Consider the following 111,976-nt stretch of genomic DNA (forward strand, 5'->3'; position numbering starts at 1 on the left):
GCTGCGGAGACCGATTATCTGTGCGCGGCGGCCAGCGAGTATTTTGCCGCGCCGGTGCAGCGCGCCGATGTGGTGTGGAGCTATTCGGGGGTGCGTCCGCTCTATGATGACGGGGCCTCGAAGGCGCAGGAGGCGACGCGCGACTATGTGCTGAAAAGCGATGCGCCGGCGGGGCTGGCGCCGCTGATGAACATTTTCGGCGGCAAGATCACCACCTACCGGCGGCTGGCGGAGCACATGCTGGAGAAGATCGAGGAGAAGCTCGGGGCCAGGGGCAAGCCATGGACGGCGACCGGCACGCTGCCGGGCGGCGATTTCCCGGCCGAAGGCTTCGAAGCGCAGCTGCAGCGGCTGCAGGCCGATTACCCCTTCCTCGCGCCGCGCCATGCCTACCGGCTCGTACGGCTCTACGGCACGCGGGCCTGGGTGCTGTTGGGCACGGCGGCATCGCCCGCCGATCTCGGTGAGCATTTCGGCTGGGATCTCTACGCGGCGGAGGTGCGCTACCTCATCGCGCAGGAATGGGCGATGACCGCACAGGATGTGCTGTGGCGGCGCACCAAGGTCGGCCTGCATGTCACCGACGCCCAGGCCGACGCCCTCGAAACCTTCATGGCCAAAACCGTCCAGCGCCGATCGGATATCGCGCCGCAATAGGCTCCACACTGCCCTATCCAAGGGTGAAGGGCGGGCAGCCGTGCTGGTCCGGCCTCGTTTATCGGGATTTTCCGATTGAACCGATATCAAAGGGTGTCGTTTGATAAATCTCGTTTATCCAGTTGGACAGGAGCAAATGCGCATGCGACCGCCAGCGATTGGGCGGCGGCCTTGATGGGTCGTCATCGGGGAAATAGTTGAACGGCAGGTTGATCGGTACCCCGGCCTGAATATCGCGGAAATACTCATCGGCCAGCGAACCGGAATCATACTCGAGATGGTCGAGCACATAAAGGCGGCGATACCGCGGATCTTCGACAATGCAGGCTCCCTTCTCCTGCGAATGTGCCAGCAGCGTCAGTTCCGGCCGCGCAAGAATGTCCGCCGGCCGCACTTCGGCCCAGCGTGATATCGGAATGGCGAAATCGTCGGAAAAGCCGTTGAGATAGGGCGACGCTGTCTTCAGGATTCTCTGGCTGTAGACACCGAATGCTTTTTCGCCAAGCGCATGCTTCGGCACGCCGTGGAAATGATGAAGCGCCGCCATCGCCCCCCAGCAGACGTTCATGGTGGAATGGACGTTGGTTTGCGTCCACTCCAGGATATCGCGCATTTCCGGCCAGTAGCTGACATCCTCGAACGGGATTGTCTCGACGGGGGTTCCGGTAATGATGAAACCGTCGAACGTGCGGTGCTGCGCCTTTTCCCACGTCTCATAAAAGGCGCTGAGATGGTCTTCGGGCGTATTCTTCGGCTTGTAGCTGCCGACGGTCACCAGCGAAAGTTCGATCTGCAGCGGTGAAGCGCCAAGCAGGCGCGCGATCTGCAATTCTGTCTTGATCTTGTTGGGCATCAGGTTCAGCAGCCCGATCTGGAGCGGGCGGATATCCTGACGGATAGCCACGGCTTCCGTCATCACGCGTACGCCCTCGCTTACCAAAGTATCGAAGGCGGGCAGTTTATCAGGAATCTTGATAGGCATCACGGTCACCAAAAAAAGTCGATAGATCGCTTCCGGTCCGCACGCGGCCCTTTAGCGAGTTTTTTAACGTGGCTGCAAGCCGGCCGGCCAAATCACCACGGGCTCTTCAATACTGGATGCTTGTGCAAATAGCTATCGGATTCAAATGCGGCGGGCTGTCGCTCGCCGCATAGGCCTGGAGGAGACGGTGTTTCACCGCCGTCTCAATCGTGCGTTTCACCGGAAAAGGCGGTTGCCTGCATCGAGGGACGCTGGCAATAGCCGGCATACCATGCGGCAAGGCGCGGGCGGCCTTCGGCAAACGGATAGACGTTGCGAAACGCGATCCAGTCGAGCGTTGTCGCCATGGCGATCTCACCGATGCGAGGCAGGCCCTCAAGGGATGCTTCCTTCTCGGCAAAATCGCAGGCCGCGATGATTTTCTGCAACTGGGCATCGCGCATGGTCGGCCAGCGCAAAGGCTCCGGCCGTCGCTCGGTCTCCCAGCGCACCACGATGCCGGAATCGGCAATGCCCTGCGCCGCCGCCTGCAGACGCAGTGTTTCCCAGCGTGCATTCCCGCTTGGCGGGATGAGGGCGGAGCCGCCGGGGAGGGTGCTGAGATAGTCCGCTATGGCAACCGAATCGAACAGCGCAAAGCCGTCCTCGCCGATCAGCACCGGAACTTTTCCCAGCGGGTTGAGCGCATAGACCGCCTCATTGCGCCGGGTTGGGCTGGTTTCGTGGTGGATGACCTCGACCCTGTCCGCCAGACCGATTTCGTGGATGGCGACCAGTATCTTGCGGGCGTAGGGCGAGTGTGTCTGGTAAAGCAGCTTCATGGGGAATCCCGGATGATGGAGCGAGTCGGCACGGACAATCGCCCGGCAAGTCCGCAGGATCAAGAGGGTCTCCAGCAGAAGCCGGATGTCAGAGACCGTATAGCTGAAGCAGGCTCTTCATGCGGCTTGTGGCAAGTTCCGGCCTGTCGAGAACATTGGCCTGATCGGCCAGCCGGAAAATATCGGCATAGTGAACGATACCGCGTGCCGATTGCATGCCGGCGGGCATGGTGAAATGGCTCTGATGACCATTGAGCCAGGCCAGGAAAACCACGCCCGCCTTGTAATACTGCGTCGGGGCTTCGAAGATTTTGCGGGACAGCGGCACGGTGGGTTCGATCACGGCGCGGAAGGCCGTCGTCTCGCCCTTTGCCAGCAGCGCCAGTGCCTTCGAGGCCTGCGGCGCGACCGCGTCGAAAATGCCGAGCAGGGCGTGGCTGTACCTTTCGCCGTCGCCTTCGATCAGTTCGGCATAGTTGAAATCATCGCCGGTAAAGCACAGGACGCCCTCGGGCAGCCGGTTGCGCAGGGCAATTTCCCTGGTGTTGTCGAGCAGCGAAATCTTGATGCCTTCGACCTTGTCCCTGTTGTCGTTGATGATGGCAAGCACGGTTTCCAGGGCGTGCTCGAAGTCGTGGGAGCCCCAGTAGCCGGCGAGTTGCGGATCGAACATGTCACCGAGCCAGTGCAGGACAACCTTGTTGCGCGTCTGGCGCAGGATTTCGCCGTAGACGGCCCGGTAGTCATCCGGGGATTTTGCTATTTTGGCGAGCGCTCGGCTGGCCATCATCACCGCCCGGCCGCCCTCAGCCTCGACAAAGCCGATCTGCGTTTCATAGGCGGCGATCACGTCTGCGAGGCTGCGGGTGTTTTCCGGCGCCAGCTGGTCGGTCCCGGCACCGCAGGCAAGGTCGGCCCCCGGCACGCTGCGCGCCTCGGCGAGCGAGCGACGGATCAGGTCCTGCGCGCCTGCCCAATCCAGCCCCATGCCGCGCTGGGCCGTGTCCATGGCTTCGGCGATCTTGAACCCGAGTGACCAGAGGTGATGGCGAAAGGCCATGGTGGCGTCCCAGTCGATGGCGGGCGAACCCCAGGGCGCGCTGTCCCGAAGCGGATCGGACACCACGTGGGCTGCGGCGTAGGCGATACGGCTGAAGGATGGCGGAGCATCCGGCCGCGCTGTCGGCTCGCCGGAAAGGCGGTAGGCTGAAAGTGTGCCATCGGCGGCGGGCAGGTTCAGAACTAGGCTCATCATATCGCTCCCGGTCGTATGAAGGGCTTTGTAATTTGGAACGTTCCAAAAAACAAGAGGAAAAAATCCGTGCCTTTGCGTAGTCAAGAATGAAAGACCGCCGGCTCAACGAACTAAAATGAGCAAAATGCCGCCGTAAATGGCGGTTTTCCGTGCTGTCCTGTCGACGTATCCTGATAGTCCATATTTTCCTGCTTGACAGATTTGGAACGTTCCAATTATATTTGCCATCTGACAGGGAGGAAGACCGTGAGCCGAAGCCGGACAACCGTTGTGGATATTGCGCATGCCGCCGGCGTGTCGAAGTCCACCGTGTCCCTGGTTCTGCAGGGCAGTCCCCTGGTCAATGAAAAGACCCGTGAGAAGGTCAACAGCGTCATCGCCGATCTCGGCTATGTCTATAATCGCGGTGCGGCCAACCTGCGCCAGGCGCGTTCGAAAATCGTCGGCATCGTGGTCAATGATCTCACCAACAGCTTCTTCGCCGAACTCGCCGTCGGCATGGATATGGTCGTTCAGTCGGCAGGCTACGTGCAGTTCCTTGCCCATAGCGGCGAGAGCGTCGACCGCCAGCGCGAAGTCATCGCATCCATGCGGGAAAACGGCATTGCCGGGATGATCCTGTCGCCGGCGCGCGGCACCGAGGCGGCGGATATCAAGCCGTTGATCGACAGCGGTATTCCGGTGGTGGTCGTGGTGCGCAATCTGCCGGGTGCCAAGGTTTCCACTCTGCTTTCCGACAATTATACCGGCGCGAAGGCGGCCGTGCGTCATCTGGTTGCCCTTGGCCACACGCGCATCGGCTTCATGGGCGGCTTTCTCGATACCGCGGTTTTTGCCGAGCGGCTGCGCGGTTATCGCGATGCCCTGCAGGAAGCGGGCATTGCCGTCGATGAGGCGCTGATCATCCATTCGGCGCCGTCCCGCGCCGGCGGTGTTGCCGCAGTGGAGCGCATGATGCTCCATCCCGATCGGGCAACGGCGGCGCTGTGCCTCAACGATGCGGTGGCCTTCGGTGTCTGCGATGGTTTGCGGGCCGTCGGCATCGAGCCCGGCAAGGGTTTTGGCGTGATCGGTTTCGATGACGTGATCGAGGCAAAGACGGCCGTCCCGGCGCTGACGACCGTTTCGGTCGACCCGCAGGGCATGGGCCAGCGCGCGGCCCAGCTCCTGCTTAAGCAGATCAATGCTGGCGGCAATGAACAGGAATCGCTGGTGACGTCCGTGCGCCTTGTGGTGCGGCAAAGCTGCGGTGCGCCGGTCAGGAACAATCATCTGGAGGAAATGGCATGACGCGGTGGGGATTGATCGGAGCAAGCACGATTGCGCATGAATGGGTGATCGACGCGATCCGTGCCCAAGGCGGCGAGATCGTTTCCGTCATGAGCACCAGTGCCGAGCGTGGCCGGAAATATGCTGCCGATCACGGCATTGCCAAATCCGTTGCATCCCTCGATGCGCTGGTCGGCGATCAGGATGTCGATGCGGTCTACATCTCGACCACCAATGAACTGCACAGGGATCAGGTGCTCGCGGCTGCGGCTGCGGGAAAGCATGTGCTGTGCGAAAAGCCGCTGGCCATGAGCCTTGCGGATGCGCGGGCCATGGTTGTCGCCTGCCGTGCGGCCGGTGTGGTGCTTGGCACCAATCATCATCTGCGCAATGCCGCGAGCCACACGGCCATGCGCGATGCCATTGCTGCCGGCCGGATCGGCACGCCGCTTGCCGCCCGGGTCTTCCATGCCGTCTATCTGCCGCCGCACCTGCAGGGCTGGCGGCTTGACAAGCCGGAAGCCGGCGGCGGCGTTATTCTTGATATCACCGTGCATGACACGGATACCCTGCGCTATGTGCTGGGCGACGATCCTGTCGAGGCGGTTGCCGCCAGCCAGATCGGCGGCCTTGGCAAGGCAGGCCTTGCCGATGGCGCCATGGGCGTGCTGCGCTTCAAGTCGGGCCTGATTGCCCAGTTCCATGATGGCTTCACCACGAAATATGCCGAAACCGGCTTCGAGGTGCACGGCTCCGAAGGTTCGCTCGTTGGCCGCAATGTCATGACGCAGAAGCCGGTCGGCACCGTCACCCTGCGCAATGCCGAGGGTGAAACCGAGCTCAAGCTCGACCACCGGAACCTCTACGAAACCGGCATTGCCAAATTCCATGCCGCCATCCTCGGCAAGGGGCAGCCGCCGGCAACGGGTGAAGATGGTGTCTGGTCGCTTGCCGCCGGTCTTGCGGTCACCGAGGCCGCCCGCACCGGCACCGCGCAGACAATCAATCCAGGTCTTTGAAGAGAACGACGTCAAGCATGAGCAAGCACATAACCCCTGAAGAGGCGGCAAACCTCATCCCCGACGCAGCGATCGTTTCGGTCTCGTCGTCGAGCGGCCTTGGCTGCCCCGATCTGATGCTGAAAGCCATCGGCGCGCGTTTCGATGCGACGGGCCATCCGCGTGATCTGACCACGCTGCATCCCATTGCGGCGGGTGACATGAGCGGCATCAAAGGCATCGATTACATCGCCAAGAAGGGGCTGCTCAAGCGCATCCTCGGCGGCTCCTACCCTTCCGGGCCTTCGACCGCCGAACCGCCGCTGATCTGGCAGATGATCGGCAATGACGAGGTGGCAGCCTATAACATTCCCTCCGGCATCCTGTTCGATATGCACCGCGAGGCGGCGGCCAAGCGGCCGGGCGTTCTGACCAAGGTCGGGCTCGATACATTCGTCGACCCGGACCGTCAGGGCTGCGCCATGAATGCTTCGGCTGCCCGCGAGCCGGTGGTCCGCAAGATCGTGTTTGAGGGCGAAGAGTGGCTGTTCTTCAAACCCGTTATCCCGCAGGTCGCCATTATCCGCGCCACCACGGCGGATGAGCGCGGCAACCTGACCTATGAGCATGAGGGCGCATACCTCGGCGGCTTCGATCAGGCTCTGGCCGTGCGCAACAATGGCGGTATCGTCATTGCGCAGGTCAAGCGCATCACCAAGAGCGGTTCGCTCAAGCCGCATGATGTGCGCGTTCCCGGCATTCTCGTTGACTATGTCGTTGTCGACCCCGACCAGAAACAGACAACACAGACCGTGTATGACCCGGCTATCTCGGGTGAAATCTTCCATCCGCTCGACGATTTCGCCCTGCCGGATTTCAACATCCAGAAGGTGATTGCCCGCCGTGTCGCCACGGAGCTTGAGGCAGGCAGCGCCGTCAATCTCGGTTTTGGCATCTCCGCCAATGTCCCGCGCATCCTGCTCGAAGAGGGCCTGCATGGCGCGGTGACATGGGTGATCGAGCAGGGACCGGTTGGCGGCATCCCGCTGCTCGACTTTGCCTTCGGCTGCGCCTCCAACGCCGAAGCCTTCGTGCCGTCGCCGCACCAGTTCACCTATTTCCAGGGTGCGGGTTTTGATGCCTCGCTATTGTCCTTCCTTGAGATCGACAAATCCGGCTCGGTCAACGTGTCCAAGCTCAGCTTCCGCCCGCATGTGACGGCAGGTGCCGGCGGTTTTGTCGATATCACCGCGCGGGCCCGCAAGATCGTCTTCTCCGGCATGTTCAATGCCGGTGCGAAGGTGCATGTGGAGAATGGCAAGCTTGTCATCGAGAAGGAAGGCAAGCTGAAGAAACTGGTCAACGAAGTCGAGCACGTCACCTTTTCCGGTCGCCGTGCCGTGGAGCAGGGGCAGGACATCACCTATGTCACCGAGCGCTGCGTCATGGTCCTGCGCCCGGAAGGCATCGTGCTGACCGAGATTGCACCGGGTGTCGATCTCCAGAGCCAGATTCTCGATCAGTCGGAATTTCCGCTCATCGTTGCCGGCGATCTGAAACTGATGGCGGCAGAGCTTTTCGCCGAAGGTCCTTTCGGCTTGAAGCTGCCGCAGAAACCGGAAAGGGCGCTCCATGGCTGAGCCCCGCATCACGGTTGACTTCAACGGGCCTGTCGCGACCATCACCGTGTCGCGCCCGGAAAAACTCAACGCTTTCGATATTGCCATGCTGAAGGAACTTTCAGCCGCGTGCGACGAATTGGAGGCCAATGCCGATATTCGCGTCGCCATCCTGACCGGCGCCGGCAAGGCCTTTTCCGCAGGCGGCGACATCAAGGCCTGGGCGGCGATGACGCCGAACGAGTTCGGCCACGCCTGGGTCCGCTTTGGGCATCGCGTGTTCGAGCGTCTGGCGACGTTGCGTGTGCCATTGATTGCCGCGCTCAACGGCCATGCGCTGGGCGGCGGGCTGGAGCTTGCCGCGGCTGCCGATATTCGCATTGCCGAGATGCATATCCGCATCGGCCTGCCGGAGACGGGCCTCGGCATGGTGCCGGGCTGGTCGGGAACGCAGCGGCTTGTCCGCCGGTTCGGGGCACAGGCTGTCCGCCGCATGGCGCTGGGCGGAGAAATCTTCAGCGCGACCGAAGCCGCCGCGCTCGGGATCGTCGACCACGTGGTGGAAACCGGTGCTGCCGTCACCGCCGCGCAGGCCTATGCCGAGCGGATCGCCAGGCGCGGACCGGCTGCGGTGGAAGTGGCGAAACTGATGATTGCGTCGGCTAACGGCGAAGACAATGGCACGGCGGTCGAAGCCCTCGGCTCGATCCTCGTCGCCAAAACAGCGGACCTGAAAGAAGGTGTTTCGGCCTTTGCCGAAAAGCGTGAGCCCGTGTTCAAGGGAGAATGGTAATGACGGTTCTGATGCGGCCACAAGCGCTCGACAATTTCAAGGTGCGCGAATTCCAGATGCTGATCGACGGCAAATGGACCGATGGTGCAGAGGGCGGCGTGATCGAGCGCAAGAGCCCCGGCCATGGTGTCGTGGTCTCGCGCTATCAGGCGGGCACGAAAGCCGATGCGGAGCGCGCCATCCGTGCCGCCCGCAATGCTTTCGACAACGGCCCGTGGTCGCGCATGACCGGTGCCGAACGCTCGAATATACTGCTTAAAGCCGCTGATCTGATTGCCGCACGTTCCGACGAACTTGCCTATCTCGACTGCATCGAATCCGGCAAACCAATTTCGCAGGCCAAGGGCGAACTGGGCGGCGCGGTCGATATCTGGCGCTATGCCGCCGCGCTCGGCCGCGATCTGCACGGTGAAAGCTACAATACGCTGGGTGACGGCACGCTGGGTGTGGTCCTGCGTGAGGCGATCGGTGTCATCTCCATCATCACGCCGTGGAATTTCCCCTTCCTCATCGTCAGCCAGAAACTGCCCTTTGCCCTGGCTGCAGGCTGCACGGCCGTCGTCAAGCCGTCCGAACTGACCTCGGGGTCGACGCTGGTTCTCGGTGAAATCCTCATGGAAGCCGGTGTTCCCGCCGGTGTCGTCAACATTCTTGCCGGTACGGGCGCGGAAGTCGGTGCGCCGATGACCACCCATCCGGATGTCGATATGGTCTCGTTCACGGGCTCGACCCTTGTCGGCAAGCTGACGATGGCCAATGCCGCCCAGACGCTGAAAAAGGTCTCGCTGGAGCTTGGCGGCAAAAACCCGCAGATCGTTTTCCCCGATGCCAATCTCGATGATTTCATCGATGCGGCGGTGTTCGGCGCCTATTTCAATGCGGGCGAATGCTGCAATGCCGGTTCGCGCCTGATCGTTCATCGGGATATTGCCGATGAGGTCACGCAGCGTGTTGCCGCGCTGTCGGCCAAGGTCCGGGTTGGCGATCCGCTTGATCCGCAGACCAAGGTCGGCGCGATCATCACGCCGGAACATCTGGCCAAGATCGACACCTATGTGCGCAATGCCGCATCGGCGGGCGCTGCCGTTTCCCATGGCGGCACGCCGCTGGATCTCGGCCTGGGGCAATATATGAGCCCGACCATTCTTTCGGCGGTGCAGCCGGATATGGCCGTCGCGCGTGAAGAAGTGTTTGGTCCTGTGCTTTCCGTGCTAACATTCGAAACGATGGAAGACGCCATCCGGATTGCCAATTCCATCGACTACGGCCTGTCGGCAGGCGTATGGAGCCGCGATTTCGATACGTGCCTGACGGTAGGCCGCCGTGTACGTGCCGGGACCATCTGGATGAACACGTTCATGGATGGTGCGGCGGAGCTGCCGTTCGGCGGTTATCGCCAGTCTGGTCTTGGTCGTGAACTGGGCCGTCATGCGGTCGAGGACTACACCGAGACCAAGACCCTGAACATGCATATGGGGCGGAGGACATTACTTTGGGCGTCGAATTAAATCGATTGTATTCGCCATTCGGCTTATTGTATGAATGGGGCAGGCTGAGGGATAACTGAGGTCTAGGGTAGTGGGAATTTTATCTTTTTTTCCTTGGGAGGAATGAAATGAATAAGTTGATGAATACGGTTGCTGCGGCAGCCATGCTGCTCGGCACGGCCACGATGGCCCGCGCTGCCGAAAACGTCGAAGTCCTGCATTGGTGGACATCCGGCGGTGAGGCGACAGCGCTGGAAGTCCTGAAAAAGGATCTGGAAAAGAAGGGCATCACCTGGTCCGACATGCCTGTTGCCGGTGGTGGCGGTACGGAAGCCATGACCGTGCTGCGCGCCCGCGTCACCGGCGGCAACCCTCCGACAGCCGTACAGGCCTTGGGCTTCGATATCACCGACTGGGCCAAGCAGGGCGTTCTTGCCAACCTTGACGATGTCGCATCGAAGGAAAAGTGGGCCGACGTTATTCCCGGCGCACTGCAGAACTTCTCCAAATATGACGGTCACTGGATCGCCGCACCGGTCAACGTCCACTCCACCAACTGGATGTGGATCAACAAGGCTGCACTCGACAAGGCTGGCGGCAAGGAACCCAAGAACTGGGACGAACTGATTGCCCTTCTCGACAACTTCAAGAAGCAGGGCATCACACCGATCGCCCACGGCGGTCAGCCATGGCAGGACGCGACGATTTTCGACGCGGTCGTGCTATCGCTCGGCAATGACTTCTACAAGGCAGCTTTCATCGATCTCGATCCCAAGGCTTTGGGCGGCGCGAAGATGAAGGAAGCGTTTGACCGCATGACCAAGCTGCGTTCCTATGTGGATGACAACTTCTCCGGTCGCGACTGGAATCTTGCCTCCACCATGGTTATCGAAGGCAAGGCCGGCGTGCAGTTCATGGGCGATTGGGCCAAGGGCGAGTTCGTCAAGGCCAAGAAGGAGCCAGGCAAGGATTTCGTTTGCATGCGCTTCCCGGGTACCCAGGGTTCGGTCACGTTCAACTCCGACCAGTTCCTGTTCTTCAAGAAGAGCGATGCTGAGCACAAGTCGCAGCTCGTCATGGCATCGTCCATCGAAAGCCCGACCTTCCAGTCCGCTTTCAACGTCGTGAAGGGTTCGGCCCCGGCACGTACGGACGTTTCCGACGCAGCGTTCGATGCCTGCGGCAAGAAGGCCATCAAGGACCTTGCCGAAGCCAACAAGGCCGGCACGCTCTACGGTTCCATGGCCCATGGCTATGCGGTTCCGGCCGCCATCAAGAATGCGATCTATGACGTGGTCACCCGCGAATTCAACGGTGACCTGACATCAGACGCAGCGGTCAAGGAACTCGTTTCCGCCGTGGACGCTGCCAAGTAAGCGCGCTCCTTCTGTCCGGGGCGCAAAGCCCCGGACAGGTTTCCGTGAACATGCACGGCAATGACAAGAACTTAAGAGTTGAAGGGGTGAGGCTATGGATACCCGCAGCCGCATACAGGACTTGATACCCAAACTGGTGTTGGGGCCGAGTTTTCTGATTGTCCTGATCTTCGTCTATGGCTTTATCATCTATACGGGCGTCCTGTCGTTCACCGACAGCAAGATGCTGCCGTCCTTTGGTTTTGTCGGACTGGAGAATTACCGCAAATTGTGGGCGCTGCCGCATTGGTGGCGGGCCATCACCAATCTGGGTATTTTTGCCTCGCTCTATATCATCATCTGCACCGTCATCGGGCTTGGCCTTGCCATCCTGCTGGATCAGAAGATCCGCATCGAAGGTTTCCTGCGGCCGATCTACCTTTATCCCATGGCGTTGTCGTTCATCGTGACCGGTGTTGCCTGGAAATGGTTCCTCGATCCCGGCATCGGCCTTGAGAACACCATGCACCAGTGGGGCTGGACCAGTTTCGCCTTCAACTGGATCAAGGATTCCAAGATGGCGATCTATACGGTGGTGATCGCCGCCGTCTGGCAGTCCTCCGGCTTCGTCATGGCCATGTTCCTTGCCGGACTGCGCGGCGTCGACAACGAGATCATCAAGGCGGCACAGATCGACGGCGCCTCGACGGCCATGATCTATCGCCGCATCATCATTCCGCTGATGCGTCCGGTCTTCCTGTCGGCCTTTGTCGTGCTCGCCCATCTCGCCATCAAGGCGTATGACCTGGTGATTGCGCTGACCGGCGGCGGCCCCGGGCAGGCAACCGAACTGCCCGCGACCTTCATGTATTCCTATACGTTTACCCGCAATTCCATGGGCATCGGCGCGTCCTCGGCCATCATCATGCTGATCACCATTTTCGCGATCATCATCCCCTATCTCTATTCTGAAGTCAGGGGAGGCAGCAAATGAGCGCTCCGAGTCCGGACAATGCCATCTCCAGCGGCAAGCTGACCCGCGTCCTTATCTATATCGCCCTGCTGGTCTTCGCCTTTTACTACCTTTTGCCGCTCTACGTCATGGTGGTGAACTCGCTGAAGACCCTCGATGAAATCCGTCAGGGTGGCATGCTGTCGCCGCCGCATGAATGGACCATCGAGCCCTGGCTTGCGGCATGGTCGACGGCCCAGATCGGCGTGCAGCCGACGGGCTTGCGGCCTTACTTCATCAACTCGATCATCATGGTCATCCCGGCCGTGGCGATTTCAACGGTGCTGGGCGCGCTGAACGGCTATGTGCTGACGAAGTGGCGGTTCCGCGGCTCGAACGTCATGTTCGGCATGCTGCTGCTCGGCTGCTTCATTCCGTTCCAGATCGTCCTCATACCCATGGCGCGGGTTCTCGGCGCCCTCGGAATGGCCGGCACCATTCAAGGCCTGATTTTCGTGCACGTGATCTACGGTCTCGGTTTCACCACGCTGTATTTCCGCAACTACTACGAAGCATTCCCGACGGAGCTGGTTCGCGCTGCGCAGATCGACGGCGCCAGCTTCTTCCAGATTTTCTGGCGCATCCTGCTGCCGTCGTCGGGTCCGATCATCGTGGTGTCCGTCATCTGGCAGTTCACCAACATCTGGAACGACTTCCTGTTCGGCGCCTCGTTCTCGGGGTTCAGCAGCACGCCGATGACGGTCGCACTCAACAATCTCGTCAACTCGTCGACGGGCGTGAAGGAATACAACGTGCATTTCGCCGGCGCGATCCTCGCCGCACTGCCAACTCTTATCGTCTACATCGTTTCCGGGCGCTACTTCGTCCGTGGACTTATGTCCGGCGCCGTGAAGGGATAACCCAATGTCATTTCTCCAGATCAAGAACCTGCATAAATCCTATGGCAATGTCCCGATCCTGAAGGACATCAATATCGAGATCGACGAGGGTGGCTTTCTCGTCCTCGTCGGCCCTTCCGGCTGCGGCAAGTCCACACTGCTCAACACCATTGCCGGGCTCGAACCGATCAGCTCGGGCGATATTTCCATCAAGGGCAAATCGATCAGCGGCCTGCATCCGTCCAAGCGTGATATCGCCATGGTGTTCCAGTCCTATGCGCTTTATCCGAACATGACCGTTGGCGGAAACATCGCCTTCGGCATGGAAATCCGCGGCGTGCCGAAAGACGAGCGTGAGAAGGCCATCAAGCAGGTTGCCGATATGCTGCAGATCGGCCATCTGCTCGACCGCAAGCCGAGCCAGCTGTCCGGCGGCCAGCGCCAGCGCGTGGCCATGGGCCGGGCGCTCGTGCGCAACCCGCAGGTGTTCCTGTTCGATGAGCCGCTGTCCAATCTCGATGCCAAGCTGCGCGTCGACATGCGCACCGAGATCAAGCGCCTGCACCAGCGGATGAAAACCACGATCGTCTATGTGACGCACGACCAGATCGAGGCGATGACGCTGGCCACCAAGATCGCCGTGCTCAAGGACGGCATCCTGCAGCAATTCGGCACCCCGGCGGAAATCTACAACAATCCGACCAACCTCTTTGTCGCGGACTTCATGGGCTCGCCTGCCATGAACCTGCTCAAGGCGAAAATCGAGGGCGGTGCTTCGGATTTGAGTGTCGTGCTCGACCGGCCCGATTCCTCGCCGTTGCGGTTGCCGATCAGGAAAACCAACAGCGCACTGGTGGGCCATTCCGGCAAGGACGTGATTTTCGGCATCCGGCCGGAAGCCCTGACCGATCCCGATGGGGCAGACCGCAATGCGAGTTCGCTGGTGGAAGGCGAGTGCCTGATCGACGTGGTCGAACCAGCGGGGTCTGATACCTTCGCCGTGACCAGGCTTGGCAGCAAGGAAGTGGTGGCGCGCCTGCGTGCCGACGCCCAGATCCTGCCGGGGCAGAAGACGCAGCTGGCGTTCAATCTCGACAAGGCCGTGTTCTTCGATCCGCAATCGCAGCTGCGTATCGGCGCCTGACGATCACGATGTCATGAACGCCGCATCGCAACGAAGCCAATCCCCCGATATCGTCATCATCGGTTCGGGGATTGGCGGGTCGACTATTGCCGCCGGTCTGGCGGGATCGGGTGCAGACATCCTGATCCTGGAGGCGGGGGGTCATTTGCCCGACCGTCCGGAGAACCGCGATCCGCGCGCGATCTTCCAGAAGGGTTTTTTCCGCCCGGATGAAAGCTGGTACGATGCGGAAGGCAAGGCGTTCAATCCCGGCAATTACTACAATGTCGGCGGCAATTCGAAGTTCTATGGCGCGGTACTGACGCGTTACCGGGCTGAGGACTTTGCCGAGATGCAGCATCTCGAGGGGGTCTCACCCGCCTGGCCGTTTGCCTATGGCGAGCTGGAGCCGTGGTACGGCAAGGCGGAGGCGCTCTATCAGGTGCGCGGAAGCCAAGGCGAAGATCCGACGGAACCGCATCATTCGACGCCCTACGGCTTTCCGCCCGTGCCCGATGAGGAACCCATCGGCATCCTGCGCAGGCGGCTGCGTGTTGCCGGTGTCCATCCGTTTTCCCTGCCGCTCGGCGTCGATATCGATACATGGATGTCCCACGGCAGGACGCCCTGGGATGCGCATCCCAACAGCTTCAACGGCAAGATGGACGCGGAAACCACCGCTCTAGCCGCAGCATTGAAGCATGGCAACGTTCGCCTGCAGACCAATTCGCGCGTCACGCGGCTTGAGACAGCCGCAGACGGAAAATCGATTGCCGCCGTTCATTACGTGAAAGACGGAACAGTCTCTGTTGTCAGGCCAAAGCTGGTGATCCTCTCGGCAGGCGCCGTTCAATCCGCGGTGCTTCTGTTGCGTTCGGCTGACAGCCGCAATCCCGCCGGCCTTGCCAACCGTTCCGATCAGGTCGGCCGCAACTTCATGAATCACAACCTGTCGGCGGTCATCGGGTTCGATCCGCGCTTCCGCAATGATTCCATCTATCAGAAGACGTTCGGCTTCAATGATTTCTACCTGTCTGACGGCGAGGGTGGCGCGCCACTTGGCAATGTGCAATTGCTCGGGCGGATCAGCGGACCCGTGCTGAAGTCGGACCTGAAACTCGTGCCTGAATGGGTTCTTGACCGGTTCTGCAATCATACGGTGGATTTCCTCGCCATGAGCGAGGATGTGCCGAAACCGGAGAGCCGCGTTCGCGTCGATGGCGACAGGATCATTCTCGAATGGGTGCGCAGCAACTGGCCGGCACATCAGAAACTGGTCGCCCGGATCAAGTCGGTGTTGCGGGCCGCCGGATTTCCCCTCGTTCTGTCCAAAGCCTTTGACCGCAAGACGCCGTCGCATCAATGCGGCACCGTGCGGATGGGCACGGATTCGGCGCGGGCACCGCTGGATGTCTATTGCCGCGCCTTCGACCATCCCAACCTGTTTGTCGTCGATGCCGCCTTCCTGCCGACATCAGCCGCGGTCAACCCGGCGCTGACCATCGCCGCACAGGCGCTGCGCGTCGCCGATCACATCATTGCCGGGGAGCTTGCATGATGAGTATCCAGCCCAAACCCGTCGCCCTGATTACCGGCGCCCGGCGCGGCATCGGCCTCGGCATTGCCAGGGCGCTTGCCGCCAGGGGATTTGATCTGGCAATCACCGACCTCGTGCGGGATGAAGCGGCTGATGCCGCTGTTTCAGCACTGGAATCACTCGGCGCAAAAGTACGGTTTATCGAGGCGGATCTGGCTGATCTTTCCAATCACGCGCAAACCGTCGGCGCCGTCATGGCAGCATTCGGCCGGATTGATTGTCTCGTCAATAATGCCGGCATCGGCTCGAAAGTGCGTGGTGATTTCCTCGATCTTGAGCCGGCAAACTACAACGCTATCTTTGATATCAATGTGCGGGGAACCGTGTTCTTCACGCAGGCGGTGCTGCGGGCCATGCTTGGCCGCACCGATGGCCGGGCCGCCCGTACGATCGTCAACATCACATCGGTTTCCGCGGAGATGACTTCGCCGGAACGTCTCGATTACTGCATGACCAAGGCGGCACTGGCGTCGTTCACGCAAGGGCTGGCCGTGCGGCTTGCGGAAGAGGGGATCAGCGTTTTCGACGTGCGCCCCGGCATCATCCGCTCCGACATGACGGCCGTTGCCGCAGCCAGATACGACAAACGTATCGCCGAAGGTCTCGTGCCGATGAAGCGCTGGGGCGAGCCGGATGATCTTGGCCGTATCGTTGCAGCGCTGGCCGGCGGCGATTTCAACTTTGCCACAGGCTCGATCATCAACGCGGATGGCGCCCTTTCGATCAATCGACTTTAGCAGGTTGCAAAACATGAATTTCACCCCCCTCTGGGCTGCCGCCCGTCTCCCCCACAAGCGGGGAGATCAGCTGTCAGTTTCGTTCCATTTCGCCTTGCATCGCTGTTCAAGATGCAAAAACGTCAATGCCGATGTGATCTCCCCCCTTGTGGGGGAGATGGGCGGCAGCCCAGAGGGGGGTGCCTGAGTCATGGCAAACTCAACCCAAAAATCATCCTGTTACGATTACATCATCACCGGTGCCGGCCCTGCGGGGTGTGTGCTTGCCAATCGCCTGAGCGAGGACCCCGATGTAAAGGTCCTGCTGCTCGAGGCCGGCGGCGGCGACTGGAATCCGCTGTTCCATATGCCGGCCGGCTTTGCCAAGATGACCAAGGGTGTCGCCAGCTGGGGCTGGTCGACCGTGCCGCAGAAGCACATGAAGAACCGCGTGCTGCGCTACACGCAGGCCAAGGTCATCGGTGGCGGCTCCAGCATCAACGCGCAGCTTTATACGCGGGGCAATGCAACCGACTACGACCTGTGGTCCTCGGAAGATGGCTGTGCCGGTTGGAGCTACCGCGACGTGCTGCCCTACTTCAAGCGTGCCGAAGACAATCAGCGCTTTGCCGATGATTACCATTCCTATGGCGGCCCGCTGGGTGTTTCCATGCCGGTAGCGACACTGCCGATCTGCGATGCCTATATCCGGGCCGGGCAGGAACTCGGCATTCCCTACAATCATGATTTCAACGGCAGGCAGCAGGCCGGTGTCGGTTTCTACCAGCTGACCCAGCGCGATCGCCGCCGCTCGTCAGCGTCGATGGCCTATCTTGCCCCGGTCAAGGGCCGCAAGAACCTGACGGTCCGCATGAGCGCGCAGGTGACAAAAATCGTGGTGGAGAACGGCCGGGCCGTCGGTGTTGAAATCGCTGGAGGCAATGCCCGCGAGATCATCCGCGCCGAGCGGGAAGTGCTGGTCAGTTCCGGTGCCATCGGCTCGCCGAAACTGCTGCTGCAGTCGGGTATCGGCGCGGCGGATCACCTGCGGAAAACCGGCGTTCCCGTCGTGCACAATCTGCCCGGTGTCGGCGAAAACATGCAGGATCATCTGGATCTGTTCGTGATTTCCGAATGCACCGGCGATCACACCTATGACGGTGTCGCCAAGCTGCACCGCACCCTGTGGGCCGGGCTGCAATATGTGTTGTTCCGCTCCGGGCCCGTCGCGTCCAGCCTGTTTGAAACGGGCGGTTTCTGGTACGCCGATCCCGACGCCCGTTCGCCGGATATCCAGTTCCATCTCGGGCTGGGGTCAGGCATTGAGGCGGGTGTCGAACGGCTGAAGAATGCTGGTGTCACCCTGAATTCGGCCTATCTGCATCCGCGGTCGCGCGGCACGGTGCGGCTGCAATCGGCCGATCCAATGGCCGCGCCGCTGATCGATCCCAACTATTGGAGCGATCCGCACGACCGCAAGATGTCGATCGAAGGATTGAAACTTGCGCGCGAAATCATGAACCAGGCGGCACTGAAGCCCTTCGTCATGGCGGAACGCCTGCCCGGGCCGAAGTACAATTCGGACGAGGAACTGTTCGATTATGGTTGCGCCAATGCCAAGACCGATCACCATCCGGTCGGCACCTGCAAGATGGGCACCGATTCCATGGCCGTTGTCGGCCTCGACCTGAAGGTGCATGGGCTGGAGGGGCTGCGTGTCTGCGACAGTTCCGTCATGCCGCGGGTTCCCTCGTGCAACACCAATGCGCCGACCATCATGATGGGCGAAAAGGGCGCCGATATCATCCGCAAGCTTGCGCCGCTGCCGCCCGCTGTGTTCAGCCATGAGCTGAATGAAAGACGCCCGCGGGCGCGGGCGGATATTCGCTGATATCGGAGAATGGGCGCTGCCGGAGCATATCGGTTCCGGCGTCGCCCGCTCCGGCTACTGACGCAGTCTCGTGTCGAGAAACACCCCGGCATCGCGCGCGGCGCTGATGAAGGCATGGCGCGCCTTGTGGGCGGGTTTCCATCCGTCCAGGGCATCGAGACAGGCCTGCAATGCGCGGCGATAGCTCGCGCCGGTCTTCGACGGCCAGTAGCGCTGCAGGCACTCCATCGCCTCCCAGACACTGGTGATGGCCCTTTGGCCCGTAGCGCCCAGTTTGACCATGACCGGTATGGGAAAACGCTTGTCGTTCATCACTTCCTCCCTGAGTATTCTGATGAGCATGGCATGCTGTTTGGCAGTGCCAGACTAGACGAGGAAATGCGTCGGGAGTCCGTCCGGTTCCATGACAAGTTGATTAAATATTTTTGAATGGGATGGGCCCTGAAAACACGCAGGTTTGATCGGCCGGATCACCGCATGTCCGCGGGCATGGAGCTGACTTCCCGCAGCAGCCAGTCAAGGAATATGCGCATGGCCGGCCGTTGCGGACGGTCCTGCGGACAGGTCAGCCAATAGGCGTGGCGGCTGACGAAGCCGAAGCCCTGCGGATTGACGAGCTTGCCGCTGGCCAGCTCGTCGGCGATCAGGCCGCGCGGCACCAGTGCCAGCCCCTGTCCGGCAATTGCCGCCCGGATGACCAGCGCATAGAAGCCGAAATGTGTGATACGGTCCGGAGCGAAATCGGTAATGCGCTGCGCTTCGGCAAACTCTTCCCAGCGTAGGGGCGTATACTTGTGGTGGAGCAGCGGAAACGCGCCGATGTCGCCGGGGTGCCGGATGCCGCCAAGCCGGGCAATGAAGTGCGGCGCGCCGACAAGCGCCACCTCGCGGCCAAAGAGGTAGTGGTTGTCCTGATCGGGCCAATCGCCTTCGCCGAAACGAAATGCGGCATCCGCCTGGTTGATCAGATCGTTATTGGCAAAGGTCGACAGTTCGACATTGATGTCCGGATGCGCTTCGGCGAAGCTGGCAAAGCGCGGGATCAGCCAGCGGTCGCCCATGATCGGCAGGATGTGCAGCTTGATGGCATTGGGCGACGATCCCAACGCGGCGACCCGCAAGGCCGCATTCTCCATGGCGCCAAGCGCGATGCGGGCTTCGACCACATAAATCCTGCCCGCTTCCGTGGTCGAGAGGCCGTAGGGCGTGCGGACAAACAGCGGAACGCCGGCCAGGGCTTCCAGCGCCAGCAATTGCTTGCTGACGGCACTCTGCGTCATGTTCAACGCCTTGGCGCACGCCGTCGTGCTGCCATGTTCGGCAATCGCCGCAATGACCTGCAATGCCCGTGTGGACGGATATATCCGGCCGGATACCATCGCCTTCGCCTCGCTGGTTCTTCGGAACAGAGGGTATTCCTTTTTGGAATGGATATGCGAATTCATTTCGTTTGTCGTGTCAAAAACACAACCATAAGCTTCCAACAACGAGAAAAAGGGGAATAAATGCCATGACCGAGCAGTCCGTCCGTTTGTGGGGGGCGCGTTTCAGGACGAGTCCATCACCTGAGCTGACAGCGCTTTCCCGTTCGGAAAGCAGCTATTTCCGGCTTGTTCCGTATGACCTGACCTCGTCGCTGTCCCATGCGCGGGAACTGGTGCGCGCCGGGATTTTGACCGAGGCCGAAGCGGAAACGGTTTTCGCGGCGATCAAGGACATCGGCGCCGACTACGCGGCCGGCGCGATCGAGCCGTCCGCCGCCGATGAAGATATTCATACATTCCTGGAGCGGGTTCTGGGCGAACGCATCGGCGCGCTCGGCGGCAAGCTGCGGGCGGGCCGCTCCCGCAATGATCAGGCCGCCAACGACCTGAAGCTTTATCTGCGCGATGTGGCCCGCGGGCTCGGTGCGGATATTCTTCTCCTGCAGCAGGCGCTTGTTGGCCAGGCGGAAGCCCATGTGACAACGCTCACTGCGGGTTTCACCCATTTGCAGCCGGCCCAGCCCATCAGCTTTGCCCATCAGCTGCTGGCTCATGCCCAGACCTTTGCCCGCGATCTTGACCGGCTGCGCGATTGGGACAGGCGCGCGGCACGCTCGCCGCTCGGAGCGGCTGCCATGGCTGGTTCAAGCATCGCCGTGCAGCCCGAGCTGTCGGCGCGCGAGCTTGGCTATGACGCGCCGTGCGAAAACTCCATCGATGCGGTGGGCAGCCGCGACCACGTGGCGGAATTCCTCTTTGTGACGGCCATGTTCGGCGTGCACCTGTCGCGTCTTGCCGAGGAGCTTTTCCTGTGGTCCTCGCGCCAGTTCCGCTGGGTCGAGATGGACGATGGTTACGCCACCGGGTCGTCGATCATGCCGCAGAAGAAGAACTGCGATATCGCCGAACTGACGCGCGGTCGTGCTTCCCGGCTGATCGGCAGCCTGACGACGATGCTCGTCGCCCTCAAGGGGCTGCCCTTCGCCTATAACCGTGACCTTGCCGAGGACAAACATGCCGCCTTTGATACGATCGACGCCCTGACACTGGTTGTGCCCGCCATGGCCGGGCTGGTCAGGACGATGCGTGTCAACGTCGATATCATGCGCAAGCAGTCGGTCGATGGTTTTACACTGGCAACCGAGGTGGCTGACTGGCTGGCCAAAACGGGTATCCCGTTCTCCGAGGCGCACGAAATCACCGGTGCGCTGGTGCGTTACTGTGAAGACAGGAATATCGGCCTTGAGGATGTGAGCGACGATGACCTTGCCGCCGTCGATGTCAGGCTGCTGCCGTTGATCCGGTCAAGCCTGTCGCCGCAGGCTGCCGTTGACGCGCGCAAGGGCTATGGCGGAACGGCTCCGGACCGGGTTCGCGAGCAGATCGTCAGGCTCAAAACCGTGTTGGAATCGCAGCGGGAGTGGCTATCCTCCTATGCGAGCCCGACAGCGGCTTTGAAAGGATGAGTACGATGGCCACTATCGAACACACGGTTTCCGTCCCGCCTGCCAAATATTCCATTGCGCACCTGAAGCACCAGCCCCGGCGCCACTATGGCCGCTGGCTGGCCGCCGCCCTGATCATTCTGGCGCTGGCCATGATCGTCAAGGCCTTTGCCCAGGGCCAGATTGCCTGGCCGGTGGTCGGCCAGTTCTTCACCGCACCGGCCATTCTCGCCGGTCTGTGGAACACCATCCTGATGACGATCTGTGCCATGGCCCTGGGCCTGGTGCTCGGCGTCATCTTTGCCATCATGATCATGTCGCCCAATCCGGTGCTGAAATATGTGGCGGTTTTCTACATCTGGTTTTTCCGGGGAACGCCGCTGCTGCTGCAGCTGCTGCTCTGGTTCAATCTCGCGCTGATCTTTCCGACACTCGGCATTCCCGGCCTGTTCGAAATGCGCACCGTCGATTTCATGACGCCGTTCATGGCGACGCTGCTCGGCCTTGGCATCAATCAGGGCGCCTACACCGCCGAGGTCGTGCGCGGTGGTATCCTGTCCGTCGACAACGGCCAGATCGAAGCCGCCAAGGTCATCGGCATGACCCGGCTGACCATGCTGCGCCGTATCGTGCTGCCGCAGGCCATGCGCGTGATCATTCCGCCTGTCGGCAATGAAGTGATCAGCATGGTCAAGCTGACCTCGGTTGCCAGTGTCATCCAATACGCGGAAATACTGCGCAACGCACAGGCCGTGTACTACGCCAACAACCGCGTCATGGAACTGCTGATCGTTTCGGCCATCTGGTATCTGGCGGTTGTGACCATTCTTTCCATCGGCCAGCATCTCCTTGAGAAGCACTATTCGAAAAGTCTGGGGCGCCGGACCGGCAAGCGCACCGAACCTGCCGCAGCGGAAGGAGTCTGAATATGTCAGCCATGGTCGTAGCGGTAGATGTCAACAAATATTTCGGGCCGTTTCACGCGTTGCAGAACGTGTCGCTTGAAATCAGTCACGGCGAAGTCCTGTGTATCATCGGGCCTTCGGGCTCCGGCAAAAGCACGCTCCTGCGCTGTGTCAACCAACTGGAGCGCATCGACTCCGGCGCCATCTGGGTCGACGATGAACTGGTCGGCTTTCGCCAGGAGGGCAACAAGCTCTATGAACTGACCGATGCGGAGATTTCGCGCCAGCGCCTGGCAAGCGGCATGGTGTTCCAGCGGTTCAACCTTTTCGCGCATATGACGGTGCTGGAAAACATCGTCGAAGGGCCGGTTATCGTCCAGAAGCGTGCGAAAAGCAGTGTCATCCCGGAAGCCATGGCTTTGCTCGAACGGGTCGGTCTGGCGGACAAGAAGGATGCCTATCCCAGCGAACTTTCCGGCGGGCAGCAGCAGCGCATCGCCATTGCCCGCGCCCTCGCCATGCAGCCCAAACTGATGCTGTTCGACGAGCCGACATCGGCGCTCGATCCGGAACTGGTTGGCGACGTGCTGAGTGTCATGCGCGATCTTGCGACCAGTGGCATGACGATGATCGTGGTCACGCACGAACTCGGTTTCGCCCGCGAGGTTGCACACCGGGTGGTGTTCATGGATCGCGGCCGGATTGTCGAGACCGGAACCCCGCACGACATCCTCAGCAGCCCGAAAGAAAAACGCACACAGGACTTCATCGCAGCGGTGTTGTCCTGAGCCGAACTGAAATCAACAGGCCGGAAGAACCGGCCAGAGAGGAACCAGACATGAAAACCATGACACGGCTTGCAATTCTCGGTGGAGCGCTGGCATTCAGCTTTTCTGCCATGGCACAGGACCTTCCGGCCCGCATCAAGGATGCCGGTAAACTTGTTATCGCGACCATGCCGAACTATCCGCCGATCACCTACAAGGACCCGGCCACCAATGTGCTGCAGGGGTTTGACATCGAGCTTGGCGAAGCCATCGGCAAGGAACTTGGTCTGAAAGTCGAATGGCAGGAAATCGCTTTTGCCCAGATGCTGCCGTCCCTGCAGACCGGCCGCGTCGATCTGGCGATGGCCGGCATGAGCGACAAGAAGGCCCGCCAGGAAACCGCGGACTTCGTCGATTATATGAAGTCGGGTGCGCAGTTCTACACATCCAAGGCCTTGGCCGGTGAGATCAAGTCGGTGGACGATCTTTGCGGCAAGTCGGTGGGCGCCAGCCGCTCGACGGATTGGCCCGCGCAGATCACCGCCTGGAGCGAAGCCAACTGCGTTGCCAAGGGCAAGCCTGCGATCAATGTCATGGGCACGGAAGGGTCCGCCGATGCCCGCACGCAGATCAAGAGCCAGCGTCTTCAGGCAGCGGCCCAGGGCAATGAAACCCTTCCCTACAACCAGAAGCTGGAACCTGATACTTACGTTACGCTCGGCGAGGCATTCAGCCAGTCTCTGGCCGGCATTCCGGTCCTGAAAAGCGAGACCCAATTGCGCGATGCGGTGAAAGTGGCGCTTGAAAAACTGCAGGCGAATGGTACCTATGATGCACTTTTGGATAAATATGGTTTGAAGGCCAACAAGCTGACGCCCGTTACCATCAATGCCGGCGAATAAAGCATAGGGCCGAAGAGACGAAAGAGGCGGTTCCGGTATTGGCTGGAGCCGCCTTTGCATGGAAAGGAATGCGGGATTGATGAAAGTCAGTTTGTCCAATCCGTCGGATCACCCGCAGCTTGCGGCCCTGTTTGAGGAAATGCAGGCCCATTACAACGTGCCCTGTCCGCCGCGCGCGGAAATATTGCGCGGATTGCGCGATATGCCAGATGGGACGGAAATCCTGGTCGCCGGCACCGATGAGCTCGTTGGCTTTGCCGCGTTCTCGTCGATCTATCCGGGACCGGGTCTGCAATCCGGCCTGTTTCTCAAGGAGCTCTTCGTTTCAAAGGCGCATCGCAGCAGCGGAGCCGGGACCTCGCTGATGCACGCACTGGCCAAACTGGCGCTGGAGCGGGGTTACAAGCGCGTCGACTGGACCGCCGACCGCAACAATCCGAAGGTCCTGGCCTTCTACAATGGGTTCAGCGCGTCCCCGCTGCCGGACAAGCTCTTTTACCGGATGGATGGCGAAGCGCTTGCCGCCGCCGCCGCGAAAGCCGGCAACGCGTAAGCGTTGGCTTGCTAAGCCTGCCGCGGCCGTACCAGCCAGCAATAGGCCGAACCGAGGGCCAGCAGCACGCAGGTTGCCAGAAACACGGCGCGCATGCCGAAATGCCCTCCGATGAAGCCGCCGGCCAAGGGGCCGACGACCTGTCCGGCATATTGCGATGATGTCGAATAGCCCAGTATGCCGCCTGCGACCCGATCCGGAACGTTGTGCCGGATGACGCTGGTGATGCAGGGCAGAAGCCCGCCAAGCGCCAGCCCCATCAGAAACCGCAGCCCGATCAACTGCCAGCCCTCGGTCACGAAAGCCTGGGGTATCAGCAGCAAAGCCGATACGGCGAGGGCGGCAATAATCACATTCCAATGGCCGACATGGTCGGCCAGCTTGCCCAGTCGTGACGCAGACAGGATGCTGCCGAGCGCCGCCGCCGACATGACAACGCCGGAAACAATCGTCACTTTGCTGGGATCGCTGACCAGCTGCGCCACATAGACCGTGATGATCGGTTCGATAGACATGTTGGCCAGCATCAGCAGCAGGCCGGTCGCCAGCATGGCGATGATCGGGCGCTTGTCGGGAATTGCCGACCAGCCGCCCGTCACCTTGGCGCCCTTGCTCTTCGGCGGGCGCCGCTCCTCCTTGATGAAAAGACTGGTGGCGATGAAGGTCAGGAAAATCACGCTGCCCGCCAGCCAGAATGTCTGGCGGATGCCGATCAGGGGCGGCAGGCCACCGCCGATCAGCGGGCCCACCAGATTGCCCGCCATGATGCCCGACGACAGGGTGCCGAGCGCCCAGCCGGTGCGCGCCTTCGGCGTCTGGGTCGCCACCAGAACGGTGGAGCCGGAGGCATAGCCGCCGAGCAGTCCGGCCGCGAGGCGCAGCGCCACGAGCTGCCACACATCCGTCGCCATGCCGATCAACGACATGGCGACGGCCATGCCGAGGCTCGCGCGAATGAGCATCAGCTTGCGGCCATAGAGATCGGCGAGCCGCCCCCAGAGGGGTGCAACGAGGGCTGCGGTGAAAAAGGTGGCGCCATAGGCCACGCCCGACCATTGCACGATTGCCGCGTGTTCCTTGACGCCCAGCTGTTCGACATAGAGCGGCAGGAAGGGCAGAAGCAGCGTCATGGCCACGATCGTCGTGAACGATCCGATGAGGCAGACGACAAGGTTCTGGCGCCAATAGCGCGATTCAGTCTCGGATTCACCGGCAATGGCCGGAGCGGGCGCAGCGGTCACGGTTGTACCGCCCGTGCCATGCTGTTGATCAGGTGTATTCATGGAAACATGTTTTCGCGGCAGGGGGGCTGCCGTGCCTCTCACTCTTTCGAGCACCGAACTCGCTCGCACTGTTTCACCGCAGCCAGCCAATAGCAATCGTCCGACCGGCTTGAAGTGGCAACAAGTCGCAATCGTCGGGATTCGCAGCAAAGTGATCCATCACCATGACGGCCACGTATTGCAGCGAAAGAACCGGGCAGTGGACTTCATCCGCAAGAGGTTTATCCTGTCGGCTGGTTGTCCCGGCAGATGCAAGGAGACGGCATGATGAAGACATTTCCCGCTTATATCATTTTCGGCCTGTTCCTGTTGATCGCCATGCCGGGCGCGGCGATGGCCGATGAACCGCTGGATACGGGACAGTCGATCATCAGGAAGCAGATCGCCGCCTTTCTCAACGACGATGCGGCAACCGCCTATTCCTTCGCCTCGCCGGCCATTCAGGGCAAATTCGTCAATCAGGACATGTTTTTCGAGATGGTCAAGCGGGCCTACCAGCCCGTATACCGGCCGGGCAATTTTGCCTTCGGCCGCAGCAAGGTGTCGGATAGCGAGATCGTGCAGGAAGTCGTCATCCGCGGTCCCGACGGCAAGGACTGGACGGCGCTGTACCAGTTGACGAAACAGCCCGACGGCAGCTGGAAGATCAATGCCGTCCGCATGATGCAGGCCGCGCCCGGACCCGAAATCTGAGCGCCCGGCCGCTCATTCGCCAGCCAGTTGCTCGATGGTGAATATGCCGTCCGTCTGCGGCTGCGCAATGTAGGTCTCGTCCGGTGTCTCGAAGGTGATGCGCGTCTTGCGCGTCGCGTCGACGAGTTCGATGGTCCAGTTTTCCTTCAAGCGCCACGCGGTGATGTCGCCCATGACAGGAAATGCCTTGACGCAGGCCGGGTCAATATCGATCTGCGAGCCGCCGATGGTCTCGTCCCGTTTGAGCGTCACCTTGCACAGCCTGTTGCCGCCTTCGTCGCGAATTTGCCATGGGCCAAAAAAGCTTTCGAGCAGATCGGGATCGACGGCATCCATATCCATCGGTTTGAGATCGTCAGCCAGTGCTGCCGTTACCGGCAGGATGGCCATGAGAAAGAGCGAGGCAACCGTGTTCCGCATGATGATCAAACCTGTCACTGTTTCCCGTCTATCGGCAAATCTACCCGCAATTCTCCCGCCGGAAAACCGCCAATGCGGTGATCGGGAGAAACGGCGGAGTTTCACTGACTGGATGATGCGACCGACCGCGCAATGAACCATTGCGCCGCATAATAGGTTCCCAGAACCCAGAGGGGGCCAAGCGGCATGGCGAAGCGGAATTTCCCATAGGCCAGCAGCGTGTCACTGGCCAGAAACAGCATGCCGCCCACGCCCGCCAGCCGGGCAGGGGACGTTGCAAGGTGTTGCGCCCGGCTGATAGCCTGGGCGCCCATCGCGGCCAGAACCGCCGCATAGACCGTGACAGGAAGCTTCAGTTCCGCAGGCAGGCTTGACCACAGGCCCCAGACGATTGCCAGCGCCAGAAGGGCGCAGGCGGCGAAGGTGAGGGGCACGGCGCCGAGGCGGACATCACCGGTCAGCGCGACGATATAGGCGCAGTGCGTGATGAGAAAACAGATCAGCCCGGCGACGAACAGATCCTGCGGCAGCATCAGGAAAATATCGCCGCACAGCGAAAAGACCAGACCCGCGGCAATCGCCCATTGATAGCGCTTTGAAACCGGGTTGGCCGTCTGCACGACCAGGAGCAGCAGCAGCGCCGTCGCCAGCGGCTTGCTGACATAGTGCAGCCAGCGCCCGTCCGTGCCGAGCAGCGCGCTGGCAATGGCCGCCACCGCCGCAATCGCGAACAGCCTGTGCAGCGCCGGTCGGATGGCCGGTTGTGTCTTGGGTGTCATTGCCGTCCCCCGCAAGGTTTCAGTACCGTGTCACAATTTTGGCAGTCCGGCCTTGCCCGCTTCCCCGGGATGCCGCCTGACATAATCGGCTTTCAGGTCTTCCGAGGTTCGGCGGCTGCCATCATGGCTCCAGCCCGGCGGGGCGGCCATGTAGAGCAGCCGCTCGCGCAAGGTCAGGCCCGGCGAGAAAACGTCCTTGAGCATGCCGGCCCATTCGTGGAAAGCCACGCGCACCGGGTTGAATGTGCCGATATTCCGGACGATCCCATAGCGCGGAACATCCTCATCCAGCTCTTCGACGAATGTCCCGAACATGCGGTCCCAGATGATCAGCGTGCCGGCAAAATTGGCATCGAGATAACGCGGGTTGGTGGCGTGATGCACGCGGTGATGCGACGGGGTGTTGAAGATGAATTCGAACGGACGCCACATCTTGCCGATGGCTTCGGTATGAATCCAGAACTGGTAGACGAGATTGAACCCGTAGACAAAGGCGATCACGGCGGGGTGGAACCCGAGCAGCACCATCGGCACCTGCAAAATGAACATGCCGGTTATCTGACCGGTCCAGGATTGGCGCAGGGCCGTGGAAAGGTTGTAATGCTGGCTGGAGTGATGGTTGACATGCTCCGCCCAGACCCAGCGCACGCGGTGGGCAATACGGTGATAGCAGTAATAGCGCAGATCGTCGAAAACGAACGCCACGATGAACACCCACCAGTGCAGGCCGAGATCGAACAAGCGGAACTGCCAGACCCACATCAGGGCTGTCACAGAAACGAAACCCAGAAGCAGCCCGGCAGCGACATTGCCCGTGCCCATCAGCAGGCTGGTCAGTGTATCGCGCGTCTCAAAGTCGCCCTTGCGGTGCCAGTAGCGGATGGCCACGAGTTCAATGAGGATGGCGAGGATATAGAACGGGACGGCCAGTTTCGTGACGTCAAAGAACATGGGCGCGTTCATGGGTGATCCCTTCGGCAGACATCGCTGGAGCCTGAAGCCAGGCCCGGACGATACGTCGCTCTGTGTCGCTGGCAAATGAAAATGTCTGGCGCGGCCATGTGATGTCGTGCCAGCGCACATTGAGCGCGTGTTCGCCGACCGGTTCTGCGCCGGCAACATCGGACGCGGAAATACAGCGCGTCAGGAACTTGTTGCCGATGCCATGCACAATGCCGGTCTGGTGCGTGGGGAGTTCGAAAAACGCCGTCCGCCGGTCGTGCGTATAGACAATCGGCCCGATGCGGCTTTCGGGGAAATCGGCAAGGAAGATCGATCGGGTCTCGTCGTCATCGGCAAGCTGCGGCCGCGCGCTGCCGCCAGCCAGGTGCACGGCAAGAACGCCGACTGAAATACCGACAACAATCATGCCGATCAGTGCTGGCAAGCCGAGCAATGCACACCTCCCCATAATGCCGGCCCATCGCCCCGGCCCCTGTGCCGAATCGGGGGACCGTCCCATTCTCCCGCAAATAGTTTTCCACAGTGCGGATCAATGCACAATCACAGAGGTTTCGCGTGCGGCTCGAGGTTTTGGCCGGCGGGCACTCCCGGGGGATATACTGTTCAAATCTAAGTGATACCCGGCGATGCAGTGTATTTCCAGCTGTATATTTCGCTGATACCCTTGACATGAATTAAAACAATAAAAGAATATAATGATATTGGGGCGGTGATGCAGGGGTATATGGGGGACGATTCAAAACTTAGTCCAGTGATAATCTGTGGATGCAAGAGAAGTGGTACAACAGCGCTCGTTCGAATATTGAATGAGAACGGTATTACTATTTCCAATGAATGGGCTCTGTTTGCTTGGGGCGCATGGAAGCATGAATTTTCACTTTCCGACTGGCTGCACAACAAACATCTGGAAGTTGAAAACACAGAATGGCTGCAACACTGGAATTATCGAATGAAGCTTTCGGGCGAGGAGGCAGAGCTTGGCTTCCCCGCCGCGCTTCACGCGGTTTATGGCAGCAAGCCGCGCTGGAAATGGGGCGACAAATGGCCTGACTACGTGTTTCACATGCGGGAAATCAAGGCGCATTTCCCCAATGCCAAGGTGATCAACATCTACAGGGATGGCCGGGATGTGGTGGCGAGCATGCTGCGCAAGCAAATAGCCGACGACGTCAATCATGGTTTCGAACAGTGGGTCAGCGCCATCGGGGCGTGGCGATCCTGGGAAAACGAGGTCGATCACATCGCCATCAGGCAGGAGGATCTGCTGCGATATCCAGCGGAAGTCGGCGCCTATATCGCCCGGTATTGCGGCATCCGGCTGTCGAGTGCGGATCATGCGCGGCACGTCGTTCTTGGCGCGGATGAGCAGTCGGATGACGATTATGTCGCGGAAAACCCGTTTGCCCACACGGGGGCCTACACCGCGCTGTTTTCCGATGACGATGTCCCGCCGGCGGCAAAGCGCCTGCTGGCATCTCTCGGCTATATCTGATGGATCGGTGTGAAAGGAAGGAAACTGGCGGAGAGAGCGGGATTCGAACCCGCGTTACGCTTTTGACGTAAACACACTTTCCAGGCGTGCGCCTTCAACCACTCGGCCACCTCTCCGCAATTCGTCCGGCATGGGGCCGGTCGGGTTGGTCGTTCTCAGCCGGAAAACCCGGCTCAGGAGCACCGTCAACCATCGGTCACTCAGTCTTTGGAGTTTGCGCGAGTCACTTGAAGATGGTTAGCCAACAACGACCCCGTGCGGCGCGCACTATAGTCAGAACAGGCTCTTGTTCAACACCTATTTCAACATAAATGCGCTTTGGCATAATTTCATTCCTTTGTCACTGAAATTGCTGGGAATTTTCAGGGAAACTTCATCGTTCGGTCCCAAAATGCCGGTAAGTTTGCATTCAACCGGTAGGCGTTCCGCGCTAGAATACCGTTTTCCCGGCGCCTGATGGCACCGGCCGATGACTTTGGAGAAAGACGTGATCCGACCTGTATTGAGGCTTTTTGCCTATATTGCGCTTGCCATGGCAATCATCGCTGCGGTTCTTGACGCGGCGCGGTCCGTGGGGGCGTCGCATCTGGTGACCACCCCTCTGCAGGAAAGCTGGCAATCGCTCTCCGCCTCATCCCTCGGCGTCGTCGAGGCCTATTTCAAGGCCCGCCTCTATCCCGTGCTCTGGGACCCGCTGATGCTGTGGATTCTTGCAACGCCCACCTTCGTCGTTTTCGCCATCCTGGCGCTGCTTCTCTATAGCCTGGGCTACCGGCGCGAAAACCGTGCCGGCCGCTTTGCCGCCCGTTGAGGTGCGATCCCGCCCGGAATCCGGTGGTCTGTCGCGGCCTGCGCGGCAGCGGGCATAGCTTGCCCTGTTCCACAGGCGAAATCTGCATAAGATACTGATAGGGCTTGGTTATTTCGCAATATTTGACCGGGAGGCAAAATTCCGCGTGAATTTTGCCGTGAGCCGTGCAAGATTGCTTTCGGGGCGGCTGTGACGGGATGGGCCGCAACACAGTCCGGAACCGGCGGAATGCCGGTCCTGCTTAACAAAATCCAGAGGGTTGGTATCAAATGAAGCGTATTGTTCTTGGTCTGCTGGCTGCCACAGCCATGTCCTTCTCGGCCTATGCCGCGGACAACAAACCTGCCTTGATCTTCGATCTCGGCGGCAAATTCGACAAATCCTTCAACGAGGCTGCGTTTCATGGCGCAGAAAAATACACCAAGGAATCCGGCGTAAAATTCCGCGAGTTCGAAATCCAGAACGAAGCCCAGCGCGAACAGGCTCTGCGCAAATTCGCTTCCGATGGCAACTCGCCGATCGTGATCGCCGGTTTCTCCGCTGCTGCGGCCATTGAAAAGGTCTCGACGGAATTTCCGGATACGAAATTCGTCATCATCGATGCGGTTGTCGACAAGCCAAACGTGCGGTCGGTTGTCTTCAACGACAATGAAGGCTCCTATCTCGTTGGCGTCATCGCCGCCAAGACCTCGAAGAGCGGCACGGTCAGCTTTGTCGGCGGCATGGACGTGCCGTTGATCCGCAACTTTGCCTGCGGCTATGTCGGTGGCGTGAAAGCGACAAATCCGGCTGCCAAGGTCATCCAGAACATGACGGGCGACACGCCTGCCGCCTGGAACGACCCTGCCAAGGGTGGTGAAATTGCCAAGTCGCAGATGGATCAGGGCTCTGACGTGATCTTCGCGGCGGCCGGCGGCACCGGTATCGGTGTGCTGCAGGCGGCTGCCGATGCAAACAAGCTCGGTATCGGCGTCGATTCCAACCAGAACGGCCTGCATCCGGGCAAGGTTCTGACCTCGATGATGAAGCGCGTCGACGTGGCCACCTACAACGCGTTCAAGGACGGCGCGGACGGTAAGTTCACCGCCGGCGTCAATGTTCTGGGCGTCAAGGAAGGCGGCGTCGACTATGCCGCCGACGAAAACAACGCCAAGCTGCTGACCGACGATGTCAAGAAGGCCGTCGAGGCGGCAAAGGCCGATATCATTTCGGGCAAGGTCAAGGTTCACAACTACAACACGGACAATGCCTGCCCCTATAAGGGCTGATATTTCACCGATCTGACGGGCCGCCGGTTGCAAGACCGGCGGCTTTGTTTTGGGCGCCGGGGCTGCTTGTTTTATCCATGAAACATGAGAATATGCCGCTCCGCGTCACTGACGCACGCTGGAGGTCATCCCATGTCTGCGATCACCGTTTTCTTCACCATTCTTGGGGTTCTGCTGCTGGGCGCGATGAGCCCCGGCCCAAGCTTCGTCCTGGTTTCCCGCATTGCCATCACCTCGCCGCGTTTGCACGGCGTGGCGGCCGCGCTGGGCATGGGCATAGGCGGCGCGATTTTTTGCTGTTTGGCCGTTCTGGGGCTGACAGCCCTGCTGATGCAGGTCGAATGGCTTTATCTGATCTTGAAAGTCGCCGGCGGGGCCTATCTGATCTACATTGCCATTCGCATCTGGAGCAATGCATCTGAACCCCTGGCTTTGACGGGAACTGGCGGGCATATGTCGTTGGCCCGGTCATTCTCCTTTGCCCTGATGACCCAATTGAGCAATCCCAAGACAGCAATTTTCTATGCCAGCCTCTTTGCCGCGCTGTTGCCCGCTGACGCACCGCTCTGGCTGCTGCTGGCGCTGCCGCCCATGGTGTTTCTGATTGAGACGGGCTGGTACACGCTCGTTGCCACCATGTTTTCGACCACAAGAGCCCGTGCGGCCTATGCCGGGTTCAAGGCATGGATCGACCGCGGTGCCGGGGCCGTCATGGGCGCGCTGGGCATGAAACTGATCGTCGAAGCGTTCAAGACGCACAGGATCTGATCAGAGGGCGCGGTTGAGGATCGCCATTCCATCGTTCTCGCCGGCCAGCGCTTCGTGGTGTTTCCAGCCTGCGGCGCGGTAGTAGTCGGGCTTGTCCGTGTAGAGATAAAGCTCTGAATGGCCTTGGTCGCGGGCAGCATTTTCCGCCGCCGCGATCAGCTGCTTTCCGACACCCTTGTTGCGGAAGGCAGGGTCGACATACAGGCTGGCCAGCCAGGGCGTGAGATGGGCATGGCTGTCGAGATCATTGTCGATCAGAAGCACCAGTCCGGAGGGAAAGCCGGACACGAGCGCGACAAAGGCTTTCTGCCGGCTGCCGGGCGCCAGCAGATCCATGAAGGCGTCGATGGTCTGCTCCATGCTCCGGCCATCGGCATGGCCCCATTCATGAAAGTTCCAGCGCGCGCATACGGGAACAAGCTCGGGGCGATTTTCCAAGGGTTCTACGGTGATCATGGAATATCCGGCCTACCAGTGGGGTGGTTTGGTCACCGGAATGTCCGGCGTGGTTTGTTCTTCGAGAACAAGGAAGCGGTCCGTCAAGGCATCGAGCTTCCGGCGCATGGCTTCGATCACTGTCCATTGTTCGGCAATCTGGGCAGAAAGCTCTTCAATGGTTTTTTCCTGTTCCGTCACCAGGATTTCCAGGCTGGTGACACGGTCCGTATCAGCGGTCATTTCTCTCTCCGTTACCAGGCCGTTCTGTAGATTGACAGGGCATCGGCCTCGGTCACATCCCGCGGGTTGTTGACGAGAAGCCGCCCCTGTTTCATGGCATCGGCTGCCATCACAGGCAGATCGCCCTCGCCAATGCCGACATCGCGCAGCCGCGTCTGCAGCCCCAACTGGGCCGAGAGGCCAGCCAGGCGGTCGATAAACCTGTTGCAGATGCGCTCTGCCCCTCCCGACACATCGATACCGGCGAAAGCATGCGGCGCCAATGCAGCGTAGTGTGTGGCCGCTCCATTCATCGAATCGGCCGCGTTGTACCGCAGCACATGGGGCAAAACCAAGGCGTTGGACAGGCCGTGCGGTACATGGAAGGTCCCGCCGATGGGATAGGCAAGCGCGTGGACAGCGGCAACGGGGGAGTTGGCGAAGGCCTGTCCGGCCAGCATCGAGCCGAGCAGCATGGCCGAACGCGCCGCCTTGTCCCGGCCTTGGAAAACCGCGGTCTCGATGTTCGCGCCGAGAAGCCGCAAGGCCTCGACGGCTAGCGCCCGGGAGAGTGGATTGTTGTTGGCGTTCTTCGAGGCATAGGCCTCGATGGCATGCACCATGGCGTCGATGCCCGTCGCCGCCGTCACATGCGGCGGAAGGCCGAGGGTGAGGTCCGGGTCAAGCAGCGCCACGTCGGGCAGGATGAGCGGTGACGAGACGCCGCGTTTTTCACTGCTGCCGACGGTGATGATGGAAACTGGCGTTACCTCGGAGCCGGTTCCGGCGGTGGTGGGAACAAGCGTCAATTTCAGGCGCGGTCCCCTGGCATTGCCCACGCCCCAGGCATCGTCGAGATTTTCATTTGAACCTGCGAGCAGCGCGACGAGTTTGGCCACATCCAGCGAGGAACCGCCGCCAAAGCCGAGCACATGGTTCACGCTGTTCTCCCGGGCCACGTCCACGGCATTCAGCAGTGTATCGAGCGATGGATCCGCTTCCACCTCGCCGAACACCGTGATATCGGCTCCGGCGGCTTGCAGGCTGGCAATGGCCGGTTGCGCCAGTCCAAGGGTCAGGATGGTGGCATCCGTGACGACAAGCAGCCGGTCCCTGGGCTTTATGCGCAGGTGCGCGGCAATATCACCGCTGGCGCCTGCCGCAAAGACGATGCGCGGCGTGGTGTGGAAAGCGAAGGGAGCGATGATGTCGGCCATGCCGGGAGATTGCCAGAGCCGGGCCCGGTTTGTCGAGGCCCGCTACGGAACGGGAAATGTGCAATTCTTGACTAAAAAGTAAAAAATCCGGTGAACGAGCAATCGGGGACCCAACGGAACCGGTTCCATTTGATTTTTCTTTGCTCTAGGGTCAAAAGTTCGGAACGATAAAAAGCTGATCAACAGCGGATGGGGACATGGCAGAACCGGCGATTGAACTTGTTGGAATTGATAAGCGGTTTGGTGCAGTTCACGCCAATCGCGACATTCATTTGCGCGTCGAAAAAGGCACTATTCACGGTATTATCGGGGAAAATGGCGCTGGCAAGTCCACGCTCATGTCCATTCTCTACGGGTTTTATCAGGCCGATAATGGCGAAATCCGCATCAATGGTGCGCCGGTCAGGATCAGCGATCCCAATGCCGCCATCGGGCTGGGCATCGGCATGGTGCATCAGCATTTCATGCTGGTTGAAAATTTCACCGTGCTTGAAAATGTCATGCTCGGCGTCGAGGGCGCGCCGCTCCTGAAGCGCGGCATTGCCAAGGCCCGCGCCGAGTTGAAGCGGCTGGAACAGGAATACCAGCTGGATGTCGATCCCGATGCCCTGATCGAGGAACTGCCGGTCGGTCTGCAGCAGCGCGTTGAAATCCTCAAAGCCCTGTATCGCGGCGCTGATATTCTGGTGCTCGACGAGCCGACCGGTGTGTTGACACCGGCTGAAGCCGACCACCTGTTCCGTATTCTGGAGCAGCTCAAGGCGCAGGGCAAAACCATCGTCCTCATCACCCACAAGCTGCGTGAGATCATGGCCGTCACCGACAATGTTTCGGTCATGCGCCAGGGCTCGGTCGTGGCAACGCGCAAGACGGCGGAGACGACGGTCGAGGAACTGGCCGAACTGATGGTCGGACGCCGGGTTCTCCTGCGGGTGCAGAAAGGCGAAGCCAAGCCGGGCGAGGTCAAGCTCTCGGTGGAAAATCTCACGGTGCGCGACAGCCGCGGCGTGGTCATGGTCGACAATGCGTCCTTCACGGTTCGCGCCGGCGAAATCGTCGGCATTGCCGGTGTGGCGGGCAATGGCCAGTCGCAGCTGATCGAGACGGTCGCTGGCATTCGCACGGCCGTGTCCGGCCGCGTGCTCCTGGACGGGCAGGTCATCGATATTACGGGCGCGGCCGATCCGGGCGAATTGCGTGATCGCGGCCTTGCCCATGTGCCGGAAGACCGGCATCACATGGGGCTGGTTCTGGCCTTCGAGGAATATGAGAATTCCATCCTCGGCTACCACGATGATCCGCTCTATCTGAATGGGCCATTCCTCGATATCGACGCCATCAAGGCCGATGCACGCAAGAAGATCGAGAAATATGACATCCGCCCGAGCGATCCGCGCCTGAAGACAGCGAATTTTTCCGGCGGCAACCAGCAGAAGATCGTGCTGGCCCGCGAGATCGAGCGTGATCCGGGTGTGCTGATCATCGGCCAGCCAACGCGCGGTGTTGACGTTGGTGCGATTGAATTCATCCACAAGCGGATCATCGAGATGCGCGATGCGGGCAAGGCCGTGCTGCTCGTTTCGGTTGAGCTGGATGAAATCCGCTCCCTGTCCGACCGCATTCTGGTGATGTTTGCCGGACGCATCGTCGGAGAGCGCGACGCGGATGCGAGCGAAGGTGAGCTGGGTCTTCTGATGGCCGGTGTTGAAAATCAGGAGGCGGCGGAATGACCACCACCCAGGCACTTCTCGTCATCGATGTGCAGAATGCCATCGATGATCCGAAATGGGGCCGCCGCGGCCAGCCGGACGCCGAGGCGCAGATTGCCCGGCTGCTCGGCGCATGGCGGGAGCGCCGCCTGCCGGTCGTCCATATCAAGCATGATTCCACCGATCCGGCATCGCCCTATCGCCCCGGCACGCCGGGCAATGATTTCAAGCCCGAGGTGGCGCCGCAGGTGGGCGAGCCCGTGGTCGACAAGCGCACCAACAATGCCTTCATTGGCACCGATCTGATGGATGTTCTCGATGAACTGCAGGTGCACAGCCTCGTGGTAACGGGTGTCCTTCTCGAAAACTCCGTTGATGCGACTGTGCGCATGGCGGCCAATCTCGGCTTTGAGGTCATCGTCCCCGAGGACGCCGTGGCCAGCATCGATCGCACCGATCATCGCGGCAAGAGCTGGAGCGCGGAAGATGTTCACGCGTTGGCGCTGTCCGTTCTTGATGGCGAATATGCCAAAATCTCCACCTCCGACGCCATCATTGAGGCCCTGCCATGAGCCAGCCCTTTGCCAAACTGCCCGCCTGGGCTGACTATGGCCTGCTGCCGCTGATCAATCTGATCGTGGCCTTTTTTGTTGCGGGCCTCGTCGTTCTGCTGGTCGGCGAAAGCCCGATCGACGCCGCCGTCCTGATGGTCAAGGGCGCCTTCGGCTCCGGCGATGGTGTCGGCTACACGCTGTATTATGCGACGAACTTCATTTTCACCGGTCTTTGCGTCGCCGTGGCGTTCCATTGCGGCCTGTTCAACATCGGCGGCGAGGGGCAGGCCTATATTGGCGGCCTCGGCGTTGCGGTGGTCGGCCTTGGCCTCGGCAATGTCCTGCCCTGGTGGATCACCTTTCCGCTGGCCATCATTGCCTCGGGGCTGGTCGGCGCGCTCTGGGCCCTCATTCCGGCCTGGCTGCAGGCCAAGCGCGGCTCGCACGTGGTCATCACCACGATCATGTTCAACTTCATCGCCGCCAGCATCATGGTCTATCTGCTGGTTGGCTATCTCAAGGCGTCGGGCACACAGGCACCGGAAACCCGTGTCTTCGGTGATGGCGGGCAATTGCCGGGCCTCGGCTGGCTGCTCAGCCTGATCGGGCTGAACATGCGCTCCGCACCGCTCAACATCAGCTTCCTCCTGGCGCTGGTTGCCGCCTTCCTTGTCTGGGTGCTCATCTGGCGCACCAAGCTCGGCTATGAAATCCGCACCATGGGCTACAGCCCCAAGGCCGCGCGCTATGCCGGTATCGGCGAGGTCAGGATCATCGTCATCACCATGATGATATCGGGCGCGCTGGCCGGCATGATGGCGCTGAACCCGATCATGGGGGCGCAGCACCGCGTGCAGCTTGATTTCGTCGCCGGCGCCGGTTTCGTCGGCATTGCCGTGGCGCTGATGGGACGGTCGCATCCGGCGGGCATCGTTCTCGCCGCCATCCTGTTCGGCATGCTCTACCAGGGCGGTGCGGAAATCGCCTTCGACATGCCCAATATTTCCCGCGACATGATCGTCATCATTCAGGGCCTGGTGATCCTGTTTGCCGGCGCGCTGGAGCACATGTTCCGCCCGACCCTGTTGCGCCTCCTGCAGCGGTTCGCCCGCACGAAGCGCCAGTCCACACCGGCCGTCGCCGCCGAGGGAGGTCAATAATGGATAGCTTCACCGTCGTCCTGCAGGTTCTCGATTCGACCATCCGCCTCTCCGTGCCGCTGCTGCTGGCCTGTCTTGCCGGGCTCTATTCCGAGCGTGCGGGCATCTTCGATATCGGTCTGGAGGGCAAGATGCTGGCCGGGGCCTTTGCGGCGGGCGCCGCGGCCACCTATTCAGGCTCGGCCTATGCCGGGCTGCTCGCGGCCGTTGTGGTTTCCGTTGCGCTGGGGCTGGTGCATGGCTTTGCCTCCATCACCCATCGCGGCAACCAGATCGTTTCGGGCGTTGCCATCAACTTCATTGCCGCCGGCACCACCGTTATTCTCGGCCAGGCCTGGTTCCAGCAGGGCGGGCGCACGCCGTCGCTGCCCAATGCCGCACGCTTCAACCCGATCGACCTGCCGGGCGTGGAAACGCTGAACGGCATTCCGGTCATCGGCGCGATCTATTCCGAGCTGATTTCCGGCCACTCCGTGCTGGTCTATCTCGCCTTCCTGCTGGTGCCGTTCACCTGGTGGGTGCTGTACCGCACGCGTTTCGGCCTGCGCCTGCGCGCGGTCGGCGAGAACCCGGCGGCGGTGGATACGGCGGGTATTTCCGTGCCGTGGCTGCGTTACCGTGCGGTGATCTGCTGCGGCTTGCTCTGCGGCATCGCCGGTGCCTATCTGGCAACAGCGCAAGGGGCGGGTTTCGTCAAGGATATGACCGCAGGCAAGGGCTATATCGCGCTCGCCGCCCTGATCTTCGCCAAGTGGCGGCCGGTCCATGCCATGTTTGCCTGCCTGCTCTTCGGCTTTCTCGATGCCATTGCCATCCGCATGCAGGGGCATCCCCTGCCACTCATCGGTGAGGTTCCCGTGCAGCTGATGCAGGCCTTGCCCTATATTCTCACCATCGTGCTGCTGGCCGGTTTCATCGGCAAGGCAATTCCGCCCAAGGCGGGTGGTGTGGCCTATGTGAAAGAGCGATAGAATGAATACAGACCTGTTCGATGCCGCCTTTGCGGCCATGCAGAAAGCCCATGCGCCCTATTCGCAGTTCCCGGTGGGCGCTGCCGTGCGCACCAGCGATGGCCGGATTTATTCCGGCTGCAACATCGAAGTCATTTCCTATCCGGAGGGATGGTGCGCCGAAACCACCACCCTGTCGCATTTCGTCATGGGCGGCGGCGGTACAATCACTGATATTCTTGTGGTTGCAGAAAAGAAGGCGAAATGCACGCCCTGCGGCGGCTGCCGCCAGCGGCTGGCGGAGTTCGCCGGTCCCGAGACGCGCCTGCACCTGTGTGACAACAACGGCGTCGTCGAAACGCTGACGATGAAGGAGATTTTCCCCTACGGCTTTGAAGCGGAAGTTCTGGGAAAAGGAAGTGCCGCATGATTGCGCCTGCCACCGGAGCGCTCATCCACAAGTTGCAGGGTCTGGCGCCGCGTGTCGCGCTCGTCCTCGGGTCCGGTCTGGGTTCCCTCGTGGATGCGGTCGAGAATGCCATCCGCATTCCCTATGCCGATCTGCCGGGTTTTCCGCACAGCGGTGTCTCCGGCCATGCCGGGGAAGTGGTTGCCGGCTATCTCTCCGGCAAGCCGGTGCTGATGCTGGCGGGCCGCGCCCACTACTACGAAAAGGGCGATGCCGCGGTCATGCGCCCGGTCATGGCGGCGCTGGCCGACCTTGGCATCGAAATGCTGATCCTGACCAATGCGGCGGGCTCGGTGCGCCACGACCTCGCGCCGGGCAGCGTCATGCTGATTGACGATCACATCAACTATTCCGGGCTCAATCCCCTGATCGGCGAAGCCTCCGATCAGCGCTTTGTCGGCATGACGGCTGCCTATGACAGGAAGCTCAAAGATGCCTTTGTCATCGCCGCCGGTGAGGTGGGCGAGAAGCTGCCGATGGGTGTCTATATGTGGTTCTCCGGCCCTTCATTCGAAACACCGGCGGAAATCCGCATGGCACGCACGCTCGGCGCCGATGCGGTTGGCATGTCGACGGTGCCTGAAGTCATTCTCGCCCGCTTCTTCGGCCTGCGGGTTGCCGCCTGTTCGGTCATTACCAATTACGGTGCGGGGATGACCGGAGCGGAACTCTCGCACGAGGAAACCAAGGATGTCGCGCCGAAGGGCGGTGCGCGCCTGCAGACAATTATCCGGGCGCTGGTCCGGGAGATCGGCTGATCATGTTGCTGCCGCAGGAAATCATCCGCCGCAAACGCGATGGGCATGCGCTCGATGCGGCGGATATCACCGCCTTCGTCAACGCCATGAGCTCGGGCGCCATCACCGAAGGGCAGGTTGCCGCCTTTGCCATGGCGGTGTTCTTCAACGGCATGAAGCGCGACGAAGCCGTCGCCCTGACGCTCGCCATGCGCGATTCCGGCGATATTCTCGATTGGTCCGATCTGCCGGGCCCGGCTGTCGACAAGCATTCGACCGGCGGTGTCGGTGACAATGTCTCATTGATGCTGGCGCCCATTGCCGCCGCGTGCGGGGCCTATGTCCCGATGATTTCCGGGCGCGGCCTTGGCCATACAGGCGGCACGCTCGACAAGATGGATTCGATCCCCGGCTATCGCAGCCAGCCGGACAATGCGCTGTTCCGCAAGGTCGTGCACGAGGTCGGCTGCGCCATCATCGGCCAGACCGCCAATCTCGCGCCTGCCGACAAGCGCTTCTATTCCATCCGCGATGTTACAGCCACGGTCGAATCGATCCCGCTGATCACCGCGTCCATCCTGTCGAAAAAACTGTCGGCCGGGCTCAACGCGCTGGTGCTTGATGTGAAATCGGGCAATGGCGCATTCATGGCGCGCAGCCGCGATGCGGTGGCCCTGGCCGAAAGCATTGTCGCGGTGGCAAGCGGCGCGGGATTGACCACCACCGCTTTGCTGACCGACATGAACGAGCCTCTGGCGCTGGCGGCGGGCAATGCCGTGGAAGTGCTCAATGCCGTGGATTTCCTGACCGGCGATCTCCGGGATCCACGCCTTGAAGCGGTGACGCTGGCGCTGGTTGCGGAAATGCTGGTTTCGGCCAAGCTTGCCGCCAGTCCCAAGGTCGCCATGGACAGGGCGCGGGAAGCCCTGAATTCAGGCAAGGCGGCTGATGTTTTTGGCCGCATGGTTGCCGGGCTTGGCGGACCCACCGACTTCGTCTCCCGCGTCCGCCATTATCTGCCGGTTGCCCCGGTGACACTGGAAGTGAAGGCACCGCAGGCAGGATATGTCGCGTCGGTGGAAACCCGGGCGATTGGTGTCGCCGTTGTCGCACTGGGCGGCGGGCGCATCCGCCCGCAGGACCCGGTTGACCACGCGGTGGGCATCACGGCGCTGCAGCCGGTCGGTGCGCTGATGGAAACGGGCGATCCGATTGCCCTTGTCCAAGCGCGCAGCCAGAGCGATGCCGAGGCGGGTGCCCGCGCCATTCTTGCCGCCTATGGTTTCTCCGGCCGCAAGCCGCGCACGGTCAATCCCGTCCTGCGGCGCATTGGCGGGTAACGTTCTCCCGGCACGATCGTTGTGCGTGGTTCGACAAGCTCACCATGAGGGAAGTGGTTTGGCTGCAATCCTCGCTCTCCCTCATGGTGAGCTTGTCGAACCACGCACGGTGTTCTTGCAGCAGACCTATTTCGTCCCGTACATGCGGTCACCGGCATCGCCAAGACCGGGCATGATGTAGCCCTTTTCATTCAGGTGGCTGTCGATGGCCGCGGTGAATACCGGCACATCCGGATGGGCCTTGGTGAAGCGCTCGATGCCTTCCGGTGCCGCAAGCAGGCAGAGGAAGCGGATATTGGTTGCGCCGCGATCCTTCAGCTTCTGGATTGCCGCGATGGCCGAATTGGCGGTCGCCAGCATCGGGTCAACGACGATGATCAGCCGGTTGACGATATCTTCGGGTGCCTTGAAGTAATATTCCACCGGCTGCAGCGTGTCGTGGTCGCGATAAAGGCCGATATGCGCCACGCGCGCGGCGGGCACCAGGTCGAGCATGCCTTCGAGCAGGCCGTTGCCGGCGCGCAGGATCGAGGCGAACACCAGCTTCTTGCCTTCCAGCACCGGCGCATCCATCTCCATCATCGGGGTCTGGATGCGGATGGTGGTCAGTTCGAGATCGCGTGTCACCTCGTAGCAGAGCAGCAGCGAGATTTCCTTGAGCAGCCGCCGGAATCCCGCCGTGGATGTATCCTTGTCGCGCATGATGGTGAGCTTGTGCTGGACAAGCGGATGGGAAACGATCGTAACGCCCATGGAGAACTCCTACTCGAATTTTCCCCGACCTTAGCTGCTTGCAACCGATCCCGCAAAGTCCGCATCCCCGGCACGCACAGTTTTGTCGGCGTCGAGGCGCTCAATCAGGGCGTTTCGCGTGGTTTCATCGATATAGGCGGCCTTGAGCGCTGTCCGCGTGATCTTCGTCAAGGCGTCGTCGTCGCAACCGAAGAACGTGGCGGCGATATCGTACTCCCGCGCAAGGTCCGTATGGAAATAGGGCGGGTCGTCGGAATTCAGCGTGACCGGCACGCCGGCCTTGGCCAGCATGGGGAAGGGGTGGGACGGGAAATCGGCATAGACCTGCAGCGAAATGTTTGAGCCGGGGCAGCATTCCAGAAGGATTTGTTCTTCCGCCAGCCGCCGCACCAGATCCGGATTTTCGATGGCGCGCACGCCATGGCCGATGCGTGACGGCCTGATCGCATCGAGCGCGTCGGCAACGCTTTCCCAGCCGGAAAGCTCGCCCGCATGCACGGTGATGCCGAGGCCGGCATCGCGGGCGACATCGAAAGCCCGGGCGAAATCCCTGGGGTGGTGCATGCGTTCGTCGCCAGCCATGCCGAACCCGGTCACCAGCGGATGCGGGTTTTCGGCGATGTATCTTGCTGCTTCCATCACCGCATCGGGACCCTTATGGCGCAGGCCCGTGGCGATCATGCGCGATTCGATGCCGGTGGCCGCCTTGGCGCGCCGCATGCCTTCCGCCAGCCCCTCGATATAGGCGCGCGGCGAAAGCCCGGCGCTGATCGCATGGTCGGTGGAGATGAATACTTCCGAATAGATCGCGTCCTGCGCGCTGAGGGACAACAGGTAATCCTCGGTCAGATCCGCATAATCCTCCTGCGTGCGGAACAGTGCCGAGGCCTGATCATAGGCGCGCAGGAAGGAGGTGAAGTCGTGCCAGACGAACCGGCCGTCGACGATGAAGGCCGAAACATCGGCGCCATATTTGCCGGCTTTTCGCTCGACGAGGGCGGGAGAGGCGGCGCCTTCGACGTGACAATGCAGTTCGGCCTTCAACACCATGGGCGGTCTCCATTCGACAAAATGTGCAGCGCGTCGCTTCATCGCGCAACAGACAATAGCCTTCTGCGTTTCAATCTTCTATGCTCCGCCCGCAAAAGAGATCAGCAGGTAGCACAATGAGCCAGCAACGCACCGGTGCCCATGGCGGCATGGAAACGTCCTTCGGTTTTCAGGATGTCGGCGACGGAGAAAAGCAGACACGCGTCAATGACGTGTTTCACCGCGTCGCCAAGCGCTACGATGTGATGAACGATCTGATGTCCGGCGGACTGCACCGCGTCTGGAAGGATTCGATGATCGCCTGGCTTGCCCCGTCCAAGACATCGAACTGGAAGACACTCGATGTCGCCGGCGGCACGGGCGATATCGCCTTCCGCATCATCGAGGCTTCGAATCGCAATGCCCACGCCACCGTGCTCGACATCAACGGCTCGATGCTGGGCGTCGGCCGTGATCGCGCGGCGAAAAAAGGCCTTGCCGATAATACCGAGTTTGTTGAAGCCAATGCCGAGGAACTGCCGTTCGAGGATGCCAGCTTCGACGCCTATACCATCGCCTTCGGCATCCGCAACGTGCCGCATATCGACCGCGCTCTGGCGGAAGCCTATCGTGTGCTGAAGCCGGGCGGCCGCTTCCTCTGCCTTGAATTTTCCGAAGTGGAACTGCCGGTTCTCGACAAGATTTACGACGCCTGGTCGTTCAATGCGATTCCGAAAATCGGCAAGGCGGTCACGGGGGATGCGGATTCCTACCAGTATCTGGTGGAATCTATCCGCAAATTCCCCCGCCAGGCGGATTTCGCCGAGATGATCCGCACGGCAGGTTTCGAGCGGGTGAGCTGGCGCAACTTTACCGGCGGTATCGCTGCCCTGCATTCCGGCTGGAAATTGTGACGTTCTGAATGAGTAAGTTTACCGCAACATTTCGCCTGATCCGGGCCGGATGGATCATGACGCGCGAAGGCGTTATTTCCGCACTGCCCGCCGAAGGCCTGAGCGGCCTTCCCGCATTCGGCCACCGCATCGCCGGGCTGCTGGCAAGGCGGCGCGCCCGCACGGCCCGTCGTTCCGAGCGCATGTCGCGCGCCATCAACAAGCTCGGGCCGTCCTATGTCAAGCTGGGCCAGTTCCTGGCAACGCGGCCGGATGTGGTCGGCACCGAAGTGGCTGACGATCTGGCGCTGCTGCAGGATCAGCTTGATTTCTTCCCGATGGAAGCGTCGGTCAAGGCCATCGAGGGTTCGCTCGGCCGTCCCGTCGATGATCTCTATGTCAACCTGGGCGAACCCATTGCCGCAGCATCGATTGCGCAGGTTCACCCCGCCTATGTCAGAACAGGCGGCGAGGACCGCAAGGTCGCCGTCAAGGTTGTCCGGCCGGGCGTGCGCCAGCGCTTCAACAACGATCTGGAAAGCTTCTTCCTCGTGGCAAAGTGGCAGGAGCGCTACGTGCCCGCAACACGCCGCCTGCGTCCGATCGAAGTGACGCGCACCCTGGCGCAGACGACGCGGATCGAGATGGATCTGCGGCTGGAAGCGGCTGCGCTTTCGGAAATCGGCGAAAACACCAAGGACGATCCGGGCTTCCGCGTGCCGACCGTTGATTGGGAGCGCACGGGGCGCGATGTGCTGACGCTCGAGTGGATCGACGGCATCAAGATGTCGGATATCGATGGCCTGCGCGCCGCCGGTCATAATCTTGTCGGTCTTGCCGAAACACTGATCCAGTCCTTCCTGCGCCATACATTGCGCGATGGCTTCTTTCATGCCGACATGCATCCCGGCAACATGTTCGTCGATGATCGCGGGCACATCGTTGCCGTGGATTTCGGCATCACCGGGCGGCTCGGCAAGAAGGAGCGGCGGTTTCTCGCGGAAATCCTCTACGGCTTCATCACGCGTGACTATGTCCGTGTCGCCGAGGTGCATTTCGAGGCGGGCTATGTGCCGCATCACCATGATGTGGCGAGCTTTGCCCAGGCCATCCGCGCCATTGGCGAACCCATCCATGGCCAGCCCGCCGAAACCATTTCCATGGCCAAGCTCCTGACCCTGCTGTTCGAGGTCACCGAGCTTTTCGATATGGAGACCCGGCCGGAACTGGTCATGCTGCAGAAGACCATGGTGGTGGTGGAAGGCGTCTCCCGCACGCTCGATCCGCATTTCAACATGTGGAAAGCATCCGAACCTGTCGTGGGCGACTGGATCCGCCGCAATCTCGGCCCGCAGGGAATTCTTGCCGATGCGCGTGAGGGCGTCGGCGCCCTGCTGCATCTCGCCCGTCAGGCGCCCGAGCTCGTTGCACGGGCCGACCGCCTGTCGAAAGAGATGGACCGGATGGCGGAGCAGGGTTTCCGCTTCGATGACGAGACGGCAAAGGCCATCGGCAAGGCGGAGGCGCGGCATACCCGCTCCGGCCGCGTTGCCCTATGGGTGATTGCAATCTGTCTGGTTATCATCACTTACGCCCTTCTTTTCTGAGCTCAATTGCGTTAATGTGATTGCAATGATTGCATTTTATGCAGTCTTTGTTCTCGGAGTGCAATCATGGCGAGCATAACCATCCGCAATCTCGATGATGCGACCAAGGAAAAGCTGCGGCTGCGCGCCGCCGCCCACGGCCGGTCGATGGAAGAGGAGGTGCGCCTCCTGCTTGCGGCGCTGGATGTGCATGCCGGCCCTTCCATCACCCAGGTCTCGGCACCTTCATCAGCGTTGGCTACCGGACCGCTTGCGGGGCGGCATATTCTTCTCATCATCGGCGGCGGCATTGCCGCCTATAAATGTCTCGACCTCATCCGCCGCCTGCGCGAGCGTGGTGCGCATGTGCGCCCGGTGCTGACGAAGGCAGCGGAAGAGTTTGTCACGCCCCTATCCGTCGGTGCACTGGCCGCGGACAAGGTCTTTACCGATCTGTTCTCCCGTGAGGACGAGCACGATGTCGGGCATATCCGCCTGTCGCGCGAAGCGGATCTCATTGTTGTGGCTCCGGCAACGGCGGATCTCATGGCAAAAATGGCGGGCGGTCTGGCCAACGATCTCGCCTCGGCGGTACTGCTGGCAACCGACAAGCCCGTCCTGATTGCACCGGCCATGAATCCGAAAATGTGGACGCATCCGGCAACCCGGCGCAACCGAACGACCCTTGCCAATGATGGCATCCGCTTTGTCGGGCCGAACAGCGGCGAGATGGCCGAAAGCGGCGAGGCGGGTGCCGGGCGCATGGCCGAGCCTTTGGAGATCGTCGCCGCGATTGAAAAGTGTCTCGACAAAGGGCCGAAGCCGCTCGCCGGAAAAACCATTGTCATGACCTCCGGCCCGACACACGAGCCCATCGATCCCGTGCGCTATATCGCCAATCGTTCTTCCGGCAAGCAGGGACATGCCATCGCCGCCGCGCTGGCGCGGCTGGGTGCAACGGTGCATCTGGTCTCCGGGCCGGTGACCATCGCCGACCCCGAGGGCGTGTCGGTCACCCACGTGGAATCCGCGCGCGACATGCGCGATGCCGTGGAACGGTTGCTGCCCGCCGATGCGGCTGTGATGGTTGCGGCCGTCGCCGACTGGCGCACGGCAAACGAAGCGGGCGAAAAGATCAAGAAGCAGCCGGGTGCGGCGGCCCCAGCCCTGCAGATGGTGGAAAATCCCGATATTCTCGCCGGGGTCGGGCACAGCAAGCAGCGCCCGCGCCTCGTGGTGGGGTTTGCTGCGGAGACTCAGGACCTGCTCGCCAATGCACGCAAGAAGCTCGACAAGAAAGGCGCCGACTGGATTGTTGCCAACGATGTCAGCCACGCCACCGGCGTGATGGGCGGCGACCGCAATGCCGTGCGCATTGTCACGCGTTCCGGTGTCGAAGAGTGGCCCGACATGAGCAAGGAAGAGGTGGCGGAACGGCTGGCCGCCCGGATCGCTGCCGCCTTGCAGACGATCGAAGTGTGATGCCGGAATGCCAGTAAGGTAAGCACATGCTTACGCGATAAGCCGTTTGACTTGATGCACAATAATCTCCAGAAAACCCAATATCATTGCTGAAGACGGAATCCCCATGACCGCCACCACCACGCCTATCGTTGAAACCGAACGCCTCATTCTGCGCGCACACAGGCTGGAAGATTTTGAGGCGCTGCATAGCCTGTGGACGCAACCGGCGGTTTATGAATTCATTTCAGGCAAGCCGTCGACCCGCGAGGCTTCCTGGGGCCGATTGCTCAAATATGCCGGTCTCTGGACCTTGAACGGCTATGGATTCTGGGCGGTGGAGGACAAGGCCACGGGCCGCTATGTCGGCGATATCGGCTTTGCCAATTTCCTGCGTGATATCGAACCACCCTTCGGCGACACGCCGGAGATGGGCTGGGTCCTCGCGCCGGAAATCCACGGCAAGGGCTATGCCAGTGAAGCGCTTGCGGCGGCTGCGGCGTGGGGCGACGGTTTTTTCAGGCAGGACCGGGCCCTGTGCATCATTTCGCCGGAAAACACCGCTTCGCTCCGGGTGGCGGAAAAGACCGGCTTCGCCCGGATTGGCACGGCCGATTATACCGGCGAAACGGTCCTGCTGCTCGAGCGCAGGTTCAAGCGCTGATTGGGCAACAGTAGCCGGTCAGCGCTTACCACCCTTCACCCTTCTGCGATATGTGGTGGACGATCTGGCAGGGACTGGCAATCCAGAAATCCCGGTGGCCCTCCGGCAGCGCCTCGATTGCATCGCAGCGGACAACGCCGGCAGCGTTCAGGTGTGCCGCCGCCGCACCGGCATCGTCCGCAGCAATTTCCAGCCACAGTTCCGCCTGGCTCATGCCGGGCACCCGGTCGATCCACAGCTGGTTCGAGCCGAAATGGAACCCGACATGGGGAGGGTGGTTGTCGAGGGGTTTCAGGCCGATCACATCGCGGTAGAAGGCGACCGTTGCCTCATACTGGTGCGGCGGAACTTTCATGGCGATGTTGTGGTTGCCTTCATAGCGCGGTTTCATGCGAGGTCATCCTTCCGGGAATGTGGTGCGCCAGCATTGACGCAGCGAAAATGTCACGCGGGCAGCGCCCTGTCATATTCAGCCTCGAGGTGCTCCAGCTTCGCCCAGAAATCTGCGGTTTCGGCCCCGTTCAGCACGTTGATCAGCACGCTCAGATGCGTGTGCCAGCCGCTGGCGACGCTGACCATGGCGCCATGATCGGCGAGACGGCTGTGGGTGAGGGTCAGCAGGGTGTCGTCGCCGGCCGCCTGCAGTTCAAAACTCACCTCCGATGCCGTGCCATTGCCCTCTTCCCATGTGAAGGACAGGTATGTCGGCGGCTCGCAGCGTATGACCTTCCCGATATTCCGGTGGCCTTCATATTTCCGGTACTTTTCCGGGGTGGGCGCGGTGGACAATTCGGAATGGCGGAAGGTCAGTTCCACCGGTCCGCCGGCATGGCCCGCCATCGGCCCCTTGGCGAGCCATTTTCCGCGCTTTTCCGCGTCGGTGAGATAGGCCCATACGCGTTCCACCGGACCGGGAAGCAGCCGTTCGATGCGTACGGTGCGCGGGGCTGTTGCAATGCCAAGCTGGTCGTTTCCCTGATGCAGGCTCATCGTTCTACTCCTTGGTATCCGGTTTGGATTTGGGGGCCTTGCGGGCCCCGTGTTTCGCCGTGTCGGCAAGCGCACGGTCCTCCGCGCGCAGAATATCTTCCAGATCGTCGAGCCGTTCCTGCCAGAACTGCTCGTAATAGCGCAGCCATTCCTGCGCTTCGGCCAGCCGGGCCGCCTGCAGGGCGCAGATGTGGGTCCGGCCCTGCACGTGCCGCCGCACCAGCCCGGCCGCTTCGAGCACCTTGATGTGCTTGGATGCGCCGGCGAGCGACATGTTGAACGGCGTCGCCAGTTCGCTGACGGTGCGCTCGCTGGTCGACAGCCGATGCAGCATGGCTCTCCGCGTCGGGTCGGAGAGGGCATGGAAAACGGCGTCGAGCGTGGGTGTGCTATATTCAACCATAAGGTTTAATATAGCTATGCGATTTCAATTGTCAACCATTTGGTTGAATAAATGCGCGAGGCCGATCAAGGCGACGAACAGCGGTCAGTCCGGTTGAAGGGCAGGCGGGCTCAGGCGGCTTTTTCGCGGACCTGATAATCCTTGATCGCGGCGAAGCGGATAGCCTTCCAGCGCTCGGCTTCATAGGACAGCGAGAAGGAATTCTGCGCCAGGAACACCGGATCATTGTCGAGATCGTGGGCGATATCGGCCCGGTGTGCGTTGATGAAGCGCTGCAGCTCCGCCGGGTCATCGGCCGAGATCCAGCGCGCAATGGTGAAGCGTGCGGGCTCGAAGCCGACGGGAAGCGTGTATTCGACTTTCAGCCGCTCGGTCAGGACGTCGATCTGCAGGGCGCCGACCACGCCGACGATGGCGGGCGAACCGTCATCGGGCAGGAACAACTGGACAACGCCTTCTTCCGCCATCTGTTGCAGCGCCTCGCGCAGCTTCTTTGCCTTCATCGCATCGTCGAGCCGCACGCGGCGCAGGATTTCTGGGGCAAAGTTCGGCACGCCGCGGAACAGGATGTCTTCGCCTTCCGTCAGCGTGTCGCCGATGCGCAAGGTGCCATGGTTGGGAATGCCCACCACATCGCCGGCCCAGGCTTCGTCAGCAATCTGGCGGCTGCGGGCGAAGAAGAACTGCGGTGCCGACAGGCTCATCGGCTTGCCGGTGCGCACCAGCTTGGCTTTCATGCCGCGTGACAGTTTGCCGGAGCAGACGCGCAGGAAGGCGATGCGGTCGCGATGGTTCGGGTCCATGTTGGCCTGGATCTTGAAGACAAATCCGGTCATCTTGTCTTCGGTCGCTTCAACGCGGCGGATATCGGCATCCTGCGCGCGCGGGCTCGGCCCGAAATCGCAGAAGGCTTCGATCAGATCGCGCACGCCGTAATTGCGCAGCGCCGAACCGAAATAGACCGGCGTCATATGGCCTTCGCGGAATGATTGCAGATCGAAGGGATTGCAGGCATCGCGCGCCAGGGTCACCTCGTCGATCCACGCCTGGCGTTCGTTCTCGGGCAGCAGGCCGGAGGCACCGGCGGCTTCCGGTCCGTTGACCGGTGTCGGCTTTTCCTCTTCATCGCGGCGCCGCACGGTATTGTCCTGCAGGTTGTAGGTGCCGGCAAAGCTCTTGCCGCGTCCGATCGGCCAGGTGATCGGGGCGGTGTCGAGCGCCAGTTTCTGCTCGATTTCGTCGAGGATTTCGTAGGGGTCGCGGCTTTCCCGGTCCATCTTGTTGACGAAGGTGACGATCGGAATATCGCGCATGCGGCAGACTTCGAAGAGTTTCAGCGTCCGCGCCTCGATACCCTTGGCGGCGTCGATGACCATGACGGCGCTGTCGACGGCGGTGAGCGTGCGGTAGGTGTCGTCGGCGAAATCTTCGTGGCCGGGCGTATCCAGAAGGTTGAAGATGCAGTCCTTGTACTCGAAGGTCATCACCGAGGTGACGACCGAGATGCCGCGATCCCGTTCGATGTTCATCCAGTCGGAGCGTGTCTGGATACGGTCCTTCTTGGCCTTGACCTCGCCGGCAAGCTGGATCGCTCCGCCGAACAGCAGCAGCTTTTCGGTCAGCGTGGTTTTACCGGCGTCCGGGTGCGCGATGATCGCAAACGTACGGCGTTTCGAAACGGGATGGTCGGCAGAAGACATGAAGCGGCTCAAATTTCTTAATCGTAGGGTTGCGCGCCTTCTATCAGCCGGAGGCCTTGCCGTCGACTGTCAATTCCAAGGCGCCTTCTACGAAGGTTGTATCACGGCGTGATACATTTTGTTTGACCGGTGAATGCGCGGCGGTAGAATAGCTGCATTTGAGGCGATAATGATATGTTCATTCAAGGACAAATGGACGGAGGCAATTTTACACGGGGTAGCGCCGAGAGGGTTTCCGGAAATCGTGCTTCAACGCGCTCGTCGCAAGCTTACCATGATCCAGCATGCGACCTCACTTAAGGATCTCCTTGCGCCTCCCGCCAATCGCTTGGAGGCCCTTCAAGGGGATCGAAAGGGACAACATTCGATCCGTATCAATGACCAATGGCGGGTCTGTTTCATTTGGACAGAGGCGGGCGCCAAGCAGGTTGAAATTACGGATTATCACTAGGTCTAGACTCCGGAAGGAAAAAGCATGTTGGGAAAAAACGGTTTACCTCCCATCCATCCCGGTGAAATTATACGGGAGGAGTTTCTCGAACCCTTGAAGATGAGTGCTGGTGCCTTGGCGAAAGCGCTGCATGTTCCGCGGACACGTATCGAGCGTCTGGTTGCGGAGAAGACGGCGGTCACTCCCGATACGGCGCTGCGGCTGGGAAAATATTTCAACACGTCCGCAGAGTTCTGGCTGAACATGCAGATGTCCTACGATCTCAAGATCGAAACCCGCGACAAGCGGACTGAAATCGACAGGATCGTCGCGCTCAAGCGCAAAGCCGACAAAGCGGCGTAGTCAAAATTTTGGAATTTACACTTTCTCCAGCACCGGCCCGGATTTTTCCTGTGCCATGAACGGCTCGATGGCGATGCGCTTGCTGTTCTTGACGGTCACGAAACTGTTCGGCGGCACCGGCATCCAGTTTTCCGCTTCTCCGTCCAGCGGTTCCGAGACGACGCACAGGCCCGAGCTCGGTGCGAGCGTCGCCGTGTAAAGCGTCGGGGCAAAGCGGTCGGTGGCGTAGCGCACTGCGTAGAGCTGTGTCCCGTCGGAAAATGCCGCGGTCAGCCGGATGAAGGGCGGCACGCCGGCGCGCTCCGCCTCGGCGGTGATGACATTGACCGTTTCAACGAGAGACTGCGCCGGGTCCTTGTCCAGGCCGTGCTGCAGCATCAGCAAGAAAATCAGCTCCGAATCCGTCGATCCCAGCTTCTGCACATAGAGCGCATCGTCGAGCTTGGCTTCCAGCCCGCGCCGCAGCCGGTCGAAATGGCCGATCTGTCCGTTGTGCATGAAACTCCATTGGCCCGAGACGAACGGATGGCAATTGGTCCGGCTGGTCGAGCCGCCGGTGGAGGCGCGCACATGGGCGAGAAACAGGTGCGACCGGATCTGCCGCGACAGGCTCTTCAGGTTCTGGTCGGACCAGGCAGGGAGAATATCGCGGTAAAGGCCGGGTTCCGGCCGCTCACCATACCAGGCAACGCCGAAACCATCGCCATTGGTGCGGGTCTTGGCCTCGTGCGCATCATGGCTCTGGGCGATCAGTGAATGGCAGGGCGAAGCAATGACATCTTCGAGATAAAGCTGAGGTCCGAGATAGGCTGCCCATCGACACATGATTCACCCGATTCACTCTTGATACGACTGACAATAGCGCGTCGCGCGGCGCTTGGGAATCGTCAGGTTCAGCCACTGCTAGAAAGAGATTGTGTGCAAACAATGATCCGGACAAATCTTGTGAGTTGACCAATCCGGCGGACTGGTGAAAAAGGTGATCTCATGTCTCAATCATCCGATTCCGCACGTCACGTGCATCCCGCTCTCGGTCTTGTCCGGTTGCCGCATGGGCGGGACCTCGATTTGCCCGCCTATGAAACCCCCGGCTCGGCCGGAATGGACCTGCGCGCCGCAGTGCCCGAGGACCGTCCGTTGCTGCTTTTGCCCGGCCGCCGCGCCCTGGTGCCGACCGGCCTCGTCTTCGAGATCCCGCAAGGCTATGAAGCGCAGGTAAGGCCGCGTTCCGGCCTTGCCCTCAAGCACGGAATTACCTGCCTCAACACACCGGGGACCATTGATTCCGACTACCGGGGTGAGGTAAAAGTAATCCTGATCAATCTTGGAGATGACGACTTCTACGTCGAGCGTGGCATGCGCATCGCGCAGGTCGTGCTGGCGCCGGTCGTGCAGCTCGAGGTTGAAGAACGGCAGCATGCCAGCGAAACGGCACGCGGTGCCGGAGGGTTCGGGTCAACGGGCACGTCGTAATCGCGGGAGGATAGCATGGACAAGGGCAAGGTTTTCCGTCAGCTGCATCAGGGACCGGAAATTCTGCTGATGCCCAATCCATGGGATCCCGGCACGACCCGGTTCCTCGCGTCGCTCGGCTTCAAGGCGCTCGCCACCAGCAGCGCCGGGTTTGCCTTTTCGCGTGCTTTGCCCGATGGCGGCGTCGCCTTCGATGTCATGATGCAGCATTGCCGTGATCTCGTGGCAGCAACGGATCTTCCCATTTCCGGTGATCTGGAAAAGGGCAAGGGTGACAGCGCCGACAGCGCCGGCGAGACCATCTTCGCCGCCGAAGCCGCCGGTCTTGCCGGCTGCTCCATCGAGGATTTTTCCGGCGATGCGGACAAGCCGATCTATGATTTCGACCATGCGGTCGAGCGTGTCTACGCGGCGGCGGAAGCCGCGCGGGCGCTGAAGAGCGATTTCGTCTTCACGGCGCGTGCCGAGAATTTCCTGCATGGCCGTGCCGATCTCGACGACACGATCAAGCGGTTGCAGGCATTTGAACGGGCCGGTGCCGATGTGCTTTTTGCGCCCGGCATTTCCGATCTCGAGAGCATCCGCACGATCTGTGCCTCCGTGTCGAAGCCAGTCAATGTCCTCGCGCCGGCATCATTAAGCGTCAGCACGCTGAAATCCGTCGGCGTGCGCCGCGTTTCACTCGGGCCGCGGCTGACCACCGCCGCCTTCACCGCCATTCGCGATGCGGCCCGCGAAGTGCTCGACAAGGGCACGTTCGAATTCTCAAAAACCGGCGTGACGTTCGGGGAGCTGCAAAAGCTCTACGCGCAGGACGCAGACAAGGAAGATTAAGCATGACTCGCCCCGATCTGGTGATTTTCGACTGTGACGGGGTCCTGGTCGATACCGAAGCCCTTGCCAATCAGCATCTGATCAAGATGCTCAATGCCGCGGGCTATCCCATCACCTTCGATGAGGCGCGCAAGAACCTCTGCGGCATGCCGATGCGCGCGGTGAAGGAGAAGGTGGAGGCGCAAGGCTATTCCCTTGGCGACGATTTTGTCGAGCGCTGGTATCAGGCCATTCCCGTCATTTTTGAAAACGGCGTCGACGCCATTCCGCACATCGAAACGGTCATCGATGCGGTGAAGGAAGCGCAACTGTCCTATTGCGTGGCCTCCTCCGCCAATGTGGAAAAAATGCACCTGACGCTGGGGAAAACCGGGCTGATCGGCCATTTCCATGATGTGCTGTACAGTGCATCCATGGTGGCGCGCGGCAAGCCGTTCCCCGATCTCTTCCTGCATGCGGCCAGGGAAATGGGCTTCGAGCCGTCCCGCTCCGTGGTGATCGAGGACAGCGTGGCGGGAACAACGGCGGGAACGGCGGCCGGCATGCGGGTGTTTTCCTATTGCGGCGATGCGCATGCCGACCATGAAGGTCTCGTCGCGGCGGGCGGTATCCTCTTCGACGACATGCGCAAGCTGCCTGCGCTTCTGGGCATCGCCTGATGGCCGTGCCGCTCAGCGTCATCGACATGCACACCGGCGGCGAGCCCCTGCGCATCATCACCGGCGGCTATCCCGTCCTGCCGAAAGGCACGATCCTGGAGAAGCGCGCCTATGTCCGGGACAATCTCGACGCCTTGCGCAAAATCCTGATGTTCGAGCCGCGCGGCCATTTCGACATGTATGGCGCGCTGCTGGTGGAGCCGAACCTGCCCGGCGCCGATCTCGCCGTGCTGTTCATGCACAATGAGGGCTATTCGACGATGTGCGGCCACGCCATCATCGCGCTTGGCCGCTATGCCATCGATTACGGCCTTGTTGAGAAGGTCGAGCCGGTTACGACGGTCCGCATCGAATGCCCCTGCGGCATGGTGGTGGCCTCCGTCGAGGTGAAGGACGGTAAGTCCGCCAGCGTCTCCTTCGAAAGCGTCCCGGCCTTTCTGTTTGCCGGGGACCGGACCATCCATCTGCCGCCCTATGGCGACGTGACGTTCGACGTGGCCTATGGCGGCGCCTATTACGCGCTCGCCCATTGCAGCCAGTTCGGCCTTGAATTCGGCCGCGATCCCGCACGCAAATTCATCGAGGCGGCAACATTGCTCACCGAAGCGGTGAAGGACGCCGTGCCGCTGGCGCACCCGGATCACAGCGACCTTGCCTTCCTTTATGGTTCCATCCTCACCGACGGTCTCGACGGCTGGTCGGAAGCGCCGACAAAGAATGTCTGCATTTTCGCCGATGCGCAGCTCGACCGCTCGCCGACGGGGTCGGGTGTGACGGCGCGGCTGGCTGCCATGCACGCCAAGGGCCAGATTCATGCAACCGAAGCGCGGATTTTCGAAAGCATTGTCGGTTCGCGTTTTGCCGGGGCTGTCGCCTCGCTCACCAGGGCGGGACCCTTCGACGCCATCACGGCGCGTGTCTCCGGCCATGCCTATTACAGCGGCAAGGCGGAGTTCATCGTTGAAGACGATGATCCGCTCGGACAGGGGTTTCTGGTTCTCTAGTGGGAAGTGACCATGTTCGGACGAATTGCAGGTGTTTTGGCCATCGTGATTCTTGCGGCAACAGGGTCGTCGCGCGCGGAGGATGCGAAACCTTTTGATCCAAACATCGCCAAGGCTGCGCAACAGATCAAGATGGCCGTGCAGCGGTGCTGGAACCGGCCCGAATACAAGGGGCCACCACTGATTGTTACGCTGAAAGTCCAGCTTGCAAAGGACGGCTCAATTGTCGGCAAGCCGGAAATTTTGAGGCCGAAAAAGGATAAGACCTTCAATTCAATAGCCGAAAGTGCTGTTCGTGCGATCATGCGTTGCGCGCCCTTCAACACTGTCCCGGAAAACCCCAATCTTTATGAGTATCTCAACAAAATCGAGATGTCGTTCCACAGTCCGGCCCACTGAATTCGGCCTTCAAAGCACAAACATTCAAACCCGATTGCCAGTGCGGAAAATCGGCGTATTGTCCCGCCGCACAGACTTCACGCAGAGATTGATCATGACACTTGCCGGTTTCATCGCCTATTCGGGCGCCCTCGCCATTGCCGCCGCCATTCCCGGGCCCGGTCTCACCGCCCTCATCGCGCGGGCGCTCGGCTCCGGTTTCCGCTCGGCCCTATTCATGTCGCTTGGCCTCGTCCTCGGCGATCTGACCTATCTGACGGCCGTGGTGCTCGGCCTTTCCATGGTGGCGCAGACGTTCGGAACACTGTTTCTGCTGATCAAATGGGCGGGTGTGGCCTATCTCGCCTATCTCGCCTGGAGTTTCTGGACCGCGGGAATTTCCGCTGAAAAGATTGAAGCCAGGCGCGGCAGCGGCGGGGCTCTCGCCAGCGTGCTTTCCGGGCTTGCGGTTACCCTCGGCAATCCGAAGACCATGATCTTCTATATCGCCCTGACGCCGACGCTGATCGATCTGCACGCCATCACCCCGACCGATTATGCCCTGCTCGCCTGCGTAACGGTTGTGACGCTGCTTGTCGTGCTGGTGCCCTATCTCGCGCTTGCATCCAAGGCACGCTGGTTCCTGCAATCGCCGCGCGCGCTGAAACGGCTGAACCGCACCGCCGCCGCATTCATGGCGGGCGCTGCACTTGCCATCGCCGGGCGGGCATCCTGACCGTAGAATTTTATTCTAAGGCTGTAGGTATATTGGCATGAAATTCCCGTGATCGGGCTGTTTATGCATAGGCTCGACTATGAATTTTCAAGCTCGCGCCATAAGATGGCTGCCACAGCAATTGAGGGAGCATTTCCATGAGCACGAGTGATGCGCGCAAACCCGGCCGCGGCCGTATCTACAATTCCATTGTCGATACCATCGGCGATACGCCGATTGTCCGTCTTGATAAGCTGGCAAAGGATCAGGGTGTCGAAGCCAATCTCCTGGCCAAACTCGAATTCTTCAATCCGATTGCCAGTGTCAAGGATCGCATCGGCGTCGCGCTGATCGAATCGCTGGAAGCACAGGGCAAGGCAACGCCGGGCAAGACGACATTCGTCGAGCCGACCTCCGGCAATACCGGTATTGCGCTGGCGTTTGCCGCCGCCGCCAAGGGCTACCGCCTCATCCTCACCATGCCGGAAACCATGTCGGTCGAGCGTCGCAAGATGCTCAAGCTGCTCGGTGCCGAACTGGTTTTGACCGAGGGCGCCAAGGGTATGAAGGGCGCCATCGCCAAGGCCAATGAACTGGTGGAAACCACGCCCGATGCGGTCATTCCCGGCCAGTTCGACAATCCGGCCAACCCCGAGATTCACCGCAGGACCACCGCCGAGGAAATCTGGAACGATACGGACGGCAAGGTCGATATCTTTGTGTCCGGCATCGGCACCGGCGGCACCATCACCGGTGTCGGCCAGGTCCTGAAGCAGCGCAAGCCGGACGTGCGCATCGTTGCGGTCGAGCCGAAGGATTCGCCGGTTCTATCAGGCGGCAATCCCGGCCCGCACAAGATCCAGGGCATCGGTGCCGGTTTCGCGCCGCAGGTGCTTGATACCCACATCTATGACGAGGTCATTCAGGTCTCCAATGAGGATGCCTTCACCTATGCCCGCCTGGTGGCCAAGCTCGAAGGCGTGCCGGTCGGCATTTCCTCCGGTGCCGCGCTCACGGCAGCTATCGAGCTCGGCAAGCGTCCGGAAAACAAGGGCAAGAATATCGTCGTGATCATTCCGTCCTTTGCTGAACGGTATTTGTCGACGGCACTTTTCGACGGCCTCGACGCCTGATAGAACCGATACTGTTTTGCAACCAGCCCCGCCAGACGCCCGGCGGGGCTGATTGTTTTGCGTCCGCGATAGTTCGGCCGTGATCGAAGCATCGGATCATCCGGCTGCTCTAAAACAGGCCAATCCACACGAAGGAGCGGCCGTTATGAGCATCACCTGCATTATCAAATATGAAATCGACCCCTACCAGAAGGATGCATTCGAGCATTATGCACGCACCTGGAACGAGGCGATCCCGCGCTGCGGTGCTGATCTGATCGGCTATTTCGCCCCGCATGAGGGGTCGGCCACATTGGCCTACGGGATTTACAACATCGAAGATCTGGCGGCCTATGAGGCGTACCGCGCAAAATTGATGGCCGATCCGCTGGGCCGCGCCAATTACGAATTTTCGCGCGAACGGAAATTCATCCGCCGCGAGGACCGCACGTTCCTGCGCCGTGTTACTGGAAACAATGGGAATTGATCCGATGATTGCTGTGATTTTCGAAGTGGAGCCGAGGGAAGGCCACGAGAAAGATTATTTCGAGCGGGCGGCGAATTTGCGCCCGCTTCTGGAAAAGATGGACGGCTTCATTTCCGTCGAACGGTTCCGCAGCCTTGCCAACGAGAACCGTTATCTCTCCCTGTCGTTCTGGCGCGACGAAGCCTCAGTTGCGGCTTGGCGCCAGACCGAGGAACATCGCGCTGCCCAGAGCGCTGGCCGCGCCGAAATCTTTGCCGATTACCGGCTGCGGATTGCGGCTGTTATGCGTGACTATGGCTTGCGAGCCCGTGATGAGGCTCCGTCTGACGCGCGCGTTTACCATCATGCCTGACCGTGGTTGCGCTGTGCACAGGCGGGGCCGGGGCCGCGCATGTAATGGCGTTCCGGCCGGTAGGACGGTGCAATGAATTCACGGACGACGCGAAGCGTATCGCGCAGTTGAACGAGCATGGTCATATCTTCATTTCCTGAATCTCGATCGCCCGAAAAAATCGGTTAGCGATCATTTAGCTAAAATTTAACCGATAAATATGAACGCTTGCTGAATACCGATGGTTAAGGCCCGGTGAATTCATGGAAAATTAGCTTTAACACCTGAGGCAGGCCGTAATTTCCCGGTTGAAAAGCTAAAAAGAAACCCGGTGTTAACCACCGGGTTTTGTCAATTCTGATTCGTTTGCAAGACCTGCCTGCATGCGCCGGTCGTCACGCATTGCCGATGAGAATGCCCGTGGCCAGGACGAGGCTGCCGCCCAGCACCACCTGTATCGCCGCGCGGAAGAACGGCGTTTCCATATATTTGTGCTGGATATAGGCAATCGCCCAAAGCTCGACGAAAACCACCAGTGCGGCGATCGTCGTGGCCGTCCAGAAATCCGGGATCAGGTAGGGCAGGGCATGGCCCAGGCCGCCGATTGCCGTCATCAGGCCGTTGGCGAGGCCGCGCTTCAACGGCGATCCTCGCCCGGACAGTTTGCCGTCATCATGGGCGGCTTCCGTGAAGCCCATCGAGATGCCGGCACCGAGCGAGGCGGAGAGGCCGACGAGAAATGTCTGCCAGGTGTCCTGGGTTGCGAAGGCCGCCGCAAAAATCGGCGCAAGCGTCGAGACGGAGCCGTCCATCAGCCCCGCCAGCCCCGGCTGGACATAGGTGAGCAGGAACTGGCGTTTTTCCGTCAGTTTCTCGTCTTGTTGCACCGCATCGGGCGTGTGCTGTTCGCCCAGCCGGTGCGCCAGCGATTCATGGGTTTTCTCGGCAATGGCAAGATCCCCGAGCAGCTTGCGCGTCGAGGCATCGCTGACCAGTTTCACCGCTTCCGTGTAGAAGCGGTAGGCCTGCTCCTCCATTTTCTCCGCCATCTCGCGCACCTTGTCGATGCCGAGCGGCCGCACCAGCCAGTCCGGCTTGCGCTCGAGATAGCCGCGCACATGTTCGCGCCGGATCAGCGGAATGCGGTCGCCGAAGCGCGCGCGGTGCATGTCGATGAGCACCTGCCGGTGCAGGTTTTCCTCCTCCGCCATATCCTCGAAGACTTTAGCGCTCTGCGGGAAATCATCCCGCAGCCCGTCGGCATAGGCAAGGTAGATCCGCGCATCGTCTTCTTCCGATGAAATGGCGAGCGCGAGGAGCTGCTGTTCCGACAATTCGTTGAGTTCGTGGCGACGGGGACCGAAGAAGCGGCTGAGCATGGCACTGTCCTAATTTAGAATAATTCTAAACTATAGAAAGCAGATGCGCTTTTCAAGAGGGCGCCCGGGACAATGATGACAATGATTTGGATGCCGAAACGCCGCGCCGGTGCTATGAATGGCCAGACCCGCCCATTCAGCAGCCGAGGACATGATGAACGCGTTCGCCATTGCCAATACCGATATCGTCGATGCCGCCGTCCGGCTCAAAGGCCAGCTTGTCGCCACCCGGCTGATCGAGTCGGAAGCGCTCAATGCCAAATATGGCGCACGCATCCTGTTCAAGCCGGAATGCCTGCAGCGGACCGGTTCGTTCAAGTTCCGCGGCGCCTACAACCGCATCAGCCAGATGACGGCGGACGAGCGCAAGCGCGGCATCGTCGCCTTTTCCTCCGGCAATCATGCGCAGGGCGTGGCAAGCTCCGCCCAGCTTTTCGGCATCAAGGCTGTCATCATCATGCCGTCCGATGCGCCGCAGTTGAAAATTGCCAATACACGGTCCTATGGCGCTGACGTCGTGCTCTATGACCGCTACAAGCAGAGCCGGGAGGAGATCGCGGCTGAGTATATCAACGGGCGCGGCATGATCCTGGTGCCGCCCTATGACGATCCCGCGATCATGGCCGGGCAGGGCACGATCGGCATCGAGCTGATCGACGAGGCGGAGGAACGCGGCATTGTCTTCGACGACCTGTTCGTGCCGAGCGGTGGCGGCGGGCTGATCAGCGGCATTTCCGTTGCCGTCAAGGCACGTTCCCCGCACACCCGCATCTGGGGTGTCGAGCCCGATCATTTCGACGATCTGCGCCGGTCGCTGGCGGCCGGCAGGCAGGTTGCCAACGAGCCGGGCTACCGCTCGATCTGCGATGCGATCCTGACCCAGCAGCCGGGTGACCTGACCTTCCCGATCAACAAGCAGAACCTGGCGGGCGGCGTCGCGGTTTCCGATAAAGCGGTTGCTGCTGCCATGCGCGATGCGGCGACCTATCTCAAGGTGATTGTCGAGCCCGGCGGCTGCGTCGGCCTTGCCGGCGTGGCGGCACGGGCAGACGCGCTGCAAGGCAAGACGGTTGCCGTGGTCCTGTCAGGTGGCAATGTGGACCTGGATATCTATGGCGGGCTGATCGCCGCGGCCTAGGGGCAAAGGCCCGATTTGCAGGTCAATCGTGCGTGTCGAACCACGCACGCGACAGCATGTCTACTTCTCACGCCGTCCGTTCCGGTGACATATGTCCGCAGCGAAAGGACGCCGTCATGGATCCGTTCATTCTGTCGAGAATACAATTCGCTGCGAATATCTCGTTCCATATCCTGTTCCCGACGATCACCATCGCGCTCGGCTGGGTGCTTTTGTATTTCAAGCTGCGCTATCGCCGCTCCAGCGACGAGAGCTGGATGAAGGCCTACCATTTTTGGGTCAAGGTTTTCGCTCTGTCCTTTGCCTTCGGCGTGGTGTCCGGCGTGACCATGAGTTTCCAGTTCGGCACCAACTGGCCGGGCTATATGCAAACGGTCGGCAACATCGCCGGGCCGCTGCTGGCCTATGAAATTCTCACCGCCTTCTTTCTCGAGGCGGCCTTTCTCGGCATCATGCTGTTCGGATTCCGCCGCGTGTCCAATCGTATCCACACGCTGGCAACCCTGCTTGTCGCCTTCGGCACGACGGTGTCGGCGTTCTGGATCATTGCGCTGAATTCCTGGATGCAGACGCCCGATGGCTTCGAGATGCGCGGCGGCAAGGCCTTTGCCACCGATTGGGCCGCCATCATCTTCAACCCGTCCATGCCGTACCGGCTTGTGCACATGCTGCTGGCATCGGGGCTCACCGTATCCTTTCTGATCTCGGGCCTGTCCGCCCTGCGCTGGCTGCTGGGCGACCGCAGCGATGCCATGGGCAAAGCCCTGCGCACCGGCATTTATCTCGCCGCGGTGCTCATCCCGGTGCAGATCGTCGCGGGCGATCAGCACGGGCTGAACACGCTGGCGCATCAGCCGCAGAAGATCGCGGCGATCGAAGCCAACTGGCAAACCCGCTCCCATGTGCCGCTGCTGCTGTTCGCCCTGCCTGACGAGACGAAACGCGAAAATCGTTTTGAGTTTGGCGTGCCGGATGGCGCCAGCCTGATCCTGCGGCACGACGCTGCCGGTGCCGTGCCCGGCCTCGACCGGTTCGCAGGTAATCACCCGCCGGTTCTGCCGCTGTTTTTCGCCTTCCGCATCATGGTCGGCACCGGCATCCTGATGCTGCTGGTATCGTGGACTGCCGCGTGGATGCTGTGGCGGCGCGGCACGCTCACGCGGCCGCTCGCGCTCGTGCTGGTGCCGATGGCGCTGTCCGGCTGGGTGGCAACGCTGGCCGGCTGGTACACGGCGGAGATCGGCCGCCAGCCCTGGCTGGTCAGCGGCGTACTCAAAGCGGCGGATGCGCTGGGGCCGGTGCCCGCCGCTACGGTCGCCGCGTCGCTTGCGGCTTATCTCAGTGTCTATGCCGTGCTGCTACTGGCCTATGTCTGCGTGATCCTGCGGCTCACGGTTAAGGCCGCCCGCGAGGGCGACCGGCAGCCGGAACCGGGCGTCGAGGACCAGCCCTTGGGCCAGCCGGTGCGGGGGAGTTGATGATGCATTCTTTCACAACTCACCCCCCTCTGGGCTGCCGCCCATCTCCCCCACAAGGGGGGAGATCACATCGACATCAACGCTTTTGCTTATTTTGCAATGTCTCAGAACTATTCGAAACAGCTGTGATAGCTGATCTCCCCCCTTGTGGGGGAGATGTCCGGCAGGACAGAGGGGGGTGTTCGGAAGCCATAGCCAAAATCAGACGCGGCATCATTCATGACCTTTGATCCCGCCATCATCCTTCCCCTCGTTTTTGCCGGGCTGATGGGCCTGTCGATCCTGGTCTACGCCATCCTCGACGGGTTCGATCTCGGCGTCGGCATTCTTTTCGCCGCAACGGACGACGCGGAGCGTGACACCATGGTTGCCGCCATCGGCCCGTTCTGGGATGCCAACGAAACCTGGCTGGTCCTCGCCATCGGTCTGCTGCTGGTGGCCTTTCCCGCGGCGCATGGCATCGTGCTGCCGGCGCTGTATGTCCCCGTCACCGTCATGCTGATCAGCCTGATCCTGCGCGGTGTCGCCTTCGATTTTCGCGCTAAGGTTGACCTGCATGTGAAGCCGCGCTGGAATTTCGTCTTCGCCGCCGGTTCGATCACCGCTTCCCTGGCACAAGGCTATATGCTCGGCGTCTATGTGCTGGGGCTTGACCAGTCAGTGGCCTGCATCCTGTTCGGCCTGCTGGTCGGTCTTTGCCTCACCGCGTCCTACGCCGCCATCGGCGCCGCATGGATCATCCACAAGACCGAGGGCGCCTTGCAGCACAAGGCTGTCCTCCTGATGCGCCGGTCGCTGGTTTTCGCCGCGCTCGGCATGGTTGCGGTTTCGCTGGCGACGCCCTTGGCGAGCCCGCGCATTTTCGCCAAATGGTTCGTGCTGCCGCAGATGATCCTGCTCGCGCCGCTGCCGCTGGTCACTGCCGCGCTGTTTGCCGCACTCTGGGCCGTGCTTGCCAGGCTGCCCGCCGCCAATGACCGCTATTCGGCGCTGCCATTCATGCTGATGGCGGGTATTTTCACCCTCGGCTTTGCCGGGCTCGCCTATTCCTTCTATCCCTATGTGGTGCCGGAGCGGCTGACGATTTTCGCCGCCGCCAGCGCGCCGGAAAGCCTCGGCATCATCCTCGTCGGCGTCATCGTCGTGCTGCCCGCCATTATCGGCTATTCCATCTTCGCCTACCGGGTGTTCGGCGGCAAGGCGCACGACCTGCGCTACGACTGACGCGAAAAGGTCAGCCGGTCGCGTTCGCGCTGGCTTCCCGCCACGTAGAATTTGTCGAACCACGCGGTGCTTTCACCCGATATGGCCTTGGGTTTCTTCAGGGTGATCTGTTTCGGCAGCGCGGCGATTTCCACCTGCATGCGGTTGCGGAAGTTCAGGTGGTCGAACATGCGCAGTGCCTCGATGGCAAAGGCCGTCGCCACCCGCTGATCCTCGATAATGACGATATGATCGCCATTGCCGGTTTCCCCTGAAGGCGAGAAATTGCTCGATCCGGTGAACACCTTGGCCGTCGGCTTGTCGAAATCCACCACCGCGAACTTGTGGTGGATATTGATGCTGCTGCCGCCGGACCATTCGCTCTTGAACGGTTCCGGCGCGTTCTTGGCGAGATAGGCGAAATCGACAAGGCCGTTCTCGCCGCTCGGCTTCTGGATTTCCATCCCGCTCTTCTTGTCCACCACGCCATAGCTGAACAGCGGCTTCTTGATCAGACGGTCCAGCGCCTCGCGCACCGGGCCGGATTTGGTCTGGTTCATGAAGGCGAAGGAATAGAACACCGAGGATGTCGCCTGGTCGATGGCGCCGCCCACCGGCCGCAGCGACAGCTCCGATGTCTTGTGCGGCGAAAAACAGACATGCACCGCCGGGCGGCCCTCGCGTTTCACCGAATGCCAGACTTTCGAAAACGGGTCTTTCTGGAAATTGGCCATGTCGGTGAAGGCCAGCGTGAACATCTGCGCGAACAGGCCTGCCACCGCTTCGTCATCGAAGATGAACAGGTTGTTGGCCTGGATGTAGAAGCCGCGGAACGAAAAGTTCATCGAGCCGCCCAGCACCCGCACCGGTACGCCGTTGCGTTTGGCGATCAGCACCTTGTTGTGCTGCAGCCCGCGAAAATGACCGCGTTTGACATGGTCCGCCCCGGCGCTGGCGGCAAGCCGCGCCGCCGCCTGGCTTTCCGCGCTGTCCGGCGCGCCATGCCCGCTTTTCATGCCACCGCTCTTCTTGTCGGCCACGCCGGAATCGTCGACGATCACCCGCAGGCGGCTGCCGAGCTTTTCCAGCTGCGCCAGAAAGTCCGGCTCATTCAGGTCGTAGGCCAGCGCATCCACCTCGATGGTCGGGTCCTTCACCGCCCAGTCGAGGAAGCCGAACAGCAGCCGGTGCGCCTCGAAACCCAGCCAGTCGTAAATGCCCGTCTTGGCGATTTCCGCTTTCTCAGCCGCAAAGGCGAGGCCGTCATCCGCATTGGCGGGGATGATGTCATTGGTCAGGTGCAGCCGCTTTTTCTTGTCCTCGAAAGCCTGCGACGAGGCAAAGTTGCGGGTAAAACCGATATCGAGAAAGCCGTCATAGGTGACGCTGTCATAGCGGATCGGCAGCTCGATCATGGTGCCGCGCACCAGCTTGCCATCTTCCGGCATGTGCATCTTGGTGATGCGGTAGGTGTAGATGCCGTCCTGCGGCTCATAGGGGAAATGCACCCAGCGGAACATCTGCAGCGGCGCTTCGGTGGTTGGGAACTTGACCCCGCCGGTCACCGCCTTCTTGGCCGGTTCGCCGTAATCGAAGGCGATGCGGTTGCGCAGGTTGAGGAATGTGTCGCCCTTCGGCTCCTTGTACTCCACCGCGAAACCGACAAAATCATCCTCCGGCGTATCCACGTCGAAGCCCAGCAGGCACATATATTCGCCCCGCCAGAGCTTGACCCGGAAACCATCCGTCTCCTTGAAATTGAAGAATTCGTCCATCATCACATCCCCGGTGTGTGGCGCAGAGGCAAAATATAGCACAGACGATGCAATCTTGTGACGGTCCGGGCGGGCGGATTGCATTTCCCGCTTTGCGTTTTGCCTGTTCACTGCTAAATCGCGCGCATGAGCACTCCACTTGACCACATCCGTAATTTTTCCATCGTCGCCCATATCGACCATGGCAAATCCACCCTTGCCGACCGCCTGATCCAGCAGACAGGCGGGCTCGAGCTGCGCGACATGAAGGAACAGGTGCTCGACTCGATGGATATCGAGCGCGAGCGCGGCATCACCATCAAGGCGCAGACCGTCCGGCTGAACTACAAGGCCAACAACGGCGAGACCTACGTTCTCAACCTGATCGACACGCCCGGCCACGTCGACTTTGCCTATGAAGTGTCGCGGTCCCTGTCGGCCTGCGAAGGTTCGCTGCTCGTCGTCGACGCCTCGCAGGGCGTCGAGGCGCAGACCCTCGCCAATGTCTATCAGGCCATCGACAACAACCACGAGATCGTCGTGGTGCTGAACAAGGTCGATCTGCCGGCCGCCGAACCCGAGCGCATCCGCGAACAGGTCGAGGAAGTCATCGGCATCGATGCCAGCCAGGCCGTGCTGATTTCCGCCAAGACCGGCCTCGGCATTCCCGATGTTCTGGAAGCCATCGTCAACCAGCTGCCACCGCCGCGCGAAGGCGACCGCAGCAAGCCGCTGAAGGCCATGCTGGTCGACAGCTGGTACGACAGCTATCTCGGCGTTATCGTTCTCGTGCGCATCATCGACGGCGTTTTGAAAAAGGGCCAGACCATCCGCATGATGGGCACCGGCGCCAAATATCCGGTCGAGCGTACCGGCGTGTTCACGCCGAAGATGCTGGCCGTGGACGAGCTTGGGCCGGGCGAATTCGGCTTCATCACCGCCTCGATCAAGGAAGTCGCCGACACCCGCGTCGGCGATACCATCACCGAGGACAAGCGCCCGACCGATTCCATCCTGCCCGGTTTCAAGCCGGCGCAGCCGGTGGTTTTCTGCGGCCTCTTCCCGGTCGATGCCGCCGATTTCGAGGATCTGCGCGCCGCCATGGGCCGCCTGCGCCTCAACGACGCCTCGTTCTCCTTCGAAATGGAAAGCTCCGCCGCGCTGGGTTTCGGTTTCCGCTGCGGCTTCCTCGGGCTTCTGCATCTTGAAATCATCCAGGAACGGCTGGAGCGCGAGTTCAACCTCGATCTCATCGCCACCGCCCCGAGCGTCGTCTACAAGCTCAACATGACCGACGGCACGCAGAAGGAGTTGCACAACCCCGCTGACATGCCCGAGGTGATGAAGATCGCCACCATCGAGGAACCATGGATCCGTGCGACGATCCTCACCCCCGATGATTATCTCGGCTCCATCCTGAAGCTCTGCCAGGACCGCCGCGGCATCCAGATCGATCTCAACTATGTCGGCAAGCGCGCTATGGTCACCTATGACCTGCCGCTCAACGAAGTTGTGTTCGATTTCTACGACCGGCTGAAGTCGATCAGCCAGGGCTATGCCTCCTTCGACTATCACCTCTCGGATTACCGCGAGGGCAATCTGGTCAAGATGTCGGTGCTGGTCAACGGCGAGCCGGTCGATGCGCTGTCGATGATGGTGCACCGCGCCGCCGCGGAAAAGCGCGGCCGCGACCTCTGCGAAAAGCTGAAGGACCTGATCCCCAAGCACATGTTCAAGATCCCGATCCAGGCGGCCATCGGCGGCACGGTGATCGCGCGTGAAACCATCTCGGCACTGCGCAAGGACGTGACGGCAAAATGCTATGGCGGCGACGTCTCGCGCAAGCGCAAGCTTCTGGAAAAGCAGAAGGAAGGCAAGAAGCGCATGCGGCAGTTCGGCAAGGTCGAAATCCCGCAGGAAGCCTTCATCCAGGCGCTGAAGATGAGCGATAACTGAGGCTTGATGCAAGCCGGTTTTCCCCGCGCCCTGGCGCGGATGCTCGCCCTTTTTGGCATTCTGGCCTGTGCGGCCGCCTGTACCACGGTGCGGCCGCCCGTGCCGTCGGCGCCCGTCCTGCAGGCGGACAGGCCGGAACCGCTGCCGCCGGAGATCAAGCCGCTGACGGTCGAACAGGCCGAACAGGTCGGGCGCTGACCGCCTGATTATGTGCGCGATTTGGCGGTGTTCAGCGCGACGGCAGCGCGGATGAGCGCCTTGAAGGCCTCCTCGTCGATGACATCGCCCTCGTGCAGATCGATGGCGCGCCGGGCATTGCCCTCAAGGCTGGAGTTGAACAGCTTTGCCGGGTCGGCGAGTGCCGCGCCCTTGAGAAAGGTCAGCTTCACCGCGCTCTTGTAGGTCTCGCCGGTGCAGATGATGCCGGCATGCTCCCAGACCGGCACCCCGCGCCACTTCACCTCTTCCACCACCTCGGGGTCGGCCTGCCGGATGAGCGCGCGCACATGCGCCAGCATCGCGCCGCGCCAGTCGCTGAGTTCTTTGATCCGCGCATCGATCAGCGCGGACGGGTTTTCGGTTCTGGTTGCTGCTGTTTTGTCCATCGTCTTGGCGTTTCCCTTTTATGTCGACATACCACCCATGCGCATATTGCACTGCACAATCCGGGCGTGTGGATTTATCTTTGGGGTAACATTACATCGACACGGGTTACACACCAATGAGCTTCATCTTCGATTTCACCGCGCGCGGACGCCGCCGCAAGGACCAGGATTTCCGCAACGCCATGGCGCTCCTCAACGCCATGAGCCCGGCCGACCGCGCCGATATCGGCATCAAGCAGGCGGATTTCACCCGCATCGCCCGGGAAATGTCCCGCCGCTGATTTTGTTTTGCGGCGGTCGCAGTTGCAATAAGCGTGGTTCTCGGTGCGTGGTTCGACAAGCTCACCATGAGGGAAGTGGGTGGACTGCAAAGCTAATCTTAGACGCTGCAGAATATAGCTCCCTGCAATCCTCACCCTCCCTCATGGTGAGCTTGTCGAACCACGCACCGCCAACACTGCAATGGACTCAGCCCCCGCCCGCATGGCGCTTGCTCGCCAGTGCCTCGACCATGATCGCCACGGTTTCCAGGTCATCCGGCGACAGCACCCCGATGGCCGCACGGATGCGCTGCTGCGCAATCGGCTCGGCCTCGGTCTCGTCTCCGAACGACAGCAATCTGTCCGGCGTCGTCTGCAGCACTTTTGCAATACGCACGACTGTCGCCAGATCAGGCTCGCGCCTGCCGGTGACGTAATTGCTGTACCGCTTCTCGCTTAAGCCAGCGCGCCGCGCCACATCCGCCTGATGAATGCCAAGCTCTTTGGTTCGCAGGCGTAGATTCGATGCAAATGATTCCATAAGAACAATTTGTTCTGGCAAAAACCACAGGTCGATCTACAATGTGACGATTTAATATCGTCTGTATGTGGACATTACCATGTATTTTTCCAATTGTTTTGAATGGGTCATTTTCATCATCTGTCTTTCCCCGATCTGGGGCACGCTGCTCTTCCATGCATGGGAAGCATCGATCAAGCCGCGGCTGGTTCCGAGGGATGAAATCACTGACATGGCCGACGCACTTGTCGCCAGGCATGGCGCGTTTGCCGGGTATCAGGCCTGGATCGAGGAGGACCATGCGTGGCGGCGCGGCGACATGGTGCGGCAGGGCGTCTGGCGCCGTGTGCGGCGGGAATTGCGGCGGCGGGGATGACACACCTAACGCTTGCATAGCCATTGTGCGTGGTTCGACAGGCTCACCATGAGGGATGTGGTTTGGTTGCAATGCCAATCGGCAGCGTTGCAGGACGTACTCCCTGCAACCCTCACCCTCCCTCATGGTGAGCCTGTCGAACCACGCACGATAGGATTGCAGCATCACACTCTGGTAAACCGCATCATCCAGTTGGTTTCCCAGGTTTCGCCGCCATCGCGGGAAAACGCCTGTTCCCAGCATGGGGTGTGCTGGCAGGGTTCCCAGAGAAACCGCACGCGCACCGGCCTGCCGTCGTCGGTGTCGTCGCCGTAGAACAGGCCCTCGTCCTGGTCGAACCGGCCGATAACCGGCGCAAACAGGCGGTTGCTCCGGCTGTCCGCCCAGTGCAGTGACCACGAGCCGTCGCGCGGGTTGAACAGGCGCAGCGTGATCCCGGCAAAGCCCTTGGCCGGAATGTCCATCTCTTCCAGATTGGCCGTGTCCTGCAGCAGCTTGCGCACGCGCGACGTGGCGGGAAATTCATCCCAGTCGTCGCAACCGGCAAAACGCTGTTTCAGCCGCAGATTGCGGATCGTCCAGTCGCCGATGAGAAAATCGAAATCCGCCGCGCTGCCGGTCGTCTGTTCCATGCCGTCCATGATGCCCTCCCTCGCGCCTGTCTTCCGGGCGCGCGGTATAGCGCAGGGCTGCTGACAACCTTCTGTCAGGAGCAACCGTTGCCACACCCGCTTTTGCGTCTGGCCATTGAAAGAGGAGAATGACGGGCGGTCCTTGGAACGCGGGTCTAGGGGTAGTCCGTATGCAATGCTTGCGATCCAAGGACCACCCGCCCCGGCGTTTTCAGGTTTTGCCCGATGTTTCACCATTGGGCCAAACCTCCCCGGCCGCACAGGTTTTCCTCCCTGCAGGGCCGAAGCGCCGATCCTTTCCCGACTTTCGAAAGTTTCCGGAAGCATTCCCGCCGGAAAGGACGAGGAGAAGAATAAGCGCGGATGGGAGAACGTGGATAAGTTGGCGTGATTTTTTCTGAGGAGGAATGGATTGCATGTCTATTGTGCGTGGTTCGACAGGCTCACCATGAGGGAATCCAGTGCTCTGCAAAATGCAGCCTCCCTCATGGTGAGCCTGTCGAACCACGCACCACCACCGTTGCGATTGAACATTCAACACAACAGCTTACATCCCGATGCGGAAATGCTAAGAAGCTCGGCATGACAACGAAACCGCGCATCACCATCCTTTACTGCACCCAATGCAGCTGGCTCCTCCGCTCCGCCTGGATGGCGCAGGAACTGCTGTCCACCTTTGGCGCCGATCTCGGCGAGGTCGCCCTGATCCCCGGTACCGGCGGCGTGTTCGAAATCCGCGTCGGGGGCGATCTGATCTGGGAGCGCAAGCGCGATGGCGGTTTCCCCGAAGCCAAGGTGCTCAAGCAGAAGGTGCGCGACATCGTCTGGCCCGAGCGCGATCTCGGCCATTCCGACGGGCACAAGACCGCTATCGCCGGCGAGGCGCTTAAGGACGGGGCAGACAATGGGGTCCCCGCCAGCAACGAGCGGAGCGAGGCGCTTAAGGGCGGGGCAGGCAGTTGAGTAAGCCCGAGATTACCACATCAAGGCTGGACGATGCGGCGCGGGCCGGCTGGCTCTATTACGTCGCCGGCAACACGCAGGATGAGATCGCGGCCAAGCTCGGTATTTCGCGCCAGTCGGCGCAGCGCATGGTGTCGCTGGCCGTGTCGGAAGGGTTGGTCAAGGTGCGCCTCGATCATCCCATCGCCCATTGCCTCGACCTTGCGGCGCAGCTGAAAAAGCGCTTCGACCTCAAGATGGTGGAAGTGGTGCCGACCGATCCGGGCTCGACCTCGACCACGCTCGGTGTGGCCGATGCGGCGGCGGATGAAATGACCCGGTGGCTGAAATCCGAGGCGCCGATCGTCCTCGGCATCGGTACGGGCCGCACGCTGAAGGCCGCCATCGAACGGCTGTCACCCATTGAATGTCCCCAGCATAAGGTCGTATCGCTGACCGGCAATATTTCGCCGGATGGTTCAGCCGCGTATTACAACGTCATTTTCAATATCGCCGACAAGATCAAGGCGCGCTCCTTCCCCATGCCGCTGCCTGTTATCGCCTCCTCGCCGGAGGAGCGCGAGCTGCTGCACGCGCAGGCGATGATCCGCCCGGTGCTGGAATTGTCGGCGCAGGCCAATGTCGCCTTTCTCGGCATCGGCGACCTTGAGGATGATGCGCCGCTCTTCGTCGACGGCTTCATTTCGCGCGATGAACTCCTGGCTTTGCGCCGGGCCGGAGCGGTGTGCGAGATCCTCGGGCGGGCGTTCGACCGCAATGGCATGCCCATCGAGGGCCTCACCAATGACCGCGTGGCCAGTGCGCACATCCCCTCGCGCGAGACGGCGACGGTGATCGCCATCGCCATGGGCGCCAAGAAGCTGCCTGGTATTGTCGCCGCGATTAAGGGCAGTCTTATCAATGGCTTGATCACGGACGAACAGACCGCCGAAGCACTCCTCCGTCCCGTCTGATTTCCACCGTTTTGCTGGAAGCGAAGGTTTGATGCTGCAGCGCAGCATCGATTGCCTCTTGACTTGTTTCGGGATTGTGTGAGTATTTGCCCATAAGACAAGCAATTGCTCATAACATTCACGGGAGGAATGAGATGTTAACGAGAACGCTTCTGCTCGGCGCTGCGTCAGTTCTGGCCATGGCGAGTTTCGCCAATGCCGAAACGCTGACCATTGCCACGGTCAACAATGGCGACATGGTTCGCATGCAGAAATTGACCGACGACTTCACCAAGAAAAATCCCGACATCAAGCTGGAATGGGTCACGCTCGAAGAAAACGTGCTGCGCCAGCGTGTCACCACCGATATCGCCACCAAGGGCGGCCAGTACGACATCATGACCATCGGCACCTATGAAGTGCCGATCTGGGCCAAGCAGGGCTGGCTCCTGCCGCTCGACGGCCTTGCCAAGGATTACAGCAAGGACGATCTGCTGCCGGCGATCCGCGATGCGGTTTCGGTTGATGGCAAGCTCTATGCCTCGCCATTCTACGGCGAAAGCGCCATGGTCATGTACCGCAAGGACCTGGCTGAAAAGGCCGGTGTGACCATTCCGGAAAAGCCGACCTGGGACCAGATCGCCGAAGCGGCGAAGAAGATGACCGACAAATCAACCGAGACCTACGGCATCTGCCTGCGCGGCAAGGCCGGCTGGGGCGAGAACATGGCGCTGCTGACGGCAACCGCCAATTCGTTCGGCGCGCGCTGGTTCGATGAAAAGTGGCATCCGCAGTTCGACCAGCCGGAATGGAAGCATGCGCTGAAGTTCTATGTCGATCTGATGAAGGAAGCCGGACCTCCCGGTGCATCCTCCAACGGCTTCAATGAAAACCTCGCGCTGTTCCAGACCGGCAAGTGCGGCATCTGGATCGATGCGACGGTTGCCGCGTCCTTCGTGACCAACCCGAAGGAATCCAAGGTTGCCGACAAGGTGGGCTATGCGCTCTTCCCGACCGGCGGCGTTGAAAACCACGGCAACTGGCTGTGGGCCTGGAACCTCGGCGTTCCCGCCGGCACCAAGAAGGCGGAAGCCGCGCAGAAGTTCATCTCCTGGGCGACCGACAAGGCCTATACGGAACTCGTTGCATCCAAGGAAGGCTGGGCCAACGTGCCTCCGGGCACGCGCACCTCGCTCTATGCCAATGCCGAGTACCAGAAGGCCGCGCCCTTCGCCAAGATCACGCTCGATGCGATGACCGCCGCGAACACCAGCAAGCCGACCATCAAGCCGGTGCCCTATACGGGCGGCCAGTTCGTCGCCATCCCTGAATTCCAGGGCATCGGCACCGCCGTGGGCCAGCAGTTCTCCGCTGCGCTCGCCGGTTCGATGAGTGTCGATCAGGCCCTGCAGGGCGCCCAGGCGCTGACCACCCGCGAGATGACAAAGGGCGGCTACATCAAGTAGAATCCTCCTGGCTCCGGACGGCTTCCGACGCGAATGTCGGAGGCCGCCCGGGCCTCCTTTTGCATTATCGTTTTTGATAATTATTGTATCGGAACCTGACCATGGCTACGCTTCAGACACGTGCAACGGCCCGTATCATGATGTCGCCCGCCGTCATCCTGCTCTTCGTGTGGATGATCGTGCCGCTTGTCATGACACTCTACTTCTCGTTCCTGCGCTACAACTTGCTGATGCCGGGGACCGAGGAATATATCGGCTTTCTCAATTATCAGTATTTTCTGACCGATCCCGCCTTCTTCACCGCGCTTGCCAATACGCTCATTCTCGTCGGCGGGACGCTGCTCATCACCGTCATCGGCGGCATTCTTCTGGCGCTGGTGCTGGATCAGCCGTTCTTCGGCCAGGGCATCGTGCGGCTCCTGGTCATCGCGCCGTTCTTCGTCATGCCGACAGTATCGGCGCTGGTGTGGAAGAACATGCTGATGCATCCGGTCAACGGCCTCTTCGCCTGGATTGCCCGCCTGTTCGGCTTCCAGCCGATCGACTGGTTCGCGCAGATGCCGCTGTTTTCGATCATCCTCATTGTCGCCTGGCAATGGCTGCCCTTCGCCACGCTCATTCTTTTGACGGCCCTGCAATCGCTGGACGGCGAGCAGAAGGAAGCCGCCGAAATGGACGGCGCCGGGGCGATCTCGCGCTTCATCTATCTGGTGCTGCCGCATCTGTCGCGGGCGATCACCGTGGTCATCCTGATCCAGACGATCTTCCTGCTCAGCGTCTTCGCCGAAATTCTGGTGACGACCAATGGCGGGCCGGGCATCCAGACGACCAACATCACCTATCTCATCTACATGCAGGCATTGCTGCAGTTCGACGTGGGCGGCGCATCCGCCGGCGGTATCGTCGCGGTGGTCCTTGCCAATATCGTCGCCTTCTTCCTCATTCGCCTCATCGGCAAGAACCTGGAGAGGTAAGAGCCCTTTCTGACCATATTGACCTATTCTGACGGAGGCATGTTGTGACAAGATCAAGCAAAAACAAGAAGTCCCGCACTCTTCGTGCGGGCGAGTGGTTTTGCGCCGGGATTGGCGCAACAGGCCCCGTCCCTTCGGGTTTCCGTCTGGCGGACACCCGCATTGTCAGGCGGCTTCGTCCGATGAACCACATCGGCCTCGCCACCTTCCGCGCGGATTGTCTCGCCAGACGAGAAACAGAATACGGCCAATATGGCCAGAAAGGGCTCTAATCATGGCCCGCGCAACCACGACACGCAGCAAAGTCATCTTCACCGTTATCGGCTGGACCATCGGTTTCCTGATTTTCTTTCCGATCCTGTGGACGTTCCTGACCAGCTTCAAATCGGAAGGAGCCGCGGTGGCAACGCCGCCGCAGTTCCTGTTCTTTGACTGGACCCTGGAAAACTACCGCGAGGTGCAGAGCCGCTCCGACTACTTCAAGCATTTCACCAATTCCGTGGTGATTTCGGTGGGCTCCACCCTGATCGGCCTGGCGCTGGCCATTCCCGCCGCCTGGGCCATGGCCTTCTCGCCGACCAAGCGCACCAAGGACATCCTGATGTGGATGCTCTCCACCAAGATGATGCCGGCGGTCGGCGTGCTGGTGCCGCTCTATCTGATTTTCCGTGACTGGGGCCTGCTCGACACGCGTCTCGGCCTTGTCGCCGTCCTGACCATGATCAACCTGCCGATCATCGTCTGGATGCTCTATACCTACTTCAAGGAAATCCCCGGCGAGATTCTCGAAGCGGCCCGCATGGATGGCGCATCGCTGATGAAGGAGATCGTCTATGTGCTGACGCCCATGGCCGTCCCCGGCATCGCCTCGACCATGCTGCTCAACATCATCCTGGCATGGAACGAGGCCTTCTGGACACTGAACCTGACCGCCGCCAACGCCGCGCCGCTCACCGCCTTTATCGCATCCTACTCAAGTCCCGAGGGCTTGTTCTGGGCCAAACTCTCCGCCGCATCCACCATGGCCATTGCCCCCATCCTGATCATGGGCTGGTTCTCGCAAAAGCAGCTGGTGCGCGGCCTGACCTTCGGCGCAGTGAAATAGGTTTCAGCCTTTGGCGCAGCCAAAAGAGATGGGAAGAATATTATGGGAAGCATTACACTCGAAAAAGTATCCAAGTCATTTGGAACCACCTCGGTCATTCCGCACATCGATCTTGAAATCAACGATGGCGAATTCGTTGTCTTTGTCGGCCCGTCCGGCTGCGGCAAGTCCACGCTGCTTCGCATGATCGCTGGTCTCGAGGACCTGAGCGGCGGGCGCATCATCATCGACGGCAAGGACATGTCGAGCGAGGCGCCGGCCAAGCGCGGCCTGTCCATGGTCTTCCAGTCCTATGCGCTCTACCCGCATATGACCGTCTACGGCAACATCGCCTTTCCCCTGAAAATGGACGGGCAGGAAAAATCCGTGATCGACAAGAAGGTCAAGGACGCCGCGCATATCCTCAACCTCACCAACTATCTCGAACGCCGTCCAGGCCAGCTTTCCGGCGGCCAGCGCCAGCGCGTTGCCATTGGCCGGGCGATCGTGCGCCAGCCGAAGGCGTTCCTCTTCGACGAGCCGCTGTCCAACCTGGATGCAGCGCTGCGCGGCAACATGCGGCTGGAGATCAGCGACCTGCACCATCAGCTGAAGACGACGATGATCTACGTCACCCACGATCAGGTGGAGGCCATGACCATGGCTGACAAGATCGTGGTGCTGAATGCCGGGCGCATCGAGCAGGTGGGGTCGCCCATGGAACTTTACCGCAGCCCGAAGAACGTGTTTGTCGCCGGGTTCATCGGCTCGCCGCGCATGAACCTCATCGAAGGTGCGGAAGCCGCCAAGCACAATGCGACGACCCTTGGCGTCCGCCCGGAACATATCCGCATTTCCGCAACGGAAGGTGCCTGGACGGGCAAGGTTGGCGTGACCGAACATCTCGGTTCCGACACCTTTATCCATACCCAGATCGACGGCATCGGTCAGGTGACCGTGCGCACCGACGGGGACTTTGACACGAGACATGGCCAGCCGATTTTCCTCACGCCGGATCCGGCTCGGCTGCATCGATTTGGCGCGGACGGACAGGTGATTTGACATGAGCAGACTGGCAGGCAAGACGGCATTCATTACAGGATCGGCACGCGGCATCGGCCGGGCCTTTGCGGAGGCCTATCTCAGGGAAGGCGCCGCCCATGTGGTGATTGCCGATATCGATCTGGCGCGCGCGCAGCAGACCGCGACGGAACTTGGCAAGGGCGCGCATGCGGTCAAGCTGGATGTGACGGACCAGGGTTCCATCGATGCCGCCGTCAAGGAGACCGTCGACCTGTTCGGTGGCATCGATATCCTCGTCAACAATGCGGCGCTGTTCGATATGTCGCCGACTGTCGAGATTACCCGCGCCAGCTATGAAAAACTGTTCGCCGTGAATTTTTCCGGCACGCTGTTCACGTTGCAGGCCGTGGCCAAAACCATGATCGCACGCGGCAAGGGCGGCAAGATCATCAATATGGCCAGCCAGGCCGGTCGCCGGGGTGAAGCGCTGGTCGCCATCTACTGCGCCACCAAGGCCGCCGTCATCAGCCTGACCCAGTCCACCGGACAGGATCTGATCAAGCACAGGATCAACGTCAATGCGATTGCACCAGGTGTTGTCGATGGCGAGCACTGGGCCGGGGTCGACGCGCTCTTTGCCAAATATGAAAACCGGCCGCTCGGCGAGAAGAAGCGTCTGGTCGGCGAGGCGGTCCCCTATGGCCGCATGGGCACAGCGGAAGACCTGACCGGCATGGCGGTTTTCCTCGCCAGCAGCGACAGCGATTATGTGGTGGCGCAGACATACAATGTCGATGGCGGCAACTGGATGAGCTGAGCGAAAGCCCGGCTCCTGCTGCGCCCTGAAAACGGGCGCAGACGCAGCTTCATTTGAAAAAAGGGGTTAGGCCCGATGACTGTTAAACTTTCCAAAAGCGCGCTGTCGCAGCTTCCAGCCAACGTCGCTGTTCCCGGCTACAGGCAGGCCGATCTGAAGGCCGGCATCATCCATTTCGGTATCGGCAATTTCCATCGCGCCCATCAGGCCGTCTATCTCGACGATCTTTTCAACGCCGGCAGCGATCATGACTGGGCGATTGTCGGCGCCGGGGTTCTGGCATCGGACGAAACCATGCGGCAGAAACTGCGGGAACAGGACTGGCTGACCACGGTGGTCGAACAGGACAGCGGTCATCGCACCGCGCGCGTGACCGCATCGATGATCGACTACCTGAAACCGGGTGAGACCGAAAATACCATCGCGCGGCTTGCCGATCCGAAAATCCGCATCGTGTCGCTGACCATCACCGAAGGCGGTTATTTCATCGATCCGGCCTCCGGCGTGTTCAACCCGCAGCATCCGGCGATCGTGGCCGACGCCGCCAATATCGGCGATCCCAGGACGGTGTTCGGTCTCATCCTCGCCGGGCTGATGCGCCGCCGCGCCGAGGGCACGGCGCCTTTCACGGTGATGTCCTGCGACAACATTCCCGGCAACGGGCATGTCACCAGCGATGCTGTCAGCGGTCTTGCGGCGCTTGTCGATGCGGATCTGGCCAAATGGGTGAAGGACAATGTCGCCTTCCCCAACAGCATGGTCGACCGCATCACCCCGGCAACCTCCGACCGCGAGCGCGGCATGCTTGCCAGCGATTTCGGCGTCGAGGACAATTGGCCGGTGTTCTGCGAACCGTTCAAGCAGTGGGTGCTTGAGGATCATTTCCCGACCGGCCGCCCGGCACTGGAAAAGGTCGGCGTCACCTTCGTGAGGGATGTTGCGCCGTATGAGCTGATGAAAATCCGCATCCTCAATGGCGGCCACGCGACCATTGCCTATCCCGCAGCGCTCATGGACATTCACTTCGTGCACGAAGCCATGGAGGAACCGCTGATCCGTGGCTTCCTCGGCAAGCTCGAACGGGAAGAGATCATTCCCGTTCTCCCGCCGGTGCCCGGCATCACCTTCGAGGAATATTATGACCTGATCGATCGGCGTTTCTCCAACCCGAAGATCGGCGATACGATCCAGCGCCTGTGCCAGGACGGGTCCAACCGCCAGCCCAAATTCATCCTGCCGACCACGGCGGACCGCTTGAAGGCGGGCAAAAGCATCACCGGTCTGTCGCTGGTTTCCGCGCTCTGGTGCCGGTTCTGCGAGGGAACGACCGATAGCGGTAAGCCGACGAATTATCTTGACGCCAACGCCGAGCGGTTGAAGGTGGAAGCGGTGAAGGCCAGGAGCGATCCCAGGGCATTTCTGGCGATGAGCGATATTTTCGGCGATGTCGGTACGTCGCCCATCTTCGCCCAATCCTTCTCGCGAATCTTGAAAACCCTTTGGGACAAGGGTACGCGCGAGACCCTGACGCTTTATCTCGCAGACAAGCTCTGACGCCATGACCAAGCCCGCTCTTGTCATTTTCGATTGCGATGGTGTCCTCGTCGACAGCGAGCCGATCTCCATTGCTGTCCTGCTCGAGATGATTTCCCGGAGCGGCACGACGCTGTCCGAGGAAGAGGCCTACGAGATGTTTCTCGGGCGCAGCATGGCGACGATCAGCAAAATCCTGCATGAGGATTACGGCTTTGCCGCCAGCGCCGCCGACCTGGAGGATATGCGCGCCAATCTCTACGCACGGTTCCGTGCCGATCTGAAACCGATCCCCGGCATAGCCGAGACGCTCAATGCGCTCGATCTGCCACGTTGTGTTGCCTCGTCGAGCCAGCCCGACCGGATTCGCCTGTCGCTCAAGCTGACAGGCCTGCTCGATCTGCTGGAGCCGAATATTTTCAGCGCCACCATGGTCAAGCACGGCAAGCCGGCGCCGGACCTGTTCCTGCATGCGGCGCAGGTCATGAACACGCCGCCAGAAGACTGCGTGGTCATCGAAGACAGTCCTGCGGGCATTGAAGCCGCCAAACGGGCGGGCATGCGCGTCTTCGCCTTCACCGGCGGCACCCATGCGCGCGGCGGCCGGCTGGAAGCAGCGCTTGCGTCTCTCGAGCCAGACCTTATATTCGGCGACATGCTGGAATTGCCCGGCCTGTTGTCATCACTACAGGCCCGAACAAACGTTCATTAGAGCGTTCCGGTTCACGACAAGCCGGAAGGTTCGAATGCCAGATTTTGTATGTGCTGTGGATGTGGGAACGGGAAGCGCCCGGGCGGGTATTCTTGATATCAAGGGCAATCTGTTGGGGCGGGTGGAACACCCGATCCTGATGAACCGCCCGCTGCCTGACCATGCCGAACATGATTCGGAAGACATCTGGAAGTCGGTCTGCATCGCGGTGCAGGGCGCGGTGGCGGCGTCCAAGGTCGATCCGTCCGATATCACCGGCATCAGTTTCGACGCCACCTGCTCGCTGGTTGTGCGCGACAGGGATGGCAAGCCGCTGACTGTCTCGACAGGCGGTGACAACCGCTGGGACACGATCGTCTGGCTGGATCACCGGGCGCTCGACGAATCGGATGAATGCACGGCAACGGGCCACGACGTCCTCAAATATCTCGGCGGGGTCATGTCGCCGGAAATGCAGACGCCAAAGCTGATGTGGCTCAAGCGGCATCTGCCCAACTCCTGGGACAAAGCCGGCTATTTTTTCGACCTTGCCGATTTCCTCAGCTGGAAGGCGTCGGGATCGCTGGCACGGTCGCAATGCACGATCACCTGCAAATGGACCTATCTGGCCCATAAGGAACCGGGCTGGCAGAGCGATTATCTCGAAGAGGTCGGCATCGGCGACATGGTCGAGCGCGGCAGCCTGCCGGAGCGGGCAAGCCCGGTGGGGACCGATGTCGGGCCATTGACGCCGGAGGCTGCCAAGGCGCTGGGCCTTACCACGCGCTGCCATGTGGGCGCGGGGCTGATCGATGCCTATGCCGGGGCACTCGGTGTGCTTGGCGGCTTCGCCGGCGATCTCTCGCAGATCGACCGGCATCTGGCTTTGATTGCCGGAACCTCCAGCTGCCTGATGGCGCTGTCGCAGGAGCCGATTTCGTTCAACGGCGTCTGGGGACCCTATTACGGCGCGGCTTTGCCGGATTGCTGGCTGAGCGAGGGCGGACAGTCGGTTTCCGGCGCGCTTCTCGATCACATCATCCGCTGGCACGGGGCTGCGGGCGAACCCAACGCCGCCCTGCACAAGAAGATCACCGACCGCGTCATGGAACTGCGGGAAAAGGAGGGGCTCGATCTGGCCGGCCGCCTGCATGTCCTGCCGGACTTTCATGGCAACCGCTCGCCGCTGGCTGACCCGCATGCGGTGGGCGTCATCAGCGGCCTGACGCTGGACGCCTCCTTTGACAGCCTGTGCCGCCTCTACTGGCGCACCTCCGTCGGCATTGCCCTTGGCGTGCGGCATGTCCTCGATGCGCTGAACGAGCGCGGCTACGCCATCGACACCATGCATGTCACGGGCGGGCACACCAAGAACCCGCTGCTGATGGAACTCTATGCCGATGCGACGGGCTGTACCGTCATGACGTCGGCTGCCGAAGATGCCGTGCTTCTCGGCACGGCGATGGTCGCGGCAACGGCGGCCGGGCTTTACCCGGATCTGCCCGCCGCCTGCATGGCGATGAAACAGGGCGGGCGCCCGCGCCAGCCCGAACCGAAGGCGCGCCAGCGCTTTGACCGGGATTACCGCATTTTCCTCGAAATGCATGCCCAGCGTAAAGTGCTGGATTCCATGCAATAGGCCCCAGCTTCCGGTTCTAGTGCGCTTCGTCCCAATTGTGTGCGGCGCGCGCGTCCACCTGCAGCGGTACGGACAGGGAAATCGCTGGCATGGCGGCATTGACCATGATGTCGCGAATGATCGGAATGGTCGCGTCGACTTCGCTTTCGGCGGTTTCAAAGATCAGTTCGTCGTGCACCTGCAACAGCATGCGGGCCGAAAGCTTTGCCTCGTTGAGCGCCGGTTCCATGCGCACCATGGCGCGGCGGATGATGTCGGCGGCCGAACCCTGGATCGGCGCATTGATCGAGGCACGCTCGTTGAAGGCGCGAACCTGCGGATTGGAGGAGCGGATTTCCGGATAATGCGCCCGGCGCCCGAAGATGGTTTCGACATAACCGTTCTGCCGGGCAAAGGCCTTGGTCGCCTCCATATAGTCCTTGATGCCGGGGAAGCGCTCGAAATAGGTGCGGATATATTGCCCGGCTTCTTCGCGCGGAATCGACAGCTGGTTGGCAAGGCCAAACGCGGAAATGCCATAGATGATGCCGAAGTTGATCGCCTTGGCGCGGCGGCGCACTTCGGAGGGCATGTCCTTGACGGGAACGCCGAACATTTCCGATGCGGTCATCGCATGAATGTCGATGCCATCGGCGAAGGCCTGGGTGAGCTGGGGAATCTCGGCGACATGCGCCAGGACCCGCAGCTCGATCTGGCTGTAGTCGGCGGAAATCAGCTTGTTGCCCGGCGCGGCGATGAAGGCCGTGCGGATCTTGCGGCCCTCAGCTGTGCGCACCGGTATGTTCTGCAGGTTCGGCTCCGACGAGGACAGCCGCCCCGTCGAGGTCGCGGCCATGGCATAGGACGTATGCACCCGCTTGGTATCGGGATGGATATAGCCGGGCAGGGCGTCCGTATAGGTGGATTTGAGCTTGGTCAGCTGGCGCCAGTCGACGATCTTGCGCGGCAGTTCATGCCCTTCCGCCGCAAGGTCTTCCAGCACCTGTGCCGACGTCGACCACTGCCCGGTCTTGGTCTTCGAACCGCCGGGAAGGCTCATCTTGCCGAACAGGATGTCGCCCAGCTGTTTGGGTGAGCCGATGTTGAGCTTTTCCCCGGCAAGCTGGTAAATCTCGTGCTCGATGGCGGCTGCCGCCTGCGCCAGATCGCCGGAAAGCCGCGACAGGATTTGCCGGTCGACGGAAATGCCGCGCTCTTCCATCCGCGCCAGCACGGCAACGAGCGGGCGCTCCAGCCGTTCATAGACCGAGACAAGCCCATCCTCGACCAGACGCGGCTTCAGCAGGCGCCACAGGCGCAGGGTGACATCCGCATCTTCGGCGGCATAGGCGGTGGCGCGGTCGATATCGACCATGTCGAATGTAACCGATGACTTACCGCTGCCGGCCACATCCTTGTAGGCGATGGGCGTGTGGCCCAGCCAGCGCTCGGACAGTGCGTCCATGCCATGGGTGCCTTCGCCCGCATCGAGCACGTAGGAGATCAGCATCGTATCGTCGAAGGGATGCGGATCGATGCCGTAGCGGTGCATGACCAGCCAGTCATACTTCATGTTGTGCGCGATCTTGAGCACCGAACGGTCCTCGAGCAGCGGCTTCAATACGCGCAAGGCATCGTCGAGCGGAATCTGTCCTTCGACGGTGCCGCCGCCGAGGAGATCGCCATTGCCCGACTTGTGGTTGAGCGGGACATAGGCGGCGTGCCCCGGCCGGATGGCGAGGGAGAAGCCGACCAGCTCGGTCTGCATCGGATCGAGCGAGGTGGTTTCCGTGTCGAACGCCACCAGTCCGGCTTCCGTTGCCTCGTCTATCCAGAGTTGCAGCGTGGCAAGATCGCGGATGCAGGTATAGGCTGTTGTGTCGATCTTCGAAGCCAGCGCTTCGTCACCGCGCGCCTTGATCAGGTCGGCGGGCAGCATGACGCCGGTCTCCGATTTGTCCTGTGGCTTCTCGGTCGTTGAAGCGGGAGCAGTTCCGTCAGGGATTTCAACGTCCGGTCCGTGCGCCTCGGCGACAGTGTCCACCGCGACCTCAGATGGTTCGACGGCGGCGGCATCGATGCCCGTCGCTTCGGCGGCACGCCGGGTGAGGGAGGTGAACTCCATGGCCTTGAGGAAGGCGACCAGCTTCGGTCCATCCTGTGGCTCAAGTCCGAATTCATCAAGCCCGACATCGATGGGTGTATCGGTCTTCAATGTCACAAGCTGGCGTGAGATAAGCGCCTGTTCGCTGAACGCAATGATGTTTTCGCGGCGTTTCTGCTGCTTGATTTCACCGGCGCGGGACAGCAGCGTATCGAGATCGCCGAACTCTTCCAGAAGCTGCGCAGCGGTCTTCGGCCCGATGCCGGGAATGCCGGGAACATTGTCGGTGGAATCGCCGGTCAATGCCTGCAGATCGATCATCTTTTCCGGCGGCACGCCCCATTTCTCGACGACGTCGGGAATGCCGATCTGCTTGTCCTTCATGCTGTCATACATTGACACCAGCGGGGTGACGAGCTGCATCAGGTCCTTGTCGGAGGAGATGATGGTGACTTCCGCGCCGGCGGCTTCCGCCATCCGCGCATAGGTGGCGATCAGATCGTCCGCCTCGTAGCCTTCCTTTTCGATACAGGGAAGGTTGAAGGCCTTGGTGGCCTGGCGGATCAGGCCGAACTGCGGAATGAGGTCCTCCGGCGGGGCCGAACGGTTTGCCTTGTATTCCGGATAGATTTCCTTGCGGAAGGTGTTCGACGAATAGTCGAAAATGACGGCGAAATGCGTCGGCGTCACCCCGACCGAGGTGTCCCTGGCTTCTCGCAGCAGCTTCCACAGCATGTTGCAGAAACCCGACACGGCGCCCACCGGCAGGCCATCCGATTTGCGGGTGAGGGGCGGCAGCGCATGATAGGCCCGGAAGATATAGCCGGAGCCGTCGACGAGAAAGAGATGATCACCTTTTTTCATGGTGCCTACGATTAAATGATCATCCCGCAAAAGGAAATGATCTGTCTTTCCCATGCACCGAAAGATCGCGGGATAGCCGACTCCTCCTGACAAAATCCGCGGGGCCGCCGCAGCTTATCGGGAGGGTTTGGCCTTCTGCGGATGGATGGTTTCGCCGCGCTCCAGCATGGCAACGAATTTTTCGATGCGCTGCAGGCGTGTCTCGGGTTTCTTGGCATCGTTGACACGGTAGATGATGGCGTAGCGGTTCGCGCTGCTCAATGTCCCGAACATCTGCTTCGCCTCGGCATTCGCGTCGAGGGCTGCCTGCAGGTCGTCGGGTATCGTGGCGTTGCCTTGCGAAAGATACGCCTTGTCCCAGCGTCCATCGGCCTTGGCGCGTTCGATTTCCGCAAGACCGGAGGGGGTGATGCGACCCTGTTCGATCAGCGCGAGGGCGCGCTTGCGATTGATGTCGGACCAGCGGCTCGCAGCCTTGCGCGGCGTGAAGCGGATGAGCCAGTGGTCTTCATCGAATGCATCAATCTGGCCGTCGATCCAGCCGTGGCAGAGTGCGCCATCGATCGCATCCTGTTTGGACAGGCTTTTGATCCGCGCGGTCTTCTTGGAAAATTTGAGCCATGCGCCCGGCGATGCCGCATGATTGGCTGCCAGCCACGCCTCCCAGTCTGCGCCTGCCGGAAAGAACAGGACCGGCAATTCTGTCGTTGCTTTCGTCATGGAATTCGCCTCCGCTCACGACAGCTTTATGCCGGATCAGACGGGCCTTGAACATATCACTTATGCATCACGCGTTTGTTACAAAGATGTAATGTTCCGTGCCCTTGAATTGCCATGGTTTGAGGCCCAAATCCTAGCTGTCGACGATAGATCGATGTCCGGGATTTAAGGCTCGTCCCCCGCCTGCCCCGGACTTGCGGTGACCTCATCCCCCCTCTCCGGGTCGCCGCATCTGAGTGTAGTGATCTGGTCGCCTGTGGTCCCCCCGCCACGGCGGCCATTTCTTTTCCGGCTCCACTTTTTTCTGCCGCTTTCCCGAAAATGGGCTAAGAAGAACTCCCTTCACGAATCCCGGTCCAACAAATTCAGGAATTACCATGTCAGCGCTTGAACCTGTCTTGAACGCCCTTGATGCCAATCTGGATAAAAGTCTGGAGCGGCTGTTCGAACTGTTGAAGATCAAGTCCATCTCGACCGATCCGGCATTCAAGGCCGAATGCCGCAAGGCTGCCGAGTGGCTGGTCGCCGATCTGAAGACCATCGGTTTCGACGCCAGCGTGCGCGACACGCCGGGGCATCCGATGGTTGTGGCGCATCATGAAGGGCCAAGCGCCGATTCACCTCATGTCCTTTTCTACGGTCACTATGACGTGCAGCCGGTAGATCCGCTCGAACTGTGGGAAAACGATCCCTTTGCCCCTGCCATCAAGGATATGGGCGATGGCCGCAAGATTCTGACCGGCCGCGGCACGGCCGATGACAAGGGCCAGCTGATGACCTTCGTCGAAGCCTGCCGCGCCTACAAGCAAGTGCATGGCAAGCTGCCGGTCAAGATTTCCATCCTGTTTGAGGGAGAAGAAGAGTCGGGATCGCCGTCGCTGAAGCCTTTCCTCAATGCCTGCAAGGACGAGCTCAAGGCCGACTTCGCCCTCGTGTGCGACACCGGCATGTGGGACAGGCAGACCCCGGCGATTTCCGTCGGCCTGCGCGGGCTGGTCGGTGAGGAAATCGTCATCAAGGCCGCCGATCGCGACCTGCACTCCGGTTCCTTCGGCGGTGCGGCGGCAAACCCGATTCACATTCTCACGAAGATTCTCGCCGACCTGCACGACGAAACCGGTGCCGTGACCATTCCCGGCTTCTACGACGGTGTCGAGGAAACCCCAACGCAGATCCTGCAGACCTGGAACGGACTCGGCTGCACGCCGGAAAACTTCCTCGGCCCCATCGGACTTTCCATTCCCTCGGGTGAAAAAGGCCGTTCCATCCTGGAACTGGTCTGGGCGCGCCCGACCGCCGAGATCAACGGCGTGATCGGCGGCTATACCGGCCAGGGCTTCAAGACCGTCATCGCCGCGCAGGCATCGGCCAAAGTGTCGTTCCGCCTCGTGCACAAGCAGAACCCCGCCAAGATCCGCGAAGCCTTCCGCGCCTTTGTGCGCGCGCGCGTCCCTGCCGACTGCTCGGTGGAGTTCCATGAGCATGGCGGCTCGCCTGCGATCCAGCTGTCCTATGACTCGCCGCTGCTGGCCAAGGCCAAGACGGCCCTGAGCGATGAATGGCCGAAGCCCGCCGTGCTGATCGCCATGGGCGGATCGATCCCGATTGTCGGTGACTTCCAGAACATGCTGGGCATGGAATCGCTGCTCGTCGGCTTCGGGCTTGAGGACGACCGCATCCATTCCCCCAACGAAAAATACGAGCTGAATTCCTTCCACAAGGGCCAGCGTTCCTGGGCACGCATTCTTGACGTGCTGACGAAATAAACCGGAGAGATTTGATGACCATCCGCTTTCACCGCAATGATCTGCCCGACCTTGCAAACTATCAGGTCAATGCCGTTGCCATTGATACGGAGACGCTGGGGCTGAACCCCCATCGCGACCGGCTGTGTGTTGTGCAGATTTCACCCGGTGACGGCTCGGCTGATGTCATCCAGATCGACAAGGGGCAGACATCTGCCCCCAATCTGGTGAAACTTCTTGGTGATGCCGCCATCACCAAGATTTTCCATTTCGGCCGGTTTGATCTTGCCGTGCTCTATCACGCCTTCGGTGTGATGCCGCAGCCGGTCTTCTGCACCAAGATCGCCTCGCGCCTGACCCGCACCTACACGGACCGGCATGGCCTGAAGGAGATTTGCAGCGAATTGCTGGATATCAACCTGTCCAAGCAGCAGCAGTCGTCGGATTGGGCGGCGCCGGAACTGTCGCAGGCGCAGCTGGAATATGCGGCATCCGATGTTCTCTACCTGCACCGGCTGAGCGCCATCCTGATCGAGCGCCTGAAGCGTGACGGACGGGCGGAAGAGGCGGCTGCCTGCTTCCAGTTCCTGCCGACGCGGTCCAAGCTCGATCTGATGGGCTGGGACGAACAGGATATTTTCGCCCATAGTTAAACGGAAAACGGCTCCTGCTATTCTGCAGAAGCAAGCGCGCCCCTGCCTTGCGGTGTGGCCGCGCGGTCGATATGCGCCCATTGCGGCCGTTTGAACAGGAACCGGCCATAGCCGGTCCATTGCACCAGCCCATAAAGGATCACCGGCCCCAGGACGCCGCAGACGACGGTCAGGAGCGAAATCGTGCCGATATCCGTGATGACGCCGGATTTGAGCAGGACGGTTCGCGCCACCGCCATGGGCAGGAAGAAGGCCAGGTAGACAACAATGGAATGCGCGCCGAGCCAGCGCAAAGCACGCACAAGCCATTGTGCAAGGGGTGCCGAGCCCAGTCGCGCCAGTAGCGCCGAGACCGAAACAATGGCCAATGCCCCGGCAAAACCGGCAAGCAGCGAGATGATGGGCACATTGCTCCAGCCGCCGAGCCCGCCGGATGTATAGGCCTCCAGCGGTATCCAGGCGGCAAAGGGTTGCGATGCCGGGTGAAACACCAGCCAGCCATTGGCGAGCGCCCAAACGCCGAGGATGGCAAGGGCGGTGAGCGGCCGCTGCCGCAGCCATTGCGCCAGGTCGAAAATGACGGGTGCAAAGGCATAGCCGGCAAAGAAGAAGACATAGCGGCTGCAGAATTCGTCGAGGACCAGCCATCCCGTATGGATGGGGACGGTTTCAAGCGCGGCGGCAATGGCGAGGATGATCCAGACATTGACGGATCTGACGAGGCGCGTGACGACAAAGAACACCGGCAGCAGATAGATGAACCACAGGGTGCCGAAGGGCTGGACGAGGGCAAGGAGATAGGCGCCGACAGCGCCGCCGGGACCGCTGTCGGCGATAATGCCGGGCGCCTTGAACAGGAACTGGATCGTCAGCCACAGCAGGTAGAAATAGGCGAAATGGATGATCTTGCGGTCCGCATAGCGCAGCCACTGCCGATCGATCACCAGTCCGAGGAACAGGCCCGAGATCAGGAAGAAGTCCGGCATGCGGAACGGCTGGGCAAAGGACACTACCGGATGCATCCAGCCGCGGGCGCCGGCGTCTTCCTCGACGCCAAGCACCGAGTGCATCATGACGACAAAGATGATGCAGATACCCTTGGCGATGTCGACCCAATCGACACGTGTTTTTTCGCCCGTGCTCATCGTTGCTTTGTTCCCCCGCGTTTTACTCTCTTTGATACGCGATATTTCAAAACGGGAAGTAAAATTCAGGTGATGCGCGCAGAAATGACTGTCGGATCACGTCTTCGAAGGGCCGATTGTCCCGGAAATACCCGGTTGCTGCATCCGGATACAAAAATGCCGGGCATAAGCCCGGCGAATTGTGAACGCAAATGCGTCCAGAGGGGAACACGCAACGAGCGAAAAATGGGAGGAGAACCGCTCGTTACGCACCACCAAAATATGCCTGCCGCGTTTAATTTTCAAGGGCGCAAGAATAATAATCTTTTCGCGCGCCAAGATTTGACAGAAAACGACAGCGGCGCTGCGGCGGCCTGAACGCGGTTTCAGTTGACGGCGGCACCCGCCGGGGCGGGCGCGCCGGTCGCGTCGAGAGGCTCCTTGCACGTCCCGTGACCGCGCAGCTGGCAGCCACCGAGCCGATATTGTGCTTCGGATTCGGGCGAGGGATTCAGTCTGGCAATGGCACCGCCACCGCAACCGCTGAGGATGATCGCAGCGCAGGCAAGGACCACAAATCGCATTTTCCACTCCATTCCTAACGAGCGGGAAGCTAACTGTCCGGCGCGGAATTCTCAAGCGTGAACCGAACCGTTCGCCTTCACGCATGCTCAGTTTGATGCCATCGGCCGAATTTAACCGCACCTTAAATCGCCGCATTTACCCTGCAACGCGTCGCGAAGGATTTTGCGGCACCGATTGGGGCGGGTATTTCAGTCAATGGCACCACGTGACAAGGGCAGGCAGCGCATCGAGCCGGGGTTCAGTTCGGACCGCCGTTCCGATGACGATGACATGCGCGCCGACCCGGAGGACAGACCCGTGCGAAGCCAGAAGCGCCGGACTTCATCGCGCAAACCCGCCAAGTCCAGGCGCGGCCGCTCCAGCCGCCAGCAGGGTGGCGGTTTCCTGGGTCTCATCCGCCGCACCATCTACTGGTCGTTTGTCCTGTGCATCTGGGGCGGTATCGCCGTCGCGGGCACGGTGATCTATTTCGCCGCCAAGATGCCGCAGACCACCACCTGGACGATCCCCGACCGCCCGCCCAACGTCAAGATTGTTTCGGTCGAAGGCGACCTCATCGCCAATCGCGGCGCCACCGGCGGCGAGGCGATCGGTCTGCACCAGATGTCGCCCTACCTACCGCAGGCAGTGGTGGCGATCGAAGACCGCCGCTTCTATTCGCATTTTGGTGTCGACCCCGTCGGCTTCGTCCGCGCCATGGCGACCAATGTGATCTCGGGGCGCCTGGTGCAGGGCGGTTCGACCATCACGCAGCAGCTGGCGAAGAACCTGTTTCTGACGCCGGACCGCACGCTGGAGCGCAAGGTCCAGGAAGTCCTGCTCGCCCTCTGGCTGGAGCACAAATACTCCAAGGACCAGATTCTGGAGATGTATCTGAACCGGGTTTATCTCGGTTCGGGTTCCTACGGCGTGGCCGCGGCCTCGCGGCGCTACTTCAACAAATCGGCGCACGACGTCAATCTGTCGGAAGCGGCTGTCATTGCCGGCCTGCTCAAGGCGCCTTCGCGCCTGTCGCCGGCGCGCGATCCGAAAGCCGCCGTCGAGCGTTCCCAGCTGGTGCTGGCGGCCATGCGCGACCAGGGCATGATCGGTGACAAGGAGCTGACCGTTGCCATGAAGCAGCCGGCGACCCGCGCTGCGGCCTATTGGAGCGGCTCTGAGCATTATGTCGCCGACCGGGTGATGGAGGAATTGCCCGAGCTTATCGGTGATGTCCGTGCGGACGTGGTTGTCGACACCACCGTCGATCTCGGCCTGCAGAAGCTGGGCGAAGCCTCGATCCGCGATCTGATCCAGAAGAACGGCGACCGGCTCAATGTTTCGCAGGGCGCGCTGGTCTCCATCGATGGCACCGGTGCGGTGCGGGCGCTGGTTGGTGGCTATGACTATGCCAACAGCCAGTTCGACCGCGCCAGCGAAGCCAAGCGCCAGCCCGGCTCCACCTTCAAGCCTTTCGTGTATCTCTCCGCATTGGAGCAGGGGCGCACGCCGGAATCGGTGCGCAACGATGCGCCCATCCGGATCGGCAACTGGACGCCCGGCAACTACAACGGCAAATATTTCGGCAAGGTGACGCTGGCGGAGGCGCTGGCCCGGTCGCTCAATTCGGTATCCGCCCAATTGGTCATGGAAGTCGGCCCCAGCACCGTTGTCGATACGGCGCATCGCCTGGGGATCGTTTCGAACCTCAACGCCAATGCCTCACTGGCGCTTGGGACCTCGGAAGTCACGCTGCTCGAACTCACCGATTCCTTCGTGCCCTTTGCCAATGACGGCTACAAGGCGCCTGTCCATCTTGTCCGCCGCGTCACCACGCATGAAGGCAAGGTGCTGTATGAATTCAAGAATCCCAAGCAGGAGCGGGTGATCAGCGAGCGCAATGTCGGCATGATGAATGCCATGCTGCGCCAGACCGTCGAAAGCGGCACGGCGACGAAAGCCAAATTCGGCTGGCCCGCTGCGGGTAAGACCGGCACCAGCCAGAATTTCCGCGATGCCTGGTTCATCGGCTACACCTCGAACCTGACCACGGGCGTGTGGTTCGGCAATGATGACGGCAAGCCGACCAAGAAGGTCACCGGCGGCGCACTGCCCGCGCTGGCCTGGAAGGAATTCATGGTCGCCGCGCACAAGGGCGTGCCCGTGGCCGAGCTTCCCGGCAATTACCGCGTCAATGAAACCGTCATCGACGGCAACGATGCCTTGCCCGGTGCGGATGTTCCGGCGGCCGAAGGTGTGCCGTCAGCCCAGCTCAATCCGGGCGGGCCGGTTCCGCCGGTGGGGCTGGACGATCAAACCGGATCGACCCATCCGACGCCGCCGGTCGGCGTGGGCGGCAATGGCCAGAAGCCGCGCAAGACCACGCTCTTCGACCTGATCATGGGCAACTGACCGGCAAGCCGTCCGGTCCGTGCTTCCCTTCGCTCCCATACAGCTTCTGAAAACCCCCTGACGCAGCGATTCCAAATGTCGCTTGACAAGTCGCGACTCTTGTCCTCGTATTATGAAAATCCATTATTAGATATTCTATTCCATAGTAATGGATTAAAACATAATATTCGCTTGACGGATAGGGGAACGAAAAATGTCTAAAGTATTTTACGCGACGGTCGCTGTGGCCGCGCTGCTCGCATTGCCGTTCAATCAGGCTTTCGCGCAGGACAACAAGAGCAAGCTAGATGAGGTGCTGGCCCGCGGCCATCTGGTTGTCGGCACCGGCAGCACCAATGCGCCATGGCACTTCAAGGGTGCTGACGACACGCTGCAGGGCTTCGATATCGACATGGGTCATATCATCGCCAAGGCGCTGTTCAGCGATCCCAGCAAGGTCGAGTTCGTCAACCAGTCTTCCGATGCCCGCATTCCCAATATCACCACGAACAAGGTGGATATCACCTGCCAGTTCATGACGGTCACCGGGGAGAGAGCACAGCAGATCGCCTTCACCATACCGTACTACCGGGAAGGTGTCGGGCTGATGCTGAAGGCCGACAGCAAATATGCCGACTATGCCGCGCTCAAGGCCGCGGGTTCTGCGGTGACAATCTCGGTGCTGCAGAATGTCTATGCCGAATCGATGGTGCATGCGGCCCTGCCTGGGGCCAAGGTCGACCAGTATGAATCGGTCGATCTGATCTATCAGGCGCTGGAATCCGGCCGTGCCGATGCGGTCGCCACGGATCAGTCGTCGCTTGCCTGGTACATGACCCAGAACAAGGATCGCTACAAGGATGCCGGCTACGGCTGGAATCCGCAGACCTATGCCTGCGGTGTCAAGCGCGGCGATCAGGATTGGCTGAACTTCGTCAACACGGCGCTGCATGAGGCGATGACCGGTGTCGAGTTCGATACCTATGCGAAATCGTTCAAGACCTGGTTCGGCAAGGACCTGACGCCGCCGCAGATCGGCTTCCCCGTCGAATACAAGTAGTCAACCGGCGGCTCCAGGGTCGTCTGGAGCCGTTTCTCCTTGTCTTGCGATAACGGGGACGTTGTTCATGGGCTATACGCTGAATTTTGCTGCCGTCTGGCGCAGCTTCGATGACCTGCTGTTGGGGCTGGCGCTTAGCCTTGCCCTGGCTTTCGGCTCCATCCTCATCGGCGCCGTCATCGGGCTGTGCACGGCTTTTGGTCTGATATCCAGAAACGGCCTGATAAAGCGTCCGGCAGGGATCTACGTCTCCATCATCCGCAACACGCCGATCCTCGTGCTCGTGCTGTTCACCTATTTCGCGCTGCCCCAGTGGGGTTTGCGCCTGGGCAAGATCGAAAGCTTCGTCTTCACGCTCGCCCTCTATTCCGGCGCCTATCTGGCGGAGGTGTTTCGCGCGGGACTGCTGTCGATCCCCGCCGGCCTGCGCGAAGCCGGCCTCGCCATCGGCCTGACGGAAATGCAGATACGCACGTCGATCATCGCGCCGCTGATGTTTCGCAATATCCTGCCGTCGCTCGGCAGCACGATCATCTCGCTGTTCAAGGACACCTCGCTGGCCGCGGCCATCGCCGTGCCGGAACTGACCTTTGAAACGCGCAAGATCAATGTGGAAACCTTTCGCGTCATCGAGACATGGATGGTGGCAAGCTGCCTCTACGTCTTTACCTGTTCGATCCTGGCTGCGCTGATGCGCATCGTCGAACGCCGTCTGGCCTTGCCGAGGTGATGTGATGGATATTGTTCATTTCGCGGATGTTCTCTGGCTGGCGCGCTGGCCGATCCTCAAGGGTATCGGCGTCACCCTGTCGATTTCGCTGCTGGCGATCTGCTGCGGCACGCTGCTGGGGGTTGGTGTTGGTCTGGCGCTGACCTATGCCAGGGCACCGCTGCGCTGGATCGTGCGCGGCTATACCGATTTCATCCGCGGCACACCGGTTCTCGTGCTGGTTCTCGCCAGCTATTACGTGCTCGGCACCATCGGCCTCGACCTCGGGCCGTTCCAGGCGGGCATTCTGGCGCTCGCCGTGTTCTGCAGTTCGCATGTGGGGGAAATCGTCCGGGGGGCGCTGCAATCCATACCTAAGGGACAGACGGAAGCTGCCAAGGCCATCGGCCTGACCTTTCCGCAGACCTTCGCCTATGTGCTCGGTCCGCAGGCGCTGCGCCAGGTGCTGCCGGCCTGGGTCAACACCTCAGCCGAAATGGTCAAGGCATCGACCCTTTTGTCCATCATCGGTGTGGCCGAGCTGCTGCTGCGCACGCAGGAACTGATTTCCAGAACCTTCATGAGCCTCGAATTCTATTTCTTCGCCGGCTTCCTGTATTTCGTCATCAACTATGCCATCGAACGTTTCGGCCGCTACGTCGAACGCAAGATGGCGGTTCCGTCCTAAGGGGATTCCGGGATGCCAGACAATCTTCTTGAAATCCGCAACCTGCACAAGAGCTATGGCGAGGTGGAAGTCCTCAAAGGCGTCGACTGCAGCATGAAGCAGGGCGATGTCGTCAGCATCATCGGGTCGAGCGGCTCCGGCAAGACCACCATGCTGCGCTGCATCAACATGCTGGAAGAATTCCAGGGCGGGTCGATCAGCATAGACGGTCAGGAGATCGGTTATGAGATGGTCGGCGGCCAGCGCCGGCGCAAGAAGGAGAAGGAAATCGCCCGCCAGCGCGCCCTGACCGGCATGGCTTTCCAGCAGTTCAACCTGTTCCCGCATATGAGTGCCGTTCACAATGTCATGCTTGGCCTGGTCAAGGTGAAGAAGCTGGACAGGGACGAGGCGCGCACCATTGCGCTGAAATGGCTGGATCGGGTCGGCCTGCTCGCCCGTGCCGATCATTTTCCCGGGCAATTGTCCGGCGGCCAGCAGCAGCGTGTCGCCATCGCCCGCGCCATTGCCATGAATCCCCGGTTGATGCTGTTCGACGAAGTCACCTCGGCACTCGATCCGGAACTGGTGAACGAGGTGCTGCAGGTGATCAAGACACTGGCGCAGGACGGCATGAGCATGCTGCTTGTCACCCACGAGATGCGCTTTGCCTACGAGGTCTCCAACCGGGTGATTTTCATGAATCAGGGGCTTATCGGCGAGGAAGGCAACCCGCGCGACATGTTCCACAAACCGCAGAGCGAGCGCCTGGCCGAGTTTCTGAAGACGTCGAGTTTTTCCTGAATTTCGCGATGTTTGTGCGCAGACACACGTCAAAATACCGGCGTGCACAGTTCCCTTTGGGCGGCGCTTGCTCTATGGCTCTAGTGGTCCGATTCTGACATTTGCACCCCGTTGATACAGGCCATTCAGGCAAATGTCAGAATCAAAGGACCACTAGCAACTATAAGATTCTAGTGGAACTTTGAATTTGACATTCGCATGCTGCGCGTCATGTCAAATGGGATGCGAATGTCAAATTCGTTCCACTTGCAAACGGAGTTTTCCCATGAGCAGCGATGAAGCACGCAAAGTCCTCGTCTTGACTGGCGCAAGCCGTGGCATCGGCCACGCCACGGTCAAGCGGTTTTCCCGCGCCGGCTGGCGCGTCATCACCTGCTCGCGGCAGGATTTTTCCGATGATTGCCCCTGGCCTGCCGGTCCCGACGATCATATCAAGGTGGATCTCGCCGATCCCGCCGATGTGGATCATGCGGTCCTCGAAATTCGCCAGAGACTGGAGATCGAGGGCGGCAAGCTGCATGCCCTGATCAACAATGCCGGTATCTCGCCCAAGAATCCGGGTGGTGACCGGCTGGATTCGATTGAGACACCCATGCACACATGGTCCACCGTGTTTCAGGTGAATTTCTTCGCACCCATCATGCTGGCGCGCGGCCTGTTCAAGGAGCTGGAAGCGGGCAAGGGTTCGATTGTCAACGTCACCTCCATCGCCGGAAGCCGCGTGCATCCCTTTGCCGGAACGGCCTATGCAACGTCAAAGGCCGCATTGGCATCCCTGACACGGGAAATGGCCTCGGATTTCGGCCCGCACGGCATTCGCGTCAACGCGATCGCACCGGGCGAGATCGATACGGCGATCCTGTCGCCGGGCACCGACAAGCTGGTGGAACAGCTGCCGCTGCGCCGTCTCGGCAAGACCGCTGAGGTTGCCGAGACGATCTATTTCCTGTGCTCCGAGGCATCGTCCTATGTGACCGGCTCGGAAATCCACATCAATGGCGGCCAGCACGTCTGATGCTTGAAGGGGGAATGGCTGTGAACACCCCCCTCTGTCCTGCCGGACATCTCCCCCACAAGGGGGGAGATCACATCGACATCGACATTTTTACGTGCTTTGCGATGTCTCGGAACTGGTCGAAATCGTAATGCAGGCTGATCTCCCCCCTTGTGGGGGAGATGGGCGGCAGCCCAGAGGGGGGTAAAAACTCTCCCTCAAACGTAGCGGTTGACCACGTTCTCCAGATATTCCTGGCGGCCGGAGCGCGGCTGCGGCTGGATCTTCTTGTCCTCGACATGCTTGGCGATGTCTTCGAGCGACAGCTTGCCCGACAGCATGGCCTGTGCGTCAGGCTTGGCCCAGCCCGCATAGCGCTCCTCGACAAAACCGGTGAGGGCCTTGTCCTCGACCATCTTCGCCGCTGCCTTGAGGCCGCGGGCGCAGGTATCCATGCCGCCGATATGGGCGATCAGCAGGTCCTGCGGATCGAGCGACTGGCGGCGCAGTTTGGAGTCGAAATTGGTGCCGCCCGTGGTGAAGCCGCCGGCTTTGAGGATTTCATAATAGGCCAGCGCCACCTCGGGCACGTTGTTGGGGAACTGATCCGTATCCCAGCCGGACTGGTAATCATTGCGGTTCATGTCGATGGAACCGAAAATCCCGAGTGCCGCAGCGGTTGCCAGTTCATGTTCGAAGGAGTGGCCGGCAAGGATGGCGTGGCCCTGTTCGAGATTGACCTTGACCTCGTTCTCCAGGCCAAAGCGCTTGAGGAAGCCATAGACTGTCGCCGCATCGTAGTCGTACTGGTGCTTGGTCGGCTCCTGCGGCTTCGGCTCGATGAGGATCGCGCCCTTGAAGCCGATCTTGTGCTTGTAGTCGACGACGAGGCTGAGGAAACGGCCCATCTGGTCGAGCTCGCGCTTCATGTCGGTGTTGAGCAGGGTCTCGTAGCCTTCGCGGCCGCCCCAGAGCACGTAGTTCTCGCCCTTCAGCTTCTGCGTGACGTCGATACAGGTTTTCACCGTTGCTGCCGCATAGGCGAAGACATCGGGATCGGGATTGGTGGCGGCACCGGCCATGTAGCGCCGGTTGGAGAACAGATTGGCGGTGCCCCAGAGCAGCTTGGTGCCGGTCTTTTCCATCTTGCCCGCGAAATAGTCTGCAATCTCGTAAAGGCGCTTGTTGCTTTCGGCGAGTGTCTCGCCTTCCGGGCGAACGTCCGCATCGTGGAAGCAGAAATACGGTGCGCCCAACAGCGAGAACATCTCGAAAGCCACGTCGGCTTTCAGCTTCGCGCCTTGCATCGTGTCATTGAACCACGGACGTTCGAAGGTCTGGCCGCCGAAGGGATCGCCGCCCGGCCAGGTGAAGGAATGCCAGTAGGCGACCGCAAAGCGCAGATGGTCCTCCATGCGCTTGCCATTGATCAGCTCTTCGGGATTGTAAAAACGATAGGCAAGCGGATTGGTGCTGTCCGGCCCCTCATATCTGACTGGTTTGATGTCACCAAAAAATCCGCTGGTCATGATTGAACTCCCTTTAATGCTGGATAGAGGTTGTGGTAGCGCCGGTAGGCGATGTCGAAATCGGCGGTGAGGCCCTTGTCGGGCTCGATGGTCTTTTCCGTTGCGGGCTGCGTGCAGATGGCACGCGGATCGGCCTTTTCCGCTGCGATGAGGCCAAGCCTTGCGGCACCGAAGGCTGCGCCGAAATCCCCGTCGGCAGGCACGTCGACGGGAATGTCGAGCGCTGTGGCAATGGTTTTCAGCCAGTAAGCGGACCGCGAGCCGCCGCCGACCGCGGTCACCCGGTCAAGCCTGGTGCCCGCACTGGCAAGCGCATGCAGGCAATCGCGGAAGGCAAAGGCGACGCCCTCAAGCACTGCCTGTGTCAGGCTCGCCCGGTCGCTGGCATGTTCCAGTCCCTGGAACGAGCCGCGGATGGCGGAATCATTGAGCGGCGTGCGTTCGCCGGAGAGATAGGGCAGGAAGGTGACGCCGGAAGGGGCTCGTAAATTGTCACCCAGCTCATCGGTCAGTTCCGCCGGCTTGCGCGCGGTGATGCCGGCATACCAGTTGAGCGCATCGGTGGCGGAGAGGATCACGCCCATCTGGTGCCACGTGTCCGGGAGGGCATGGCAGAAGGTGTGAACGGCACTGGCCGGGTTGGGCAGATAGGCATTGTTGGCGGCAAACAGCACGCCGGATGTGCCGAGCGAGACGAAGGCATGGCCTTCCGCCACGGTGCCCATGCCGCAGGCGGAAGCAGCATTGTCCCCGGCGCCCCCGGCAACAACCACCCCGTTGCCCATGCCCCAACGCGTGGCCAGACTGGCTTTCAGCGTGCCGGAAACCTCGGTTCCCTCGACGAGGGATGGCATGTGGCTCCTGTCGAGTCCCGATGCGCCGAGCAGCTCGTCCGACCAGGCGCGTCTGCCGACATCGAGCCAGGAGGTCCCCGCCGCATCGGACATTTCGGAGACGTGCTCGCCGGTCAGCCAGAGCCGCAGATAATCTTTTGGTAGCAGCACCCGCCGCAGTTTTGCGAAAATCTCCGGCTCGTTGTTCTTCACCCACATGACTTTCGGTGCGGTAAAGCCGGGAAAAACAATGTTGCCGCTGAGCGTGCGAAAGATCGGGTTGCCGTCGAGTTCGGCCGCTTCCGCATGGCTGCGCGTGTCGTTCCACAGCATGCAGGGCCGGAGCACGCTGTCATTGCCGTCAAGCAGCGTTGCGCCGTGCATCTGGCCGGACAGGCCGATGCCTTTCACAGCAGCCAACTCTTTGGGGTGACTGGCCTTCAGCGCGGCAATGGCATCTTCCGTTGCGCTGATCCAGTGCGCCGGGTCCTGTTCGGACCAACCGGAATGCGGCCGTGAAACATCCAGTGTTCCTGTGCCGGAGCCAATGACGGATTGCTTGTTGTCAATCAACAGCGCCTTGACGCCGGATGTGCCTAAATCGAGACCGAGATACATGGAAGATCCTTTGAAATGTGGAGGCTAGATCGCCCGCCGCAGCGGTGCTTCACGCAGATCGCCGGGGGCGAAAAGCTGGGTATCGAGATGCAGCAGGGACGTCATCATGCAACCCTGCAGGATGAGCGGATGCTCGTCGGGATAGCAGCGGATGGTCAGGTCAGGCTTGCCGCCCCAGCCGGTCGTGCCGGATACGATTTCCCGCAGGTCCGCCTCGATGAGGTCGAAGACACCCGCGCCGGGCCCGACAAGTGCGATGGGCACGGGATCGATCAGCGAGAAAAGACTGCGCAGGCCGGAGCCGATGGCCTGTCCCGCCTTGCGGAATGCCGCCCGCTCCGCACCGTCGCGGCTGCGGGCACGGTCGGCCACGGCATTGAAGGAAGCGGCATCGACATCCTGGGCCGGCTGGGCCTGTTCGTCCTCGCCGGCTGTCCGGCGCAGGATGGCATAATCACTGGCATAGGCTTCGATGCAGCCGTGGCGGCCGCAGCGGCACAGCGCGCCATTGGGGACATGCAGCATATGGCCGAATTCGGCACCGGAAGACTGGACGCCGAGAAACGGCTTGCCCTTGAGATAAAGGCCCATGCCGATGCCGTGCGACAGGAGGATGGCGGCAAAGTCTTCGGCGTAATGTTCCGGATCGGTCCAGCGCAGCGCCTCGGCAATCATGCTGCAATCATTGGCAACCGCAACGCTGACGCCGTAGCGCGCGGAAAGGATTTCGCCGAAGGCCACATTGATGTCGGGCGTGATCGGCGACCAGAGCATGGTCGCGCTGGCGGCATCAGTGACACCCTGCACGCCCATGGAGATATGCATGAGCCTGCCCGCGCTGCCCGGCATGGCGGCGAGCAGGCCGTCCAGCATTTCGCAGATCGCCCGGGTCAGGTCGCCGGCGCTCGCATCGAGCGTCGGGATGCGGCGGATTTCCTGCGCGATCACCTGTCCCTTGTAGTCGAACAGCACCGTGTGGGCGAGGTTGAGGGCCAGTTCCACCGTGGCGATTGTCGCGATTTCCGGATTGAGCGTCAGTGCCACCTGCGGGCGGCCGCGGCGGTTGGCCGTGACATCGCCGTCGCGGCTTTCATTGACAATGCCTTCGGCGATGAGGGCCGTGGTGATGGCTGAAACCGTCGATGCGCTGAGGCCGGTCTGGGCCACGATATCGGTGCGCGAGAGGAGATCATGGCCGCGCAATGCGGCCAGGACGAGCCTGCGATTCTGACGCCGGACATCGTCCGGCCGGGCTATCTCATCTACCAACGAACGATCTCCTCCCGAAATCTTTTTTTGATGCGATGCAAAAATATTGTTGCAACGCAATAACTTAGCAGATCAGATTCTATGTTGACATGGAAATGAAATTAAGTCACTATTTTTTTCGAGCCTCGAAATAAAGAGGTTTGGGTGACTGGCCGGAGGTGAAAGGCCTGACATCCGACGGGATCAACGTGCCATGCGCACTGGGAGGATTATCATGAAAAAATACGCAACCGCTCTGGCGGGTGTTGCTCTTGCCGTTTCTTTGGCCGGCCCTGCGCTGGCGAAAGACAAGATCATTGGCGTGTCCTGGTCCAACTTTCAGGAAGAGCGCTGGAAGACCGATGAAGCTGCCATCAAGAAAGCGCTTGAAGCCAATGGCGACAAGTATATTTCGGCCGATGCCCAGTCTTCCGCTTCCAAGCAGCTCACCGACGTTGAAAGCCTGATCGCCCAGGGCGCCAATGCCCTGATCATTCTTGCGCAGGATTCGAGCGCAATCGGACCAGCTGTTGAAAAGGCGGTTGCTGAAGGTATTCCGGTCGTCGGCTATGATCGCCTGATCGAAAACAAGGATGCGTTCTACATCACCTTCGACAACAAGGAAGTCGGCCGCATGCAGGCGCGCGGTGTCCTGGCTGTGAAGCCGGAAGGCAACTACGCCTTCATCAAGGGCAGTTCGGCCGATCCGAACGCCGATTTCCTCTTCTCCGGCGCGCAGGAAGTTTTGAAGGACGCCATCGCGTCCGGCAAGATCAAGAATGTCGGCGAAGCCTATACGGACGGCTGGCTGCCGGCCAATGCCCAGAAGAACATGGAACAGTTCCTGACCAAGAACGACAACAAGATCGACGCTGTCGTTGCGGCCAATGACGGCACTGCCGGCGGCGCCATCGCTGCCCTGCAGGCCCAGGGGCTTGCCGGTACGGTGCCCGTGTCCGGTCAGGATGCGGATTTCGCCGCCCTGAACCGCATCGCGCTCGGCACCCAGACCGTTTCGGTCTGGAAAGACTCGCGTGAGCTGGGCAAGGAAGCAGCCGGTATTGCCGCGGCACTCGCCGACGGCAAGAAGATGGGCGACATTCCGCATGTGCAGAAGTTTGCCGGCGGTGCGAACAAGGTTGAAGTCAATGCCGTGTTCCTGACGCCCGTTCCGATCACCAAGGACAACCTCAACGTCATTATCGACGCGGGTTGGGTGAAGAAGGACGTCGTCTGCCAGGGCGTCAAGGCCGGTTCGGTCGCAGCCTGCAAGTAAGTCCTGAATAATCTGCTAATATTGAGCGCCGCTGGTCCACTGGATCGGCGGCGTTTTAAAAAGAACCTGAAACTGGGGAGAGACAAATGAGTGATCCGGCAGTCAGTATTGACCGGGCCCGCGCCTCCGAACTTGGCCTTACCGCCCGCTTCTTCAAAGCCACCGAACTTGATACCCGGCTTCTGGGTATGATCGGTGCGCTGGTTGTCATCTGGATTGCTTTCCAGGTTCTCTCCGGCGGCCAGTTCCTTACACCGCGCAACCTGTGGAATCTTTCCGTGCAGACGTCATCCGTTGCCGTGATGGCGACCGGCATGGTGCTGATCATCGTGACGCGCAATATCGACCTGTCGGTCGGTTCGCTGCTGGGTTTCATCGGCATGATCATGGGCGTCATGCAGACGGAAATGCTGCCGAAACTCATCGGCTTCGAACATCCCGCCACCTGGATCATCACGCTTGGCATTGGCATTGTCGCCGGTGCCGTCATCGGCGGCTTTCAGGGCTTCATCATCGCCTTTCTCGGGGTTCCTGCCTTCATCGTGACACTCGGCGGCCTGCTCGTCTGGCGCGGTGCCGCCTGGTGGGTCACGTCGGGCCGTACGGTCGCACCGATGGACTCGACCTTCCGCCTGATGGGCGGTGGTCCGGAAGGCTCCATCGGCTCCATGTGGAGCTGGATTCTCGGCATCGCTGCCTGCATCGCCATCGTCATCATGGTGGCCAACAGCCGCCGCCAGCGCCAGCGGTTCAATTTTCCGCGCCGTCCCGTCTGGGCCGAAGTGTTCATGGCCGCCATCAGTTGCGGTCTGGTGCTCGGGGCCGTCTCGATCGCCAATGCCTATTACTGGCCCATCGGCATCGTGCGCAAATATGCCGATGCCAATAACATCACCATTCCCGACGGCGGCCTGTTCATCTCGCATGGTATTGCCATACCGGTGCTGATTGCCGTGGCAACCGGGATCATCATGACATTCGTGACCACGCGCACGCGCTTCGGCCGCTATGTCTTCGCCATGGGCGGCAATCCCGAAGCTGCTGATCTCGCCGGTATCAACACGCGCTGGGTCACCATGAAGATCTTCATCATCATGGGCATTCTCTGCGCCATCGCCGGTGCGATCTCGACCGCCCGCCTCAACGCGGCAACCAATGCCCAGGGCACGCTGGACGAGCTTCTGACCATTGCCGCCGCCGTGATTGGCGGAACGTCGCTGGCCGGCGGCGTCGGCACCATCGCCGGTGCGATGATCGGCGCGCTGCTCATGCAGTCGCTGAGCTCGGGCATGGTGCTTCTCGGCCTCGATACGCCGCTGCAGAACATTGTTGTCGGTATCGTTCTGGTGATAGCCGTCTGGCTCGACACCATCTATCGCCGCCGTACCGCGTGAGGGAGGAAAGATCATGAGCACTGTACAGACACCTCTCATCGAAATGGACAATATCTCGATCGCATTCGGCGGTATCCGCGCGGTCGACGGTGCGTCCGTCAATCTCTATCCGGGCGAAGTGGTGGCCCTGCTCGGCCACAACGGCGCCGGCAAATCGACGCTGATCAAGATACTGTCCGGTGCCTACAAGCGCGACAGCGGCACGATCAAGGTCAATGGCGAGGAAGCCTCGATCGGCAATCCGCGCGATGCCAAGGCCTACGGCATCGAGACGATCTACCAGACGCTGGCCCTGGCCGACAATGTCGACACCGCCGCCAATCTCTATCTCGGGCGTGAACTGATGACGCCGTGGGGCACGCTCGATGACGTCGCCATGGAGCACAGCGCGCGCGAAGTGATGGGGCGGCTCAATCCGCGCTTCCAGCGCTTCAAGGATCCGGTCAAAGCCCTGTCCGGCGGGCAGCGGCAGTCCGTCGCCATTGCCCGGGCTATCCTGTTCAATGCCCGCATCCTGATCATGGATGAACCGACGGCGGCGCTGGGGCCGCAGGAAACCGCGCAGGTGGGCGAGCTGATCAAGCAGCTGAAGAGCGAAGGCATCGGCATCTTCCTGATCAGCCACGACATCCACGATGTCTTTCATCTCGCGGACCGGGTGGCTGTTATGAAAAACGGCCAGGTGGTCGGCACTGCCAAGGTGGGGGATGTCACCGAGGACGAGGTGCTCGGCATGATCATCCTCGGCAAATGCCCGCCCGGTGCGATACCCGGACCCGGCGCCGTGAACTGACAATTGCAACCGCTATAGGTGAATAATGAAAAGGCCGCATCAAGCGGCCTTTCTTATATCAATATCTGAAAGTGGTTTAGATCGCTTCGACCTGCTGAACTTCCGGCACGAAATGCTTCAGGAGGTTCTGGATGCCATGCTTCAACGTTGCCGTGGAAGACGGGCAGCCGGAGCAGGCGCCCTTCATGTGCAGGTAAACCGTGCCGTTCTCGAAACCGCGGAAAGTGATATCGCCGCCGTCCTGCGCCACGGCAGGGCGCACGCGGGTCTCCAGCAGTTCCTTGATCGTGTCGACGATCTCGGTGTCGGCCGTGTCGAAAAACTCGCCGTCGCCTTCCAGCTGGGCTGTGGCCGCGACCGATGTCGCGCTGGCCATCACAGGTGCGCCGGACATGAAGTGTTCCATGATCGCGCCGAGGATGGCCGGCTTCAGATGCTGCCATTCCGGGCCTTCGGCCTTGGTGACGGTGACGAAATCATAGCCGAAGAACACGCCCGTCACGCCGGGAACGGCAAAAATCTTGGCGGCGAGCAGCGAGGCTTCCGAAGCGGTTGCCGCATCGCGGAAATCCGCCGTGCCTTCCTCAAGCACAACCTTGCCAGGCAGGAATTTCAAGGTCGCCGGGTTGGGCGTTGCTTCGGTCTGGATGAACATGGCGGATATCTCGCGTGTCTAGTTTAGAACGGTTCAAAGGCATATAGGCCTTTCGGCCAGTCTCTTCAAGGCAAGAGTGTATCACGGTTTCAAGATGCAATCATGTGATTGCGTCAATATCCTCGTTCGAGAGATTATAGGGCACGACGGTGACGGGAATGGAGAAGGATTCGCGCCCGGCCAGGGTCTGAACCAGGGGGCCGGGGCCATCCTTGCCGGAACCGGCCGCCAGAACCAGAATGGCGATATCCTGGTCTTCCTCGATGAGCTTCTGGATCTGTTCGGCGGTAATGCCTTCGCGCACCACAAGCTCGGATTCGATATTGATAGTTTCACGCACCGAAGCGGCAAACTTGCTCAGCGTCGAATGTGCCCGTTCCTCGGCTTCCGCCCGCATGATCTGCTCGACCCCCAGAAACTGCTGGAAGTCGGCGGAATCGATGACAAACAGCAGGACCAGCACGCCGTTCGTGGTCTTGGCGCGGCGCGAGGCATAGGCAACCGCCCGCTCGCATTCCGGCGTTTCATCGATCACCGCCAGGAACTTGCGGCGGTGCCCTGCTTCACGGCTGAGACGTCTTGATACCATCTGTTCAACCTGCCCTGCCTGTTGAGACTAATCCTGAAGGAATCCGACAATATCACGCACATTGCGCATCGTCTTCTCCGCCAATATAGCTGCACGCTCGCCGCCATTTTTCAGCACGGAATCGATATAGGCGGTATCGGCGGACAGGCGGCGCATCTCGCTGGCAATCGGCGCCAGCTTTGCCACGGCCAGATCGGCCAGCGCCGGCTTGAACACGGAGAACTGCTGGCCGCCGAAATCGCGGATGACGCCTGCCTTGTCCGTATCGGTCAGCGCGGCATAGATGCCGACAAGATTGTCGGCTTCCGGGCGATCGTTCAGGCCCTCGATGTCCGATGGCAAAGGCTCGGAATCCGTCTTTGCCTTGCGGATCTTCTTCGAAATCGTGTCCTCGTCATCGGTCAGGTTGATGCGCGACAGGTCGGATGGATCGGATTTCGACATCTTCTTCGTGCCGTCGCGCAGGCTCATCACCCGCGCCGCCGGACCGCCGATGACCGGTTCGGTCAGCGGGAAAAAGCTCTGGATCGTTTCATCGCCGGACTGGGTCTCGATGCCGAGGCCGAGTTCCGCAATGCGATCGGAGAAGTCCGTGTTGAATTTCTGGGCGATGTCGCGTGTCAGCTCCAGATGTTGCTTCTGGTCTTCGCCGACCGGCACATGGGTGGCGCGGTAGACAAGAATATCGGCAGCCATCAGGTTGGGGTAGGCGAAGAGGCCAACCGAGGCGTTCTCGCGGTCCTTGCCTGCCTTGTCCTTGAACTGGGTCATGCGGTTCAGCCAGCCCATGCGCGCGATGCAATTGAACACCCAGGCAAGCTCGGCATGCTGGCGCACACGGCTCTGGTTGAAGACAATATGCTTCTCGGCGTCAATGCCGGCGGCGAGGAACGCGGCGGTTACTTCGCGCGTGTTGCGCTGCAGCTCGGCCGGACCGCCCCAGACGGAAACCGCCTGCGTGATGGCGTGCTGGTCGACCACGCAGTAGATGCAATTGTTGTTTTCCTGCAAGGCAACCCAACGCCGCACCGCTCCCAGATAGTTGCCGAGATGCAGATTACCGGTTGGCTGGACACCGGAAAAGACGAGCGGCTCAAACGTGCTCATGAACAGTCCTTGATCGTTCGGGGACCGGGCCGTTCCGGCCCGGTGGCAATGGAGAGGAGGTTTTGGCAGAGCAGGGCGCTCTATTCAAGCCCTATCGGGACCGCACGAGCTATTTGAGCTGCAGAAGATCCCATGTGTTGCCGTAAAGGTCTTCAAACACCGCAACGCTGCCATAGGCTTCATGGCGCGGTTCCTCGAGAAAATGCACGCCGCTTTTCACCATCGCCGCGTGGTCAGTGGTGAAGTCATCCGTATGGAGAAACAGCGCGACCCGCCCACCCGTCTGATTGCCGATGCTGGCGGTTTGCGCATTGTCATCGGCCTGTGCCAGCAGGATTTTTGCTCCACCCTTTTCAGGTGCGACAACAACCCAGCGCTTCGTCGGCGACAGGGCGGTATCGCCGACCAGCGAAAAGCCGAGCACCCCGGTGTACCAGGCAATCGCCTCGTCATAATCGCGGACGACCAGGGTGACCATACCGATATGCCGGCTCATGCCGCAGGGCCCTCCGGCGGCAAAACCGGTGCTTTGGCGCCGCGTTTCACATTGCGGCGGATCATGCCGAAACTGGCGCCGCCGGTTGCGAAGGCCAGGACAAAATAGACAACCATCGACAGCATGATCAGGCCGAAGACCACGGGCGCCTGGATATGCACCGGCGTATGGGAGGCAAGATAGGGCTTGGCCCAATGGATGGCGTAATACAGGGCAACAGCCATGGCCGCCGCCGAAAAGATCAGGCGCGGAATGCGGGTGAGCAGCGGGATATCGCGGCCCCAATGGCCCCGCCACACCAGCGTTGCGAAGAGGAGAATGGCATTGACCCACCCGGCCGTCACTTCCGCCGTGGCAATGCCGGTTTCGGCCATCAGCGGAAACAGCGTCAGCGCCATGCTGACATTGATAACAACGGAAACCGCTGCATAGATCATCGGTGTCTTGGTGTCTTCGCGGGCGAAAAAGCCGGGAATGAAAGCCTTGATCAGCACGAAGGCGGGCAGGCCAAGGCCGTAGACCGCGAGAATATTGGATACGCGCCGCGTCGATTCGGCGGTGAATTCACCGCGCTCGAGCAGCAGGCGGATGATCGGCTCGGACATGACCAGCAGCGCTGCCGCTGCCGGCAGCGTCAGGAACAGGATGAACTCGACCGACCGGTTCTGCAGGCTGCCGGCTTCCCGGTGGTTGCCGGAGCGCAAGGCACGGGCAAGCTCGGGCAGCAGCACCGTTGCAACGGCAATGCCCACCACGCCGAGGGGCAGCTGATAGACGCGGTCGGCATTGGCGAGCGACGTCACCGCGCCCTCCTTGCCGGAAGCGATGTTCGTGTTCACCAGAAGGTTGATCTGGGTGATGCCGCCGGTGATGGCCGCGGGCAGGGCCAGCACCAGCAGGCGCCGCACATTCGGCGTGAAGTGCGGCAGCCGGAAGCCGATGGAAATGCCGGCATTGCGCACGGCAAACCAGACGATGGCCAGTTGCACCAGCCCCGCCGCCATGACGCCCCAGGAGAGGCCATAGCCGATCGTGATGCCGTCATGGCCCTTGTACCAGGCATAGGCGAGCACGCCGATCAGGATCACGTTGAGGAAAACCGGAGCGACGGCGGCAGCAAAATAGCGGTGCAGCGAGTTCAGCATGCCGCTCATCATCGCCGCCAGCGACATGCAGGCGAGATAGGGAAACATGATGATCGCCATCGACACCGTATTGCCGAACTTCACCGGATCGTCGAGGAAGCCCGGCGCGATCACCGTGCGCACGATCAGCGGCATCGACAGTTCCATCAGAATGGTCAGCGCCATCAGGACGGTGAACAGGACGCCGAATACCTCCTCGGAGAAGCGCTTTGCCCCGTCCATGCCGTTCGCCTCAATCTCCTTGGCAAACAGCGGGACGAAGGCCGCGTTGAACGCACCTTCGGCAAACAGGCGGCGGAAGGTGTTGGGGAAACGGAAGGCGGCATTGAACGCATCGGCGACGGGGCCGGTGCCAAGGGCCGCTGCCATCAGCATTTCACGCGTCAGCCCGAAGACACGGCTCATCAGGGTGCCGGAGGCCACCGTCGCGAATTTTTTGACCAGACTCATATCTGTTCCAGATTCCGAATAAACATGGGTGCTGAACCTATTCTGCCGACATCAGGATGTTGTGCCGCTGCGGTTGGGCCGTGGTGATATCGCCTTCGCCGAACAGGGCGAGCAGCTTCTTGCGGATGCGGTTCTGCCGCGCCCCGTTGGTGACCTGGTGGCCGACAAGATCGGTGACGTAGAACACGTCAATGACCTTTTCGCCGAACGTCGTCACATGCGCCGAGGCGATGTCGAGCGACAGATCGGAGATGACGCCGGTGATCTCCGAGAGCAGGCCCGGACGGTCCAGCCCCTCGACCTCGATGACGGTGAACTTGTTCGACAGCGTGTTGTTGATTTCGACGCGCGGCGTGATGCGGAACGCCTTGACCGCGCGTTTCGGCTTGGTGCGCGATGCCAGCATCTCCGGCAGGTAGGATTTGCCGGACAGCACATCTTCGATCAGGCGCCCCACCCGCATGGCGCGGCGGCGCTCGTCATCATCGGTCGGGAATTCGCGGCTGATCAGGATCGTATCGAGCGCGCGGCCGTCGCTCGTGGTGAAGATCTGCGCGTCGACGATATTGGCGCCGGCGGCAGCACAGGCGCCGGCGATGATCGACAGAAGGCGCGGATGATCGGGCGAAAGCACGGTGATTTCGGTGACACCTTCGAAATCATGGGTTTTGACCATGGTCGCCAGGGTCTTTTCCGAACTGTCGGATTCGCGCACGAAATTGGCATGGCGGATCTGGTCGTCGAGGCTGACCGTCAGCAGGTAGTTCTGATAGTGCAGGGCAAGATAAGACTGGCGCTCGAGCTGCGGCCAGGATGACAGGGCATGTTCGAGCTGCGCGCGGGCGTGGTCGGTGCGTTCCTTGCGCGACACTTCCGAGAAACCGCCGGTCAGCATCAGTTCGGTTTCGTAGAACAGCGTGCGCAGCAGCTGGCCCTTCCAGCCGTTCCACACGCCCGGCCCGACCGCCTTGATATCGCAGACGGTAAGGATCAGAAGCAGTTTCATCCGGTCGAGCGTCTGGACGATCTCGGCAAAGTCCTCGATGGTCTTGCGGTCATTGAGATCGCGTGACTGAGCAACCATGCTCATGGTCAGGTGCTGCTCGACCAGCCACGACACGGTTTCCGTGTCGGACTTGGACAGGCCCAGACGCGGGCAGACGCGCTTGGCGATGCGCGCACCGGCAAGTGAGTGGTCTTCCGGCCGGCCCTTGGCGATATCGTGCAGGAGCAGGGCGACGTAGAGGAGTTTGCGGTCCTTTTTCAGGGCTGGCATGATCTGGTTGGCCAGGGGATGCTCATTGCTGAGGTCGCCGTGATCGATCTCGGACAGTACGGCGATACAGCGCAAGAGATGCTCGTCGACCGTATAGTGATGATACATGTTGAACTGCATCATCGCGACGACCTTGCCGAAATCCGGGATGAACCTGCCGAGAACGCCGGATTCGTTCATGCGCCGCAGGATGAGTTCGGGATTGCGCTCGGAGGTCAGGATTTCAAGAAACAGGCGGTTGGCCTCGGGATTTTCGCGCAAATCCGCCTTGATCAGCGACAGGGAGCGGGTCACCAGCTGCATCGCATCGGGGTGGAGTTCGAGCCCATGCTGATCGGCCAGGTGGAACAGGCGGATGAGGTTGACCGGATCCTTCTGGAAAACGCCGTCATTGGCGATGGTGATGCGATGGTTGTCGACGACGAAATCCGACGTTCCCGGCAGTTTGCGCTTGCGGCGCGAGAAGGTGAGGAAAATCCGGTTGAAACCGGGAACATGTTTTGCCTGTTCTTCTTCCAGCGCGGCGCAGATGATGCGCGTCAGGTCGCCCACTTCCTTGGCGACGAGGAAGTAGTGCTTCATGAAGCGCTCGACATCGCGCTGGCCGGGATGTGCCGTATAGCCGAGCCGCTGGGCAATCTCGCTCTGGATGTCGAAGGACAGCCGTTCCTCCGCCTTGCCGGTATAGAAATGCATGTGGCAGCGCACGGCCCATAAAAGGTCTTCGGCCTTGCGGAAAATATTGTGTTCGGCGCGCGACAACACCCCAAGCTTGACCAGTTCGTCGCTGGTCTTGACGTGGTAGTAATATTTGGCGATCCAGAACAGCGTGTGCAGATCGCGCTGGCCGCCTTTGCCTTCCTTGACGTTCGGTTCGACGAGATAGCGGGTCGCACCGGCCTTGCGATGCCGTTCGTTGCGCTCGGTCAGCTTCGCCTCGATGAAGGCCGGTCCTGTCCCCTTGACGACTTCCGTATCGAAGCGGCGCACCAATGTGGTGAAAAGCTCGTCATTGCCGCAGACGTAGCGGGCTTCGAGAATACTGGTGCGGATGGTCATGTCGGCGAGCGACTGGCGGATGGATTCGTCGACATTGCGCGTGGCGTGGCCGACCTTCAGGCCCATATCCCAGAGCATGTAGAGGATATACTCGACCACCTGTTCGCCCCACGGTGTCTGCTTGTAGGGCAGCAGGAACAGAAGGTCGATATCGGAACCAGGCGCCAGCCCGCCGCGGCCGTAGCCGCCAACCGCCACCACCGTCATCCGTTCTGCCGTGGATGGATTGACCGAATGATAGACATGGGTGATCGCAAAATCGTAGAGCGCCGAAATGATCTGGTCCATCAGATAGGACAGGCGCACGGAGCAGCGTGTGCCGCCGCCGTCCTTTTTCAACATCTCCTCGGCAGTCTTGCGACCCGAAACGAGTGTCTCTTTCAGGAGCTGCAGCACGTCATTGCGATTGACGGAAGCGGCGCCTTGTTTTTTTGCCGCCTTGACCAGATCTTCAAACTGACGATGAAGTTTGGCCGGACTGACGATCTGTTCCAGTTTCAGGTCTGCGCTCATGAACACGACTTTATGAATGATGGCCGCACGCTATAGCGCGTATTTGCCATAAACGAAATGCTTACCTTTGAAGACACTGTGCCCCCAAGTCTTCACGATGTCGGGTTTGTGGCGAGGCCTTTCAACCGGTAGAGCGCGTCAAGCGCCTCGCGCGGCGTCATTTCATCGGGATTGACCGTCGAAAGGGCTGCCAGCAGCGCACTGTCCTTGCCTTTGGCAGGCGCTTTCACCTCACGTTTGACCTCGACCGAGAACAGCGGCAGGTCATCGATCAGCTTGTCAGCCTTCCCCGATGTCTCTCCGGCTTCCAGCTGATGCAGAACGTCGCGGGCGCGGTTGACCACGGCTTCCGGCAATCCGGCCAGCCGCGCCACCTGCACGCCATAGGAGCGGTCTGCGGCGCCCTTGGCCACCTCATGCAGGAAGACGACGTCGCCGTCCCACTCCTTGACCCGCATGGTGACGTTGCTCAGGCGCGTCAGCTTTTCCGACAGCGAGGTCATTTCGTGGAAATGCGTGGCAAAAATCGCCCGGCACTGGTTCTTTTCGTGCAGATATTCCACTGCTGCCCAGGCAATCGACAGGCCGTCGAAGGTCGCGGTGCCGCGGCCGATCTCATCGAGAATGACCAGGGAATGGTCGCTGGCCTGATTGAGGATGGCGGCAGTTTCCACCATTTCCACCATGAAAGTGGACCGGCCGCGCGCCAGATCGTCCGATGCGCCGACGCGCGAGAACAGGCGGTCGACAATGCCGATATGGGCTGAACCGGCGGGCACGAACGATCCCATCTGCGCCAGAATGGCAATTAATGCGTTCTGGCGCAGGAATGTCGATTTACCGCCCATGTTCGGCCCGGTCAGAAGCCAGATGGCGCCCTTGGCCGCACCATCAGGCGAGAGATTGCAGTCATTGGCAACGAACGGGTTGGCGGCCTGACGGCGCAGCGACTGTTCAACAACGGGGTGACGCCCGGCAACGATCTCGAAGGCGAGAGTGTCATCGACCAGCGGGCGGCAATAGCCCTGCTCTTCGGCAAGGGCAGCGAGCGATGCCGAGACGTCGAGGGTTGCCAGCGCTGCAGCGCCGGCGCGGATTGCGTCGGCATTGGCAACCGTTTCCGCGGTCAACGTGTCGAAAATGCCCAGTTCGATCGACAAAGCCCGTTCGGCGGCATTGGCGATTTTGG

111 protein-coding genes, 1 tRNA gene, 2 pseudogenes and 1 riboswitch (1 of these 115 cut by a window edge) are annotated in these 111,976 nt (G+C 60.8%); of the genes and pseudogenes, 73 read left to right on the forward strand and 41 right to left on the reverse strand.

Going from position 1 to position 111,976, the window contains the following annotated elements; translation table 11 throughout:
* The coding region (locus tag ACIQWS_RS00005) for a glycerol-3-phosphate dehydrogenase C-terminal domain-containing protein (protein WP_403169037.1) at positions 1-657 on the forward strand (657 nt) is incomplete at its 5' end.
* A gap of 58 nt (positions 658-715) precedes the next feature.
* Here the strand turns inward: ACIQWS_RS00005 and metA are convergent.
* The 3 genes from metA to ACIQWS_RS00020 all read right to left on the reverse strand — a co-directional run bounded on the left by metA (position 716) and on the right by ACIQWS_RS00020 (position 3,712).
* Complete coding sequence (gene metA, locus ACIQWS_RS00010; RefSeq protein WP_403169039.1) at positions 716-1,639, reverse strand: homoserine O-succinyltransferase; 924 nt, start codon at positions 1,637-1,639, stop codon at positions 716-718.
* A gap of 31 nt (positions 1,640-1,670) precedes the next feature.
* Positions 1,671-1,748, reverse strand: a riboswitch (SAM riboswitch).
* A 94-nt stretch (positions 1,749-1,842) separates the two neighbouring features.
* Positions 1,843-2,460 carry a glutathione S-transferase family protein gene (locus tag ACIQWS_RS00015; protein ID WP_403169042.1) on the reverse strand — a complete coding sequence of 206 codons (618 nt, stop codon included), beginning with the start codon at positions 2,458-2,460 and terminating at the stop codon, positions 1,843-1,845.
* An 88-nt stretch (positions 2,461-2,548) separates the two neighbouring features.
* A complete protein-coding gene (locus tag ACIQWS_RS00020; RefSeq protein ID WP_403169045.1) occupies positions 2,549-3,712 on the reverse strand; it encodes a dihydrodipicolinate synthase family protein in 1,164 nt (387 codons plus the stop codon).
* 249 nt (positions 3,713-3,961) lie between these two features.
* Between ACIQWS_RS00020 and ACIQWS_RS00025 the strand changes: the two genes are divergently transcribed.
* The 12 genes from ACIQWS_RS00025 to ACIQWS_RS00080 all read left to right on the forward strand — a co-directional run bounded on the left by ACIQWS_RS00025 (position 3,962) and on the right by ACIQWS_RS00080 (position 18,414).
* Complete coding sequence (locus tag ACIQWS_RS00025) at positions 3,962-5,005, forward strand: LacI family DNA-binding transcriptional regulator (protein WP_403169047.1); 1,044 nt, start codon at positions 3,962-3,964, stop codon at positions 5,003-5,005.
* Positions 5,002-6,003, forward strand: coding sequence for a Gfo/Idh/MocA family protein (locus ACIQWS_RS00030; protein ID WP_403169049.1), 1,002 nt, complete (start codon positions 5,002-5,004; stop codon positions 6,001-6,003). Before ACIQWS_RS00025 ends, ACIQWS_RS00030 begins: the two co-directional genes overlap by 4 nt.
* Before the next feature lie 17 nt (positions 6,004-6,020).
* Positions 6,021-7,622 (forward strand): acyl CoA:acetate/3-ketoacid CoA transferase, encoded by a 1,602-nt coding sequence (locus tag ACIQWS_RS00035; protein WP_403169052.1) that lies wholly within the window; start codon positions 6,021-6,023, stop codon positions 7,620-7,622.
* Positions 7,615-8,394 carry an enoyl-CoA hydratase/isomerase family protein gene (locus ACIQWS_RS00040; RefSeq protein ID WP_403169054.1) on the forward strand — a complete coding sequence of 260 codons (780 nt, stop codon included), beginning with the start codon at positions 7,615-7,617 and terminating at the stop codon, positions 8,392-8,394. Before ACIQWS_RS00035 ends, ACIQWS_RS00040 begins: the two co-directional genes overlap by 8 nt.
* Positions 8,394-9,902: an aldehyde dehydrogenase family protein gene (locus tag ACIQWS_RS00045; RefSeq protein ID WP_403169056.1), complete on the forward strand. Its 1,509-nt coding sequence runs from the start codon at positions 8,394-8,396 to the stop codon at positions 9,900-9,902. The genes ACIQWS_RS00040 and ACIQWS_RS00045 overlap by 1 nt, the downstream gene beginning before the upstream one ends.
* A gap of 107 nt (positions 9,903-10,009) precedes the next feature.
* Complete coding sequence (locus ACIQWS_RS00050) at positions 10,010-11,257, forward strand: ABC transporter substrate-binding protein (RefSeq protein WP_346304993.1); 1,248 nt, start codon at positions 10,010-10,012, stop codon at positions 11,255-11,257.
* A 94-nt stretch (positions 11,258-11,351) separates the two neighbouring features.
* The gene (locus tag ACIQWS_RS00055) at positions 11,352-12,230 is read left to right on the forward strand and encodes a carbohydrate ABC transporter permease (RefSeq protein WP_105733954.1); all 879 of its coding nucleotides are present in this window, start codon (positions 11,352-11,354) and stop codon (positions 12,228-12,230) included.
* A complete protein-coding gene (locus ACIQWS_RS00060) occupies positions 12,227-13,108 on the forward strand; it encodes a carbohydrate ABC transporter permease (protein WP_346304992.1) in 882 nt (293 codons plus the stop codon). Before ACIQWS_RS00055 ends, ACIQWS_RS00060 begins: the two co-directional genes overlap by 4 nt.
* A gap of 4 nt (positions 13,109-13,112) precedes the next feature.
* Positions 13,113-14,231, forward strand: coding sequence for an ABC transporter ATP-binding protein (locus ACIQWS_RS00065; RefSeq protein ID WP_403169061.1), 1,119 nt, complete (start codon positions 13,113-13,115; stop codon positions 14,229-14,231).
* Between the two features lie 13 nt (positions 14,232-14,244).
* Positions 14,245-15,768: a GMC oxidoreductase gene (locus ACIQWS_RS00070; RefSeq protein WP_403169063.1), complete on the forward strand. Its 1,524-nt coding sequence runs from the start codon at positions 14,245-14,247 to the stop codon at positions 15,766-15,768.
* A complete protein-coding gene (locus tag ACIQWS_RS00075; protein ID WP_403169066.1) occupies positions 15,768-16,544 on the forward strand; it encodes a 3-ketoacyl-ACP reductase in 777 nt (258 codons plus the stop codon). The genes ACIQWS_RS00070 and ACIQWS_RS00075 overlap by 1 nt, the downstream gene beginning before the upstream one ends.
* Before the next feature lie 190 nt (positions 16,545-16,734).
* Positions 16,735-18,414: a GMC family oxidoreductase gene (locus ACIQWS_RS00080; RefSeq protein ID WP_403169068.1), complete on the forward strand. Its 1,680-nt coding sequence runs from the start codon at positions 16,735-16,737 to the stop codon at positions 18,412-18,414.
* Positions 18,415-18,468: 54 nt separating this feature from the next.
* Here the strand turns inward: ACIQWS_RS00080 and ACIQWS_RS00085 are convergent, their stop codons facing one another.
* Positions 18,469-18,726, reverse strand: a complete 258-nt coding sequence (locus ACIQWS_RS00085) for a DUF982 domain-containing protein (RefSeq protein ID WP_105733947.1) — start codon at positions 18,724-18,726, stop codon at positions 18,469-18,471.
* A 158-nt stretch (positions 18,727-18,884) separates the two neighbouring features.
* Positions 18,885-19,859, reverse strand: coding sequence for a LysR substrate-binding domain-containing protein (locus tag ACIQWS_RS00090; RefSeq protein WP_403169071.1), 975 nt, complete (start codon positions 19,857-19,859; stop codon positions 18,885-18,887).
* Positions 19,860-19,924: 65 nt separating this feature from the next.
* On the opposite strand from ACIQWS_RS00090, the gene argH reads away from it, so the two are divergent.
* The 5 genes from argH (at position 19,925) to ACIQWS_RS00115 (ending at position 24,470) form a co-directional block, all read left to right on the forward strand.
* Positions 19,925-21,364 carry an argininosuccinate lyase gene (argH, locus tag ACIQWS_RS00095; RefSeq protein ID WP_403169074.1) on the forward strand — a complete coding sequence of 480 codons (1,440 nt, stop codon included), beginning with the start codon at positions 19,925-19,927 and terminating at the stop codon, positions 21,362-21,364.
* Positions 21,365-21,369: 5 nt separating this feature from the next.
* Complete coding sequence (locus ACIQWS_RS00100; protein ID WP_403169077.1) at positions 21,370-22,269, forward strand: amino acid ABC transporter permease; 900 nt, start codon at positions 21,370-21,372, stop codon at positions 22,267-22,269.
* 2 nt (positions 22,270-22,271) lie between these two features.
* A complete protein-coding gene (locus tag ACIQWS_RS00105; protein WP_288194796.1) occupies positions 22,272-23,036 on the forward strand; it encodes an amino acid ABC transporter ATP-binding protein in 765 nt (254 codons plus the stop codon).
* A gap of 59 nt (positions 23,037-23,095) precedes the next feature.
* Positions 23,096-23,917 carry an ABC transporter substrate-binding protein gene (locus tag ACIQWS_RS00110; protein ID WP_346307632.1) on the forward strand — a complete coding sequence of 274 codons (822 nt, stop codon included), beginning with the start codon at positions 23,096-23,098 and terminating at the stop codon, positions 23,915-23,917.
* 79 nt (positions 23,918-23,996) lie between these two features.
* Complete coding sequence (locus ACIQWS_RS00115) at positions 23,997-24,470, forward strand: GNAT family N-acetyltransferase (RefSeq protein WP_346307625.1); 474 nt, start codon at positions 23,997-23,999, stop codon at positions 24,468-24,470.
* A gap of 11 nt (positions 24,471-24,481) precedes the next feature.
* Here the strand turns inward: ACIQWS_RS00115 and ACIQWS_RS00120 are convergent, their stop codons facing one another.
* Positions 24,482-25,753, reverse strand: a complete 1,272-nt coding sequence (locus ACIQWS_RS00120; RefSeq protein ID WP_346307624.1) for an MFS transporter — start codon at positions 25,751-25,753, stop codon at positions 24,482-24,484.
* 264 nt (positions 25,754-26,017) lie between these two features.
* Between ACIQWS_RS00120 and ACIQWS_RS00125 the strand changes: the two genes are divergently transcribed.
* Positions 26,018-26,446 carry a DUF4864 domain-containing protein gene (locus ACIQWS_RS00125; RefSeq protein WP_403169083.1) on the forward strand — a complete coding sequence of 143 codons (429 nt, stop codon included), beginning with the start codon at positions 26,018-26,020 and terminating at the stop codon, positions 26,444-26,446.
* Positions 26,447-26,458: 12 nt separating this feature from the next.
* Here ACIQWS_RS00125 and ACIQWS_RS00130 read toward each other — a convergent pair whose 3' ends face one another.
* From ACIQWS_RS00130 to ACIQWS_RS00145, 4 genes are all read right to left on the reverse strand, one after another.
* The gene (locus tag ACIQWS_RS00130) at positions 26,459-26,866 is read right to left on the reverse strand and encodes an AprI/Inh family metalloprotease inhibitor (protein WP_346307623.1); all 408 of its coding nucleotides are present in this window, start codon (positions 26,864-26,866) and stop codon (positions 26,459-26,461) included.
* A 101-nt stretch (positions 26,867-26,967) separates the two neighbouring features.
* Positions 26,968-27,645 carry a lysoplasmalogenase gene (locus ACIQWS_RS00135; RefSeq protein WP_346307622.1) on the reverse strand — a complete coding sequence of 226 codons (678 nt, stop codon included), beginning with the start codon at positions 27,643-27,645 and terminating at the stop codon, positions 26,968-26,970.
* Positions 27,646-27,675: 30 nt separating this feature from the next.
* The gene (locus tag ACIQWS_RS00140) at positions 27,676-28,608 is read right to left on the reverse strand and encodes a sterol desaturase family protein (RefSeq protein ID WP_346307621.1); all 933 of its coding nucleotides are present in this window, start codon (positions 28,606-28,608) and stop codon (positions 27,676-27,678) included.
* On the reverse strand, positions 28,586-29,041 hold the full coding sequence (locus ACIQWS_RS00145) for a hypothetical protein (RefSeq protein ID WP_346307620.1): 456 nt from the start codon (positions 29,039-29,041) through the stop codon (positions 28,586-28,588). The genes ACIQWS_RS00140 and ACIQWS_RS00145 overlap by 23 nt, the downstream gene beginning before the upstream one ends.
* 291 nt (positions 29,042-29,332) lie before the next feature.
* Here ACIQWS_RS00145 and ACIQWS_RS00150 point away from each other — a divergent pair, with 291 nt between their 5' ends.
* A complete protein-coding gene (locus ACIQWS_RS00150; protein ID WP_403169087.1) occupies positions 29,333-30,100 on the forward strand; it encodes a sulfotransferase family protein in 768 nt (255 codons plus the stop codon).
* A 25-nt stretch (positions 30,101-30,125) separates the two neighbouring features.
* Here the strand turns inward: ACIQWS_RS00150 and ACIQWS_RS00155 are convergent.
* Positions 30,126-30,216 (reverse strand) — tRNA-Ser (locus tag ACIQWS_RS00155).
* Between the two features lie 371 nt (positions 30,217-30,587).
* On the opposite strand from ACIQWS_RS00155, the gene ACIQWS_RS00160 reads away from it, so the two are divergent.
* The 3 genes from ACIQWS_RS00160 to ACIQWS_RS00170 all read left to right on the forward strand — a co-directional run bounded on the left by ACIQWS_RS00160 (position 30,588) and on the right by ACIQWS_RS00170 (position 32,947).
* On the forward strand, positions 30,588-30,911 hold the full coding sequence (locus ACIQWS_RS00160; protein ID WP_223612331.1) for a hypothetical protein: 324 nt from the start codon (positions 30,588-30,590) through the stop codon (positions 30,909-30,911).
* Positions 30,912-31,180: 269 nt separating this feature from the next.
* The gene (locus ACIQWS_RS00165; RefSeq protein ID WP_223612330.1) at positions 31,181-32,179 is read left to right on the forward strand and encodes a BMP family protein; all 999 of its coding nucleotides are present in this window, start codon (positions 31,181-31,183) and stop codon (positions 32,177-32,179) included.
* A 132-nt stretch (positions 32,180-32,311) separates the two neighbouring features.
* On the forward strand, positions 32,312-32,947 hold the full coding sequence (locus ACIQWS_RS00170; RefSeq protein ID WP_403169091.1) for a LysE family translocator: 636 nt from the start codon (positions 32,312-32,314) through the stop codon (positions 32,945-32,947).
* Here ACIQWS_RS00170 and ACIQWS_RS00175 read toward each other — a convergent pair whose 3' ends face one another.
* From ACIQWS_RS00175 to ACIQWS_RS00185, 3 genes are read right to left on the reverse strand one after another with little or no spacing between them, the layout of a single operon-like run.
* Entirely contained in the window at positions 32,948-33,403 is a 456-nt protein-coding gene (locus tag ACIQWS_RS00175) for a GNAT family N-acetyltransferase (RefSeq protein ID WP_403169094.1), read from the reverse strand.
* 12 nt (positions 33,404-33,415) lie between these two features.
* Positions 33,416-33,625: a SlyX family protein gene (locus ACIQWS_RS00180; RefSeq protein ID WP_105733935.1), complete on the reverse strand. Its 210-nt coding sequence runs from the start codon at positions 33,623-33,625 to the stop codon at positions 33,416-33,418.
* 11 nt (positions 33,626-33,636) lie between these two features.
* Positions 33,637-34,809: an iron-containing alcohol dehydrogenase gene (locus tag ACIQWS_RS00185; RefSeq protein WP_403177310.1), complete on the reverse strand. Its 1,173-nt coding sequence runs from the start codon at positions 34,807-34,809 to the stop codon at positions 33,637-33,639.
* A gap of 209 nt (positions 34,810-35,018) precedes the next feature.
* Between ACIQWS_RS00185 and ACIQWS_RS00190 the strand changes: the two genes are divergently transcribed.
* From ACIQWS_RS00190 to deoA, 7 genes are read left to right on the forward strand one after another with little or no spacing between them, the layout of a single operon-like run.
* Entirely contained in the window at positions 35,019-36,551 is a 1,533-nt protein-coding gene (locus tag ACIQWS_RS00190; protein WP_223612327.1) for an ABC transporter ATP-binding protein, read from the forward strand.
* The gene (locus tag ACIQWS_RS00195; RefSeq protein ID WP_403169097.1) at positions 36,548-37,102 is read left to right on the forward strand and encodes a cysteine hydrolase family protein; all 555 of its coding nucleotides are present in this window, start codon (positions 36,548-36,550) and stop codon (positions 37,100-37,102) included. Before ACIQWS_RS00190 ends, ACIQWS_RS00195 begins: the two co-directional genes overlap by 4 nt.
* Positions 37,099-38,244 (forward strand): ABC transporter permease, encoded by a 1,146-nt coding sequence (locus ACIQWS_RS00200; protein ID WP_403169100.1) that lies wholly within the window; start codon positions 37,099-37,101, stop codon positions 38,242-38,244. Before ACIQWS_RS00195 ends, ACIQWS_RS00200 begins: the two co-directional genes overlap by 4 nt.
* On the forward strand, positions 38,244-39,215 hold the full coding sequence (locus ACIQWS_RS00205) for an ABC transporter permease (RefSeq protein ID WP_223612324.1): 972 nt from the start codon (positions 38,244-38,246) through the stop codon (positions 39,213-39,215). The genes ACIQWS_RS00200 and ACIQWS_RS00205 overlap by 1 nt, the downstream gene beginning before the upstream one ends.
* Before the next feature lies 1 nt (position 39,216).
* The gene (locus ACIQWS_RS00210; protein ID WP_288192614.1) at positions 39,217-39,624 is read left to right on the forward strand and encodes a cytidine deaminase; all 408 of its coding nucleotides are present in this window, start codon (positions 39,217-39,219) and stop codon (positions 39,622-39,624) included.
* Complete coding sequence (locus ACIQWS_RS00215) at positions 39,621-40,421, forward strand: purine-nucleoside phosphorylase (protein ID WP_403169104.1); 801 nt, start codon at positions 39,621-39,623, stop codon at positions 40,419-40,421. The genes ACIQWS_RS00210 and ACIQWS_RS00215 overlap by 4 nt, the downstream gene beginning before the upstream one ends.
* Before the next feature lie 5 nt (positions 40,422-40,426).
* The gene (gene deoA, locus ACIQWS_RS00220) at positions 40,427-41,740 is read left to right on the forward strand and encodes a thymidine phosphorylase (protein WP_403177313.1); all 1,314 of its coding nucleotides are present in this window, start codon (positions 40,427-40,429) and stop codon (positions 41,738-41,740) included.
* A 126-nt stretch (positions 41,741-41,866) separates the two neighbouring features.
* On the opposite strand, the gene upp is transcribed toward deoA, so the two are convergent.
* Both upp and ACIQWS_RS00230 read right to left on the reverse strand, forming a co-directional pair.
* Entirely contained in the window at positions 41,867-42,493 is a 627-nt protein-coding gene (upp, locus tag ACIQWS_RS00225; protein ID WP_105733928.1) for a uracil phosphoribosyltransferase, read from the reverse strand.
* A gap of 30 nt (positions 42,494-42,523) precedes the next feature.
* The gene (locus tag ACIQWS_RS00230; protein WP_403169107.1) at positions 42,524-43,543 is read right to left on the reverse strand and encodes an adenosine deaminase; all 1,020 of its coding nucleotides are present in this window, start codon (positions 43,541-43,543) and stop codon (positions 42,524-42,526) included.
* A gap of 116 nt (positions 43,544-43,659) precedes the next feature.
* On the opposite strand from ACIQWS_RS00230, the gene ubiE reads away from it, so the two are divergent.
* The 4 genes from ubiE (at position 43,660) to ACIQWS_RS00250 (ending at position 48,126) form a co-directional block, all read left to right on the forward strand.
* The gene (gene ubiE / locus ACIQWS_RS00235; protein WP_346308383.1) at positions 43,660-44,436 is read left to right on the forward strand and encodes a bifunctional demethylmenaquinone methyltransferase/2-methoxy-6-polyprenyl-1,4-benzoquinol methylase UbiE; all 777 of its coding nucleotides are present in this window, start codon (positions 43,660-43,662) and stop codon (positions 44,434-44,436) included.
* Between the two features lie 8 nt (positions 44,437-44,444).
* A complete protein-coding gene (ubiB, locus tag ACIQWS_RS00240; protein WP_403169111.1) occupies positions 44,445-46,022 on the forward strand; it encodes a 2-polyprenylphenol 6-hydroxylase in 1,578 nt (525 codons plus the stop codon).
* A gap of 66 nt (positions 46,023-46,088) precedes the next feature.
* Entirely contained in the window at positions 46,089-47,483 is a 1,395-nt protein-coding gene (gene coaBC, locus ACIQWS_RS00245; protein ID WP_403169113.1) for a bifunctional phosphopantothenoylcysteine decarboxylase/phosphopantothenate--cysteine ligase CoaBC, read from the forward strand.
* A gap of 106 nt (positions 47,484-47,589) precedes the next feature.
* Complete coding sequence (locus ACIQWS_RS00250) at positions 47,590-48,126, forward strand: GNAT family N-acetyltransferase (RefSeq protein ID WP_403169115.1); 537 nt, start codon at positions 47,590-47,592, stop codon at positions 48,124-48,126.
* 25 nt (positions 48,127-48,151) lie between these two features.
* On the opposite strand, the gene ACIQWS_RS00255 is transcribed toward ACIQWS_RS00250, so the two are convergent.
* The 4 genes from ACIQWS_RS00255 to ACIQWS_RS00270 all read right to left on the reverse strand — a co-directional run bounded on the left by ACIQWS_RS00255 (position 48,152) and on the right by ACIQWS_RS00270 (position 51,219).
* A complete protein-coding gene (locus tag ACIQWS_RS00255; RefSeq protein ID WP_346308386.1) occupies positions 48,152-48,517 on the reverse strand; it encodes a hypothetical protein in 366 nt (121 codons plus the stop codon).
* 53 nt (positions 48,518-48,570) lie between these two features.
* Positions 48,571-49,116: an SRPBCC family protein gene (locus ACIQWS_RS00260; protein ID WP_346308387.1), complete on the reverse strand. Its 546-nt coding sequence runs from the start codon at positions 49,114-49,116 to the stop codon at positions 48,571-48,573.
* Positions 49,117-49,120: 4 nt separating this feature from the next.
* Positions 49,121-49,519, reverse strand: coding sequence for an ArsR/SmtB family transcription factor (locus ACIQWS_RS00265; protein ID WP_403169118.1), 399 nt, complete (start codon positions 49,517-49,519; stop codon positions 49,121-49,123).
* A 110-nt stretch (positions 49,520-49,629) separates the two neighbouring features.
* Positions 49,630-51,219 (reverse strand): peptide chain release factor 3, encoded by a 1,590-nt coding sequence (locus ACIQWS_RS00270; RefSeq protein ID WP_223612314.1) that lies wholly within the window; start codon positions 51,217-51,219, stop codon positions 49,630-49,632.
* Between the two features lie 169 nt (positions 51,220-51,388).
* Between ACIQWS_RS00270 and ACIQWS_RS00275 the strand changes: the two genes are divergently transcribed.
* Together ACIQWS_RS00275 and ACIQWS_RS00280 are read left to right on the forward strand one after the other, a co-directional pair.
* On the forward strand, positions 51,389-51,670 hold the full coding sequence (locus ACIQWS_RS00275) for a type II toxin-antitoxin system RelE/ParE family toxin (protein WP_403177316.1): 282 nt from the start codon (positions 51,389-51,391) through the stop codon (positions 51,668-51,670).
* A gap of 24 nt (positions 51,671-51,694) precedes the next feature.
* Positions 51,695-52,012: a HigA family addiction module antitoxin gene (locus ACIQWS_RS00280; RefSeq protein WP_403169121.1), complete on the forward strand. Its 318-nt coding sequence runs from the start codon at positions 51,695-51,697 to the stop codon at positions 52,010-52,012.
* A gap of 15 nt (positions 52,013-52,027) precedes the next feature.
* Here ACIQWS_RS00280 and ACIQWS_RS00285 read toward each other — a convergent pair whose 3' ends face one another.
* A complete protein-coding gene (locus ACIQWS_RS00285; protein WP_346308390.1) occupies positions 52,028-52,837 on the reverse strand; it encodes a class II glutamine amidotransferase in 810 nt (269 codons plus the stop codon).
* Positions 52,838-52,999: 162 nt separating this feature from the next.
* On the opposite strand from ACIQWS_RS00285, the gene dut reads away from it, so the two are divergent.
* The 9 genes from dut (at position 53,000) to ACIQWS_RS00330 (ending at position 59,026) form a co-directional block, all read left to right on the forward strand.
* On the forward strand, positions 53,000-53,485 hold the full coding sequence (gene dut / locus ACIQWS_RS00290) for a dUTP diphosphatase (RefSeq protein WP_223612312.1): 486 nt from the start codon (positions 53,000-53,002) through the stop codon (positions 53,483-53,485).
* Between the two features lie 15 nt (positions 53,486-53,500).
* Positions 53,501-54,319, forward strand: coding sequence for an isocitrate lyase/phosphoenolpyruvate mutase family protein (locus tag ACIQWS_RS00295; protein ID WP_346308391.1), 819 nt, complete (start codon positions 53,501-53,503; stop codon positions 54,317-54,319).
* Between the two features lie 2 nt (positions 54,320-54,321).
* Positions 54,322-54,978: an HAD family phosphatase gene (locus ACIQWS_RS00300; RefSeq protein ID WP_346308392.1), complete on the forward strand. Its 657-nt coding sequence runs from the start codon at positions 54,322-54,324 to the stop codon at positions 54,976-54,978.
* Positions 54,978-55,982 carry a proline racemase family protein gene (locus ACIQWS_RS00305; protein WP_403169126.1) on the forward strand — a complete coding sequence of 335 codons (1,005 nt, stop codon included), beginning with the start codon at positions 54,978-54,980 and terminating at the stop codon, positions 55,980-55,982. The genes ACIQWS_RS00300 and ACIQWS_RS00305 overlap by 1 nt, the downstream gene beginning before the upstream one ends.
* Before the next feature lie 12 nt (positions 55,983-55,994).
* Positions 55,995-56,381: a hypothetical protein gene (locus ACIQWS_RS00310; protein WP_403169128.1), complete on the forward strand. Its 387-nt coding sequence runs from the start codon at positions 55,995-55,997 to the stop codon at positions 56,379-56,381.
* 94 nt (positions 56,382-56,475) lie between these two features.
* On the forward strand, positions 56,476-57,096 hold the full coding sequence (locus ACIQWS_RS00315; protein WP_403169130.1) for a LysE family translocator: 621 nt from the start codon (positions 56,476-56,478) through the stop codon (positions 57,094-57,096).
* A 137-nt stretch (positions 57,097-57,233) separates the two neighbouring features.
* A complete protein-coding gene (cysK, locus tag ACIQWS_RS00320) occupies positions 57,234-58,208 on the forward strand; it encodes a cysteine synthase A (RefSeq protein WP_223612307.1) in 975 nt (324 codons plus the stop codon).
* A 145-nt stretch (positions 58,209-58,353) separates the two neighbouring features.
* A complete protein-coding gene (locus ACIQWS_RS00325) occupies positions 58,354-58,674 on the forward strand; it encodes an NIPSNAP family protein (protein WP_403169133.1) in 321 nt (106 codons plus the stop codon).
* A gap of 4 nt (positions 58,675-58,678) precedes the next feature.
* A complete protein-coding gene (locus ACIQWS_RS00330) occupies positions 58,679-59,026 on the forward strand; it encodes an antibiotic biosynthesis monooxygenase family protein (protein ID WP_403169135.1) in 348 nt (115 codons plus the stop codon).
* On the opposite strand, the gene ACIQWS_RS00335 is transcribed toward ACIQWS_RS00330, so the two are convergent.
* Positions 59,017-59,151 (reverse strand): hypothetical protein, encoded by a 135-nt coding sequence (locus ACIQWS_RS00335; protein ID WP_264319104.1) that lies wholly within the window; start codon positions 59,149-59,151, stop codon positions 59,017-59,019. The genes ACIQWS_RS00330 and ACIQWS_RS00335 overlap by 10 nt on opposite strands.
* Positions 59,152-59,400: 249 nt before the next feature.
* The gene (gene mbfA, locus ACIQWS_RS00340; RefSeq protein WP_346308399.1) at positions 59,401-60,384 is read right to left on the reverse strand and encodes an iron exporter MbfA; all 984 of its coding nucleotides are present in this window, start codon (positions 60,382-60,384) and stop codon (positions 59,401-59,403) included.
* Between the two features lie 154 nt (positions 60,385-60,538).
* On the opposite strand from mbfA, the gene ACIQWS_RS00345 reads away from it, so the two are divergent.
* The 3 genes from ACIQWS_RS00345 (at position 60,539) to ACIQWS_RS00355 (ending at position 64,224) form a co-directional block, all read left to right on the forward strand.
* Entirely contained in the window at positions 60,539-61,522 is a 984-nt protein-coding gene (locus ACIQWS_RS00345; protein ID WP_403177318.1) for a threonine/serine dehydratase, read from the forward strand.
* Positions 61,523-61,638: 116 nt separating this feature from the next.
* A complete protein-coding gene (locus ACIQWS_RS00350; protein WP_403169139.1) occupies positions 61,639-63,000 on the forward strand; it encodes a cytochrome ubiquinol oxidase subunit I in 1,362 nt (453 codons plus the stop codon).
* A gap of 219 nt (positions 63,001-63,219) precedes the next feature.
* Complete coding sequence (locus tag ACIQWS_RS00355) at positions 63,220-64,224, forward strand: cytochrome d ubiquinol oxidase subunit II (protein ID WP_403169142.1); 1,005 nt, start codon at positions 63,220-63,222, stop codon at positions 64,222-64,224.
* Here ACIQWS_RS00355 and ACIQWS_RS00360 read toward each other — a convergent pair.
* Positions 64,215-65,978: a phospholipase D-like domain-containing protein gene (locus ACIQWS_RS00360; protein WP_403169145.1), complete on the reverse strand. Its 1,764-nt coding sequence runs from the start codon at positions 65,976-65,978 to the stop codon at positions 64,215-64,217. The two genes, ACIQWS_RS00355 and ACIQWS_RS00360, sit on opposite strands and share 10 nt — an antisense overlap.
* 126 nt (positions 65,979-66,104) lie before the next feature.
* On the opposite strand from ACIQWS_RS00360, the gene lepA reads away from it, so the two are divergent.
* On the forward strand, positions 66,105-67,913 hold the full coding sequence (gene lepA, locus ACIQWS_RS00365) for a translation elongation factor 4 (protein ID WP_403169148.1): 1,809 nt from the start codon (positions 66,105-66,107) through the stop codon (positions 67,911-67,913).
* Positions 67,914-67,916: 3 nt separating this feature from the next.
* The gene (locus ACIQWS_RS00370; protein ID WP_403169151.1) at positions 67,917-68,111 is read left to right on the forward strand and encodes a hypothetical protein; all 195 of its coding nucleotides are present in this window, start codon (positions 67,917-67,919) and stop codon (positions 68,109-68,111) included.
* Positions 68,112-68,119: 8 nt separating this feature from the next.
* Here the strand turns inward: ACIQWS_RS00370 and ACIQWS_RS00375 are convergent, their stop codons facing one another.
* Positions 68,120-68,518: a DUF1801 domain-containing protein gene (locus tag ACIQWS_RS00375; protein WP_346307215.1), complete on the reverse strand. Its 399-nt coding sequence runs from the start codon at positions 68,516-68,518 to the stop codon at positions 68,120-68,122.
* 116 nt (positions 68,519-68,634) lie between these two features.
* On the opposite strand from ACIQWS_RS00375, the gene ACIQWS_RS00380 reads away from it, so the two are divergent.
* Positions 68,635-68,799 carry a hypothetical protein gene (locus ACIQWS_RS00380; RefSeq protein WP_223612295.1) on the forward strand — a complete coding sequence of 55 codons (165 nt, stop codon included), beginning with the start codon at positions 68,635-68,637 and terminating at the stop codon, positions 68,797-68,799.
* A 187-nt stretch (positions 68,800-68,986) separates the two neighbouring features.
* On the opposite strand, the gene ACIQWS_RS00385 is transcribed toward ACIQWS_RS00380, so the two are convergent.
* Positions 68,987-69,319: a helix-turn-helix domain-containing protein gene (locus tag ACIQWS_RS00385; RefSeq protein WP_403169154.1), complete on the reverse strand. Its 333-nt coding sequence runs from the start codon at positions 69,317-69,319 to the stop codon at positions 68,987-68,989.
* A gap of 79 nt (positions 69,320-69,398) precedes the next feature.
* On the opposite strand from ACIQWS_RS00385, the gene ACIQWS_RS00390 reads away from it, so the two are divergent.
* Positions 69,399-69,674, forward strand: coding sequence for a hypothetical protein (locus ACIQWS_RS00390; protein WP_403169157.1), 276 nt, complete (start codon positions 69,399-69,401; stop codon positions 69,672-69,674).
* Between the two features lie 164 nt (positions 69,675-69,838).
* Here the strand turns inward: ACIQWS_RS00390 and ACIQWS_RS00395 are convergent, their stop codons facing one another.
* The gene (locus ACIQWS_RS00395) at positions 69,839-70,315 is read right to left on the reverse strand and encodes a hypothetical protein (RefSeq protein WP_403169158.1); all 477 of its coding nucleotides are present in this window, start codon (positions 70,313-70,315) and stop codon (positions 69,839-69,841) included.
* Positions 70,316-70,888: 573 nt separating this feature from the next.
* Here ACIQWS_RS00395 and ACIQWS_RS00400 point away from each other — a divergent pair.
* From ACIQWS_RS00400 to ACIQWS_RS00445, 10 genes and pseudogenes are all read left to right on the forward strand, one after another.
* Positions 70,889-71,161: pseudogene (locus ACIQWS_RS00400) on the forward strand (SelT/SelW/SelH family protein); the annotation flags it as partial.
* Positions 71,162-71,265: 104 nt separating this feature from the next.
* A complete protein-coding gene (locus ACIQWS_RS00405; protein ID WP_403169160.1) occupies positions 71,266-72,222 on the forward strand; it encodes a sugar-binding transcriptional regulator in 957 nt (318 codons plus the stop codon).
* 134 nt (positions 72,223-72,356) lie between these two features.
* The gene (locus ACIQWS_RS00410; RefSeq protein WP_223612290.1) at positions 72,357-73,667 is read left to right on the forward strand and encodes a sugar ABC transporter substrate-binding protein; all 1,311 of its coding nucleotides are present in this window, start codon (positions 72,357-72,359) and stop codon (positions 73,665-73,667) included.
* A gap of 101 nt (positions 73,668-73,768) precedes the next feature.
* On the forward strand, positions 73,769-74,641 hold the full coding sequence (locus ACIQWS_RS00415; RefSeq protein ID WP_223612289.1) for a carbohydrate ABC transporter permease: 873 nt from the start codon (positions 73,769-73,771) through the stop codon (positions 74,639-74,641).
* A gap of 274 nt (positions 74,642-74,915) precedes the next feature.
* Positions 74,916-75,746, forward strand: a complete 831-nt coding sequence (locus tag ACIQWS_RS00420; RefSeq protein ID WP_105738106.1) for a carbohydrate ABC transporter permease — start codon at positions 74,916-74,918, stop codon at positions 75,744-75,746.
* 42 nt (positions 75,747-75,788) lie between these two features.
* Positions 75,789-76,787 (forward strand): ABC transporter ATP-binding protein, encoded by a 999-nt coding sequence (locus ACIQWS_RS00425; RefSeq protein ID WP_403169165.1) that lies wholly within the window; start codon positions 75,789-75,791, stop codon positions 76,785-76,787.
* Position 76,788: 1 nt separating this feature from the next.
* Positions 76,789-77,565 (forward strand): L-iditol 2-dehydrogenase, encoded by a 777-nt coding sequence (locus tag ACIQWS_RS00430; RefSeq protein WP_403169168.1) that lies wholly within the window; start codon positions 76,789-76,791, stop codon positions 77,563-77,565.
* Positions 77,566-77,640: 75 nt separating this feature from the next.
* A complete protein-coding gene (locus ACIQWS_RS00435; RefSeq protein WP_403169170.1) occupies positions 77,641-79,119 on the forward strand; it encodes a mannitol dehydrogenase family protein in 1,479 nt (492 codons plus the stop codon).
* Positions 79,120-79,123: 4 nt separating this feature from the next.
* The gene (locus ACIQWS_RS00440; RefSeq protein WP_346305962.1) at positions 79,124-79,810 is read left to right on the forward strand and encodes an HAD family hydrolase; all 687 of its coding nucleotides are present in this window, start codon (positions 79,124-79,126) and stop codon (positions 79,808-79,810) included.
* A 34-nt stretch (positions 79,811-79,844) separates the two neighbouring features.
* The gene (locus tag ACIQWS_RS00445; protein ID WP_403169174.1) at positions 79,845-81,428 is read left to right on the forward strand and encodes an FGGY-family carbohydrate kinase; all 1,584 of its coding nucleotides are present in this window, start codon (positions 79,845-79,847) and stop codon (positions 81,426-81,428) included.
* 16 nt (positions 81,429-81,444) lie between these two features.
* On the opposite strand, the gene polA is transcribed toward ACIQWS_RS00445, so the two are convergent.
* Both polA and ACIQWS_RS00455 read right to left on the reverse strand, forming a co-directional pair.
* Positions 81,445-84,429, reverse strand: a complete 2,985-nt coding sequence (polA, locus tag ACIQWS_RS00450; protein WP_403169177.1) for a DNA polymerase I — start codon at positions 84,427-84,429, stop codon at positions 81,445-81,447.
* Between the two features lie 60 nt (positions 84,430-84,489).
* Positions 84,490-85,095, reverse strand: a complete 606-nt coding sequence (locus ACIQWS_RS00455) for a YdeI family protein (RefSeq protein WP_403169180.1) — start codon at positions 85,093-85,095, stop codon at positions 84,490-84,492.
* A gap of 377 nt (positions 85,096-85,472) precedes the next feature.
* Between ACIQWS_RS00455 and ACIQWS_RS00460 the strand changes: the two genes are divergently transcribed.
* Together ACIQWS_RS00460 and ACIQWS_RS00465 are read left to right on the forward strand one after the other, a co-directional pair.
* Positions 85,473-86,861: a M20/M25/M40 family metallo-hydrolase gene (locus tag ACIQWS_RS00460; RefSeq protein WP_403169182.1), complete on the forward strand. Its 1,389-nt coding sequence runs from the start codon at positions 85,473-85,475 to the stop codon at positions 86,859-86,861.
* Positions 86,862-86,875: 14 nt separating this feature from the next.
* A complete protein-coding gene (locus tag ACIQWS_RS00465; RefSeq protein WP_223612280.1) occupies positions 86,876-87,493 on the forward strand; it encodes a ribonuclease D in 618 nt (205 codons plus the stop codon).
* Positions 87,494-87,510: 17 nt separating this feature from the next.
* Here ACIQWS_RS00465 and ACIQWS_RS00470 read toward each other — a convergent pair whose 3' ends face one another.
* Together ACIQWS_RS00470 and ACIQWS_RS00475 are read right to left on the reverse strand one after the other, a co-directional pair.
* A complete protein-coding gene (locus ACIQWS_RS00470; RefSeq protein WP_403169184.1) occupies positions 87,511-88,638 on the reverse strand; it encodes an acyltransferase family protein in 1,128 nt (375 codons plus the stop codon).
* 365 nt (positions 88,639-89,003) lie between these two features.
* Entirely contained in the window at positions 89,004-89,201 is a 198-nt protein-coding gene (locus ACIQWS_RS00475; protein WP_403169186.1) for a hypothetical protein, read from the reverse strand.
* Between the two features lie 196 nt (positions 89,202-89,397).
* Here ACIQWS_RS00475 and ACIQWS_RS00480 point away from each other — a divergent pair, with 196 nt between their 5' ends.
* The 6 genes from ACIQWS_RS00480 (at position 89,398) to ACIQWS_RS00505 (ending at position 95,827) form a co-directional block, all read left to right on the forward strand.
* The gene (locus ACIQWS_RS00480; protein ID WP_403169189.1) at positions 89,398-91,593 is read left to right on the forward strand and encodes a transglycosylase domain-containing protein; all 2,196 of its coding nucleotides are present in this window, start codon (positions 89,398-89,400) and stop codon (positions 91,591-91,593) included.
* A 193-nt stretch (positions 91,594-91,786) separates the two neighbouring features.
* Positions 91,787-92,632, forward strand: a complete 846-nt coding sequence (locus ACIQWS_RS00485; RefSeq protein ID WP_346305969.1) for a transporter substrate-binding domain-containing protein — start codon at positions 91,787-91,789, stop codon at positions 92,630-92,632.
* 67 nt (positions 92,633-92,699) lie between these two features.
* Positions 92,700-93,362 (forward strand): amino acid ABC transporter permease, encoded by a 663-nt coding sequence (locus ACIQWS_RS00490; RefSeq protein WP_403169193.1) that lies wholly within the window; start codon positions 92,700-92,702, stop codon positions 93,360-93,362.
* Between the two features lie 4 nt (positions 93,363-93,366).
* Positions 93,367-94,029: an amino acid ABC transporter permease gene (locus ACIQWS_RS00495; protein ID WP_105738078.1), complete on the forward strand. Its 663-nt coding sequence runs from the start codon at positions 93,367-93,369 to the stop codon at positions 94,027-94,029.
* A gap of 12 nt (positions 94,030-94,041) precedes the next feature.
* Positions 94,042-94,812 carry an amino acid ABC transporter ATP-binding protein gene (locus tag ACIQWS_RS00500; protein ID WP_223612272.1) on the forward strand — a complete coding sequence of 257 codons (771 nt, stop codon included), beginning with the start codon at positions 94,042-94,044 and terminating at the stop codon, positions 94,810-94,812.
* A gap of 217 nt (positions 94,813-95,029) precedes the next feature.
* Positions 95,030-95,827, forward strand: a complete 798-nt coding sequence (locus ACIQWS_RS00505; protein ID WP_403169197.1) for an SDR family NAD(P)-dependent oxidoreductase — start codon at positions 95,030-95,032, stop codon at positions 95,825-95,827.
* Between the two features lie 197 nt (positions 95,828-96,024).
* On the opposite strand, the gene xylA is transcribed toward ACIQWS_RS00505, so the two are convergent.
* From xylA to ACIQWS_RS00520, 3 genes are read right to left on the reverse strand one after another with little or no spacing between them, the layout of a single operon-like run.
* On the reverse strand, positions 96,025-97,335 hold the full coding sequence (xylA, locus tag ACIQWS_RS00510) for a xylose isomerase (protein WP_403169200.1): 1,311 nt from the start codon (positions 97,333-97,335) through the stop codon (positions 96,025-96,027).
* The gene (gene xylB, locus ACIQWS_RS00515; protein ID WP_403169206.1) at positions 97,332-98,786 is read right to left on the reverse strand and encodes a xylulokinase; all 1,455 of its coding nucleotides are present in this window, start codon (positions 98,784-98,786) and stop codon (positions 97,332-97,334) included. The genes xylA and xylB overlap by 4 nt, the downstream gene beginning before the upstream one ends.
* A gap of 24 nt (positions 98,787-98,810) precedes the next feature.
* Complete coding sequence (locus ACIQWS_RS00520) at positions 98,811-100,055, reverse strand: ROK family transcriptional regulator (protein ID WP_223612269.1); 1,245 nt, start codon at positions 100,053-100,055, stop codon at positions 98,811-98,813.
* 214 nt (positions 100,056-100,269) lie between these two features.
* On the opposite strand from ACIQWS_RS00520, the gene xylF reads away from it, so the two are divergent.
* The 3 genes from xylF (at position 100,270) to ACIQWS_RS00535 (ending at position 103,497) form a co-directional block, all read left to right on the forward strand.
* Positions 100,270-101,310 (forward strand): D-xylose ABC transporter substrate-binding protein, encoded by a 1,041-nt coding sequence (gene xylF / locus ACIQWS_RS00525; RefSeq protein ID WP_223612268.1) that lies wholly within the window; start codon positions 100,270-100,272, stop codon positions 101,308-101,310.
* An 86-nt stretch (positions 101,311-101,396) separates the two neighbouring features.
* On the forward strand, positions 101,397-102,704 hold the full coding sequence (locus tag ACIQWS_RS00530) for a sugar ABC transporter permease (protein ID WP_346305974.1): 1,308 nt from the start codon (positions 101,397-101,399) through the stop codon (positions 102,702-102,704).
* Positions 102,705-102,717: 13 nt separating this feature from the next.
* Positions 102,718-103,497 carry an ATP-binding cassette domain-containing protein gene (locus tag ACIQWS_RS00535; protein WP_403169210.1) on the forward strand — a complete coding sequence of 260 codons (780 nt, stop codon included), beginning with the start codon at positions 102,718-102,720 and terminating at the stop codon, positions 103,495-103,497.
* Positions 103,498-103,573: 76 nt separating this feature from the next.
* Here the strand turns inward: ACIQWS_RS00535 and ACIQWS_RS00540 are convergent, their stop codons facing one another.
* The 7 genes and pseudogenes from ACIQWS_RS00540 to mutS all read right to left on the reverse strand — a co-directional run.
* Positions 103,574-104,152, reverse strand: coding sequence for a NifU family protein (locus ACIQWS_RS00540; protein WP_223612265.1), 579 nt, complete (start codon positions 104,150-104,152; stop codon positions 103,574-103,576).
* Between the two features lie 100 nt (positions 104,153-104,252).
* Positions 104,253-104,741 (reverse strand): universal stress protein, encoded by a 489-nt coding sequence (locus tag ACIQWS_RS00545; RefSeq protein ID WP_223612264.1) that lies wholly within the window; start codon positions 104,739-104,741, stop codon positions 104,253-104,255.
* 27 nt (positions 104,742-104,768) lie between these two features.
* The gene (trpS, locus tag ACIQWS_RS00550; RefSeq protein WP_223612263.1) at positions 104,769-105,848 is read right to left on the reverse strand and encodes a tryptophan--tRNA ligase; all 1,080 of its coding nucleotides are present in this window, start codon (positions 105,846-105,848) and stop codon (positions 104,769-104,771) included.
* 109 nt (positions 105,849-105,957) lie between these two features.
* A complete protein-coding gene (locus ACIQWS_RS00555) occupies positions 105,958-106,344 on the reverse strand; it encodes a VOC family protein (protein ID WP_403169215.1) in 387 nt (128 codons plus the stop codon).
* The gene (gene murJ, locus ACIQWS_RS00560; protein WP_403169218.1) at positions 106,341-107,939 is read right to left on the reverse strand and encodes a murein biosynthesis integral membrane protein MurJ; all 1,599 of its coding nucleotides are present in this window, start codon (positions 107,937-107,939) and stop codon (positions 106,341-106,343) included. Before murJ ends, ACIQWS_RS00555 begins: the two co-directional genes overlap by 4 nt.
* A gap of 37 nt (positions 107,940-107,976) precedes the next feature.
* Positions 107,977-110,787: a [protein-PII] uridylyltransferase gene (locus tag ACIQWS_RS00565; protein ID WP_403169220.1), complete on the reverse strand. Its 2,811-nt coding sequence runs from the start codon at positions 110,785-110,787 to the stop codon at positions 107,977-107,979.
* A 92-nt stretch (positions 110,788-110,879) separates the two neighbouring features.
* A pseudogene (gene mutS, locus ACIQWS_RS00570) lies at positions 110,880-111,976 on the reverse strand (DNA mismatch repair protein MutS) (its annotated part continues 1,576 nt past the right edge of the window); the annotation flags it as partial.

It is taken from the genome of Phyllobacterium sp. NPDC097923 (assembly GCF_044760925.1).
GTDB lineage: Bacteria > Pseudomonadota > Alphaproteobacteria > Rhizobiales > Rhizobiaceae > Phyllobacterium > Phyllobacterium calauticae.

Coding starts and splice junctions, on each gene's coding strand:
- metA (WP_403169039.1), bottom strand. CDS start 1,639: ATGCCTATCAAGATTCCTGATAAACTGCCCGCCTTCGATACTTTGGTA.
- ACIQWS_RS00015 (WP_403169042.1), bottom strand. CDS start 2,460: ATGAAGCTGCTTTACCAGACACACTCGCCCTACGCCCGCAAGATACTG.
- ACIQWS_RS00020 (WP_403169045.1), bottom strand. CDS start 3,712: ATGAGCCTAGTTCTGAACCTGCCCGCCGCCGATGGCACACTTTCAGCC.
- ACIQWS_RS00030 (WP_403169049.1), top strand. CDS start 5,002: ATGACGCGGTGGGGATTGATCGGAGCAAGCACGATTGCGCATGAATGG.
- ACIQWS_RS00035 (WP_403169052.1), top strand. CDS start 6,021: ATGAGCAAGCACATAACCCCTGAAGAGGCGGCAAACCTCATCCCCGAC.
- ACIQWS_RS00040 (WP_403169054.1), top strand. CDS start 7,615: ATGGCTGAGCCCCGCATCACGGTTGACTTCAACGGGCCTGTCGCGACC.
- ACIQWS_RS00045 (WP_403169056.1), top strand. CDS start 8,394: ATGACGGTTCTGATGCGGCCACAAGCGCTCGACAATTTCAAGGTGCGC.
- ACIQWS_RS00050 (WP_346304993.1), top strand. CDS start 10,010: ATGAATAAGTTGATGAATACGGTTGCTGCGGCAGCCATGCTGCTCGGC.
- ACIQWS_RS00055 (WP_105733954.1), top strand. CDS start 11,352: ATGGATACCCGCAGCCGCATACAGGACTTGATACCCAAACTGGTGTTG.
- ACIQWS_RS00060 (WP_346304992.1), top strand. CDS start 12,227: ATGAGCGCTCCGAGTCCGGACAATGCCATCTCCAGCGGCAAGCTGACC.
- ACIQWS_RS00065 (WP_403169061.1), top strand. CDS start 13,113: ATGTCATTTCTCCAGATCAAGAACCTGCATAAATCCTATGGCAATGTC.
- ACIQWS_RS00070 (WP_403169063.1), top strand. CDS start 14,245: ATGAACGCCGCATCGCAACGAAGCCAATCCCCCGATATCGTCATCATC.
- ACIQWS_RS00075 (WP_403169066.1), top strand. CDS start 15,768: ATGAGTATCCAGCCCAAACCCGTCGCCCTGATTACCGGCGCCCGGCGC.
- ACIQWS_RS00080 (WP_403169068.1), top strand. CDS start 16,735: ATGGCAAACTCAACCCAAAAATCATCCTGTTACGATTACATCATCACC.
- ACIQWS_RS00085 (WP_105733947.1), bottom strand. CDS start 18,726: ATGAACGACAAGCGTTTTCCCATACCGGTCATGGTCAAACTGGGCGCT.
- ACIQWS_RS00090 (WP_403169071.1), bottom strand. CDS start 19,859: ATGAATTCGCATATCCATTCCAAAAAGGAATACCCTCTGTTCCGAAGA.
- argH (WP_403169074.1), top strand. CDS start 19,925: ATGACCGAGCAGTCCGTCCGTTTGTGGGGGGCGCGTTTCAGGACGAGT.
- ACIQWS_RS00100 (WP_403169077.1), top strand. CDS start 21,370: ATGGCCACTATCGAACACACGGTTTCCGTCCCGCCTGCCAAATATTCC.
- ACIQWS_RS00105 (WP_288194796.1), top strand. CDS start 22,272: ATGTCAGCCATGGTCGTAGCGGTAGATGTCAACAAATATTTCGGGCCG.
- ACIQWS_RS00110 (WP_346307632.1), top strand. CDS start 23,096: ATGACACGGCTTGCAATTCTCGGTGGAGCGCTGGCATTCAGCTTTTCT.
- ACIQWS_RS00115 (WP_346307625.1), top strand. CDS start 23,997: ATGAAAGTCAGTTTGTCCAATCCGTCGGATCACCCGCAGCTTGCGGCC.
- ACIQWS_RS00120 (WP_346307624.1), bottom strand. CDS start 25,753: ATGAATACACCTGATCAACAGCATGGCACGGGCGGTACAACCGTGACC.
- ACIQWS_RS00125 (WP_403169083.1), top strand. CDS start 26,018: ATGATGAAGACATTTCCCGCTTATATCATTTTCGGCCTGTTCCTGTTG.
- ACIQWS_RS00130 (WP_346307623.1), bottom strand. CDS start 26,866: ATGCGGAACACGGTTGCCTCGCTCTTTCTCATGGCCATCCTGCCGGTA.
- ACIQWS_RS00135 (WP_346307622.1), bottom strand. CDS start 27,645: ATGACACCCAAGACACAACCGGCCATCCGACCGGCGCTGCACAGGCTG.
- ACIQWS_RS00140 (WP_346307621.1), bottom strand. CDS start 28,608: ATGAACGCGCCCATGTTCTTTGACGTCACGAAACTGGCCGTCCCGTTC.
- ACIQWS_RS00150 (WP_403169087.1), top strand. CDS start 29,333: ATGGGGGACGATTCAAAACTTAGTCCAGTGATAATCTGTGGATGCAAG.
- ACIQWS_RS00165 (WP_223612330.1), top strand. CDS start 31,181: ATGAAGCGTATTGTTCTTGGTCTGCTGGCTGCCACAGCCATGTCCTTC.
- ACIQWS_RS00170 (WP_403169091.1), top strand. CDS start 32,312: ATGTCTGCGATCACCGTTTTCTTCACCATTCTTGGGGTTCTGCTGCTG.
- ACIQWS_RS00175 (WP_403169094.1), bottom strand. CDS start 33,403: ATGATCACCGTAGAACCCTTGGAAAATCGCCCCGAGCTTGTTCCCGTA.
- ACIQWS_RS00180 (WP_105733935.1), bottom strand. CDS start 33,625: ATGACCGCTGATACGGACCGTGTCACCAGCCTGGAAATCCTGGTGACG.
- ACIQWS_RS00190 (WP_223612327.1), top strand. CDS start 35,019: ATGGCAGAACCGGCGATTGAACTTGTTGGAATTGATAAGCGGTTTGGT.
- ACIQWS_RS00195 (WP_403169097.1), top strand. CDS start 36,548: ATGACCACCACCCAGGCACTTCTCGTCATCGATGTGCAGAATGCCATC.
- ACIQWS_RS00200 (WP_403169100.1), top strand. CDS start 37,099: ATGAGCCAGCCCTTTGCCAAACTGCCCGCCTGGGCTGACTATGGCCTG.
- ACIQWS_RS00205 (WP_223612324.1), top strand. CDS start 38,244: ATGGATAGCTTCACCGTCGTCCTGCAGGTTCTCGATTCGACCATCCGC.
- ACIQWS_RS00210 (WP_288192614.1), top strand. CDS start 39,217: ATGAATACAGACCTGTTCGATGCCGCCTTTGCGGCCATGCAGAAAGCC.
- ACIQWS_RS00215 (WP_403169104.1), top strand. CDS start 39,621: ATGATTGCGCCTGCCACCGGAGCGCTCATCCACAAGTTGCAGGGTCTG.
- upp (WP_105733928.1), bottom strand. CDS start 42,493: ATGGGCGTTACGATCGTTTCCCATCCGCTTGTCCAGCACAAGCTCACC.
- ACIQWS_RS00230 (WP_403169107.1), bottom strand. CDS start 43,543: ATGGTGTTGAAGGCCGAACTGCATTGTCACGTCGAAGGCGCCGCCTCT.
- ubiE (WP_346308383.1), top strand. CDS start 43,660: ATGAGCCAGCAACGCACCGGTGCCCATGGCGGCATGGAAACGTCCTTC.
- ubiB (WP_403169111.1), top strand. CDS start 44,445: ATGAGTAAGTTTACCGCAACATTTCGCCTGATCCGGGCCGGATGGATC.
- coaBC (WP_403169113.1), top strand. CDS start 46,089: ATGGCGAGCATAACCATCCGCAATCTCGATGATGCGACCAAGGAAAAG.
- ACIQWS_RS00250 (WP_403169115.1), top strand. CDS start 47,590: ATGACCGCCACCACCACGCCTATCGTTGAAACCGAACGCCTCATTCTG.
- ACIQWS_RS00255 (WP_346308386.1), bottom strand. CDS start 48,517: ATGAAACCGCGCTATGAAGGCAACCACAACATCGCCATGAAAGTTCCG.
- ACIQWS_RS00260 (WP_346308387.1), bottom strand. CDS start 49,116: ATGAGCCTGCATCAGGGAAACGACCAGCTTGGCATTGCAACAGCCCCG.
- ACIQWS_RS00265 (WP_403169118.1), bottom strand. CDS start 49,519: ATGGTTGAATATAGCACACCCACGCTCGACGCCGTTTTCCATGCCCTC.
- ACIQWS_RS00270 (WP_223612314.1), bottom strand. CDS start 51,219: ATGTCTTCTGCCGACCATCCCGTTTCGAAACGCCGTACGTTTGCGATC.
- ACIQWS_RS00275 (WP_403177316.1), top strand. CDS start 51,389: ATGATATGTTCATTCAAGGACAAATGGACGGAGGCAATTTTACACGGG.
- ACIQWS_RS00280 (WP_403169121.1), top strand. CDS start 51,695: ATGTTGGGAAAAAACGGTTTACCTCCCATCCATCCCGGTGAAATTATA.
- ACIQWS_RS00285 (WP_346308390.1), bottom strand. CDS start 52,837: ATGTGTCGATGGGCAGCCTATCTCGGACCTCAGCTTTATCTCGAAGAT.
- dut (WP_223612312.1), top strand. CDS start 53,000: ATGTCTCAATCATCCGATTCCGCACGTCACGTGCATCCCGCTCTCGGT.
- ACIQWS_RS00295 (WP_346308391.1), top strand. CDS start 53,501: ATGGACAAGGGCAAGGTTTTCCGTCAGCTGCATCAGGGACCGGAAATT.
- ACIQWS_RS00300 (WP_346308392.1), top strand. CDS start 54,322: ATGACTCGCCCCGATCTGGTGATTTTCGACTGTGACGGGGTCCTGGTC.
- ACIQWS_RS00305 (WP_403169126.1), top strand. CDS start 54,978: ATGGCCGTGCCGCTCAGCGTCATCGACATGCACACCGGCGGCGAGCCC.
- ACIQWS_RS00310 (WP_403169128.1), top strand. CDS start 55,995: ATGTTCGGACGAATTGCAGGTGTTTTGGCCATCGTGATTCTTGCGGCA.
- ACIQWS_RS00315 (WP_403169130.1), top strand. CDS start 56,476: ATGACACTTGCCGGTTTCATCGCCTATTCGGGCGCCCTCGCCATTGCC.
- cysK (WP_223612307.1), top strand. CDS start 57,234: ATGAGCACGAGTGATGCGCGCAAACCCGGCCGCGGCCGTATCTACAAT.
- ACIQWS_RS00325 (WP_403169133.1), top strand. CDS start 58,354: ATGAGCATCACCTGCATTATCAAATATGAAATCGACCCCTACCAGAAG.
- ACIQWS_RS00330 (WP_403169135.1), top strand. CDS start 58,679: ATGATTGCTGTGATTTTCGAAGTGGAGCCGAGGGAAGGCCACGAGAAA.
- ACIQWS_RS00335 (WP_264319104.1), bottom strand. CDS start 59,151: ATGACCATGCTCGTTCAACTGCGCGATACGCTTCGCGTCGTCCGTGAA.
- mbfA (WP_346308399.1), bottom strand. CDS start 60,384: ATGCTCAGCCGCTTCTTCGGTCCCCGTCGCCACGAACTCAACGAATTG.
- ACIQWS_RS00345 (WP_403177318.1), top strand. CDS start 60,539: ATGAACGCGTTCGCCATTGCCAATACCGATATCGTCGATGCCGCCGTC.
- ACIQWS_RS00350 (WP_403169139.1), top strand. CDS start 61,639: ATGGATCCGTTCATTCTGTCGAGAATACAATTCGCTGCGAATATCTCG.
- ACIQWS_RS00355 (WP_403169142.1), top strand. CDS start 63,220: ATGACCTTTGATCCCGCCATCATCCTTCCCCTCGTTTTTGCCGGGCTG.
- ACIQWS_RS00360 (WP_403169145.1), bottom strand. CDS start 65,978: ATGGACGAATTCTTCAATTTCAAGGAGACGGATGGTTTCCGGGTCAAG.
- lepA (WP_403169148.1), top strand. CDS start 66,105: ATGAGCACTCCACTTGACCACATCCGTAATTTTTCCATCGTCGCCCAT.
- ACIQWS_RS00375 (WP_346307215.1), bottom strand. CDS start 68,518: ATGGACAAAACAGCAGCAACCAGAACCGAAAACCCGTCCGCGCTGATC.
- ACIQWS_RS00380 (WP_223612295.1), top strand. CDS start 68,635: ATGAGCTTCATCTTCGATTTCACCGCGCGCGGACGCCGCCGCAAGGAC.
- ACIQWS_RS00385 (WP_403169154.1), bottom strand. CDS start 69,319: ATGGAATCATTTGCATCGAATCTACGCCTGCGAACCAAAGAGCTTGGC.
- ACIQWS_RS00390 (WP_403169157.1), top strand. CDS start 69,399: ATGTATTTTTCCAATTGTTTTGAATGGGTCATTTTCATCATCTGTCTT.
- ACIQWS_RS00395 (WP_403169158.1), bottom strand. CDS start 70,315: ATGGACGGCATGGAACAGACGACCGGCAGCGCGGCGGATTTCGATTTT.
- ACIQWS_RS00410 (WP_223612290.1), top strand. CDS start 72,357: ATGTTAACGAGAACGCTTCTGCTCGGCGCTGCGTCAGTTCTGGCCATG.
- ACIQWS_RS00415 (WP_223612289.1), top strand. CDS start 73,769: ATGGCTACGCTTCAGACACGTGCAACGGCCCGTATCATGATGTCGCCC.
- ACIQWS_RS00420 (WP_105738106.1), top strand. CDS start 74,916: ATGGCCCGCGCAACCACGACACGCAGCAAAGTCATCTTCACCGTTATC.
- ACIQWS_RS00425 (WP_403169165.1), top strand. CDS start 75,789: ATGGGAAGCATTACACTCGAAAAAGTATCCAAGTCATTTGGAACCACC.
- ACIQWS_RS00430 (WP_403169168.1), top strand. CDS start 76,789: ATGAGCAGACTGGCAGGCAAGACGGCATTCATTACAGGATCGGCACGC.
- ACIQWS_RS00435 (WP_403169170.1), top strand. CDS start 77,641: ATGACTGTTAAACTTTCCAAAAGCGCGCTGTCGCAGCTTCCAGCCAAC.
- ACIQWS_RS00440 (WP_346305962.1), top strand. CDS start 79,124: ATGACCAAGCCCGCTCTTGTCATTTTCGATTGCGATGGTGTCCTCGTC.
- ACIQWS_RS00445 (WP_403169174.1), top strand. CDS start 79,845: ATGCCAGATTTTGTATGTGCTGTGGATGTGGGAACGGGAAGCGCCCGG.
- polA (WP_403169177.1), bottom strand. CDS start 84,429: ATGGGAAAGACAGATCATTTCCTTTTGCGGGATGATCATTTAATCGTA.
- ACIQWS_RS00455 (WP_403169180.1), bottom strand. CDS start 85,095: ATGACGAAAGCAACGACAGAATTGCCGGTCCTGTTCTTTCCGGCAGGC.
- ACIQWS_RS00460 (WP_403169182.1), top strand. CDS start 85,473: ATGTCAGCGCTTGAACCTGTCTTGAACGCCCTTGATGCCAATCTGGAT.
- ACIQWS_RS00465 (WP_223612280.1), top strand. CDS start 86,876: ATGACCATCCGCTTTCACCGCAATGATCTGCCCGACCTTGCAAACTAT.
- ACIQWS_RS00470 (WP_403169184.1), bottom strand. CDS start 88,638: ATGAGCACGGGCGAAAAAACACGTGTCGATTGGGTCGACATCGCCAAG.
- ACIQWS_RS00475 (WP_403169186.1), bottom strand. CDS start 89,201: ATGCGATTTGTGGTCCTTGCCTGCGCTGCGATCATCCTCAGCGGTTGC.
- ACIQWS_RS00480 (WP_403169189.1), top strand. CDS start 89,398: ATGGCACCACGTGACAAGGGCAGGCAGCGCATCGAGCCGGGGTTCAGT.
- ACIQWS_RS00485 (WP_346305969.1), top strand. CDS start 91,787: ATGTCTAAAGTATTTTACGCGACGGTCGCTGTGGCCGCGCTGCTCGCA.
- ACIQWS_RS00490 (WP_403169193.1), top strand. CDS start 92,700: ATGGGCTATACGCTGAATTTTGCTGCCGTCTGGCGCAGCTTCGATGAC.
- ACIQWS_RS00495 (WP_105738078.1), top strand. CDS start 93,367: ATGGATATTGTTCATTTCGCGGATGTTCTCTGGCTGGCGCGCTGGCCG.
- ACIQWS_RS00500 (WP_223612272.1), top strand. CDS start 94,042: ATGCCAGACAATCTTCTTGAAATCCGCAACCTGCACAAGAGCTATGGC.
- ACIQWS_RS00505 (WP_403169197.1), top strand. CDS start 95,030: ATGGGATGCGAATGTCAAATTCGTTCCACTTGCAAACGGAGTTTTCCC.
- xylA (WP_403169200.1), bottom strand. CDS start 97,335: ATGACCAGCGGATTTTTTGGTGACATCAAACCAGTCAGATATGAGGGG.
- xylB (WP_403169206.1), bottom strand. CDS start 98,786: ATGTATCTCGGTCTCGATTTAGGCACATCCGGCGTCAAGGCGCTGTTG.
- xylF (WP_223612268.1), top strand. CDS start 100,270: ATGAAAAAATACGCAACCGCTCTGGCGGGTGTTGCTCTTGCCGTTTCT.
- ACIQWS_RS00530 (WP_346305974.1), top strand. CDS start 101,397: ATGAGTGATCCGGCAGTCAGTATTGACCGGGCCCGCGCCTCCGAACTT.
- ACIQWS_RS00535 (WP_403169210.1), top strand. CDS start 102,718: ATGAGCACTGTACAGACACCTCTCATCGAAATGGACAATATCTCGATC.
- ACIQWS_RS00540 (WP_223612265.1), bottom strand. CDS start 104,152: ATGTTCATCCAGACCGAAGCAACGCCCAACCCGGCGACCTTGAAATTC.
- ACIQWS_RS00545 (WP_223612264.1), bottom strand. CDS start 104,741: ATGGTATCAAGACGTCTCAGCCGTGAAGCAGGGCACCGCCGCAAGTTC.
- trpS (WP_223612263.1), bottom strand. CDS start 105,848: ATGAGCACGTTTGAGCCGCTCGTCTTTTCCGGTGTCCAGCCAACCGGT.
- ACIQWS_RS00555 (WP_403169215.1), bottom strand. CDS start 106,344: ATGAGCCGGCATATCGGTATGGTCACCCTGGTCGTCCGCGATTATGAC.
- murJ (WP_403169218.1), bottom strand. CDS start 107,939: ATGAGTCTGGTCAAAAAATTCGCGACGGTGGCCTCCGGCACCCTGATG.
- ACIQWS_RS00565 (WP_403169220.1), bottom strand. CDS start 110,787: ATGAGCGCAGACCTGAAACTGGAACAGATCGTCAGTCCGGCCAAACTT.